At 69.0% G+C, this 113,244-nt stretch carries 111 protein-coding genes and 1 pseudogene (1 of these 112 only partly in view); 64 read left to right on the top strand and 48 right to left on the bottom strand.

The window, feature by feature from the left end; genetic code table 11:
- The 4 genes from E1181_RS09440 to E1181_RS09425 all read left to right on the top strand — a co-directional run.
- A protein-coding gene (locus E1181_RS09440) for an amino acid permease (protein ID WP_165944572.1) crosses the window boundary here: on the top strand, positions 1-1,150 show its 3' portion. Its footprint begins 254 nt before the window's first position; only the last 1,150 of its 1,404 coding nucleotides appear in the window; the start codon falls outside the window, past its left edge; it ends in the stop codon at positions 1,148-1,150.
- Between the two features lie 130 nt (positions 1,151-1,280).
- The gene (gene hutH, locus E1181_RS09435; RefSeq protein WP_132673589.1) at positions 1,281-2,861 is read left to right on the top strand and encodes a histidine ammonia-lyase; all 1,581 of its coding nucleotides are present in this window, start codon (positions 1,281-1,283) and stop codon (positions 2,859-2,861) included.
- Positions 2,862-3,024: 163 nt separating this feature from the next.
- Positions 3,025-3,555: a hypothetical protein gene (locus tag E1181_RS09430; RefSeq protein ID WP_132673588.1), complete on the top strand. Its 531-nt coding sequence runs from the start codon at positions 3,025-3,027 to the stop codon at positions 3,553-3,555.
- Positions 3,556-3,760: 205 nt separating this feature from the next.
- Positions 3,761-4,603, top strand: a complete 843-nt coding sequence (locus tag E1181_RS09425; RefSeq protein WP_132673587.1) for an MBL fold metallo-hydrolase — start codon at positions 3,761-3,763, stop codon at positions 4,601-4,603.
- Between the two features lie 67 nt (positions 4,604-4,670).
- Here E1181_RS09425 and E1181_RS09420 read toward each other — a convergent pair whose 3' ends face one another.
- Entirely contained in the window at positions 4,671-5,693 is a 1,023-nt protein-coding gene (locus tag E1181_RS09420) for an SDR family oxidoreductase (RefSeq protein WP_132673586.1), read from the bottom strand.
- Between the two features lie 239 nt (positions 5,694-5,932).
- Here E1181_RS09420 and E1181_RS09415 point away from each other — a divergent pair, with 239 nt between their 5' ends.
- On the top strand, positions 5,933-6,154 hold the full coding sequence (locus E1181_RS09415; protein WP_132673585.1) for a hypothetical protein: 222 nt from the start codon (positions 5,933-5,935) through the stop codon (positions 6,152-6,154).
- A gap of 46 nt (positions 6,155-6,200) precedes the next feature.
- Here the strand turns inward: E1181_RS09415 and E1181_RS09410 are convergent, their stop codons facing one another.
- Entirely contained in the window at positions 6,201-6,764 is a 564-nt protein-coding gene (locus E1181_RS09410; protein WP_132673584.1) for a hemerythrin domain-containing protein, read from the bottom strand.
- 275 nt (positions 6,765-7,039) lie between these two features.
- Between E1181_RS09410 and E1181_RS09405 the strand changes: the two genes are divergently transcribed.
- The gene (locus E1181_RS09405; protein ID WP_132673583.1) at positions 7,040-8,032 is read left to right on the top strand and encodes a patatin-like phospholipase family protein; all 993 of its coding nucleotides are present in this window, start codon (positions 7,040-7,042) and stop codon (positions 8,030-8,032) included.
- 45 nt (positions 8,033-8,077) lie between these two features.
- Here E1181_RS09405 and E1181_RS09400 read toward each other — a convergent pair whose 3' ends face one another.
- A complete protein-coding gene (locus tag E1181_RS09400) occupies positions 8,078-9,286 on the bottom strand; it encodes a PP2C family protein-serine/threonine phosphatase (RefSeq protein ID WP_132673582.1) in 1,209 nt (402 codons plus the stop codon).
- 141 nt (positions 9,287-9,427) lie between these two features.
- On the opposite strand from E1181_RS09400, the gene E1181_RS09395 reads away from it, so the two are divergent.
- Positions 9,428-9,751: an STAS domain-containing protein gene (locus E1181_RS09395; protein WP_165944569.1), complete on the top strand. Its 324-nt coding sequence runs from the start codon at positions 9,428-9,430 to the stop codon at positions 9,749-9,751.
- Positions 9,752-9,879: 128 nt separating this feature from the next.
- Positions 9,880-10,272 carry an ATP-binding protein gene (locus E1181_RS09390; protein WP_165944568.1) on the top strand — a complete coding sequence of 131 codons (393 nt, stop codon included), beginning with the start codon at positions 9,880-9,882 and terminating at the stop codon, positions 10,270-10,272.
- A 55-nt stretch (positions 10,273-10,327) separates the two neighbouring features.
- Here E1181_RS09390 and E1181_RS09385 read toward each other — a convergent pair whose 3' ends face one another.
- From E1181_RS09385 to E1181_RS09360, 6 genes are read right to left on the bottom strand one after another with little or no spacing between them, the layout of a single operon-like run.
- The gene (locus E1181_RS09385; protein WP_132673579.1) at positions 10,328-11,617 is read right to left on the bottom strand and encodes a UDP-glucose dehydrogenase family protein; all 1,290 of its coding nucleotides are present in this window, start codon (positions 11,615-11,617) and stop codon (positions 10,328-10,330) included.
- A gap of 27 nt (positions 11,618-11,644) precedes the next feature.
- A complete protein-coding gene (locus E1181_RS09380) occupies positions 11,645-12,373 on the bottom strand; it encodes a hypothetical protein (RefSeq protein WP_132673578.1) in 729 nt (242 codons plus the stop codon).
- Positions 12,364-13,050 (bottom strand): SDR family oxidoreductase, encoded by a 687-nt coding sequence (locus E1181_RS09375; protein ID WP_132673577.1) that lies wholly within the window; start codon positions 13,048-13,050, stop codon positions 12,364-12,366. Before E1181_RS09375 ends, E1181_RS09380 begins: the two co-directional genes overlap by 10 nt.
- A complete protein-coding gene (locus E1181_RS09370; protein ID WP_132673576.1) occupies positions 13,034-14,395 on the bottom strand; it encodes a PfkB family carbohydrate kinase in 1,362 nt (453 codons plus the stop codon). Before E1181_RS09370 ends, E1181_RS09375 begins: the two co-directional genes overlap by 17 nt.
- Positions 14,396-14,410: 15 nt before the next feature.
- Complete coding sequence (locus E1181_RS09365) at positions 14,411-15,418, bottom strand: glycosyltransferase (protein ID WP_235876646.1); 1,008 nt, start codon at positions 15,416-15,418, stop codon at positions 14,411-14,413.
- Positions 15,415-16,422 (bottom strand): glycosyltransferase family 9 protein, encoded by a 1,008-nt coding sequence (locus tag E1181_RS09360; RefSeq protein WP_132673575.1) that lies wholly within the window; start codon positions 16,420-16,422, stop codon positions 15,415-15,417. The genes E1181_RS09365 and E1181_RS09360 overlap by 4 nt, the downstream gene beginning before the upstream one ends.
- A 304-nt stretch (positions 16,423-16,726) precedes the next feature.
- Between E1181_RS09360 and E1181_RS09355 the strand changes: the two genes are divergently transcribed.
- From E1181_RS09355 to E1181_RS09345, 3 genes are read left to right on the top strand one after another with little or no spacing between them, the layout of a single operon-like run.
- Positions 16,727-17,584: a glycosyltransferase family 2 protein gene (locus tag E1181_RS09355; protein ID WP_207922074.1), complete on the top strand. Its 858-nt coding sequence runs from the start codon at positions 16,727-16,729 to the stop codon at positions 17,582-17,584.
- Positions 17,581-17,997 (top strand): GAF domain-containing protein, encoded by a 417-nt coding sequence (locus tag E1181_RS09350; RefSeq protein ID WP_132673574.1) that lies wholly within the window; start codon positions 17,581-17,583, stop codon positions 17,995-17,997. The genes E1181_RS09355 and E1181_RS09350 overlap by 4 nt, the downstream gene beginning before the upstream one ends.
- Positions 17,998-17,999: 2 nt before the next feature.
- Positions 18,000-18,890 carry a glycosyltransferase family 2 protein gene (locus tag E1181_RS09345; protein ID WP_132673573.1) on the top strand — a complete coding sequence of 297 codons (891 nt, stop codon included), beginning with the start codon at positions 18,000-18,002 and terminating at the stop codon, positions 18,888-18,890.
- Here the strand turns inward: E1181_RS09345 and E1181_RS09340 are convergent.
- Positions 18,878-20,278: an MFS transporter gene (locus E1181_RS09340; protein ID WP_235876645.1), complete on the bottom strand. Its 1,401-nt coding sequence runs from the start codon at positions 20,276-20,278 to the stop codon at positions 18,878-18,880. The two genes, E1181_RS09345 and E1181_RS09340, sit on opposite strands and share 13 nt — an antisense overlap.
- Before the next feature lie 295 nt (positions 20,279-20,573).
- Between E1181_RS09340 and E1181_RS09335 the strand changes: the two genes are divergently transcribed.
- Positions 20,574-20,804, top strand: coding sequence for a hypothetical protein (locus tag E1181_RS09335; protein WP_132673572.1), 231 nt, complete (start codon positions 20,574-20,576; stop codon positions 20,802-20,804).
- Positions 20,805-21,058: 254 nt separating this feature from the next.
- Entirely contained in the window at positions 21,059-21,952 is an 894-nt protein-coding gene (locus tag E1181_RS09330; protein WP_132673571.1) for a polysaccharide pyruvyl transferase family protein, read from the top strand.
- Between the two features lie 15 nt (positions 21,953-21,967).
- On the opposite strand, the gene E1181_RS09325 is transcribed toward E1181_RS09330, so the two are convergent.
- The 8 genes from E1181_RS09325 to E1181_RS09290 all read right to left on the bottom strand — a co-directional run bounded on the left by E1181_RS09325 (position 21,968) and on the right by E1181_RS09290 (position 30,748).
- Positions 21,968-22,357: a DUF2267 domain-containing protein gene (locus E1181_RS09325; protein WP_132673570.1), complete on the bottom strand. Its 390-nt coding sequence runs from the start codon at positions 22,355-22,357 to the stop codon at positions 21,968-21,970.
- A gap of 179 nt (positions 22,358-22,536) precedes the next feature.
- The gene (locus tag E1181_RS09320; protein ID WP_132673569.1) at positions 22,537-23,661 is read right to left on the bottom strand and encodes a DUF2267 domain-containing protein; all 1,125 of its coding nucleotides are present in this window, start codon (positions 23,659-23,661) and stop codon (positions 22,537-22,539) included.
- Positions 23,662-23,750: 89 nt separating this feature from the next.
- Positions 23,751-24,677: a glycosyltransferase family 9 protein gene (locus tag E1181_RS09315; protein ID WP_132673568.1), complete on the bottom strand. Its 927-nt coding sequence runs from the start codon at positions 24,675-24,677 to the stop codon at positions 23,751-23,753.
- Positions 24,674-25,249, bottom strand: coding sequence for a D-sedoheptulose-7-phosphate isomerase (locus E1181_RS09310; RefSeq protein WP_132673567.1), 576 nt, complete (start codon positions 25,247-25,249; stop codon positions 24,674-24,676). The genes E1181_RS09315 and E1181_RS09310 overlap by 4 nt, the downstream gene beginning before the upstream one ends.
- Positions 25,246-26,478, bottom strand: a complete 1,233-nt coding sequence (locus tag E1181_RS09305) for a glycosyltransferase (RefSeq protein ID WP_132673566.1) — start codon at positions 26,476-26,478, stop codon at positions 25,246-25,248. Before E1181_RS09305 ends, E1181_RS09310 begins: the two co-directional genes overlap by 4 nt.
- Positions 26,475-28,016 carry an HAD-IIIA family hydrolase gene (locus E1181_RS09300; protein WP_132673565.1) on the bottom strand — a complete coding sequence of 514 codons (1,542 nt, stop codon included), beginning with the start codon at positions 28,014-28,016 and terminating at the stop codon, positions 26,475-26,477. The genes E1181_RS09305 and E1181_RS09300 overlap by 4 nt, the downstream gene beginning before the upstream one ends.
- The gene (locus E1181_RS09295; protein WP_132673564.1) at positions 28,013-29,650 is read right to left on the bottom strand and encodes a carbamoyltransferase family protein; all 1,638 of its coding nucleotides are present in this window, start codon (positions 29,648-29,650) and stop codon (positions 28,013-28,015) included. Before E1181_RS09295 ends, E1181_RS09300 begins: the two co-directional genes overlap by 4 nt.
- 144 nt (positions 29,651-29,794) lie before the next feature.
- The gene (locus tag E1181_RS09290) at positions 29,795-30,748 is read right to left on the bottom strand and encodes an NAD-dependent epimerase/dehydratase family protein (RefSeq protein ID WP_165944567.1); all 954 of its coding nucleotides are present in this window, start codon (positions 30,746-30,748) and stop codon (positions 29,795-29,797) included.
- Between the two features lie 297 nt (positions 30,749-31,045).
- On the opposite strand from E1181_RS09290, the gene E1181_RS09285 reads away from it, so the two are divergent.
- From E1181_RS09285 to E1181_RS09260, 7 genes are all read left to right on the top strand, one after another.
- On the top strand, positions 31,046-32,056 hold the full coding sequence (locus E1181_RS09285; RefSeq protein WP_132673562.1) for an NAD(P)-dependent oxidoreductase: 1,011 nt from the start codon (positions 31,046-31,048) through the stop codon (positions 32,054-32,056).
- Entirely contained in the window at positions 32,053-33,141 is a 1,089-nt protein-coding gene (locus tag E1181_RS09280) for a DUF1015 family protein (RefSeq protein ID WP_132673561.1), read from the top strand. The genes E1181_RS09285 and E1181_RS09280 overlap by 4 nt, the downstream gene beginning before the upstream one ends.
- 111 nt (positions 33,142-33,252) lie before the next feature.
- Positions 33,253-33,408, top strand: coding sequence for a DUF6131 family protein (locus E1181_RS31380; RefSeq protein WP_165943805.1), 156 nt, complete (start codon positions 33,253-33,255; stop codon positions 33,406-33,408).
- An 83-nt stretch (positions 33,409-33,491) separates the two neighbouring features.
- Entirely contained in the window at positions 33,492-35,165 is a 1,674-nt protein-coding gene (locus E1181_RS09275; protein WP_132673560.1) for a phospholipase D family protein, read from the top strand.
- A 122-nt stretch (positions 35,166-35,287) separates the two neighbouring features.
- Entirely contained in the window at positions 35,288-35,527 is a 240-nt protein-coding gene (locus tag E1181_RS09270) for a DUF6480 family protein (RefSeq protein WP_132673559.1), read from the top strand.
- 52 nt (positions 35,528-35,579) lie between these two features.
- Positions 35,580-36,056, top strand: a complete 477-nt coding sequence (locus tag E1181_RS09265) for a hypothetical protein (RefSeq protein WP_132673558.1) — start codon at positions 35,580-35,582, stop codon at positions 36,054-36,056.
- 171 nt (positions 36,057-36,227) lie between these two features.
- The gene (locus tag E1181_RS09260) at positions 36,228-37,676 is read left to right on the top strand and encodes an MFS transporter (protein ID WP_132673557.1); all 1,449 of its coding nucleotides are present in this window, start codon (positions 36,228-36,230) and stop codon (positions 37,674-37,676) included.
- 22 nt (positions 37,677-37,698) lie between these two features.
- On the opposite strand, the gene E1181_RS09255 is transcribed toward E1181_RS09260, so the two are convergent.
- Positions 37,699-38,043: a hypothetical protein gene (locus tag E1181_RS09255; protein ID WP_132673556.1), complete on the bottom strand. Its 345-nt coding sequence runs from the start codon at positions 38,041-38,043 to the stop codon at positions 37,699-37,701.
- A 223-nt stretch (positions 38,044-38,266) separates the two neighbouring features.
- Here E1181_RS09255 and E1181_RS09250 point away from each other — a divergent pair, with 223 nt between their 5' ends.
- Positions 38,267-38,917, top strand: coding sequence for a UdgX family uracil-DNA binding protein (locus E1181_RS09250; RefSeq protein WP_132673555.1), 651 nt, complete (start codon positions 38,267-38,269; stop codon positions 38,915-38,917).
- An 8-nt stretch (positions 38,918-38,925) separates the two neighbouring features.
- Here the strand turns inward: E1181_RS09250 and E1181_RS09245 are convergent, their stop codons facing one another.
- On the bottom strand, positions 38,926-39,315 hold the full coding sequence (locus E1181_RS09245) for an ectoine synthase (RefSeq protein ID WP_132673611.1): 390 nt from the start codon (positions 39,313-39,315) through the stop codon (positions 38,926-38,928).
- Positions 39,316-39,521: 206 nt separating this feature from the next.
- Between E1181_RS09245 and E1181_RS09240 the strand changes: the two genes are divergently transcribed.
- Both E1181_RS09240 and E1181_RS09235 read left to right on the top strand, forming a co-directional pair.
- Positions 39,522-39,698 carry a DUF2188 domain-containing protein gene (locus E1181_RS09240; RefSeq protein ID WP_207918532.1) on the top strand — a complete coding sequence of 59 codons (177 nt, stop codon included), beginning with the start codon at positions 39,522-39,524 and terminating at the stop codon, positions 39,696-39,698.
- A gap of 178 nt (positions 39,699-39,876) precedes the next feature.
- On the top strand, positions 39,877-40,089 hold the full coding sequence (locus tag E1181_RS09235) for a hypothetical protein (RefSeq protein ID WP_132673553.1): 213 nt from the start codon (positions 39,877-39,879) through the stop codon (positions 40,087-40,089).
- A gap of 62 nt (positions 40,090-40,151) precedes the next feature.
- Here the strand turns inward: E1181_RS09235 and E1181_RS09230 are convergent, their stop codons facing one another.
- The 3 genes and pseudogenes from E1181_RS09230 to E1181_RS32060 form a co-directional block, all read right to left on the bottom strand.
- Positions 40,152-40,388 (bottom strand): DUF2188 domain-containing protein, encoded by a 237-nt coding sequence (locus E1181_RS09230; protein WP_132673610.1) that lies wholly within the window; start codon positions 40,386-40,388, stop codon positions 40,152-40,154.
- 33 nt (positions 40,389-40,421) lie between these two features.
- Positions 40,422-41,336, bottom strand: a pseudogene (locus E1181_RS32065) (glycoside hydrolase family 172 protein).
- A 38-nt stretch (positions 41,337-41,374) separates the two neighbouring features.
- A complete protein-coding gene (locus E1181_RS32060) occupies positions 41,375-41,782 on the bottom strand; it encodes a hypothetical protein (protein WP_235876644.1) in 408 nt (135 codons plus the stop codon).
- A 70-nt stretch (positions 41,783-41,852) separates the two neighbouring features.
- Here E1181_RS32060 and E1181_RS32055 point away from each other — a divergent pair, with 70 nt between their 5' ends.
- From E1181_RS32055 to E1181_RS09200, 5 genes are all read left to right on the top strand, one after another.
- Positions 41,853-42,086 carry a hypothetical protein gene (locus E1181_RS32055; RefSeq protein ID WP_132673552.1) on the top strand — a complete coding sequence of 78 codons (234 nt, stop codon included), beginning with the start codon at positions 41,853-41,855 and terminating at the stop codon, positions 42,084-42,086.
- Between the two features lie 10 nt (positions 42,087-42,096).
- On the top strand, positions 42,097-42,897 hold the full coding sequence (locus tag E1181_RS09215) for an MBL fold metallo-hydrolase (RefSeq protein WP_132673551.1): 801 nt from the start codon (positions 42,097-42,099) through the stop codon (positions 42,895-42,897).
- Positions 42,898-43,008: 111 nt separating this feature from the next.
- A complete protein-coding gene (locus tag E1181_RS09210; RefSeq protein ID WP_132673550.1) occupies positions 43,009-43,293 on the top strand; it encodes a hypothetical protein in 285 nt (94 codons plus the stop codon).
- Between the two features lie 153 nt (positions 43,294-43,446).
- Positions 43,447-45,840, top strand: coding sequence for a molybdopterin oxidoreductase family protein (locus E1181_RS09205; protein ID WP_132673549.1), 2,394 nt, complete (start codon positions 43,447-43,449; stop codon positions 45,838-45,840).
- The gene (locus tag E1181_RS09200; protein ID WP_132673548.1) at positions 45,837-46,319 is read left to right on the top strand and encodes a hypothetical protein; all 483 of its coding nucleotides are present in this window, start codon (positions 45,837-45,839) and stop codon (positions 46,317-46,319) included. The genes E1181_RS09205 and E1181_RS09200 overlap by 4 nt, the downstream gene beginning before the upstream one ends.
- A gap of 30 nt (positions 46,320-46,349) precedes the next feature.
- Here E1181_RS09200 and E1181_RS09195 read toward each other — a convergent pair whose 3' ends face one another.
- Complete coding sequence (locus tag E1181_RS09195; RefSeq protein WP_165944566.1) at positions 46,350-47,225, bottom strand: Rieske 2Fe-2S domain-containing protein; 876 nt, start codon at positions 47,223-47,225, stop codon at positions 46,350-46,352.
- A gap of 371 nt (positions 47,226-47,596) precedes the next feature.
- On the opposite strand from E1181_RS09195, the gene E1181_RS09190 reads away from it, so the two are divergent.
- Complete coding sequence (locus E1181_RS09190; RefSeq protein ID WP_132673546.1) at positions 47,597-48,025, top strand: OsmC family protein; 429 nt, start codon at positions 47,597-47,599, stop codon at positions 48,023-48,025.
- A gap of 289 nt (positions 48,026-48,314) precedes the next feature.
- Here the strand turns inward: E1181_RS09190 and E1181_RS09185 are convergent, their stop codons facing one another.
- Positions 48,315-48,782 (bottom strand): Lrp/AsnC family transcriptional regulator, encoded by a 468-nt coding sequence (locus E1181_RS09185; RefSeq protein ID WP_132673609.1) that lies wholly within the window; start codon positions 48,780-48,782, stop codon positions 48,315-48,317.
- A gap of 177 nt (positions 48,783-48,959) precedes the next feature.
- On the opposite strand from E1181_RS09185, the gene E1181_RS32050 reads away from it, so the two are divergent.
- Together E1181_RS32050 and E1181_RS09170 are read left to right on the top strand one after the other, a co-directional pair.
- Complete coding sequence (locus E1181_RS32050) at positions 48,960-50,099, top strand: DMT family transporter (protein WP_235876643.1); 1,140 nt, start codon at positions 48,960-48,962, stop codon at positions 50,097-50,099.
- Entirely contained in the window at positions 50,096-50,560 is a 465-nt protein-coding gene (locus tag E1181_RS09170) for a VOC family protein (RefSeq protein WP_132673545.1), read from the top strand. The genes E1181_RS32050 and E1181_RS09170 overlap by 4 nt, the downstream gene beginning before the upstream one ends.
- Positions 50,561-50,777: 217 nt before the next feature.
- Here the strand turns inward: E1181_RS09170 and E1181_RS09165 are convergent, their stop codons facing one another.
- Positions 50,778-51,527: a GAF and ANTAR domain-containing protein gene (locus tag E1181_RS09165; protein ID WP_132673544.1), complete on the bottom strand. Its 750-nt coding sequence runs from the start codon at positions 51,525-51,527 to the stop codon at positions 50,778-50,780.
- A gap of 43 nt (positions 51,528-51,570) precedes the next feature.
- Positions 51,571-52,281 (bottom strand): GAF and ANTAR domain-containing protein, encoded by a 711-nt coding sequence (locus tag E1181_RS09160; RefSeq protein ID WP_132673543.1) that lies wholly within the window; start codon positions 52,279-52,281, stop codon positions 51,571-51,573.
- Positions 52,282-52,589: 308 nt separating this feature from the next.
- Between E1181_RS09160 and E1181_RS09155 the strand changes: the two genes are divergently transcribed.
- The 3 genes from E1181_RS09155 to ilvD all read left to right on the top strand — a co-directional run bounded on the left by E1181_RS09155 (position 52,590) and on the right by ilvD (position 56,175).
- Positions 52,590-53,234, top strand: a complete 645-nt coding sequence (locus E1181_RS09155; RefSeq protein ID WP_132673542.1) for an alpha-ketoglutarate-dependent dioxygenase AlkB family protein — start codon at positions 52,590-52,592, stop codon at positions 53,232-53,234.
- 278 nt (positions 53,235-53,512) lie between these two features.
- On the top strand, positions 53,513-54,304 hold the full coding sequence (locus E1181_RS09150; RefSeq protein ID WP_132673541.1) for an acetoin reductase: 792 nt from the start codon (positions 53,513-53,515) through the stop codon (positions 54,302-54,304).
- A 197-nt stretch (positions 54,305-54,501) separates the two neighbouring features.
- On the top strand, positions 54,502-56,175 hold the full coding sequence (gene ilvD / locus E1181_RS09145) for a dihydroxy-acid dehydratase (RefSeq protein WP_132673540.1): 1,674 nt from the start codon (positions 54,502-54,504) through the stop codon (positions 56,173-56,175).
- A 30-nt stretch (positions 56,176-56,205) separates the two neighbouring features.
- Here ilvD and E1181_RS09140 read toward each other — a convergent pair whose 3' ends face one another.
- On the bottom strand, positions 56,206-57,144 hold the full coding sequence (locus E1181_RS09140) for an alpha/beta fold hydrolase (protein ID WP_132673539.1): 939 nt from the start codon (positions 57,142-57,144) through the stop codon (positions 56,206-56,208).
- Positions 57,145-57,233: 89 nt separating this feature from the next.
- On the opposite strand from E1181_RS09140, the gene E1181_RS09135 reads away from it, so the two are divergent.
- The 3 genes from E1181_RS09135 to E1181_RS09125 all read left to right on the top strand — a co-directional run bounded on the left by E1181_RS09135 (position 57,234) and on the right by E1181_RS09125 (position 61,255).
- Positions 57,234-57,824, top strand: a complete 591-nt coding sequence (locus E1181_RS09135) for a TetR/AcrR family transcriptional regulator (RefSeq protein WP_165944565.1) — start codon at positions 57,234-57,236, stop codon at positions 57,822-57,824.
- Positions 57,825-58,182: 358 nt separating this feature from the next.
- Entirely contained in the window at positions 58,183-60,105 is a 1,923-nt protein-coding gene (locus E1181_RS09130; protein WP_132673537.1) for an acyl-CoA dehydrogenase family protein, read from the top strand.
- Between the two features lie 766 nt (positions 60,106-60,871).
- Positions 60,872-61,255 carry a hypothetical protein gene (locus E1181_RS09125; protein ID WP_207922070.1) on the top strand — a complete coding sequence of 128 codons (384 nt, stop codon included), beginning with the start codon at positions 60,872-60,874 and terminating at the stop codon, positions 61,253-61,255.
- Positions 61,256-61,540: 285 nt separating this feature from the next.
- On the opposite strand, the gene E1181_RS09120 is transcribed toward E1181_RS09125, so the two are convergent.
- On the bottom strand, positions 61,541-63,154 hold the full coding sequence (locus E1181_RS09120; RefSeq protein ID WP_132673536.1) for a BCCT family transporter: 1,614 nt from the start codon (positions 63,152-63,154) through the stop codon (positions 61,541-61,543).
- A gap of 474 nt (positions 63,155-63,628) precedes the next feature.
- Here E1181_RS09120 and E1181_RS09115 point away from each other — a divergent pair, with 474 nt between their 5' ends.
- The 3 genes from E1181_RS09115 to E1181_RS09105 all read left to right on the top strand — a co-directional run bounded on the left by E1181_RS09115 (position 63,629) and on the right by E1181_RS09105 (position 67,691).
- Complete coding sequence (locus E1181_RS09115; protein ID WP_235876642.1) at positions 63,629-64,936, top strand: hypothetical protein; 1,308 nt, start codon at positions 63,629-63,631, stop codon at positions 64,934-64,936.
- Positions 64,937-65,212: 276 nt separating this feature from the next.
- Entirely contained in the window at positions 65,213-66,367 is a 1,155-nt protein-coding gene (locus E1181_RS09110) for an alkaline phosphatase PhoX (protein WP_132673535.1), read from the top strand.
- 421 nt (positions 66,368-66,788) lie between these two features.
- Positions 66,789-67,691: an AurF N-oxygenase family protein gene (locus tag E1181_RS09105; RefSeq protein WP_132673534.1), complete on the top strand. Its 903-nt coding sequence runs from the start codon at positions 66,789-66,791 to the stop codon at positions 67,689-67,691.
- A gap of 288 nt (positions 67,692-67,979) precedes the next feature.
- On the opposite strand, the gene E1181_RS09100 is transcribed toward E1181_RS09105, so the two are convergent.
- Entirely contained in the window at positions 67,980-68,564 is a 585-nt protein-coding gene (locus tag E1181_RS09100) for a PadR family transcriptional regulator (RefSeq protein WP_132673533.1), read from the bottom strand.
- A gap of 110 nt (positions 68,565-68,674) precedes the next feature.
- On the opposite strand from E1181_RS09100, the gene E1181_RS09095 reads away from it, so the two are divergent.
- Genes E1181_RS09095 through E1181_RS09085 form a run of 3 tightly spaced genes read left to right on the top strand, consistent with a single transcriptional unit; the run spans position 68,675 to position 72,181 of the window.
- Positions 68,675-69,808, top strand: coding sequence for an aromatic ring-hydroxylating dioxygenase subunit alpha (locus tag E1181_RS09095; RefSeq protein WP_132673532.1), 1,134 nt, complete (start codon positions 68,675-68,677; stop codon positions 69,806-69,808).
- A complete protein-coding gene (locus E1181_RS09090; protein ID WP_132673531.1) occupies positions 69,808-70,809 on the top strand; it encodes a PDR/VanB family oxidoreductase in 1,002 nt (333 codons plus the stop codon). The genes E1181_RS09095 and E1181_RS09090 overlap by 1 nt, the downstream gene beginning before the upstream one ends.
- 37 nt (positions 70,810-70,846) lie before the next feature.
- Entirely contained in the window at positions 70,847-72,181 is a 1,335-nt protein-coding gene (locus tag E1181_RS09085) for an MFS transporter (protein ID WP_132673530.1), read from the top strand.
- Between the two features lie 182 nt (positions 72,182-72,363).
- Here E1181_RS09085 and E1181_RS09080 read toward each other — a convergent pair whose 3' ends face one another.
- The 3 genes from E1181_RS09080 to E1181_RS09070 all read right to left on the bottom strand — a co-directional run bounded on the left by E1181_RS09080 (position 72,364) and on the right by E1181_RS09070 (position 74,492).
- A complete protein-coding gene (locus E1181_RS09080; RefSeq protein ID WP_235876641.1) occupies positions 72,364-72,900 on the bottom strand; it encodes an arsenate reductase ArsC in 537 nt (178 codons plus the stop codon).
- Positions 72,901-73,020: 120 nt separating this feature from the next.
- Positions 73,021-74,118: an ACR3 family arsenite efflux transporter gene (gene arsB / locus E1181_RS09075; protein ID WP_132673528.1), complete on the bottom strand. Its 1,098-nt coding sequence runs from the start codon at positions 74,116-74,118 to the stop codon at positions 73,021-73,023.
- Entirely contained in the window at positions 74,115-74,492 is a 378-nt protein-coding gene (locus E1181_RS09070) for an ArsR/SmtB family transcription factor (protein ID WP_132673527.1), read from the bottom strand. Before E1181_RS09070 ends, arsB begins: the two co-directional genes overlap by 4 nt.
- 99 nt (positions 74,493-74,591) lie before the next feature.
- Here E1181_RS09070 and E1181_RS09065 point away from each other — a divergent pair, with 99 nt between their 5' ends.
- The gene (locus E1181_RS09065; RefSeq protein WP_235876640.1) at positions 74,592-75,683 is read left to right on the top strand and encodes an ArsO family NAD(P)H-dependent flavin-containing monooxygenase; all 1,092 of its coding nucleotides are present in this window, start codon (positions 74,592-74,594) and stop codon (positions 75,681-75,683) included.
- A 61-nt stretch (positions 75,684-75,744) separates the two neighbouring features.
- Here the strand turns inward: E1181_RS09065 and E1181_RS09060 are convergent, their stop codons facing one another.
- Complete coding sequence (locus tag E1181_RS09060; protein ID WP_132673526.1) at positions 75,745-77,079, bottom strand: NAD(P)-binding domain-containing protein; 1,335 nt, start codon at positions 77,077-77,079, stop codon at positions 75,745-75,747.
- Positions 77,080-77,255: 176 nt separating this feature from the next.
- Between E1181_RS09060 and arsM the strand changes: the two genes are divergently transcribed.
- Entirely contained in the window at positions 77,256-78,140 is an 885-nt protein-coding gene (gene arsM, locus E1181_RS09055) for an arsenite methyltransferase (protein WP_132673525.1), read from the top strand.
- Positions 78,141-78,350: 210 nt separating this feature from the next.
- The gene (locus tag E1181_RS09050) at positions 78,351-79,190 is read left to right on the top strand and encodes a helix-turn-helix domain-containing GNAT family N-acetyltransferase (RefSeq protein WP_132673606.1); all 840 of its coding nucleotides are present in this window, start codon (positions 78,351-78,353) and stop codon (positions 79,188-79,190) included.
- Between the two features lie 125 nt (positions 79,191-79,315).
- Here E1181_RS09050 and E1181_RS09045 read toward each other — a convergent pair whose 3' ends face one another.
- Together E1181_RS09045 and E1181_RS09040 are read right to left on the bottom strand one after the other, a co-directional pair.
- On the bottom strand, positions 79,316-80,755 hold the full coding sequence (locus E1181_RS09045) for a carboxylesterase/lipase family protein (RefSeq protein ID WP_132673524.1): 1,440 nt from the start codon (positions 80,753-80,755) through the stop codon (positions 79,316-79,318).
- Positions 80,756-80,767: 12 nt separating this feature from the next.
- Positions 80,768-81,670, bottom strand: a complete 903-nt coding sequence (locus E1181_RS09040) for an MBL fold metallo-hydrolase (RefSeq protein ID WP_132673523.1) — start codon at positions 81,668-81,670, stop codon at positions 80,768-80,770.
- 132 nt (positions 81,671-81,802) lie between these two features.
- On the opposite strand from E1181_RS09040, the gene E1181_RS09035 reads away from it, so the two are divergent.
- From E1181_RS09035 to E1181_RS09025, 3 genes are all read left to right on the top strand, one after another.
- Positions 81,803-82,711 carry a helix-turn-helix transcriptional regulator gene (locus E1181_RS09035; protein WP_132673522.1) on the top strand — a complete coding sequence of 303 codons (909 nt, stop codon included), beginning with the start codon at positions 81,803-81,805 and terminating at the stop codon, positions 82,709-82,711.
- Between the two features lie 372 nt (positions 82,712-83,083).
- A complete protein-coding gene (locus E1181_RS09030; protein WP_165944564.1) occupies positions 83,084-83,443 on the top strand; it encodes a nuclear transport factor 2 family protein in 360 nt (119 codons plus the stop codon).
- A 157-nt stretch (positions 83,444-83,600) separates the two neighbouring features.
- The gene (locus tag E1181_RS09025) at positions 83,601-84,806 is read left to right on the top strand and encodes a sialidase family protein (protein WP_165944563.1); all 1,206 of its coding nucleotides are present in this window, start codon (positions 83,601-83,603) and stop codon (positions 84,804-84,806) included.
- Positions 84,807-85,041: 235 nt separating this feature from the next.
- On the opposite strand, the gene E1181_RS09020 is transcribed toward E1181_RS09025, so the two are convergent.
- A complete protein-coding gene (locus E1181_RS09020) occupies positions 85,042-87,042 on the bottom strand; it encodes a DUF6541 family protein (RefSeq protein WP_132673519.1) in 2,001 nt (666 codons plus the stop codon).
- Positions 87,043-87,981: 939 nt separating this feature from the next.
- Here E1181_RS09020 and E1181_RS09015 point away from each other — a divergent pair.
- From E1181_RS09015 to E1181_RS08990, 6 genes are all read left to right on the top strand, one after another.
- Positions 87,982-88,668, top strand: a complete 687-nt coding sequence (locus tag E1181_RS09015) for a glycosyltransferase family 2 protein (protein ID WP_132673518.1) — start codon at positions 87,982-87,984, stop codon at positions 88,666-88,668.
- A 2-nt stretch (positions 88,669-88,670) separates the two neighbouring features.
- On the top strand, positions 88,671-89,048 hold the full coding sequence (locus E1181_RS09010; protein ID WP_132673517.1) for a DUF2304 domain-containing protein: 378 nt from the start codon (positions 88,671-88,673) through the stop codon (positions 89,046-89,048).
- Positions 89,049-89,192: 144 nt separating this feature from the next.
- Positions 89,193-90,479, top strand: a complete 1,287-nt coding sequence (locus E1181_RS09005; protein WP_132673516.1) for a GumC domain-containing protein — start codon at positions 89,193-89,195, stop codon at positions 90,477-90,479.
- A gap of 75 nt (positions 90,480-90,554) precedes the next feature.
- Positions 90,555-91,457, top strand: a complete 903-nt coding sequence (locus tag E1181_RS09000; RefSeq protein WP_132673515.1) for a glycosyltransferase family 2 protein — start codon at positions 90,555-90,557, stop codon at positions 91,455-91,457.
- Positions 91,454-93,493 (top strand): arabinofuranosyltransferase, encoded by a 2,040-nt coding sequence (locus E1181_RS08995; protein ID WP_165944562.1) that lies wholly within the window; start codon positions 91,454-91,456, stop codon positions 93,491-93,493. The genes E1181_RS09000 and E1181_RS08995 overlap by 4 nt, the downstream gene beginning before the upstream one ends.
- Positions 93,494-93,642: 149 nt before the next feature.
- Positions 93,643-94,716: an NAD-dependent epimerase/dehydratase family protein gene (locus E1181_RS08990; RefSeq protein WP_132673513.1), complete on the top strand. Its 1,074-nt coding sequence runs from the start codon at positions 93,643-93,645 to the stop codon at positions 94,714-94,716.
- Between the two features lie 291 nt (positions 94,717-95,007).
- On the opposite strand, the gene E1181_RS31370 is transcribed toward E1181_RS08990, so the two are convergent.
- Positions 95,008-95,247, bottom strand: coding sequence for a hypothetical protein (locus tag E1181_RS31370; RefSeq protein WP_165944561.1), 240 nt, complete (start codon positions 95,245-95,247; stop codon positions 95,008-95,010).
- Between the two features lie 132 nt (positions 95,248-95,379).
- Between E1181_RS31370 and E1181_RS08985 the strand changes: the two genes are divergently transcribed.
- A complete protein-coding gene (locus tag E1181_RS08985; RefSeq protein ID WP_165944560.1) occupies positions 95,380-96,534 on the top strand; it encodes a CoA transferase in 1,155 nt (384 codons plus the stop codon).
- Here E1181_RS08985 and E1181_RS32855 read toward each other — a convergent pair.
- Complete coding sequence (locus E1181_RS32855) at positions 96,473-96,706, bottom strand: aldolase/citrate lyase family protein (protein ID WP_408009525.1); 234 nt, start codon at positions 96,704-96,706, stop codon at positions 96,473-96,475. The two genes, E1181_RS08985 and E1181_RS32855, sit on opposite strands and share 62 nt — an antisense overlap.
- A gap of 149 nt (positions 96,707-96,855) precedes the next feature.
- Here E1181_RS32855 and fabG point away from each other — a divergent pair, with 149 nt between their 5' ends.
- The 5 genes from fabG to E1181_RS08965 all read left to right on the top strand — a co-directional run bounded on the left by fabG (position 96,856) and on the right by E1181_RS08965 (position 100,699).
- Positions 96,856-97,593, top strand: coding sequence for a 3-oxoacyl-ACP reductase FabG (gene fabG, locus E1181_RS08975; protein WP_132673511.1), 738 nt, complete (start codon positions 96,856-96,858; stop codon positions 97,591-97,593).
- On the top strand, positions 97,590-97,763 hold the full coding sequence (locus E1181_RS31365; RefSeq protein ID WP_165944559.1) for a hypothetical protein: 174 nt from the start codon (positions 97,590-97,592) through the stop codon (positions 97,761-97,763). The genes fabG and E1181_RS31365 overlap by 4 nt, the downstream gene beginning before the upstream one ends.
- Positions 97,760-98,983, top strand: coding sequence for an acetyl-CoA C-acetyltransferase (locus E1181_RS08970; protein WP_132673510.1), 1,224 nt, complete (start codon positions 97,760-97,762; stop codon positions 98,981-98,983). The genes E1181_RS31365 and E1181_RS08970 overlap by 4 nt, the downstream gene beginning before the upstream one ends.
- A gap of 12 nt (positions 98,984-98,995) precedes the next feature.
- Entirely contained in the window at positions 98,996-99,130 is a 135-nt protein-coding gene (locus E1181_RS32540) for a hotdog family protein (protein ID WP_268952445.1), read from the top strand.
- 231 nt (positions 99,131-99,361) lie between these two features.
- Positions 99,362-100,699 carry an MFS transporter gene (locus E1181_RS08965; protein WP_132673509.1) on the top strand — a complete coding sequence of 446 codons (1,338 nt, stop codon included), beginning with the start codon at positions 99,362-99,364 and terminating at the stop codon, positions 100,697-100,699.
- A 102-nt stretch (positions 100,700-100,801) separates the two neighbouring features.
- Here the strand turns inward: E1181_RS08965 and E1181_RS08960 are convergent, their stop codons facing one another.
- From E1181_RS08960 to E1181_RS08935, 6 genes are all read right to left on the bottom strand, one after another.
- Entirely contained in the window at positions 100,802-101,992 is a 1,191-nt protein-coding gene (locus tag E1181_RS08960; protein ID WP_132673508.1) for an acyl-CoA dehydrogenase family protein, read from the bottom strand.
- A 342-nt stretch (positions 101,993-102,334) separates the two neighbouring features.
- A complete protein-coding gene (locus E1181_RS08955; RefSeq protein WP_165944558.1) occupies positions 102,335-103,882 on the bottom strand; it encodes a DUF2235 domain-containing protein in 1,548 nt (515 codons plus the stop codon).
- Between the two features lie 115 nt (positions 103,883-103,997).
- On the bottom strand, positions 103,998-104,765 hold the full coding sequence (locus tag E1181_RS08950; RefSeq protein ID WP_132673506.1) for a hypothetical protein: 768 nt from the start codon (positions 104,763-104,765) through the stop codon (positions 103,998-104,000).
- A gap of 144 nt (positions 104,766-104,909) precedes the next feature.
- The gene (locus E1181_RS08945) at positions 104,910-105,938 is read right to left on the bottom strand and encodes a DNA/RNA non-specific endonuclease (protein WP_235876639.1); all 1,029 of its coding nucleotides are present in this window, start codon (positions 105,936-105,938) and stop codon (positions 104,910-104,912) included.
- Between the two features lie 20 nt (positions 105,939-105,958).
- Entirely contained in the window at positions 105,959-107,029 is a 1,071-nt protein-coding gene (locus E1181_RS08940; RefSeq protein WP_165944557.1) for a trypsin-like serine peptidase, read from the bottom strand.
- 233 nt (positions 107,030-107,262) lie between these two features.
- Complete coding sequence (locus E1181_RS08935; RefSeq protein WP_132673504.1) at positions 107,263-107,964, bottom strand: LuxR C-terminal-related transcriptional regulator; 702 nt, start codon at positions 107,962-107,964, stop codon at positions 107,263-107,265.
- Between the two features lie 684 nt (positions 107,965-108,648).
- Here E1181_RS08935 and E1181_RS08930 point away from each other — a divergent pair.
- On the top strand, positions 108,649-109,923 hold the full coding sequence (locus E1181_RS08930) for a hypothetical protein (RefSeq protein ID WP_132673503.1): 1,275 nt from the start codon (positions 108,649-108,651) through the stop codon (positions 109,921-109,923).
- A 166-nt stretch (positions 109,924-110,089) separates the two neighbouring features.
- On the top strand, positions 110,090-110,377 hold the full coding sequence (locus tag E1181_RS08925) for a response regulator (protein ID WP_235876638.1): 288 nt from the start codon (positions 110,090-110,092) through the stop codon (positions 110,375-110,377).
- A 783-nt stretch (positions 110,378-111,160) separates the two neighbouring features.
- On the opposite strand, the gene E1181_RS08920 is transcribed toward E1181_RS08925, so the two are convergent.
- A complete protein-coding gene (locus E1181_RS08920) occupies positions 111,161-111,367 on the bottom strand; it encodes a hypothetical protein (RefSeq protein ID WP_132673501.1) in 207 nt (68 codons plus the stop codon).
- A 90-nt stretch (positions 111,368-111,457) separates the two neighbouring features.
- Positions 111,458-111,883 carry a LysM peptidoglycan-binding domain-containing protein gene (locus E1181_RS08915; RefSeq protein WP_132673500.1) on the bottom strand — a complete coding sequence of 142 codons (426 nt, stop codon included), beginning with the start codon at positions 111,881-111,883 and terminating at the stop codon, positions 111,458-111,460.
- A 227-nt stretch (positions 111,884-112,110) separates the two neighbouring features.
- Between E1181_RS08915 and E1181_RS31360 the strand changes: the two genes are divergently transcribed.
- Positions 112,111-112,353, top strand: a complete 243-nt coding sequence (locus E1181_RS31360; RefSeq protein WP_165944574.1) for a hypothetical protein — start codon at positions 112,111-112,113, stop codon at positions 112,351-112,353.
- Here the strand turns inward: E1181_RS31360 and pptA are convergent.
- Entirely contained in the window at positions 112,319-112,558 is a 240-nt protein-coding gene (pptA, locus tag E1181_RS08905; protein WP_132673498.1) for a tautomerase PptA, read from the bottom strand. The two genes, E1181_RS31360 and pptA, sit on opposite strands and share 35 nt — an antisense overlap.
- Positions 112,559-113,244 lie beyond the last annotated feature (686 nt).

Below are 113,244 nucleotides of genomic sequence, written 5' to 3'. Positions count from 1 at the left end.
CGGTCGCCTGCCCGGGTTCTTGACGGGATGGACCTACGCCTTCGAGATGATCATCGTCTGCATCGCGGACGTCACCGCGCTGGGCGTCTACATGGGGTTCTGGTTCCCCGACGTGCCCAGGTGGATCTGGGTGCTGGCGACCCTGTTCATCATCGGCGCGGCCAACCTGCTCACCGTCAAGGTGTTCGGGGAGCTCGAGTTCTGGTTCAGCCTCGCCAAGGTCGGCGCGATCATCGCGATGATCCTCGGCGGCACCGCCGTGCTGGTCTTCGGCTTCAGCGGCGACCACAGCGCGGGCGTGAGCAACCTGTGGTCGAACGGCGGGTTCTTCCCGATGGGCTTCGAGGGCTTCGTGCTCTCGTTCGCGGTCGTGATGTTCGCCTTCGGCGGCACCGAGATCATCGGCGTCAGCGCCGGTGAGGCCGCGGACCCGCACAAGACGATCCCCCGCGCGATCAACACCGTTCCGGTCCGGGTCCTGCTGTTCTACGTGCTGACCCTCGCGGTGATCATGTCGATCGCCCCCTGGCAGACGATCGGTTCGTCCGGCAGCCCCTTCGTGCAGATCTTCGAGAACCTGGGGCTGAGCTCGGCGGCAGGCGTTCTCAACGTCGTCGTGATCACGGCCGCGCTGTCGGCGATCAACAGCGACATCTTCGGAGCGGGCCGGATGCTCTACGGCATGGCCCAGCGCGGGCAGGCACCGGCGATCATGCGGCAGGTCTCGCGCAACGGCGTGCCCTGGATGACCGTGGTCATCATGACCGGCGCCCTGCTGGTCGGCGTGGTGCTCAACTACGTCATCCCGGAGAACGTCTTCGAGATCATCGCCTCGATCGCCACGTTCGCGACCGTGTGGGTCTGGCTGATGATCGCGCTCTCCCAGTACCGGGCGCGCCGGGCGATGAGCCCCGAACGGGCGGCCGCGCTGCGCTTCCCCGCTCCGCTCTGGCCGCACGGCCAGCTGATCACGATCGCCTTCCTGGTGTTCGTGTTCATCGTGCTGGCCTTCTCGTCGGACACCCGCATCGCGCTCTACGTCGGCGCGACGTGGATCGCGCTGCTCTCGCTCCTGCACTGGCTCCGCGTCCGCAACGACGAGGACGCCGCGCTGGACGCCGAACAGCTGAGCTCCCCCAGCACCCGCTGAACGACGCCCGTCCCCGCGGACGGGAAATCCCCTCCCGCCACCGCCGCGCGCACCCCGCGCGCGGCGGGACTCCACCCTGCCTCGGCACCCGTGGCGCCGAGGAACCAATCCTGAGGAAGAAGGTGCGCGCATGACTGCGCGGAAGACGACCGAAACCGCTCCCGAGAACACCACTTCGCCCGTCCAGGTGGGCGTGGGCGCGGTCGGCGCGGCCGACGTGGTGCGCGTCGCGCGCGACGGCGCAGCGGTGGAGCTCACCGACGACGCGCTGACAGCGATCGCGGCCAGCCGCGTTCGGATCGAGAGCCTGGCCGAGGAACCCAAACCCGTCTACGGCGTCTCCACCGGTTTCGGCGCGCTGGCGACCCGGCACATCCCGAACGAACTCCGGCAGCAGCTGCAGAAGAGCCTCGTGCGCTCGCACGCCGCCGGGACCGGGGCGGAGGTGGAGCGCGAGGTCATCCGCGCACTGATGCTGCTGCGACTGTCCACATTGGCCACCGGCCGCACCGGCGTCCGCCCGGAGGTCGCCACCGCCTACGCCGCGCTGCTGTCCGCCGGGATCACCCCGGTCGTCCACGAGTACGGCAGCCTCGGCTGCTCCGGGGACCTCGCCCCGCTCGCGCACGTCGCGCTGGCCCTGATGGGCGAGGGGACGGTCCGCGACGCCGAGGGCCGGTCGATGCCGGCGGCCGAGGCCCTCGCAGCGGCGAACCTCGCCCCGGTCGAACTCGCCGAGAAGGAGGGGCTCGCGCTGATCAACGGCACCGACGGCATGCTCGGCCAGCTCGTGCTGGCCTGCCGCGACCTGCGCGACCTGCTCCGGCTCGCCGACATCACCGCCGCGATGAGCGTGGAAGCGCAGCTGGGCACCGACCGGGTCTTCGCCGCCGACCTGCAAGCGCTGCGCCCGCACCGAGGCCAGGCCAGCGCGGCGGCCAACATGCGGCTGCTGCTGGCGGGTTCCGGCATCGTGGCCAGCCACGCCGGCCCAGACTGCACCCGCGTGCAGGACGCCTACTCGCTGCGCTGCGCGCCCCAGGTGGCAGGAGGCGCCCGCGACACCCTCGCCCACGCCGAGGCGGTCGCGGACACCGAACTCGCCAGCGCGATCGACAACCCCGTGGTCACCACCGACGGCCGCGTCGAGTCCAACGGCAACTTCCACGGCGCGCCGGTGGCCTACGTGCTGGACTTCCTCGCCATCGTCACGGCCGACCTGGCCAGCATCAGCGAACGGCGCACCGACCGGTTCCTGGACCCCGCCCGCAACCACGGCCTGACCGCCTTCCTGGCCGACGACCCGGGCGTGGACAGCGGCCACATGATCGCCCAGTACACCCAGGCGGCCATCGTCTCGGAGCTCAAGCGGCTGGCGGTACCGGCGAGCTCCGACTCGATCCCCTCGTCGGCGATGCAGGAGGATCACGTCTCCATGGGCTGGTCCGCGGCACGCAAGCTCCGCCGCGCGGTGGACGGACTCACGCGCGTCCTGGCGATCGAGGCGCTGACCGCGGCACGAGCGCTGGACATGCGGGAACCCCTGAGCCCCTCCCCGGCGACGGCGGCCGTGCGCGACCGCATCCGCCGCGAGGTTCCCGGTCCCGGCACCGACCGCCACCTCGCGCCGGAGATCGAGGCCGCGGTCGAGCTGTGCCGCACCGGCGAACTGGTCGCCGCCGCCGAGAACGTCGTCGGGCCGCTGGCCTGAGCCCGACGCGGGGACCGTGCCGCGCACGGTCCCCGCGATCACGGCCGGCGGCGGTGACCTCCTCGCTCAGGACGTGGGTGCTTAGAAACCTGATATTGCCCGCGCGGCAGCTCGCTGGACCTCCGAGGTGTTTGAGGCCCACCGACCACGGCAACCCGAAATCATGGACGCACCTACGGCGAACGTCTCGCAGCAGAAGCTGCTGGCGATCTACCTCAACGACCACCTCGCCGGAGCCACCGGTGGCGTGGAGCTGGCCGCTCGCGCCGCGCGTGCCAATCGGGGACGAACGCCCGGCATCTCGGCGCGCATCAGGGCGCTGACCGAGGAAGTCCGCGCAGATCGCCGAAGCCTGCGGGAGATCATGGCCGCGCTCGGGGTGAAAACCGCGCATCACAAGGTGTTCGCGGCGTGGCTGGGTGAGAAGGCGGGCCGTTTCAAGCTGAACGCCGGAGTGTTCCGGCGCTCCCCGCTGAGCGCGTTGATCGAGGTCGAAGCCCTCCACTTGGCGGTGCAGGGCAAGGCTCGCGGTTGGCGCACCCTCCTCGCGGCCGCCGAACGGCAACCAGGCCTCAACGCGGAACACCTGCGCACGCTGCTCGATCGCGCCCAGCAGCAGCTCACCGAGCTCGAGGACCTCCACCACGAGGTGGCCACGCAGGTGTTCGGCGCGCGCGGACACCGGCCGGCCTGACACCGCGGACGCGCCCGTCCTGGTCATCGTCCCCCCTGCTGCGACGTCCGGGCGTCAGCGTTCCGGGCCCGGCACCGGTTTCCCGACCACCGGTCTGGTCCACTGGGGACTTCTTCCGGGGGATGAGCGAAGTGCACCGCCCGCACCGCGGGTTCACCTCGGCGGAGCTCGGGTACCCGCGGCGCACAGACGCTGTGGAGGACGCATGACCATCGAACTGCCGAGCACCGACCAGGCGGCCACCGGCGAAGGCGAGGTCTACTTCGTCGGCAACGCCACGACGGTGATCCGCTACAACGGATTCTCGATCCTCACCGACCCCGCCTTCCTGCACGCGGGCGACCACGTGCACCTCGGCCACGGCGCCTACGCTCGCCGGGAGGTCGAACCCGCCTGCCAGATCGCCGATCTGCCCCCGATCGACCTCGTCGTGCTCTCCCACCACCACGGCGACCACTTCGACGACGTCGCGGCCCAGGAACTCGACAAGGACCTCCCCATCATCACCAACCACCACGCGGTCCCCTTGCTCCGGGAACAGGGCTTCTCCCGCGGGCATCCGCTCGACACCTGGGAGTCGCAGGACGTCGTGCGCGGTGACGCCCGGCTCAGGGTGACGTCGATGCCGGGCAAGCACGCCCCCGATCACGTCGCGCACCTGCTTCCGCCGGTGATGGGCAGCATCTTCGACTTCAGCACCGGCGGGCAGCACCAGTTCCGCCTGTACATCAGCGGTGACACCTTGCTCCACGACCGGCTGCACGACATCCCGCGCTGGTTCCCCGACATCGACCTCGCGCTCATCCACGCCGGCGGCACCACGCTGCTGGGAACCGTCGTCACCATGACCGGGGAACAGGCGGTGCGCGCGGTCGAGATCATCGGCCCCTCCACGGCGATTCCCATTCACTACAACGACTTCTCGGTCTTCCGGTCCGGCCTCGACGACTTCCGCGGGGCGGCGTCCCGAGCGCAGGTCGGAACCGAGTTCCACTACCTCGCCCACGGAGAGAGATTCCTCTTCCACAGCAACCGGACGAGCCCGTGAGCCGCTGAGGGCCCCCCTCCGCACGCCCGTGGAGCGGCCTCGGTACCGCGCACTTCGCCACGGAGCGTCAGAGCCGGCGTCGCCGCGACACCGCGGCAGCCGCCAACGCGGCCCCACCGACCACCGCGACAGCCAGGGAACCGTGACGTTGCGACGCCCACAGCTGCCAACTGCGATTCCTCGACCTCTCGTCGAACACGCCTCGAGCCCCGTAGTCCCGGCCCGAAGCGCCGTCGGCGGGCGCCCACAAGTTCGCGGGCCGGCCGGGATCGGAGAACACGTCAGCCTGCTGGGCCGCATATCCGTAGCGCGCGAGGTAGCGGTCCACAACGCCCGGCGCGACGGCGTTGGCGATCAAGGTGCCCACCGTGCTGCCCCCGCACCAGTGCTCACGACGACGAGGGTGATCGGCCGCGTGCACCACGGCCCGGGCCGCCACCTCCGGCTGGAAGATCGGCGGCAGCGGCTGGGGATGCTTCGGCAACCGGGACAGCACCCACGAGAACTGCGGCGTGTTCACGGCGGGAAGCTGCACCATCGTCACCCGAACACCACTGCGGTCGTGCAGCAGCTCGCACCGCAGCGATTCGTGGAAACCTTGAACGGCGTGCTTGGAAGCGCAGTAGGCCGACTGCAACGGGACTCCCCGGTACGCCAACGCCGAACCCACCTGCACGATCGTTCCTCGATCGCGCGGACGCATCCGCTCCAGCGCTGCGTTCGTCCCGTGGACGAATCCGAGGAGGTCCACCTCCACGACACGACGGAACTCCTCCGGAGCGATCTGCGAGAACGGCGCGAACACCGAGGTGAACGCCGCGTTCACCCAGACGTCGATCGGGCCCAGGCGTTCCTCGACCTCGTCGGCGGCGTCGCTGACCTGCTCCTCATCGGCGACGTCGACCTCCAGCGGCAACGCTTCGCACCCGGCGGTCCGGGCCTCCTTCGCGGTGGCCTCCAAACCTGCCCGGCCCCGGGCCAGCAAGGCCACGCCTCGAGCGCGCCGAGCGTATTCGCGGACCACCGCACGCCCCACACCACCGGTCGCGCCCGTGATCACGACGACCTGCGACCGCGCTGCGTTTCGCACTCCCGGACCCACCTTCCTCCCGTCGAGGGTGGAGCCACGATCGACCCCCTCGCGCTCAGCGCGCTGATCGACCCCTTCCACCGGGGGCTACCCGCGAGAACCGTCACCGCAACCCGGTGCCGGCAGGAGCGGTCGGCGCGAGAGGGTGCCGGTCGGGCCGATCTCGGACGGGGGTTTGCAGCCCTCTCCGCACCGGGTAGCTCGACGGCGTTCGGGAAAGGACGTCTTGGGAGGCGATCATGGACCGCGGTGCACGTGAACATGAGCAGACCCCGGCAGAAGGTGAGCCGACGACGCAGAACCCCACCGCCGGATCGGACGACGACACGTCCTACGACGAGGGAACCGGTGACCAGGTCAGGCCGGAGGCGGAGGAAACGGAAGCAACCGAGGAATCCCGGGGCAAGGCGACCCACCACCTGCCGGCGGACATCCCACCGGGCGAGCTCCCGGAGCGGTGAGCTCCAGGACGCGGTCAGCTGGGCGAGCGCGAGCGTCCGGACGTCCTCATCGCTGCCGTCCGGACAGCGCGTCCCGCAGCCGATCGATCATGCCGGCCCCCGGGTCGAGAAGCATGTTCACCGGCGGCGTGTCCGGCGCCGAGGGGTGAGGGCGCGTGGGGGCACGCTCCTTCGCCTCGAGAATCTTGCCCCCCAGGTCTTGGAGCTCCTGCACCGTGCACGCCGCTTGAAGACGGGGGAACAAGCCGCGCTCCTCCTCTTCGACGTGGTGGCGGATGTCTCGGGCGAGCTTGAAGACCTTCTGGTCGAAGTTCGCGTCCGAGACCTCCAGCCGCTCGAGCTCCTTCATGAGTTTCTCGGCCTCGGCGTGCTCCTCGATCTCGTGGTCGGCCAACTCATCGCCGCCCGGCAGGTGCGTGCGCGCGGCCGGGTAGAGGTACTGCTCCTCGGCGACCGAATGCCGAACCAGCTCGGTGATGATGTGATCGACGAGGTCACGGCGCTGCTTCTCGGAAAGACCACCGTTCTCGTACTTCTCGAACGCCGAGTCCACTGCCCGGTGGTCATCGGTCAGGACGGCGACGAGATCGCCCTCGTGCGTTCGTGCCATGGCGCGCACCGATCCCTTCGGTCATGTGCAGGTCGTCGCGCAGACGCGCACTTCGAGGTTGCCCACCAGCGGCAGATCCCCAAACGCCCCGGGCGCTGGGCACACCTGGGGAATCGTCGCCGAAAGGCCGTCCACGACCCTCGGACTGGAACGGTGCACGGGTTGATCGGGTCGATCTCGGGTAACCGGTGCGGGAGGACGGGACGCTCCACGCGAAATCCGCTGTGGGGTCCCAGGAGGACGAGGCGACCCGTACCGACCTTACGGAGGCTCCCATGCTCACGCGAGGCGATGCGAAGTCCACTCCCACGAATTCCGCACCCGGTATCGGGCTCGTGCTAGGAGCCGGAGGGGTGTTGGGAGCGTGTTGGAGCATAGGCGCGTTGCGCGCTCTGGAAACCGCGGGTCACTGCGATCCTCGCGACTGTGACGCGATCGTGGGCACTTCATCCGGTGCGGTGCTCTCCGCGATGTTGGCCTGCGGCATCGGCGCCCAGGACCTCGACACCAGCCAGCGCTGCCCTGACGAAGGAATCCTGGCCGAACACGGGTTCAACTGCGCCAACCCCTTGCTGCTGCGCAGTCCGCTGAGCTTTCCCGGGCTGGGCTCACCGAGGTTGCTGGCGCGATGCCTGGCCAACCCCCTCGGAGCGCCCCTCCTGCACTGGTGCACCGCACTGGCGCCGTGCGGCCGCGGCTCGCTGGGCGCACTTCATGAGCTCGTGGAGCACATCGCCGGCTCGCGAGGCGCTGGTTCTCCTCTGAACGTGGTCACCACCGACTACGACAGCGGCCGGCGAGAGGTCTTCCACCCGGGAACCGATGACGCTCCGTCCCTCGCCGAGGCCGTCGTCGCCTCCTGCTCGGTACCGGGGTTGTTCCCGCCGGTGACCATCGCGGACCGGCGCTACGTCGACGGCGCGGTCGGCTCGAGCACGAACGCCGACCTGCTCCTCGACCAGGGCGTGGACACCGCCGTCGTGGTGGCGCCGATGGCCGCGAACTCGCTCGACCGTCCGCTGTCACCGGTCACCCACGCCGAACGGCTCCTCCGCAGAAGGGTGACGAGTCGACTCACCGCCGAGGTCGCCCAGCTGGAGGAAGCCGGAATCAGCACCACGGTGCTCGCCCCGACCGCCGAGGACCTCGCCGCCATCGGCGTCAACATGCTCAACTGCTCCCGCAGGTTATCGGTCATGGACACCGCGCTGCGCACGACCGGCCAGCAGTTGGAAGAGCGGCCACCTCGCATCCGAACCGCGATCTGAGCCACGTGCGGCCGGTCATCCCGTGCGCACGCGAGTCCGTGGTGGTCACCTGCTCAGGACCAGCAGCGTGACGTCGTCACCGGATGACGCCGAGGTCATCAGCTGGTTCATCACCGCAGCGCAGACGTCGCTCGCGGATGCGCAGAGGACCGATTCGCACAGGGCCTTCAGCCCGATGTCGATCGGCTGCTGGCGGCGTTCGATGAGCCCGTCGGTGTAGAAGCACACCACCGACTCCGGCGGCACGTCGATCTCGGTCGAGCGACGCCGCCGCTTCGACACCGCGACGCCGACCGGTGGGTCGACCGCGGCGTCGACGACCTCGCCGCGCTCGCCGGGACGAGCCATCACCGGTGCCAGGTGCCCGGCGAGCGAGAACTCGAGTCGCGCCGCGTCCGGGTCGTAGACCGCGTAGCACACGGTGGCCATGGCGTCGGGCTCGAAGTGGGTGACCTTGCGGTCGAGCTTGTGCAGCACGCGTGCGGGGTCCTCGTCGTCGAGCGCGTAGGCCCGCAGCGCGCTGCGCAACCGCCCCATGACCACGGCCGCCGACAGACCGTGCCCGACGACGTCACCCACGACGATCCCGACCCGCCCCGACGGAAGCCGGAAGACGTCGTACCAGTCACCGCCCACCCCGTTGTCCGCGCCGCCGACGTAGCGCCCGTCCATCGAAACGCCGGGGATCGCGGGCAACCTGCCGGGGAGCAGGCTGTGTTGCAACACGGTCGCCGCGATGCGCTCGGCCCGCGAAGCGCCCGCCTGGGAGACCGTGGCGATGCGGTCGGCGGCGACCTGGACCAGCCGTGCGTCCCCGTCGGCGAACTCGCGTTCGTTGAAGGAACCGACGCACAGCACTCCGATCGTCTCGCCGTCGGCGACCATGGGCGCGCCCACGAGCGAGCTGATGCCCTTGTCCCGCAGTGCTCGGCTGACCAGCAGCTCGTCGACCACTCGGTCGAAAACGCATGCCTCGCGGCCGGCCAGCACGGTGCCGGCGAAACCGTGTCCCACCGGCATCCGAACGCCTTGCTTGACGTCGTCCTCGATACCGACCGCTGCGGTGGCGATCAGCTCGTCGCCGTCGGCGTCGAGCAGCAGGACGGTCGCCATGTCCACTTCCAGGACATCACGCACTCGCGCCAGGATTTCGCGCAGCAGGTCGTTGACATCCAGGTGTGCGAGCGAGGTGTCCGTGACCAGTTCGATGCGTCGCAAACGCTCCTCGGCGGAAGAGTCCGCGGAAGCATGCATGTCGGCCAGCATAACCGTGGCGCGTTAGCGGTGTCCGCCCACGACGGGCGGTCTCTTTGCCAGCGCGGACCGCGACCCCACCATGGAGCACATGCCTCCCGACATCACCGAACACGAAGCACCTTTCAGCGCGGTGACCGAGTGGTCGGGCCGCACGTCGTTCGTCACCGCGACCGGCGAGGTCGAACTGATCAACGCGCCTCGACCGGGGCGATCCTGGACCAGGCGGTCGACGAACGACCTGCCGTCCTGGTGCTCGACATCACGGCTGTCACGTTCCTGTCCTCCGCAGGCCTGGCAGTGCTCGTGCGCACCCACCGCAACTCCTCCGCGGTCGGCGCGCTCTTCCGGGTCGTCGCGAACAACCCGGCCACCCTGCGACCGATCCAGCTCATGGGGTTGGACCGGGAGTTCGAGGTCTTCGCCGACGGGGAAGGGGCACTCGTCGGCGCGGCGGGTTTGTGACCGGACGAGCCCGCCTACCCTGGAAGCGGGAACTCAGCCCGGACGATGAGGACACATCTATGGCACGCGCTCAACCAGGCGAGCCGGAGCCGGCTTCCGAGGAACGCGGCCACCTCCGCCGCCGTGGCGTGCGCGCAACCGCCGGCAACCTGCCGGTGCTGCGCGACGAAGTGGACGAGTGGGCCCGCGCCGGGGGGCTCGAAGACGGGATCGTCGAATCGTTGGCCTTGGCCACCTACGAAGCGATGGCCAACGCCGTCGAGCACGCTTACGGCGGCGCTTGCGGAGTTCTCGACGTGGACGCGGTCCTCAGTGGAACCGGGGTCGAGGTCGCCGTGACCGATCACGGCACTTGGCGCGCACCCGATGAGAGCGACGGTCAGCGCAGGCGCGGCCTGCCGCTGGTCGAGCGGCTCGCCGACGAGGCGGTGGTGACCACCGGGGAGCACGGCACCCGGGTGCAGATGCGCTGGAGCACCGCGGAGCCGCGAAGCGACGCCGCGGCACCGGCGGATGCTTGAGTCCGCCGTGGACGTTGCGAGCAGTCCGCGTCGGACTCGTGGCCCGCTGATCACATCACCGCAGCGTGCGTCCGGTTCCTCGCCAGGTCATCCCCTCGCGCGTGAGCGCGCGGGGGTCGAGCTGGTTGCGAGCGTCGACGAGGACCGGTGCCCGCATCACCTCGGCGACCTTCGCCCAGTCCAGCACCGCGAACTCCGCCCAGTCGGTCAGCAGCACCACCACGTCAGCGTCCTCCGCAGCCAGGTACGGATCGGCGACGCACCGAGTCCGCTCCACCTCGGACCGCTCCGCGCACGTCGGGTCGTAGCCGCGCAGTCGCGCGCCCAAGTCGGACAGCATCCGCGCCACCGCGAGGGCCGGTGAGTCGCGCAGGTCGCCGGTGCCCGCCTTGAACGTCAGACCGAGCAGACCGATCCGCGAGCCCGACACGTCACCGCCGCAGCAGTCCACCACCTTGCGCACCACCCGTGCCTGGTGGTGCGTGTTCGCGCGGACCGCGGCGCACAGCAGCGGAAACCCCACGCCTGCGGAGTCGGCGGTGTGGAGCAGCGCTGCGGTGTCCTTCGGCAGGCAGGAACCTCCCCAGCCCGGCCCGGCGCTCAGGAACGACGGCGCGACCCGGTGATCGCGCTTCATCCCCTCGGTGACCACGTCGATGTCGCCGCCGGTGCGCTCGCAGAGCTCGGCGAGGTCGTTGACGTAGGAGAGCTTGGTGGCCAGGAAGCCGTTGGCGGCGTACTTGACGAGTTCGGCGCTGACCGGGTCGATCAGCACCGCGCGCGCGTCCAGCGGGTCGTAGAGCGAGGCCACGCGTTCGGCCGCCTGCTGCTCCTCGGCCCCGACCACGACGCGGGCCGGGTGCAGGAAGTCCTGGACCGCGAAGCCCTCGCGCAGGAACTCCGGGTTGCTGACCACGGCTACGTCCTCGCGCCCCAACAACCGGGTGAGGCGCATCGCCGTTCCCACCGGCACGGTCGACTTGGTGACCACCACCGCTCCGCGCGGCAGCAGCTCGCGGACCTCGTCGGCGACGGTTTCCACGGCGCTGAGGTCGGCTGCGCCGTCGGCGCCCATCGGTGTCGGCAGGCACAGGAACACGATCTCGGCCGCGGCGACGGCCCGCGCGCTGTCCCGGGTGAAGCGCAGGGAGCCTGCGGCCACCCCTTCCGAGACGAGCTCGTCGAGGTCGGGCTCGCGGATCTCCACCTCACCCCGGGCCAACTTCGCGATCTTGTCCCCGTCGACGTCGCAGCAGGTCACGTCGTGGCCGAGCCTGGCCAGGCACGCGCCCGTGGTGAGGCCGACGTAGCCGCAACCGATCACGACGACCCGTTCCGCATCCATCCGCTCCTCCTGCGAAAGCCCTCGTCATCACAAGGTTTCGAGCTCCGCGAGCACCGGTGGTGGTCGGTCCTCCCGCAGCCGCGTCGCAGGTGCGCACCGTGGCGAATCCCCACGCTGCCCGGGGTCGGCACCGATGCGCGGGTCCGCCCGGACGCACTCGATCACCCTGTCCACGTCCGCGCCGACCGCACGGCACAGTTCGGCCAGCTCGTGGAAGTACTCGCGCTCCACTTCGAGGAGCCCGTTGGTCGCGTGCAGCACCAGGTCCGCGCTGTCGAGGTCGCAGTGCAGCGGCGGCACGGGCACACCCGCCAGGACCACGTCGGCACGCACCAAGGCCTCGGCGTCGTCGGCGCCGAGCACGGCGTAGTCGGCGCTCAGGAAGTCCTCCAGCGCAGAGCCTTCTCGCAGCAGCTGCGGGTGGCTCACCACCGGCCTGCCCAGCGCTGCCTGGAGATCCCGGGTGCACTCCCAGGGCGGGAGCGCGCAGTTGAGCACGGAGCTGCCCGGTGGGGCGGTGACCTCATCGGCGCCGCAGACGAACACGGCGTCGGGAGCGGCCAACTCGCCGAAGCTCAGCGCACCGCTGCGGCGCAGGCTCCGCACCAGCTCCTGCAGCCGCGGTTCGCTCGCCGGCACCGCCGGGTCCGGGCGGGCGCAGCTCACCCGGAGACCGCTCCGGGCCAGTCCGGTGGCGACCGCTATGGCGGTCAGCCCGTCACCCAGCACGCGGGCGCGCAGTTCTCTCACGGCCATGACGACTCCTCCGAGTGGCACACGACGAGCTCGCGGACCTCGCAGCCGGCCGGCTGCCGCAGTGCGAACAGCACCGCTTCGGCCACGTGCTCGGGACGGTTGAGCTTGGCTTCCTGCGGTGGCTTGTACTGCTCGGGCCTGCCGTCGAAGAACGCGGTGCGCATGCCGCCCGGCACCAGCATCGTCACCCCGACCCGGCCGCTGAGCTCGGCGGCCAGCGCCCGGGACAGGCCGACGACGCCGAACTTCGAGGCGCAGTAGGCGGATGCGTCGGGCAAGCCCTTGAGCCCGAGAGTGGACGAGCAGGTGACCACCGTGCCCCGGCTCTCGTCCAGGTACGGCAAGGCGGCCCGCACGACGGCGGCCGTCCCCAGCAGGTTGACCTCCACCACGCGTTCCCAGTCCTCGGCGGGAACCGACTGCAGCGAACCGCAGGCATCGGTGCCCGCGGCGGTGAACACACCGTCGAGACCACCGGCTGTGTCGGCCATCTCGCGCACCGCGCGCTCGGCCGCGCGTCGGTCGGCCAGGTCGACCTGGGCGTGCTTCACCGGAGCCGAGGGCACCTCGCGGTCGAGGACCAGCGGGGTACCACCGGCTGCGATCACCGCATCGACGACCGCCGCACCAAGGCCCGAAGCGCCTCCGGTGATCACGACATTACCCGGCCCGTTCATGGAGTTCCTCCCGTTTGACGTCCAGTTCCAGCAGGTTCCGCAACATCCGCGTGGTCGAGTACCCGCCGACGAGCGGGACCCGCACGATTTCGCCGCCGTACTGCTCGACCACCTTCGCCTCGGGCAGCCGAGACGGTTCGTAGTCGCCGCCCTTGACCCACACGTCCGGTCTGATGGTGGCCAGCAGCTCGCACGGGGTCGTCTCCTCGAAGACCGCGACTGCGTCGACGGATTCGAGCGCCTCCAGCAGGCACTTGCGGTCCTCCACCCCCACCAGCGGACGAGGAGCGCCCTTGAGCCTGCGCACCGAGGCGTCGGAGTTCAGGCAGACGACGAGGGCGTCACCGAGCCGCCTGGCCTGGTTGAGCAGGTCGACGTGGCCCGGGTGGAGCAGGTCGAAGCAGCCACCTGCCGCGACGAGCCTGCCGCCGCGCTCCCGGACCCGCTCGACCACGTCCAGACCGTTCTCGGACACCGGTCGGTCGCCCGCGGTCCAGGCACCGGCGCCGCCAGAAGCCACGAACCGGCTGGCGGCCAGCACCGCGTCGGCGACGGCGTCCGATGTGGTCTCGCCGCGGGCCAGCGCGAGGGCGACGGCGACGGCGAAAGCGTCCCCGGCGCCGCAGGTGTCGGTCGTGGTGTCCAGCTGCGGCGCTGCGACGAGCTCGCAGCTCGGTGCCAGGGCAGCGCCGCGCTCGCCCATGGTCACCGCTACCGCTCCGCACTCCCACTCGCGCCACAGCGCCATCGCGCCCGCCGGTTGCGCGGTCATGCCGCTGAACCGCATCGCTTCGGCTTCGTTGGGCACCACGAGGTCCGCCCGGGCCACCGGCGCGGCTCCTCGCGGGTGCGGGTCCCAGATCATCGGTGTGCCGGGCGGAAGGCGGGAGAGCTCGTGGCGCAGCCGGGAGTTGCTCGCGGCTCCGCGACCGTAGTCGGCGATGAGCACGGCATCGGCGCTGCGCAGTTCCCGCACGACCGCCGGCCCCGGGACCACGTCCGGCACGACTCCCGCGCCGGAGTCCAGCCGCACGACCGATTGGCCGCCGGCGCGCACCCGGGTCTTGCTGGGCGTCCCACCGGTGAACGGCAGGTCCACCAAGCGGACGCCGGCCGGCAGCAGGCGGTCGATCTCGTACCCGGCGGGATCGGCACCGCGGCCGCTGATCAAGGTCACCTCGATGCCCTGGTCCGCGGCCAGCGCCGCGGCGAGCGCGGCTCCGCCGGGCCTCCCGCGTCGCGACTCGACGTCGACCACCGGCACGGGCGCGTCGGGGCACAGGCGGGAGGCGCTCCCGGTCAGGTCCAGGTCCAGCAGGGCGTCGCCCACGATGACGAGCTTCACGTCGACCTCCTCGGGTCACCGGCGCACTTCGTGCAGGAGCGCCGTCCAGTCGGTCAAGAACCTCTCCAGCGAGTACCGGCTCAGCACCGCTCGCCGGGCCGCCTCACCGGCTTCCCGGGCGCGGTCCGGATCAGCGGTGAAGGCGGCGACCGCGTCGATCAGCGCGTCCATCCGCGTGGAGACGACACCCGCTTCGGGTGGCACGGCTTCGGAGACCTCGGTGGCCGCGACGGCCACGACCGGCATGCCCAGGTGCATGGCCTCCAGCAGCGCCAGCCCGAGCGAGGTCCACCGGTAGGGGTGGAGGTACACGCGGCGGGCCGCCAGTTCGGCGTGCATCTTCGGCTGCGGCAGGTCTTCGTGGGGCGTGATGCGATCGCAGCCCAGCACCTGCGGGAGGTCCCGCACCTGCATGCCGAACACGTCCAGCGGCGCCCCTCTGCTCAATCGGGGCAGCAGGTCGGTTCCGGCGATGTGACTGCGCCGCACCGGTTCGTTGACCACCACCCCGGCGTGCGGCACGGTTCCGGTCCAGCGGTGGCCGGGATCGACGATCCCGTGCTCGATGACGGTGTTCGGCGCTCGCCCGTTGTCCCACCACATCTGGTTGAAGTGGGTGACGTGCGCGATCGGGATGTCGTCGCGGTCGGCCACGGGATGCCGGTCGGGGCCCGCGGGACCGCGCGGCGTGTCGTGCTCCACGTAGACGGCCGGGAGGTCGACGCCCGGTCGGCGGCCGGTCCACAGCCGGGTGAGCTCGAGCTCGTCGGGGCGTTGGAGCACCACGACGTCGATGCGCTCGTCGTGCAGCCGGCCGGGTTCGACCTCCACGGCGTTGTCCGGCCAAGTGACGGTCTGCGAGCGCCCTCTCCCGTCGGGTCCGCGATCGGCGGTGGCGGGCACCAGGTAGGTGTGCGGCCCGTGCACGAACGACGTCGTCCACGACCCGTGCCTGTGCCACACCAGGATTCGCAGTCCTCCCTGCGAAATCGGCGCGGTGCCGGGTGTTCGGGAACTCGTCATGACGTCACCTCCACGACCGCGGCGGCGACCTCTTCCGGGGTCACCAGCGTCAGGCACGGGTGGCCGGGCACCGGGCAGTACCGCGCGCGGGTGTTGCGGCACGGGGCGAACTGCTCGCCGAGCACGACCCGCGGAACGCCGTAGGGAGCCCAGCGGGCCGGGCTGACCACGGGTGCGAACAACGAGACCACGGGTGTTCCCACCGCCGCGGCAAGGTGCGCAGGCCCTGTGTTGGGCGCGACGACGGCGTCCGCGCCGTCGAGAACCGCCGCCAGCTCCGGGAGGTCCGTGCGCCCGCCGAGGTCGATGCCGGAGTGCCCGGCCACGTGCGCGGTGAGCTCCCCGTCGGCCGGTGCGCCCGTGACGACCACCGCCCATCCGGCCGCGGCCAGTTCGCGCACCGCCCCTCGGCAGCGGAACATCGGCCACTCCCGCGCGGGGACCGAAGCGGCGGGGTGCACCACGACGTAACGCCGCCGGCCGACGAGGTGACCGACGTCGGGGAGCGGGCGGCGCACCGCCAACCTCCCGTCATCGCCGTCCGGCAGTTCGAATCCGGCGGCGCGCGCCAGCGACAGCGCGCGTTCGGGCTCGGGCGGATCACCCTCGACCCGGTGCCGCACGTCCAGCAGCGATCCCGGGTAGTCCTCGCTGATCGCCGCGATCCGCTCCACACCGGCCATCCGCAGCAGCAGCGCCAGCGGCAGCGCGCTCTGGTGGAACGAGGTGAACACCACCGCCGAATCGGCGTCGATCTTGCGCAGCACCTCGGAGAACTCGTGGATCGCCGATTCGGTGACCGGCGGTGGTTCCGGGTCGATCCACGGCGCGCACCAGGTCACGACCTCGTCCACGCCGGGCAGCATCTCCGCCGCCGCCGCACCGCGCGGTCCGGCGAGCATGACCACGGATTCGGCGTGCGCCGCCACGGCCCGCACCGCCGGACCCGCGAGCAGCACGTCGCCGAGGTTGTCCTGGCGCGCGACCAGCACCCGGCCCTTCACCGTCCCACCTCGGCGTGGTGCCGCAGGCGGGGAAGAACGGGTGCTGCGTGCGGAACCGGAACGAGCACAGCTGCGCCTCCCGCGTGTCGTCCTGCTCGGTGCGATCGGCGTCCGCATCGGCGACGCCCGTCCATACCGCTACCCAGCGAAGCGACTCCCCTACACATGTGCGCACGAGTTTCGCCTCCGCAGGAGGCCATCCGGGGCGTTCGAGCACGCTGTGCGAGCGACTGCGGGTTTTTCGCGCCCGGTGCGGGTAACCGCGAGAAGGTGGCTCTCCGCCGCCGTTCTCCGGGAGTGCAGAATGGATCGACGAATCAACACCGACGTGGTGATCGCGACGCGCAACCGGCGCGACGAACTGCTCCGCACCGTGCGCAACCTCCTCGACCTGCGTCCGCGCCCGCGGATCGTCGTGGTCGACAACGCCTCGACCGACGGCACCGCCGAAGCGGTCGCGGAGCTGCACCCGCGCGTGGAGTTGATCCGCGCGCCGCACAACCTCGGGGCAGCCGCGCGCAACCTCGGTGTGCTGAGCTGCCGGGCCGAGCACGTCGCCTTCAGCGATGACGACTCGTGGTGGGAGCACGACGCGCTGCCGCGCGCCGAACAACTCTTCGCCGCCCACCCGGACGTGGGGTTGATCGCGGGCAAGACCCTGGTCGGCGAGCTCGAGCGCACCGATCCGGTCAACGACCTCATGGCGCGCTCACCGCTGCGGAGCTCGGCGGAGCTACCAGGCCCGCGAGTGCTGGGTTTCACGGCGTGCGCAGCCGTCGTCCGGAGGCGAGCTTTCCACGAGGTCGGCGGCTTCGACCCGATGCTCTTCTTCGGCGCCGAGGAGAAGCTGCTCGCGTGCGATCTCGCGGCTGCGGGATGGGAACTGGTCTACGCCGAGGACGTCGTCGCTCACCACCACCCGTCCGACGCCCGGTTGAGCCGTTCCGAGCGGGAAGCCCTGGAACTGCGCAACAACCTGCTGATCTCCTGGATGCGCAGATCCCCGTCGGCGGCGGCGTCCGAGACGCTGCGCGCCCTGCGCCACTCCCGGCCTGCCGTCGCCGGTGCGCTGCGGCGGTTCCCGATGGCGATGCGCCGCAGACGGCGGCTCCCCCGGCGAGTGGAGCGCGAGCTGACCGCCGTGGAGTCCCAGACGTCATGACGACCTACGAGATCCCGTCCCACGCCCCCCAGCTCTCCGAGCTGCTGCGGTACGTCCCGCACGCCGACATGGCCGTGCTCGGCACGACCGCCCCGGAACCGGCGGTCCTCGCCCACACCGACGAGCGTGCTCGGTCCCTGGAAGTCGACCAGCTGCGCACCGGCAAGGGGCCGAGCGTGGAGGTCGCCACCTCGCAGCGCGCGGTTCTCGCCGATCTCAACCAGATCAGGACCTACTGGCCGGACTTCGCCCGCCGCGCCCGCGAGCTGCGGTTGCACAGCCTGCTCATCGTGCCGCTGGAACCCGTCTTCCCCGCCGGTGCGCTGAGCCTCTACGCGCACCGCTCGCACGCGTTCGACGACCACGACGAGGACGTGGTGCGCCGATCCCTGCCCGACCTGGTGCGGAGGTGAGCATGTTCGGGACCACGGTGGTCATCGCGACGCACGAACGCCGCGAGGAGCTCCTGCGCACCCTCGACCACATGACCGCGCTGCCCGACGCGGCACCGATCATCGTGGTCGACAACGCCTCCCGCGACGGGACGGCTCCCGCGGTGCGACGCCACTTCCCCGAGGTCGAGCTCCTGGCGCAGGACCGCAACCTCGGCGCGTGCGCCCGCAACGTCGCCGTCGACCGCGTCCGCACCCAGCACGTGACCTTCTGCGACGACGACACCCGCTGGCAACCGGGCTCGCTGCGGCGGGCCACCGAGTTGCTGGACCGCCACCCCGAGATCGGCGCGGTCATGGGCCGCTGCCTGGTCGAACCCGATCTCGTCGAGGACCCGCTGACCCCGGAGCTGTGCTCCTCGCCGGTGCCCGCGCCGCACTGGCTGCCCGGGCCTGCGTTGCTGAGCGTCATGGCCGGGCTCACCACTTTCCGCACCAGTGCCTTCCGCGAGGCCGGCGGATTCTCCGAGCGGCTGTGGCTCGGCGGCGAGGAGGAGCTGCTGGCCCTGGACCTGGCAGCGCGGGGCTGGTGGTTGTGCTGGTCGCCGGACGTGGTGATCCACCACGCTCCTTCCCGCGCGCGAGACCCTCGACGGCGCAGGGGCCTCGGCATCCGCAACACGCTGCTGACCGCGTGGCTGCGCCGACCGGCTGGTAGCGCCCTGCGGCGCACCGCCCAGGTCCTCCGTTCGGCGCCGAAGGACCGGTGCACGGCCTCCGCGGTGCTGGAAGCGCTGCGGTCGTGCCGGTGGGTGCTGCGGGAACGCCACGTGGTGCCCGCCGAGGTCGAACGCGGTCTGCGCCTGCTGGAGGAGCCGCAGCACCATTCCGCAGCGCGCCGCTACGTGGGCTGATGCGCACGCGCGCGGGCGGCGCGACGACGTCCGCCGGTGATCCGCTGCCCCGGTCGCGTCCACCGCGGCCCGCGACCGGGTCGCGCTGTCGCTCTGCCGGGCAGCGGTGGGTGCACGGGCTGCGGTGGCGTGGGGTGCACCCCGGCCAGCCGCGCCCAGCGCTGCTCGGCGGGCATGGCGCGGCGCTGCGGGGAACGGGCGAACAGCAACCAGGCCACGGCGGTGGCCACGACGGTGGCGGCGCCGGCGATCTCCAACGCCGGACCGGGCCCGGCGAACTCCGACAGCCAGCCCAGCAGCGGGCCGCCGATGGCACCCGACGCCGCGGTCACGATCCCCTTGGCCGCCAGGACTCGACCGCGCATGTCCTCGTCGGTGTCGAGCTGGATGCGGGTGCTGGTCGCGGTGTCGAGGACCACCGCACCGATCGCGATCGGCACCAGCAGCGTCGCGAAGCTCCACAGGGTGGGCGTGACGCCGCTGAAGAACTGCAGGACGCTCGTGCCCAGCGCGCTCCACAGCACCAATCGCAGCGTCAAGTTCTTGCAGGCCGCCGCCACGAAGCCGCCGAGAACCGTCCCGGCGGAGAAGATCACCGACAGCATCCCGTAGCCCTCGGGCCCGGCCGCGAGCGGGCCTTCGCTCATCGCCGCCATCGTGACCTGGTAGTTGCGCCCCAGGCAGGACAGCACGAAACCGAGCAGGAACATCAGCACCAGCGGCCGGTGGCCGAGCACGTACCGGATGCCCGCCTTGATGCCGGTCCGCTCCGCCGTGCTCGTGGCGAGGTGGAACATCCCCTCCGGACGGACCTTGCCGATCGCCAGCAGCACAGCGCCGAAGCTCACCGCGTTGATCACGAACAGCAGCGGGACGCCGGTGACGGCCACCAGTGCGCCGGCCAACCCCATGCCGAGGATCCGGCCACCCGAGCTCAGGATCGACCCCAGTCCCAACGCGTTGCTCAAGTCCTCGCGCGGCACCAGCTGCGAGCCGAAGCGGCCGAGCGCGGGACCGTCGAAGACCGTCACCACCCCGCCGGCCAGCGCCAGCGCGTAGACGGCCGACAGCGGGCCGTCGACCCACGCCACCCCCGCCAGCACCAGCGCGAGCACGCCGTGGAGTGATTGGGTGACCAGCAGCACGCGCTTGGTCGGCCACCGGTCGGCGACGGATCCGGCCACCGAGCCCAGCAGCACGCCGGGCAGCAGTTGGAACAGCAGGGAGAGTCCGAGCAGTCCGGGCGAACCGGTCTTGACGAGCACGAACCAGTTCAGCGCGAGGTTCTGCATCCACGCACCGGTGACGGAGACGAGATCGGCGACCGCCCAACGGCGGTAGTTGGGATGTCGGAGCGCGCGGAACATCGGGGCCACGGCTGCGCGCACGTGGAATTCCTTTCCGGAAGGCGAATGGTCGATTTCCGGCGCAGTTCTGCTCGGAAACCGACACGAAGGTGCCACCCGATTCGCCGAGATCGACACGTTTTGTGCCCGGGCTCTCAGCAATTGCGGGGGAATCCGAGAACATTCCCACGCACAGCCGAATGACTGCGCACGAAGAGTCAATGACTGGCCGATGGAGCCCTCACCGAGGGTGAAACGCCCCCGCGCCGGGTTTGACCACTTCCACCGCTGCCAACCCCAGAAGTGCGAGCGGAAATCCCGGACGAGGAGGAATCCCATGGCCGGCGAACCCGAAAGCCCGGTGAAGGACAAGAACTACAACCTCATCACCGTGTTGCAGTTGTCCTTGCACCACGCGTGGATGCTGGACCAGTACGTCAAGGATGCCGAGTCGCAAGGCGATGACGAACTCGCCAAGTGGCTGCACCGGATTCAGGACAACAACGTGAAGGCCGGTGAACAGGGCAAGCAGATGCTGCTGAAGCGATTGCAGTACGAGAACGGTTGAGAGGGATCAGCACCATGCCCGGTGACCGGATCCGGCAGTTGACCGAGCGAGTGCGCCACGGGCTCGCGCAGCGCACGCCCAGGAAGCCGAAGAACGGAAAGGCTTCCTCCGACCAGGAGAAGCATCGATCCGGCAGGGCGAACTCGTTGCTCGAAACCGGCCCGCGCGTCCCGCCGGAGTCGGGACCCCACAAGAAGCGCTGATGGTGGTGCCCCGGAGGACCGGGGCACCACCTCTTTCACGATGGGAGCTCGATGCGAGCGCTGGTGACGGGGTGGGCGAGCTTCCTGCACGGGGAAGCCACCGCTGGTGACGTCGCGAGTCTGCACCGGGTGGCCGCACGGCTGGCCACCGACGGCATCGACCACGACATCGTGCTCAGCCCCGAATTCGCCCCAGGCGCAACGCACTTCGACGACACCGACCCGAACGACTACACCCACGTCCTCTTCTGCTGCGGACCCGTGCACGGTTGGCAGGTCGAAGAGCTGCACAACCGGTACTCGGGGTGCACGCGGATCGCCGTGGGTGTCTCCGTGATCGACCCGGAATCGCCCGCCACCAAGGGCTTTCACACGCTCCTGCCGCGAGACGGCCCAGGCCTGCGCACGTCACCGGACCTCGCCGCCGGTCTGGACCCTTGCGATACCCCGGTGGTGGGAGCCGTGCTCGCACCGGCGCAGCCGGAGTACGGCGACCGCACCAAGCACGGCGAGACGCATGAGGTCCTGCGGCGCTGGTTGGCCGGACTCGACGCAGCGCGAATCCCGCTGGACACCCGACTGGCTCGCGGCGACTGGCGGCTCTGCTCGACGCCCGAAGCGTTCGTCGCCCTCGTCGCGCGCACCGACGTCTTGGTCACCACACGTCTGCACGGACTCGTCCTCGCGCTGTCCGCGGGCGTTCCCGCGCTCGCCGTCGATCCCATCTCCGGCGGGGGCAAGGTCACCGCGCAGGCGCGCGCGCAGGACTGGCCCGCGGTCATCGGCGCCGACGAGCTCTCGGAAACCGAGCTGGATCGCTGGTGGCGGTGGTGCAGGTCCGACGAGGGAGCCTGCCGAGCCGCTGCGGCCCGCCGCTCGGCAGGCACCGATTCGAGTCCGCTGGACGCGCTGGCACGCCACCTGCACGCAGCCGCGCTGGAGTGACGACGGGCGCGCGCGTCAGGCCAGTTCTGGATGGCCGAAGAACGTCGCGAACCCGCTGGGCAGCTGACTGAGCACGTGGTTGAGCTCGCCGCCGTCGATGCTCTCGGTCACCGTGGTGAGCACGGCGCTGACGTCCCAGCGGGCCGTCTCCGTGCTCGCGCCCTCCAAGCGGGCGGCGACAGCTCCTGCGAACCCGTCCGGGGACAGGTCCGGCATCGGCCGCTCCTCCGCGCGCAGAGCCCCGGCCAGGTCGCCGGGCAGCTGCGCGGCGAGGTCCTCGGCCTCCTGAGCGGTGATGCGGGCGCCGAGCACACCCAGCACGCAGCGCGTGACGTGTTCGGCTCGCTCCCTCGACTCGTACTCACCGAGCCGACGGACGGTCGCGATGAACTCGTCGTACTTCATGACGCTCCTCCCAGACGCGGTCGTGCGTGGCCACCTCGGGGGTTTCCACCGGCGGCCGAGGTGAAAACAGCCGGATGACGCGCGGTGATCCGGGTGCGCGACGTGCTGCGATGGAGAAAGCGAAGGACGTGCTTTCGACGCCGGCTGAGATCCACCACAGGCCGACGACGTTCGATGGCTCAGGCCTGCCCGGACTCGCGCTGCTCGCGGCGGCGCCTGGCACGGCGTTCCCGCTCGCGCTTGCTGTAGGTGGCCCGCCGCACCGCTGACTCGGTCTCCAGGCTCGACCCCAGGGCCCCCGCGACGGTGCCCATCGAGCTCGCCAACCACGACAGACCCAGGTAATCCAGAGGGGTCGCCGGGTGCCCGAGCCGGCCGCTGAGGTATTCAGGGCTGATGACCGTCGCCGACCCCAGTGCGGTCAGCCCGAACAGCAGCGCGTACATGCACAGCACACCGATGGATACCGTCAGCAACGTCGCGGCGTTGTACATCCGGGTCTTGTGCACCGCCGCACCGCCACCGGCACGCTCCCACAGGCTGTTGTGCACGATCAGCCAGCCGACCATCACCGCCACGGCGAAGAGGTTGATCAGGACCAGGCGCACCGGTGCGAGGCTGTCGGCCAGGCTCCAGATGCTGGGGAAGAACACGCCGAAGGCGGCCGTCCCCGCAGCCGCCGCCACCGCGCGGGACAGCCCCGGCACCAGCCACCAGGGCCGGTTGTCTCGGACCATGCCGAACAGCAGGCGCATCCTGCCGACCCGGCCCGGCAGCACCAGGTTCGAGTCGATGTTCTCGTCGCTGGACCGGACCTGCCGGATACGAACGCCGAACACGCCCCAGGCGCCGGAGTGGTACCCGTCGCTCTCGCGATGCGAGGCGATCCCCAGCGTTTCGCCAGCGAGCAGGCCGACCAGGTGCACCACGACCCGGCGGGCGTACGGCAGCAGCCGGATCCAACCGATCGCCGGCACCGACGCCAGTGCCGCTCCGCTGCTGGTGTCCGCGTCGGCGACCACCGCCCCCGCGGGTTCGATCCTCGGGAGATCGGTCAAGCAGACCAGCAGGTCCCAGTGCTCGCTGCTTCCCTTCTCCTCGACCTTCTCCGCGATGTCGATCGCGCCGTCGTCGCCCAGCGGCAATTCCTCCGAGCTCGCCACCACTCGCCAGTCCACTTCCTCGGCGACCCGGGACCGGAGTTCGTCCGGGATCTCCTCCGCGAGCCGCTCGGCGATCTCGGTCGGAACACCGGGATCGGCGATGATGCCGACCGTGACCCGTCGGTCCACTTGCGAACCCATCGCACCTCGCTCCCGTCACATCGGACACGACGGGGAATTTCCACCTCAGAAAACGGCGAAACCCGCTACGGCCGACGCGTGGGCACGGCTCATCCGCGCCGCACCGCCCTGCGCGCGGCGTCGATCACCTGCCCGATCGTGATGGCCAGCAGTCCCGGGTCCGGGTCGGAGGCGAAGGTGTCGCCGCTGCGCCCATGCCACAGCGCGACGTGCCGGGTGTCGGCAGGCGGGCCCCAGTAGCGGGGCGCGACCGGTCCGAACAGCACCACCGACGGCGTCCGGAAAGCGCTGGCCAGGTGCGCGATGCCGGTGTCGCCGCAGATCAGCAGGCGGGCGTGGGCGACCAGAGCGGCCAGCTCGCGCAACCCGGTGCGTCCGGCCAGCACGGAGTTCCCCGGCAGTCCCGCGAGCTCGGCCACCCGCGCAGCGCGCTCGTGCTCGGATTCGGAACCGGTGAGCACCACGTCGAAATCCGCGTCCGCGGCCCAGCGCGCCACCTCGGCGTAGCGCTCCACCGGCCACAGCCGAGCGGCGTGGCTGGCACCCGGGTGCACGATCGCCGCGCCGGGCCGGGGACCGTCCAGCGGCGTCGGCAGCAGCAGGTCGTCCGGGTCGGCGTCGATGTCGTAGTGCCGCAGCAGCCGGCACCAGCGCTGCCGCTCGTGCTGCTCGGCCTCCCAGTCCGGGCCGGCGACGGGGGGAGCCGCCGGTTGCCGGTGGGAGAGGACCCGGCGAGCTCCCGTCGAACACACCGCGCGCACCGACTCCGGCCCGCTGCCGTGCAGGTTCACCGCGACGTCCGGGCCGGATCGCTGCCAGCGGAAGTCCGCCAGCCCGGCGGTGGGCACCCACTCGTCCACCTCGGGCAGCAGGGGCAGCAGCTCCGCCAGCGGTTCGGGTGCGGCCAGCAGCACCACGTGGTCGGGGAAAGCGCGCCGCAGGCCGCGCAACGCGGGCACCGCGGTGAGCAGGTCTCCCAGCCCGAGGGCCCGGAGCACGAGAACGGTGTCGATCACCGACGTTCCGGTACCCGATCGATCGTCAGCGCGTCGAACTCACCGCACAGCGCGTGGATCAGCGCCAGGTGGATCTCCTGCACCGTGGCCACGCCGGGGGCTTCCACGGCGATCACGTCATCGCAGACCGCGGCGAGATCGTTGGGAGCAGGCCCGGTCAACGCCCAGGTCAGCACACCCAGCTCCCGCGCGGTCTTGGCAGCGGCGAGCACGTTCTGGCTGCGGCCGCTGGTGGACAACGCGACCAGCACATCACCGGAACGGCCGTGCGCGCGCACGGCCCGAGCGAAGACCTCCTGCTCGCCGTAGTCGTTGAGCGTGGCGGTGAACGCCGAGGTGTCGGCGTGCAGCGCGATGGCCGAGTACGGCCTGCGATCGCGGAGGAACCGCCCGGTCAGCTCACCCGACAGGTGCTGCGCTTCCGCAGCACTGCCGCCGTTCCCGCAGGTCAGCAAGCGCGCTCCGGCCGTGAGGCGGTCCGCGAGCGTTCCCGCCCAGCTCCGCAGCTTCGGCGCTGTGGAGCTGATCTGCCACGCTGCTGCGCCCAGGTCTTGGAAGTGCTGCTCGATCACGGTGATCCCCCTCCCGGCGCGGCCGCGACCGCGGGCCGCCTGGACCGCGCCGAACGCACCTGCTGGTAGATGTCCTCGGCTTCGCCGACGAGCCGATCCCACCCGTAGCGAGCCCGAACGCGGTGCGCGCCTGCGTTTCCCAGCTCCGCGCGCAGGCCCGGCCGATCCAGCAGCTCCCGCACGGCACGGGCGGTCGCCGTCGGATCGTGCGGTGGCACGTGCAGTCCCGTCCTGCGGTCGACGACGGTGTCGAGATGACCCCCGACCGCGCTGACGACGACCGGAACGCCGCAGGCCATCGCCTCCGGAGGCACGGTGCCGAACGGCTCGTACCACGGCACGCTGGCGACGACGTCGACCGACCGGTAGAGGTCGGGCGCGTCGTCGTGGGGCACTGGGCCGAGGAACTCGGTGCGGTCGGCCACACCGGATTGACGCGCCACCGCCTGCAACCGGTTGACCTCCGGATCGTCAGGCCACTCCCGCTCCGGCGGCCCGCCTGCGATGAGCAGCAGAGCGTCGGGGAGATCGCGCATCGCCCGGATCATCACGTCCACGCCCTTGCGCTCGACCAGCCTGCCGATGCTCAGGATTCGCGGGGCGCCCCGCTTCGGCTCGCGCGGCGCGGCCGGGGAGAACCGGTCGACGTCGATGCCGCACGGCAGCACGGCGGTGCGTTCCGGTGCCACGCCCATCTCGGCGAGCTCACCGACCTCGTCGGTGCAGGTGGCGATGACGAGGTCGGCCGCGCAGGCGATCTGCGCTTCCAGCTCGACGCGGCGCGGCGGGCTGGTGTCCTTCGCCCCCTGCTCGCGGCGCTTGACGCGGCCCAACGCGTGGAAGGTCTGCAGCACCGGCACGCCGAGCCCCGCGGCGCCGCGCTGCGCGGCGAGCCCGCTCATCCAGAAGTGCGCGTGCACCAGGTCCGGCGGTCGACGCCGCCAGTCCTCGGCGAGCCGCGCGGCGAAGGCGTCCATGTGGGGCAGCAGTTCGTCCTTGAGCACCGGCGCGGACGGGCCGGCCGCCACGTGCCGGACCGTGAAGCCCTCGTCCGTGCGCACCCGCTCCGGGAGCGTCGGCGAGTCGCGGCGGGTGTGCACGACGACGTCGTGGCCGCGCCGGGCGAGCCCGGTCGCCAGTTCGGCCACCTGCACGTTCTGCCCGCCGGCGTCGGCTCCCCCGAGAGCCGCCAGCGGGCTGGCGTGCTCGGAAACCATGTCGATCCTCATCGCGGCACCTCCTGCCGGACGGGACGCCGCGTCGCCGCGTGCACCCGGCCGTCCCGCAACACGCGGGCCACGGCCGCCTCGAGGGTCGGTGCCACCTCGGCTTCGACCAGCGCCCTGGTCGTCTCCTCCGTCCTGGTCCGCTCGGTGGGCACCAGGATCGCCCTGGCGCCCGCGGCCAGCGCTGCCGCGACGTCCGCTCCGGTGTCGCCGATGACCACGCAACTCCGCGGCAGCACGCGCAACCGAGCGGCGGCTCGTTCGATGAGCCCGGGTTTCGGCTTGCGGCAACCGCATCCGTCGTCCTCGTCGTGCGGGCACCACTGCCAGATGTCGAACGGACCCAGAAGCCGCTGCACCGCTCCGTTGACGGCGGCGACGTCCTCGTCGCGGAGGAGTCCGCGCGCCACTCCGGACTGGTTGCTCACCACACCGATCGGGATTCCGGCCACCCGGAGCCGGTCCAGCGCTTCCCGCGCTCCGCTGACCGGACGCACGCGGGCCGGGTCACCGTTGTAGGGAACGTCGTGGACGAGCGTGTCGTCCCGGTCGAACAACACCGCAGCAGGCATTTCCCTCGTGCCCGCGCGCACTTCCACCTCGCCGCGCAGTCGGTGCAGGCACGCTGCGGGCGGGATCAAGACGCTGGTGACCAGCATTCGAGCCACCTCGTCCGGCGTACCCGGTCCGGGAGCGATCCGGCGGGCTGCGAACTCAGCGGTCAAACCGAGCCACACGGCACCACCGCAGGCGGCGGCTCGGCGCGCACCGAGCGCCGAAGCCACGAGAGCGGTCCCGCCGGCCACCGTGATCGCCAAGTGACGGCGGATCCTGCCCCGGCCTTCACCGATCCGCATGCGCCACCGCTTCCCGTACTTGTGGCGCATGATGGCGTTGTCGGCGTTGCCCCGTTGCGCGCGCACGCTGGCGAAGAAGCCCGCGGGGCGCGCGGGGTGGCTGGTCACACGCGCGCCGTTGACCAACCGCCACCCCGCGGCCTGGACCCGCAGAGCCAGGTCGGCGTCCTCCCGGAAGGCGCGGCGGAACTCCTCGTCGAAACCCCCGCAGGCCGACAGCACCTCGCGCCGGTAGGCCATGTCGGCGGTGATCCACAGCGCGTCGGCGAGCGCGGCGGTGTCGCGTTCGCCATCGGTGGGCCGCCGCTCGGTCGACAGCGGGACGACGATGTCGGCCTGGCAGGCACCCACGTCCGGACCGACGTCGAGGTCGTCCTCGATCCGCTCGCCCCAGTCCGCGGCGGGCACGACGTCGTCGTCCAGGAACACGACCCACTCGGCGTCCGCTTCGCGCCAACCGATGTTGCGCGCTGCGGCAGGACCGCGTCCACCGGAACGCACGACGCGAATCGGCAGCTCGCTGCGCGGCAGCGGAAGCGGCTCGCACTGGTCGGGCCGGTCGTCGACCAGCACGACCTCGCGGGGTCCGGGGCCGCGCCCGGTGTCGAAGGCGGCCAGCGTTCCGGCGAGGCTGTCCCGGCCCATCGTCGGGATGACCACCGCGTAGTCGCCGCGGGCGGTCATGACCTCTCACTCCCGCGGTGGACCACGAACGGCCCGATCACGAGCAGGTCGATCGGCGACGCTCCGAAGCACTCCAAGGCGTCGACCGGGCTGTCGACCATGGGGCGTCCCGCGGTGTTGAAGCTGGTGTTGATCAGCGCCGGCACGCCGGTGCGAGCCGCGAAGGAGTCGAGCAACCTGGCCACCAGGGGTTCGGCGGCCCGGTCGACGGTCTGCGGCCGCGCGGTGCCGTCGATGTGCACAGCGGCGGGTATGCGGTCCTGCCACTCCGGCGTCACGTCGTGCACGAACAGCATGTGCGGGCTGCTCTCCGGCCCCCGGGTGAACAGCTCGCCGGCGCGTTCTGCCAGCACCATCGGTGCGACCGGGCGGAACTGCTCGCGGCCCTTGATGTCGTTGAGGCGCTCGACGTTGTCGGCGTTGCCGGGATGGGCGAGCAGGGATCGGTGTCCGAGCGCGCGCGGGCCGAACTCGCTGCGCCCCTGGAACCAGCCCACCGACTCGTCGCGCGCCAGCGCTTCGGCGGCGACCTCGGCGACGTCGCCGGGGCGTTCGTAGGCGAGTTTCGCAGTGCGGAGGGAGTTCTCGATCTCCTCGTCGCTCCACCCGCGCCCGAGGTCGGCGCCGGGCATCGGCTCGATGGGCTCGTCGTGCTGCGCAGCGACCTGCAACGCGGCGCCGAGAGCGGTGCCCGAGTCACCCGCCGCGGGTTGCACCCACACCTCGTCGAACGGTCCTTCGCGAGCGATCCGGGTGTTGGCCACGCAGTTCAACGCCACTCCCCCGGCCATCGCCAACCGACGTTCCCCGGTCGCCTCGTGCAACCACCGCGCGAGGTCGAGCAGCACTTCCTCCACCCTGGACTGGACGCTCGCAGCGAGCTGAGCGTGCTTGTCCCCCAACCGTTCCTGAGCGCTGCGACGGGGAGCCCAGCGCTGCCAGTCGATCGGCCCGATCTCGTAGTGCCCGCCCCCGGTGCTGCGGACCAAGTCCCTGAGATCCGGCAGGAACACGGGTTCGGCGTAGGAGGCCAGCGCCATCACCTTGTACTCGTCGCTGGAGCGGCGGAAGCCCAGGTGCTCGGTCAGCTCCTCGTACATCAGGCCGAGCGAGTGCGGCAACCGCTGCTCGGCCAACGTGGTCAGCCGGCCGCCGGTGCACCGTCCGGCAAGTCCTGAGGTGCTCTCACCACGGCCGTCCGCGGTGAGCACGGCGCAGTCGCCGAAGGGCGCGGCGAGCGCGGCGGAGGCGGCGTGCGCGACGTGGTGCGGCACGCACACCACCGCGTCGCGGTCCAGCCCGGGCAGCGCGGTGGCCAGGAAGTGCGGTGCCCGTTCAGCGAAGATCGTGCGCAACCACTCCCACGCGGGGTCCAGACCATCCACCGCGTCGTCCACCAGCGCCGGGTCGTAGGAGAAGGCCACCGCGTCCAACTCGGACGCCTGGATCCCGCCCTGGCGCAAGCACCACGCCGCGGCCTGCTCGGGCTGTTCCCACGCCGAGAACGGAACGGGCGTCTTGCCGTGCTTGCGGCGGGAGAAGCGCTCCTCCTCGGCGGCGGCCACGGTGCGGCCGTCAATCACGAGCGCGGCCGCCGGATCGTGGAAAACTGCGTTGATCCCGAGGATTCGCACGGTCGTCCTCCCGTCGTGCGCGGTGCTCACCGAGCGCAGGCCTTGGTCCGTCCTGCCTATACCGCTACCCTGTGCAGCGACTCGTAAACACAGGTGGAGGAATTCCTCCTTGGTGTGCAAGGAGAACTCGCCGCGACCAGGTGATCACGCGGCGGCGGGACGGGCGGCGAACCAGTCGATCGTGCGGCGCAGTCCCTCGACGACGTCGATCTGGGGCCGCCAGCCGAGCCGCTGCGTCGCGATGCTGATGTCCGGGCATCGGCGGCTCGGTTCGTCGGCGACGGCAGCGGAATGGCTGATCGGCGAGGAAGTCCCGGTCAGCGACCGCACGAGCTCCGCGATCTCCAGCACCGTCATCTCTTCGGGGCGGCCGATGTTGACCGGTTCGGTGTGATCACCTGCCGCCGCAGCCAGCAGTCCGCGCACCGTGTCGTCCACATAGCACAGTGAACGCGTCTGGTTCCCACCACCGTTGACGGTGATCGGGTCGCCGGCCAGCGCTTGTGAGACGAAGGTGGAGACCAAACGCCCGTCGGTCGTCCGCATTCCAGGGCCGTAGCTGTTGAACAGCCGCACGATGCGGGTGTCGACCTCCCGATGCGCGCGGTAGCAGGACGTCAGCGCCTCCGCGTACCGCTTGGCCTCGTCGTAGACCGCGCGCGGGCCCACCGGATTGACGTTGCCCCAGTAGTCCTCGCGCTGCGGATGTTGCAGCGGGTCGCCGTAGACCTCGCTGGTGGAGGCCAGCAGGAACCGCGCGCCGGTGCGCTCGGCCAAGTCCAGCGCGTGCGCGGTGCCGTGGCTGCCCGCCTGCATGGTCTCCACCGGCATCCGCAGGTAGTCCACCGGTGATGCGGGAGAGGCCAGGTGCAGGACGAGATCGACGTCCTCCGCGTGCCAGGGTTCACGGGCGATGTCGTGTTCGACCAGTTCGAACCGGGGATCCGAACGCAGTTCCCGGACGTTCTCGACTCCGCTGCTGCTGAAGTTGTCCAGGCAGTGCACCACCGCGCCGCGGCGGAGGAGCTCCGCGCACACCGGCGCTCCCAGGAATCCCGCACCGCCGGTCACCACAGCACGTTCGAACGCCCACGTCACCGCGACCACTCCCCTCGTCCCGCCGGATCGCTCACCGGAGTTCCCCCGCCTTGCCGGTCGACAAACGTCTCGACAAACGTGTCCGGTGGCCGCCGACGGGACGGAGGCAGCGGAACCGCTCAACTTCAGTCCCCACTGACGCCACAGGCTTACTCGAACAGCGCCCCGAACGAGGTGTTGACGTGTCCGGAAAGCCGGCCGCACCATTGCGTCATCAGCACCGAGGTGCGCTATGAGCAACACGGATGTCCGCGTCTCCACCGCGCCGCGCGGTGCGCTGATCGTCTGGAGGGCCCGATGAGGATCCTGATCGCCGACGCCTTCCCCGAGGAACACCGGAACCGGCTCGCCGCAGCGCACGACTGCGACTACGCACCCGACACGACCGCGGAGCAGCTGCCCGCGGAGCTCTCCGGGTACGACTCGCTGGTCGTGCGCAGCACCCGCGTCACGGCTCAGGCGCTGGACTCCGCCGACGCGCTGCGGCTGGTGATCCGAGCGGGCTCGGGAACCAACACGATCGACACCGACGCCGCTTCCCGCCTGGGGATACGCGTGTGCAACGTGCCCGGGCGCAACGCGATCGCGGTCGCGGAGCTGGCCTTCGCGCTGCTGCTGGCCGTCGACCGCAACATCGCCGACAACGTCGCCGACCTGCGCGCCGGCAGGTGGGACAAGAAGCGCCACTCGCAGGCCCGCGGGATCTACGGCCGCGACGTCGGCGTCGTCGGGCTCGGTCAGGTCGGCCTCGCGTTCGCCGAACGAGCAGCAGCGTTCGGCACGCGCGTGCACGCCGTGGCCAAGCCCGGACGCGACCGGCGGACTCTGGAGCGCGCCCAGGACATCGGGGTCACCTTCGTCGACGACCTGCCCGAACTCGCGCGCACCTGCGACGTGCTGTCGCTGCACGTGCCCGCCACCGACACCACCCGGCGGCTCGTCGACCGGGACCTGCTGGCGCAGGTGCGGCCCGGCACGATCATCCTCAACACCGCGCGCGGCGACCTGATCGACGAGGACGCGCTGATCGAGGCGATGGAGACCAAGGGAGTGCGGGCCGGGATCGACGTCTTCGCCGACGAACCCGCCACCAGCACGGGCAGCTTCACCTCCCGGCTCGCCGCGCACCCGAACGTCTGCGGCACCCACCACATCGGAGCGTCGACCGAGCAAGCCCAGGAGGCGGTGGCCGCCGAGACCGTGCGCGTGATCGAGGAGTACGCGAAGGCCGGCACCGCATTGCACTGCGTGAACCCGCAACCTCCCCGGGAGTTCGCCCCGTCCCTGCCCGCGAACGAGCGGTCATGAGCACCCCGCGTGCCGAGGCGACCGGCGCAGGAGTCATCGCGCGGCTGCCGCGCGGCCTGCGCGTGGACCGCCGTTGCGGCGAGGACCCGGCCGGTGCGACGCGGGTCCGGGATGCGCCAGCCTCCGGTCGGTACCAGCGCATGCGCGGTCCGGCCGTGGTCGTCTACCGCATCGCCAACGGGAACCACCAGCAGACCGGTGTCGTCGTGGAGGTCTCGGTCGAGCACTACCGGGCCGGCCGCATCCGGCCGCACGAGGCCACGCAGCCCGACCGCGAACGCCTGCTGGAGGAGTTCACCGAGGAATCCGGAATCGAGCGGACGCCGGTGACGCTCGCCCACTCCCCCGACCGAGCCCTGCGGTCGATGACCGAGAGGATCACCGCGACCGAGCCAGACGTGGACCTCACCACCGGGGACGGGACGCGGCACACGGCGTGGTTCCGGCAGGACCCGGATGTCGCCCGGGCCACCGAGCTGGGCCTGCGCGCGATCGATGCGCTCTACATCGCCGACGGGCACCACCGGCTGGCCGCGGCCCAGCGCTCCGCCGCGCGCCACCACCGCAGCCCGGACCACCCCGCCGCGTTCACGCTCGCCGCGCTGTTCCCCGCCGACGAGATGCGCGTCTTCGGCTACCACCGATGCCTGCCGGTGTCCCGCGAATCCGCTGCCGCGGTGCTCGAGAAGCTGGGTTCCCTGGCGGTGATGGAGAGGTGGGAGGACCCCTCGGCGGCGATCGCGGAGCCAGGCGTCGCGGTGGTGCGCTACGCCGACGAGCACCACCGGCTGAAGCTGCGGCCGCACGACCCGGACGTGCACGTGCGGACCTCGCTGGACATCGTCGCGCTCGACGAGGAACTGCTGCCCGCGCTCGGGATCACGCCGACGTCCTGCGGCAACGGCCCGCCCGAGCACTGCCGGTACTCCGCCGACGGGGCGGTGCTGCTCGCAGCCCACCCGCCCAGCGTCGAGCAGATCATGGCGGTCTCCGACGCCGGCCTCGTGATGCCACCCAAATCGACGTGGTTCGCGCCCAAACCAGCCTCCGGCCTGTTCCTGCGCGACCTGACCGACCTGGCCTGATCTGGGTGCGCGAGCAGGCGCGGGGGACTCGTCCGCGCACCGCCATGCGTGGAACTTGATCGCGGCGGGTAGGACTGGGCGACGGGAAACCGACCGAAAGGACGGCCAGCCATGATCACGCTCGGAATCGTGCTCCTCATCGTCGGCTACCTCACCGGAGTCCAGATCATCTGGATCCTCGGCGTGGTCGCCGTCGTCCTGGGCGCCGTGTTCGCCATCGCCGGCAGCACCGGCCACGCGATCGGTGGCCGATCGCACTGGTTCTGAACGACCAACAGCGCCTCACAGCCCACCCGCGGGTGTCTGCGGAAGCAGTCACCCGCGGCACACCGACCACTTCTGGCAGGGACATGACCGAAACGACCAGGACCGCCCCGGCCGAGTGGTTCTTGACGCACGCCGAGCGCGACAACCCGTGGTCGAGGCTCGACGGGCGCGATCCGGGAAGCACCGCGTGGTCCGAGGGCAACCTCGCGCAACCCTTGATCGACGGCGCGGAGTACTTCCCCCGGCTCGTCGCCGAGCTGGCCGACGTCCAGGCCGGTGACCAGGTCTACCTCTCGGCGTGGATAGTCGATCAGAACAAGCAGCTCGACGGGACCGGAACGTCGATGAGGGAGCAGTTCGCCCGGGTGCTGCGCGACGGGGCCTCGGTCCACGCTTTGCTGTGGTGGCCGTACCTGGACCTCGACCACGACCTCGTCGCCGCGAACCGGGAATTGGCCTCCTCGTTGCGGGATATGGGCGGCAGCGTGGTGCTGGACCAGCGAGTTCGTCCAGCGGGCTGTCACCACCAGAAGTTCCTGGTGATCCGCCGCCCGGGGCGTCCCGAGCGCGACGTGGCCTTCCTGGGCGGGATCGACCCGTGCCCGAGCCGACTGGACCGGCACGAACATCACGGAGACGGCGACGTTCAGCTCTCCATCGACCGGAGGCGCTACGGCCGGCGGCCGGCCTGGCACGACGCGCACCTGGAGGTGCGCGGTCCCGCCGTGGCCGACGTGGAGCACTGCTTCCGCGAACGCTGGCAGGACGCCGCGATCCGCCTGCGCGGTCCGCTCTCCCGGCTCCGACGCCGCTTCGGTCGCGGCGAACCCGAGGCCGCGGAACTCCCCGCACAGCTGCCCCCGCCACCTCGCAGCGGCTCGCACTCGGTGCAGCTGCTGCGCACCTACCCGACGAAGCACCCTCCGTACCTGTTCGCCAGGCGCGGGGAGCGCAGCGTCGCGAGGGGCTACGCCAAAGCCCTCCAGCGCGCCCGGCAACTCGTCTACGTCGAGGACCAGTTCCTCTGGTCGCCCATGGTGGCCGAAGTCTTCGCCGCGGCGCTGCGCCGCGAACCCGAGCTCCGCTTGGTCGCCGTGGTGCCCGCTCACCCCGAGAAGGGCGGAGCCGTGGAGGTCGCCACCTGCGACGCCGCGCAGGACAAGGCGCTGAGGCTGCTGTACGCCGCCGGCGGCGATCGCGTCGACGTCTTCGAGCTGGAGAACGACAGGGGGCTCCCGACCTACCTGCACTCGAAGGTGTGCGTCATGGACGACAGCTGGGCAGCGGTGGGATCGGCGAACCTCAACCGCCGCTCCTGGACCTACGATTCCGAACTGACCGCAGCGGTGCTCGACGAACGGCAACCGACGACCGGCTTCGCGCGCGACTTGCGCCTGCGGCTGTGGCGAGAGCACCTGGGACGTGATCGCGGGGACGACTCGGGACTGGCCGATCCGCGGGACGGCGTCGAGCTGTTGCGCAACGCCGCCGCCGAGCTCGACGCGTGGCACGAATCCGGGCGGACGGCGCCTCGGCCTCGCGGGCAGTTGCGCAGGCACCCCCGTCGCGCGAAGTCCGCGGCGACGCGGTTGTGGGCGGTCCCCCTGGGCCGGCTGATGATCGACCCCGATGGCCGTCCGCTGCGAGCCCGCCTGCCAGACCGGTCTCGCGACCGGGGATCGATCCGGACTTCGACGTCCGCGCACGCACCGCCAAGCTCAGAACCTACCTGCGAGCCGGAACGAAGCCGGAGCTGACCCGCCCGCACCGCAGCGGGTGCTGCCCGGGAAGGTCCCGCGCAGGCCCTCGAAAGCGCGTTCCGGTGAGGTGACCGACGTGCTCCCGTTTCACCTGCGGACACCCCGGTTACCCGTCAGGCATGTCGTCACAGCCGTCCGAGCCCGACCCGGAGCCGCGCCGCACTCCCGGGCTGCTGCCCGGCGGGTCCGTCCCGCCCGGTGAGACACCGCCGGAGTCGGCCCAGGCGACCAGCGCCCTGTCCCACGAGCAACGGGCCGGTGCGCACGCGACGAAATGGGCGTGGCTGACTCTGCTGGCCGTCGTGGTGCTCCTCGTCGCGGGCTTGTTCACCTACCTCGCCATCGCCCTGCTCGTGTGAACCCCCGGTCGCCGTCGAAGATCGGGACCGCCTGAGACGTTGTGGAGGAGCCATGACACACCTGCTGCGCGGGCTGGCCGCCGGAGCGGCGGGCACGACCGCGCTCAACACCGCCACCTTCCTCGACATGGTGCTGCGGGGACGACCTGCCAGCAGCACTCCGGAGGAAACGGTGCGCAGCGCTGAGCGGATCGCGAACACCAGCCTCGGCTCCGAAGCCGCGCAGAGCGCAGGCGAGAACCGCCGCACCGGGGTCGGCGCGCTGCTGGGGATCGGCAGCGGCCTCGGTGCCGGGCTGCTGCACGCGCTCCTGCGCCACCGGCTGCCTCACGCCCCCGGACCGCTGCTGGCGCTGGCCACCGCCGCAGCCGCCAACGCGATCAGCGTGGTGCCGATGACCGCGTTGGACGTCACCCAGCCGCGGTCGTGGCCCGCCTCCTCGTGGGCAAGCGATCTGATCCCGCACTTGGTCTTCGGCGCCGTCACCGCCGCGACCTACGACCTGCTCGGTCCGCGCTCGGGGCACTGACCCCGGCGCCGAAACTCCTGCCGCCGGATCCGGCGCTCACCGGTTCACCCACGCAGCCATCGATTGAGAGGAGACCGCTGCGGGAAACCCGAGGGACGACGAAACGAAGGCATTTCCCAACCGTTCTCACGGTCGCCTGCGGATCGACCGCCGACAGCTGAGAGGTGCGGCATGGCTGGCACAGCATCGGGCCGCGGGCGGCGTTCTCGCGGACGAAAACCGACCCGGCCGACGCCCGAAGACGTCACGATGGTCGAGGAGTCGAAGGTCCGCAAGGCGGTCGCGGCCGCGGCCATCGGCAACACGATGGAATGGTTCGACTTCGGGGTCTTCAGCTACCTCACCGTCGTGATCAGCCAGGTCTTCTTCCCCTCGAACAGCCCGACCGCACAACTGCTGTCCACTTTCGCCACCTTCGCCGTCGCCTTCCTCGTGCGACCGCTGGGTGGGTTCTTCTTCGGGCCGCTCGGAGACCGCATCGGCCGCCGCAAGGTGCTCGCCATCACCATGGTCACCATGGCGATCGGTACCTTCGCCATCGGTCTGATCCCCAGCTACGCCAGCATCGGGATCGGCGCACCCGTCCTGCTGCTCATCGCCCGCCTCGTCCAGGGGTTCTCCACCGGCGGCGAGTACGGCGGCGCGACCACCTTCGTGTCCGAGTACGCCCCGGACAGGCGGCGCGGCTTCATGGCGAGCTGGCTGGAGTTCGGAACTCTGACCGGGTACTCGCTGGGCGCGGCGGTCGTGACCGTCCTGACGATCAGCCTCTCCCAAGCCGACATGGTGAGCTGGGGCTGGCGCATCCCCTTCCTGCTCGGTGGGCCGCTCGGGCTCATCGGCCTCTACCTGCGGTTCCGACTGGAGGAAACGCCAGCCTTCGAGCAGGAGGACTCCCGCGCTGAAGATGACCGCAGGGCCGGCCGGCGCAACAGCTACCGCGAGATCTTCGTGACGTGCTGGCGGCCGCTGCTGGTCTGCGTCGGGCTGGTGCTGGTCTTCAACGTCACCAACTACACGCTCACCGCCTACATGCCCACCTACCTGACGGTCGTGCTCGGTTTCAGCCACCCGCAGTCGCTGGTGCTGATCATGGCCGTGATGATCCTGGTGATCGGCTTGGTCGTGGCGCTCGGCAGGCATTCCGACCGGGTGGGTCGGCTCCCCGTCATCGGGTTCGGCAGCGTCGCGCTCATCGTGCTCGCCGTACCGGCGTTCCTGCTGATGAGCGTAGGCACCTGGTGGGCCGTGCTCCTGGGCGTCCTGGTGCTGGGCCTGGTCCTGGTCTGCTTCAGCAGCACGCTGCCGTCGACCATCCCGGCTCTGTTCCGCACATCGGTTCGCTACGGCGGTGTCTCGATCGGCTACAACCTGTCGGTGGCCCTGTTCGGCGGCACGGCGCCGCTGATCTCCGAGGCCCTGATCGGAGCGACCGGAAGCAGGATCGCCCCGGCGTTCGTGCTCGTGGTCGCCGGTGCGGTCGGTATCGTCGCGGTGCTGTTCGCACGTGAGTCAGCTCGCCGGGCACTTCCAGGTTCGAGCCCCAGCGCCACCACCGACGCCGAGGCGCGCAAGACCGCCCGCGATCAGCGCAGGGACCAAGACGGGCCGGACGCCTGAACGGCGCTTCGCGGCGGCCGGTTCAGCCCTGGGCCGATTCGGAGTCCCCGCTGACTCGGGCTCGGACCGCGTTCCAGCGAGCTGCCACGTCCGCCTGTGCCTCGGTGACCTCCGAGAAGTCCTGTCCCGAGCGCTCGTTGAGGGCCTCGGCGATACCGGCCAGCGCCTGGGAGCCCTTCATGCCCGCGTTGGTCAGGGCCAGCACCAGCCCGTCGGGAAACCGCGGAAGCGAACCCGTGCCACCCCCGCTGTCCTCCGAGGAAGCCGCAACATTCCCCCAAGCCGCGTCGAGTTGCCCCAGGGCGTCCAGCACGTTGCGCCAGATCGTCAGCTGCTCGATATCAGGCTCGGGCGTCTGCTCGCTCATCTCGTTCCTCTCGGTGGAAGGACTCGGGTGAACCGACTGCGCGCGAGCACGTCGGCATCGCCATTCGTACCACGCTCCGCGGGGCCGGCCCCACGCCTCGACGGCCGGTCCCCGTTCACAGCTCCGCTCACGCCTCCGTGACGTGCTGTTCGTGCGCACGCGCTGTCGGGTACCCGAATGGGACCGACAGCGCGTGGGAGAACCGGGACGAACGGGAGGGGCGATGCCACGAGAAGAAGCCGGCGCCGAGGCGTTCGTGCCCGCGACAGGGGGACTGTCCGCGATGGCCAGCGCGGTGCAGACCTGCCGTGGATGCGCCCTCCACGAGAACGCCACCCAAGCCGTGTTCGGAGAAGGCTCGGCCCGGGCTCGCGTCCTGCTCGTCGGTGAGCAGCCAGGCGATTCCGAGGACGTGGAGGGCCACCCCTTCGTCGGCCCGGCAGGCCGCACGCTCGACCGGGCCTTCCGGGAAGCCGGCCTGCGCCGCGACGAGGTGTACCTCACCAACGTGGTGAAGCACTTCAAGTTCGTGCCCGCCGAGAGGGGAAAGCGGCGCATCCACAAGAAGCCGAGCGCGGCCGAGGTGCGCGCGTGCACGCCCTGGTTGACCGCCGAACTGCGTCTGGTGCGACCCGAACTCGTCGTCTGCCTGGGCGCGACCGCGGCCAAAGCGCTGTTGGGTGAGTCCTTCCGCGTCACCCGGCACCGCGGAGTCCTGCTCGACTTCCCCGAGAGCTTCGACCTCGGCGAGCGCGGTCCGGACTCCGTCCTCGCGACGGTGCACCCCTCCTCCGTCCTGCGCGCCTCGGACCGCGAGGCCGCGTACCTCGACTTCCGGAACGATCTCCGCACCGCGGCGGAAGCCGTCGGCTGACGGCCGCGTCAGCGGTCGGTGATCAGCGGGTACACGCCGTCCTCGTCGTGGACCTCCCTGCCCGTGAGCGGCGGGTTGAAGACGCACACCGCCCGCATCTCCGTCGTCGGTCGCAGTTGGTGGTGCTCGTGGCCGTCGAGCAGGTAGACGGTTCCGGGCCGGAGCAGGTACGTCTTCCCGGTCTCCTGGTCGGTGAGCTCGCCCTCCCCGTGGGTGATGAACACGGCCTCCACGTGGTGGGCGTACCAGAAGTCGTTGACGGTGTTGGCCTGGAGGGTCGTCTCGTGCACCGAGAAACCCGCGCCGTGCTCGGCGAGCAGGAGGCGCTTGCTGCGCCAGTTCGGTGTTTCGACATCGTCCTCGGTGCCGGTGACGTCGTCCAGGTCGCGTACGAACACGTTTCCTCCCAGGCCGTCGGTCTTGCGCAGCACGTTTGTTACCCCGAACGCGCCGTCTCGAAACAGCAGCAGCTCACCGGCACCGCCGGTTCCGCGGCGGTGGGTTTGTCACGCGCCACGACCGGGAAACACGGCGGTGGAAGCTGACGCGATGTCGGGGAGCGAAAGTCGTGCCTGCAGGTCAACGCGAAACGGGTGAACGTCACGTGATTCCGGATCAGCGCGGAGGTGGCTGGAAGGTCACCGGTGACGGTGCTGAGTTCAACGTGCCGCGGCAATGCGACGCGATCGATGAGGCGTGCTCGCAGCTCCGCCACAACGGAGGGGGAGCGGTGATCATCCACGGCCTGTCCGGTCAGGTCCAGGACCGGCGAACCGTGTGAGAAGCGGACTGCTGCGCTGCCGGTGCTGCGGGTGGTCCGTCCCGCAGCACCGTGCGGTGTTCTCGCCGCACGTCCCCGAAGCGGTCACCTCCCGGGGCACCGGTCCCGGTCTCAAGCTCGTGCGGCGATGTGCCGATATCACTGCACACCTTCAGCGCCGGGGCAGGACGGTGACACCATGGCTGAGGACTTCTGGGACGCTCTCGTGACCGGCGTCTGGTTTGCCGACCGCAATCGCCCCGGCGCGAACCCAGTGCTGGCCTCGCTCTGGTTCGACGTCCTGGTGGCCGAGAACGGCCACCTCGCGGTCGGCGCCGTCCTGAGCAACACGGTTCCGTGCACCCGTTCCACTGGTGCGATCGCCACCCACACCGGCACACCCGCGACGTGATCGCGCCGCGTCAACACGCGACACGCCCGAGCGCGTCGGCCACGCGACCGCAGTCGAGCGCATCAAGTGGAGACCAAGCCCGGAGCACTCCCGTCGCCGGTGGGCGAGCCGCGGTCACCCTCGTCGACGCCGGCACTCCCCTCGACCCGCAGGCGGTGCGCGCCTTCGTACGCCATGAGCGCTCGAGCGTTGCTGATCGCCGCGGTCTGGCTGGTGCTCCGCGCGCACGCCTGAGTACCGCCCGGCGTCAGGACCTGCCAGGTTCCCTCGGCATGTCGGCGAACCCGCCACGTGCACATGCCCTCCGAGTTCCCGGTGTCGTGGAACACTATTCACGCCATGACGATCCGATTCGGACACGCGCTCCGGGACCACCGCGCGTTCGCCCCGGTCGACGGAGAGCGGTCCTCGCTCCCCCGCCGCGGCGGGATGCCTACGCGCGGCGACCCAGGAGCTCTCGGATCCGAGCGGTCAGCCGCCGAGGGCTGGGCCCCTCGTTCTGCCGGGCGGGCAGCGGCGGGAACGGGGTGTGCGGTCTGGTACCAGAACGCCGTCGTGGCGATGTCGGCGTCCACCAGCGGCAGGTACCGCCGGCCCGCCTTCCACCCGAGCGCCTGGACGGTGACCCGCAGATCGCGCTCGAAGCAGATCGGGTCGTGCAGGTGCCAGCGGTACATGCCGAACCGCTGGTGCGGCCGGTAGACCTCCTTCGGCGGCAGCACTTGGTGCAACCCCAGCTGCGCGGTCGAGAAGGTTCCGTAGCGACCGCCCACGTCGAAGATCCAGGCTCCGCCGAACTAATCCTCCGTGCCGGTCCCGCAGATCGTCGGGTGCTCCCGATCACCGTCGAGGAAGAACTTGACCTCGCTCTCGCCCCACCAGCCCGGGACACCCGGTCGGATGCCCAAGTAGGTCCCCACGTACCGGCCGTGCCGCCGACGCCATCGAGGATCGTCTGCACCGCGGGATCGCCGAGCGGGTTGCTGCGGCGCCAGCTCGCGTGGAAGAAGCCGACCAGCTCCGGCAGGTCCGTCACCTGGTAGTAGACGGGAACGCTGCGGCTCGTCGTGTTCTCCGGTGATCGTGGCGCGCCCGCGGAACGGCATTGGCCAGTAGCTGTTGAACCCTCCCGCAGGGGCGACGACCACGACCTCGGAGTCGACCGGCGCGAGTTCCGCCCACCCGTTGCAGAAGAAGTCGCCGAGCGGCACCTCGACGGACGGGTCTCCTTCGCCGTCCCAGTACATCCGCAGCACCAGCTGCCGCACGCCGGCCACGTCGGTGGTCAGCAGATGTGCTGGATCACGCCGGGACCGGCGACGTCGGCCAGCGTCTCGGTTCGTCCCGCGGCCAGCTCGATAGAGGGCGAGACCTTCCACCCGACGCCCAGCTCGCGGGCCGCCGAGGCACCGGTGCCCTCGACGCCTGCGCTCCCCCGCCCTTCGCGCCGGTCGGGTTCTCCGGGGAGACCGACCGCGTGCGCATGTTCTGCAGCTTCCAGAGCTCGTCCACCACGCCTCCCGTCACGGCTCGTACAAGGCTGGCCGGGCGATCCGACCTTCGCACATCCAGATCGGGACCGAGCCGCTGAAGCTCGGTGGGCGTGCCCGCCGCGCCAGGTCATGACCTTGCGCGTGCTGCCGAGGTTCGCGCGCGGCGGAACGGGCTCGTCCTCGGCCGGGGAACTCACCACGCGCGAGCGGGATTGACCGGCCCGTGCGCGCGGGTAACCGGTGAGGACCAGAGACCAGGGTGGAGGAACGATGTCCAGCACTCCGCTGCTCGGCCGTTGGCGGGGAGACCCGGGAGAACCTGAGCAACCGGAAAAGCCCGCCAGCCCGGACAAGCCGACGGCACCGAGCAAACCCGAGTTCCCGAACAAGCCGGAGAGCCCGGACGAACCGCAGGCACCCGACCCGGAGCAACCGGACGCCCCGGAGCTCCCGGACGCGCCCGAAGGCCCCGACGAGGACCGCATGCCCTCGCAGGTGGGGTGAGGGGGCCCGGATGCCTGGCGAATGCGCGGTCACGTTCGTGGGCACGGCGACCACGCTGCTCCGGCTCGGGCCGTTCACGCTCCTCACCGACCCGAACTTCGTGCGGCGAGGTCAGTGGATCCACATCGGGCACGGGATCGTCACCCGGCGCCGCACCGATCCGGCGATGACGATCGGGGAACTTCCCGAGTTGGACGCCGTGGTGCTCTCGCACCTGCACGGAGACCACTTCGACCGCGTCGCGGCGCGGGAGCTCGACCGCGCGTTGCCCCTGTTCACCACGCCCCACGCAGCGGGACGGCTGCGCAAGCGCGGTTTTGCCGAGTCGGTGCCGATGCCGCGGTGGAGCGAGCGGTCGACGACCAAGGACGGTGCCCGCCTCACGGTCACCTCGCTGCCGGCCCGGCACGCGCGCGGGCTGGTGGGAGCCGTCGCGCCACCGGTCATGGGGACGTTGCTGGACTACGAGCGAGCCGGGCACCGCCTCCGGTTGTACCTGAGCGGGGACACGGTCCTGCACGACGACCTCGCCGAGATCCGGCGTCGGTGCCCGGACATCGACCTCGCCGTCGTGCACCTCGGAGGAACGCGGATCCTCGGCCACTTGATCAGCATGGACGGCCGGGAAGGCGCCGATCTCGTGGAGCTGCTGCGCCCGCTGCAGGCGCTCCCGGTCCACCACGATGATTACGGGCTGTTCACCTCGCCGCTCTCGGAGTTCCAGGTCGAAGTCGCCCGCCGCGGAATTCCGGGCGTGGAGTGCGTGGTCCCGGGCATGACGCTCGACGTTCCCACGCGCAAGACCGCTTGATGCCGGTCCCAGCTCGGAGGCTCGGGCTTTCCGGCCTGGAGCGTTTCCACGGCGCGGCGGACGGGTACCTCTCGTCCAGAGCCGATCGACGCTTTTCTGGAGGGATTTCCCATGGGCGCCGAAACCCGTACGACCTCGGACCACGACGAGATCCGCCGGTGGGTCGAAGAGCACGACGGCGTGCCGGCCACAGTGAGGGGAACCCACGACGGCAAGGACGCCGCGGGCGTGCTCCGGTTCGACTTTCCCGGTGGTGCGGGCGAGGACTCGTTGGAGCACATCAGTTGGGACGCGTGGTTCCGGAAGTTCGACGCCGAGGGGCTGCAACTGCTCTACCAGCTCGAGAAGTCCGACGGCGGGGACAGCACCTTCTTCAAGGTCGTCTCCCCGGACTGAACGCTCAACCCGGTTCGACAATCCCGATGACCGGTGTCGGGCGGTGGGGCGGACCGCGATCGGTCGACGACCGCGTCGGCCGATCGCATCGCGAAGCGGCCGCCCGCGGCGGCACCGAGGGCGCAGCTGGTCACGCACACGAGGAGCACCCGCATGGCCGCACGAGATGGTGTATCGCAACCGTGGGGCGCTCGAACCCCCTACGCCGCGGGCGGCGCTTGGCCGTCCAGAGTGGACACCCACCTCGCGGCGGGCGTGGCCGAGGACGACGTCGACGACTGGGTACCTACAGCATCGGTCCTGCACTCCAACGGTGACGGCCTCGACATCGCCGTGCGCCGAGGCCGCATGGTGGGCGTGCGTGGGCGCGCGCACGATCGCGTCAACCGCGGAAGGCTGGACCCGAAGGACCTCTTCGGATGGCAGGCCAACCACCACCCCGACCGGCTCAGCCGGCCGCTGGTCCGCGAAGGCGGAGAGCTCGTCGAAACGACCTGGGACGAGGCCATGAGCCGGATCGTCGAGCACGCCAGGCAGCTGCTCGATCGTCACGGTCCCAGCGCGCTCGGCTTCTACACCAGCGGCCAGTTGTTCCTGGAGGAGTACTACACGCTGGCCACGATCGCGCGCGGTGCGATCGGCACGCACCACCTCGACGGCAACACCCGGCTGTGCACGTCCACCGCCGCCACGGCGTTGAAGGAATCATTCGGCAGCGATGGCCAGCCCGGATCCTACACCGACATCGATCACGCGGACGTGATCGCCTTGTACGGCCACAACGTCGCCGAGACGCAGCCGGTGCTCTGGACGCGGATCCTCGACCGACTCGCCGGAACCGACCCGCCCGCCCTCGTCTGCGTCGATCCCCGGCGAACGCCCGTTGCCGAAGCGGCGACGGTGCACCTCGCACCGCTACCCGGGACCAACGTCGCCCTGGTCAACTCCCTGCTGCACGAGATCATCCAGAACGGGTGGGTCGACGAGCAGTGGATCAGCGAGCGAACGGTGGGCTATTCCGAGCTCGTGGAGCAGGTGCGCGATTGCACCCCGGCCTGGGCCGGACGGATTTGCGACGTGCCCCGGGAGGAGATCGAGGAGGCGGCCCGACTGATCGGCGGCTCCCGCCGGCTGGTCTCGACGGTGCTGCAGGGCTTCTACCAATCGCACCAAGCCACGGCCGCGTCGGTGCAGGTGAACAACATCCACCTCGTGCGGGGCATGATCGGCGAGCCCGGGGCCGGGGTCCTGCAGATGAACGGTCAGCCCACGGCGGAGAACACCAGGGAATGCGGCGCCGACGGCGATCTCACCGGTTTCCGCAACTGGGCCAACGAGAAGCACATCGAAGAACTGGCGTCGCAGTGGAACGTGTCGCCGACTCACATCCCCCACTACGCACCCCCGACCCATCTCATGCAGATCATGCGCTACGCCGAGCAAGGCAGTCTGCGCATGTTGTGGGTCAGCGCCACGAACCCCGCGGCGTCCCTCCCCGACCTCGCACGAATTCGGTCGATCCTGTCCAAGCAAGACCTCTTCCTCGTCGTGCAGGACATCTTCCCCACCGAGACGACCGAGCACGCCGACGTCGTGCTCCCCGCCGCCGCGTGGGGTGAGAAGCTCGGGACCTTCACCAACGCCGACCGCACCGTCCACCTGTCGGAGAAAGCAGTCGACCCACCCGGTGCCGCGAGGCCCGATCTCGACATCTTCCTGGACTTCGCCAGGCGCATGGACTTCCGCGATCTCAGCGATCAAGCACTGCCCGCGTGGAACGACGCCGAATCCGCCTTCGAAGCGTGGAAGCGCGCCAGCGCTGGCCGCCCGTGCGACTACAGCGGCATGAGCTACGCGCTGCTGCGGGAGTCCGAGGGAATCCAGTGGCCGTGCACCGCCGAAAGCCCCAGCGGCACCGAACGGCTCTACACCGACGGGAAGTTCTGGGCTCACCCGGACACCTGCGAGAGCTACGGCAAGGACCTGCTCACCGGCGCCCCGAACGAACCGGAGCAGTACAAGGCCATGAACCCCCACGGGAAGGCGCTCATCAAAGCAGCGGCCTACCTCCCGCCCCACGAGATCCCGAGTCGTGAGCACCCGTGGTGGTTGATCACCGGCAGGACCCTCGTCCACTTCCACACGCGGACCAAGACAGCTCGCGCACCGCAGCTCCAGAACGCCGCGCCCGAGGTGTGGGTGCAGGTTTCCGAGGCCGATGCGGCCGATCTCGGGATCTCCGAGGACGACGGTGTCGAGATCACCTCGCCCCGGGGCAGAGTGCTCGCCACGGCGAGGATCGGCGGGATACGGGACGGCGTGGTGTTCCTGCCCTTCCACTACGGCAACTGGGACAGCCAGGATCCCCGGTCCGCGAACGAACTGACCCCGACAGACTGGGACCCCGTCTCGAAGCAACCGCTGTTCAAGACCGGGATCGCGCTGGTCCGCCGGACCGATGCCGAGGTCACCAGGGGCACCAGGGCCGCCCGCACCGCGGTCGCGAGCACGATGGTCGATGAGGAGATCGGTCGGGAATCCCCATGACGTTCACACGCACGATGCGACGACTGCACCGAACCGAGGCCGCGTTCGCGCTCTCCCTCGAACAGCTCGCCGAGCGGCATCGAGCGGAGGCCGAGGTCCACCACGTGGCGAAGGACCTCGCACCGTGGTCGCGCCGACACCTCCACGATCTGAGCTCCGATGCCCGGCAGCACGGGCTGCGCCTGGCCCGCCGCCCCGGGCTGACGGCCAAGGCACGGGTCCACCTCGCACGACTCGCTGCCGACGCGTCGGACCGTCGGCTCCCGGAGAGCTTGAAGCTCGTCGCCGACCTGCGTCGCGCGTACCTGCACGCCACCGAGGTCAACCTGTGCTGGGAGATGGTGGGTCAACGCGCGCAGGCGATCGAGGACGCCGCTCTCGTCGACACCGCCGCGGTCACGCGAACCGAGGTGGTGCGCCAGCGCCAGTGGCTGGATTCGATGATCAAAACGCTCACTCCGCAGGCGCTCGCGAGCTGACTGCTCATCGGACACGGCCACGCGCGGAGCTCAGGGCTCGACGCGTCGGATCGCGATCCGACCGCCTTGCACGCGGGTCTCGTACCGCGGCTGCGGGAAGACGGCGGGTCCGTCGACGACATCGCCGGTCTCCATCTCGAAGCAGGAGCCGTGCCACGGGCACACCACCCGATCACCGTCCCGGTCGCCCTCGTCCAGCGGACCGCCGGCGTGACTGCAGACCGCCGCGATCGCCATCGGTGCGCCCGTGCGCGAGCGCGCGAGCAGCACGGGCGCACCGGCGACCTCCAGTCGTTTCAGCTCGTCGGACGCGAGGTCCGCGTCCGCGAGGACGTCGGTGAACTCCGCAGGTCCGGCGTGCGCCGCGTCCTGGTTGACCCGGACACCCATGCCGTAGCTCAACTCGCCTCCGATGTGAGCCGCGATCGAGGACAGCGCGAACGCCGCTCCGGCGCTCGCCTTGGCGCATCGGCGATGGCCCCGCGCGCGTCCCACGACGGACGCGATGTTCAGCACCAGGCCGCCGACGTTGAGCAAGGCGTGCGCGCTCGCGACCCGCCTGGACTCACCCTTCAGGTCACGCCAGTCGGAGGTACCGGTCAGCGCCGCGGGAAGGGTCGCCAACACCCCCACCGACAACGCGCCGTCCGCGGCCACGCCGCATCGTCGCGACCCCGACAGCGACTCCGCGACATCGAGGACCAGCGCCGTCGTCATCGCGCCCACCGGGATGTCGGTCAACGCGGGGTGCAGCGGCGCGCCCAGCCAAGTCCCGTCGAGGAAGTTCCGCAGCGGCATGGTCTTCCGGAGCGCGCTGCGCACCAGCGGTTGGAGCTTGTCCTCGACCGGGTCCAACCAGGTCAGTCGTCGGGCCAAGCGTCGGCCGAGCATCTCCTGCTGTGGCATCGGTGTCTCCTTGTTCGACATTCGCTCCGGACTCCCCCGTCGAGATCGAGCGCACTGCTGGCGCGGGCGGGCGCCCACCCATGGTGGGCGCCGGGCCGCTTTCGAGCGAACCGATCGCGTGCTGGTCAGGCAAACGAGGATCCGGTCACCGAGCCGCCACGACAGCCCCGGGCGATCGAATCACCAGGACCAGAACGGAATTCACGATCCGCGTTCGAGGTCACAACTCCCCTCGCCGAGCGCGACCGAGCCGACGCGGTTCGGCGTTCAGCACGCCCCGCGTTCTCGGCGTGCGAGCGTCAGATGTGATCGGATGCCGGGTGGCGCTCACCGACCGGAGCGCCTCACCGTTCGACGAGGAAGGAACCGGCATGGCCACAACACGCACCGCGCACACCGTCTGGCAGGGCACGCTGCTGGAGGGCACCGGCGAGGTAACCCTGGATTCGTCCGGCGTCGGGCAGTACCCGGTGTCCTGGCCGTCCCGCGCGGAGGACCCCAACGGCAAGACCAGCCCCGAGGAGCTGATCGCCGCCGCGCACTCCAGCTGCTTCTCCATGGCGCTCTCGAACGGGCTCAGCCAGGGCGGCACTCCGCCCACTAAGCTCGAAACGCACGCGGAGGTCACCTTCAAGCCCGGCGACGGCATCACCGGCATCCACCTGACGGTGCGGGGCGAGGTGCCCGGAGTCGACGAGGCCGCCTTCGTCAAGGCCGCCGAGGACGCCAAGGCCAACTGCCCGGTGAGCCAGGCGCTCACGGGCACGACGATCTCCCTCTCGGCTTCGCTGGCTTCCTGAAGCCGCGCTGCTGCCGCCGTCCGCGATCCGGGCGGCGGCAGCGCCGTCCGCAGACCCCTGTCGAGGGGCCGGATCAACCCCCGCCCCGGATCGGTCACGCCGACAGCGGTCCATCGGGCTTGACCGTCCTCTTCGGACGGACCTTCTCCCCAGATCCCGCAGGCCGACGGCTACCCGCATGCTGGCGATCCGCGTCGGATTTCGACGAAAGTGCTCGCTCGCAGCAGGTTTCACTCGCTAACCGCTCCGCACCATCGCACGCCCTCAGAACCGATGGGTCGGGCGAGCGTCAACTCCCGCCGTGGTCGACGGGGAGGACCGTGGTGCTGCGGATGTGCTCGTAGACGATCGAGGTCCGCACGTCGGCGACCTCGGGCTTCCCCGTCAACCGGTCGATGACGAACGCGTAGAGGTGGTTGTTGTCCGGAACGGCGACGTGGATCAAGAAGTCCTCACCGCCGCTGGTGACGAACACCCCCAGCACTTCGGGCAGGTCGGCGGCCCACTCCCGGAACCCCTCGATGTTGGCACGCGTCGGCGGACGCACCCGCACCGCGACTAGCGCTTGAACGGGGCGGCCGATCTTGGCCAGGTCGACGTCCAGGCGAGCGCCGATGATGATCCCGCGCTCCTTCAGCGACCTCGTTCGGTCGAGGGAGGTGGTCGGCGCGACGCCGACCACGGCGGCGACATCTCGGTTGGTGCGCCGTGCGTCGTGCTGGAGTTCCCGCAGGATCGCCGTATCAAGTTCATCCAGATCAGCCACGCGGGCATCGTAACCGAATTAAGTACGAAATCGTATTCACGACACGTATCTGTCGATAGTCTTGCACTCGTATCCCGTATTCAATTCGCCCTGAGAGGCGATTTCGGTATGAGTGACCACACCGCGCGAGCAGGTGAACTGGATCGTCGGCGGGCCGGGGTTGCTGCCGTGACCGCCACCGCCGAAGAAGCACCGAAGACCCGCGCGGGCAACACGACCATCGGGGCCGCCGCGGTGCTGACCGCCGCAGCGCGCACCGTCGGTCCTGCTCAGGTCCTGGCCGCTTCCGCCGCCGACCCCGGCGCGCTGGGCGTCGCGCGGTTGCTCCTGGGCGGGCTCGGCCTCGCGCTGTTCTGCCGGCGACCCGCCGCCTGGCGTGCTGTGATGCGCCGGGACGTGATCGGCTGGGTGTTCCTCGCCGCGCTGGCCACCGGGGTGTACCAGATCGCGTTCATGCACGCCGTCGATGAGCTCGGCGCGGCTCTCGGCACGACCATCGCGCTCGGCGTCGCACCGATCACCACCGGCCTGTGCGCGCACTGGTGGACCCGCGAGCGCCTCACCCTCGGCTGGACCCTCGGCACGGTCGCTGCGGTAACCGGGTGCGTCGTCCTGCTCAACCCGTGGGGAGCCGAGCAGATCAGCGCCACCGGCGTCGGCATCGCGCTGATCTCCGGGAGCTGCTACGGCGTCTACACCGTCGCAGCCAAGCGATTCCTCCAAGCGGGCGCGCCCGATCTCCCCGCCACCACCATCACCCTGCTCATCGCCGGGATCGCGCTGTCGCCGCTGCTGTGGCTGCACGGCGGCCACCTCACCGACCCCAACTCGTTGCTGCTCATCGCCTGGATCGCGCTCGCAGGCACCACGACCGCCTACGCGGCCTTCGTCCACGGCCTGCACCGCACCACCGCGCCCACCGCCGGAACCCTGAGCCTCGCCGAGCCGCTCCTGTCCGCGGTCCTCGGCGTGCTCGTCCTGCACGAACGGCTCTCGCCGTCCGCCACCCTCGGATGCCTCATCCTCCTGGCCGGCCTCGCCACGGTCACCCTCGTCGATGCCCGACCAGCGACGAGGTCCACCGCGACCACGGGGCCTGAACCGCACGCGCCCCAGGGAGAATCCGGGTCAACACAGCGGTTCCGGGCCAGCTGCACGCCCCGATGGGCGATGCCCGGTGGGCCGGGCAGCGCACCGGCGGCGACGTCGGCCGGGGAGCAGGGCGTGCACGAGCGGCGTAGCCTCGCACTCGGCGCCCCCGAAGCGCGCAGCGCGGGGCTACGCCGCTCAGACGAGGGGGAACCATGACCGATGTTCAACCGATCCCGCAGAATTTTCCGCGGGTCACGCCTTACCTGTTCGTCGACGACGCCAATGCCGCGATCGATTTCTACTGCCGGGTGCTCGGCGCGACCGAGCGCATGCGGATGCCGATGCAGAGCGGCAAGATCGCGCACGCGGAGATCGCCATCGGTGACGCGGTGATCATGCTCGCCGACGAAGCACCCGACATGGGCGCCCGCAGTCCGAAAACCATCGGCGGGACGCCAAGCATGCTCTACGTGTACGTCGAAGACGTCGACCGGGTGTTCAACGACGCCGTCCAATCCGGGGCGACGGTGCTGAACTCGGTGGAGGACAAGTTCTACGGCGATCGCAGCGGCGAGTTCGAAGACCCCTTCGGACACTGCTGGAGCATCGCCACCCACGTCGAGGACGTGTCGGACGAGGAGATGTCTCGGCGCATGACTCAAGCCATGAGCGGTTGAGCCGCTCCTGAGCACATCATCGCCGGCGAAGCTGCACCTCGACCCCGACATCTCCTCAGCCGCGAAACGCTCGTGTTCGCTGGGTTTCCGCTTCCTGCTGCGGTTGCCGCAGGGCCGCCAGGGCGCCCCGGGACAGCAGGGAGCGGAACTCGGCGGCGGGCAAATCGGGACGCTGGACGTCGGCCGCATCAGCGACCGTCAGCGCACCGTCGTCCGTTCAACCGGACCGGCGTTGCAGGACATCGGCCGCCACGGTCCGGTCGACCCCCACGCTGCGGGCGAGATCGCTGAGCCTCATCCGGTGAGCCCGCGCGTAGTCACGCAGCAGGACGAACGCCGCATCGACGTCGATGCCACCGCGCTCCGCCAGCACGCCCTTGGCCTGCTCGATCGTCACCCGGCTGTTGAGGGCGCCTTGGAGCTGCTCTATCACGGTTTCGCTGCGTGCCAGCGCGCGCTGCTGCAGGATGCCGATGGTGGCCACATCGGCCAGCGCCTGGCCCAGCCTCTGGTCGTCCTCGGACAGCGAGGTGACTTCGTTGCTGAACAGGCTCAGCGCCCCGACGGTCTCGGCCCTCAGCCGCAACGGCAGCACGTGGGCCGCCTGGATTCCCTGGCGCCGCGCTTCGAAGGCGAACGCGGGCCAACGCCGACCGTTGCTCTCCAGATCATCGACCAGGACGGGGTGGCCGGTGTGGAACGCCTCCAGGGACGGCCCATGTTGATCGGTTTCGAGCTGGAACAGCTCCAGCAGCCGGGCCTGTTCATTGGACGAGGCCAGCATGCGCAGATCGCCGTGCTCGTCGATGAGGAGCAGGCCTGCCGCAGCCACGGGCAGCAGATCCACGCAATGCGCAGCCAGCCTGTGGCTGAGATCGACGACGTCGTAATCGGCCACTAACGTGTCTGCCATCTCCACGAGCGCCTCGGTCAGCGCCCGCTCGCGCCGCGGGGGGCGGGTATTCATGACCACTCTCCTTGATGCGATGCGAACGTGGTGAGCACGGCTCTTACTGCGGCACGTCGGTGAAACGCAGCCTGCGCGCGACGACATCTGCGCCGACTTCGTCCAGCGACCGATCGTGCCGATAGGCGTACGCACGCAACCGCACGAACGCCTCCTCGATGCTGATGTCCAGTTGCACCGAGACCATGCCAGTGGCCTGGTGCACGGCCGCATGGTGCCCGATAGCCATGTCGGCCAATCCACGCCCGCCCCCGTTCGCCTGCGCGTGCAGCAGCGCCAACGTCACCGCCTCGGCGACGACGAGCGCCTCGGTCACCTCGTGCAACGGGCCGGGCCGAGTCCGGTAGCAGTCCATCGCGCCCATGCTGATCGCGCCGATCTGCAGCGGGAAGGCGAACAGGGCCCGCGCCCGAGTCGTCTCCGCCTCGTGGATGAACATCGGCCACCGCCCCTTGGCGTCGCCATCACCGAGGTCGGGGACCAGCACCGGTCGTCCATCGGCGAAGGCGGACGCGCACGGACCCTCGCCGAGGTTGAACTGCAGCTCTTCGAGGCGGACGCCGGTCGAGTCGCTCGCACCCAGCAGAGCACGCTCCCCGACGTGATTCCCGCCCATCAGCGACAACCCAACTCCATCAACTGGCAGCGCGGCCAGACACGCACGGCACAACCGCTCCGGCAGCACATCGAGGTCGGAGCTGTCCTCGACGATGGCGAGAAGACCGTCCGCGAGACGGCCCCGGTCCACGCCCATTGGTCTCCGCCCCCCTCTGAGCTGCGTGAACACAGCCCGACGCCGGGCACGGAAACGGATGTCCAGGTCAACGCATCCGACGCCAATACGCGCACGAGTTTACTCGCCCCGGCCGCGCACCTGGGAAGACCCGCCGGAGATCCGAACCGGAATCGTAGCGCTGCACGCAGGTGCGGGAGGCCTGAGCAGACCTTCCCCGTCTCGAAACCCACCTCCCCGGGAACGCACAGCAGGCTAGCCACCATCCTTGCCAGAAGAGGCGACCCGCTCCGCTCCGAGGCGCGAGACCGAACGTAAAATCGCAGGTGATGGAGCTCTTCCCGCGTCCGCGCACCGAGATCGCTCCCGGGGCGGTGCACGTCCCCGGGTGGCTGTCGCCGCAGTGGCAGCAGCGATTGGTGAGCGCCTGCCGGGAATGGGCAAGACCACCCGCCGGGCTGCGGGCAGCTCGGTTGCCGAACGGCGCCCGGATGTCGGTGCAGACGGTGTGCCTGGGTTGGCACTGGTACCCCTACCGCTACTCGAAGACCGTCGACGACGGCGATGGTGCGCCGGTGAAGCCGCTGCCCGGCTGGCTCGCCGAACTCGGCAGGCAGGCCCTCGCCGAAGCCTGCCCGGTCGCGGGTCCCTACGACCCGGACATCGCACTGGTCAACTTCTACGACGCCGGGGCTCGCATGGGCATGCACCAGGACCGCGACGAGCTCAGCCGCGCCCCGGTGATCTCGCTGAGCTTGGGTGACGAATGCGTCTTCCGCTTCGGCAACACCGAGAACCGCAAGCAGCCCTACACCGACGTCGAACTGCGCTCCGGCGACCTGTTCGTCTTCGGCGGCCCGTCCCGGATGGCCTACCACGGCGTGCCGAGAACCCTTCCTTGGACGGCTGATCCAGCCATCGGCATGAGCTCTGGGCGGCTCAACATCACGCTGCGCGAGTCCGGAATGGACTGAACGCGGCCAGCTGCTCTCCTCTGGTTCGACCCACCGTCGTGGAACCGCCGCGGCGTTCAGGCCTGAAGCGGAGCGGCGAAATCCGCTTCGACTCGGCTGTCTCAAACTGAGACAACCGAAGCCTGCCCCATGTGAACGGCCATACCTAGCCTCGCTGGTGATGTGAACGGGACCACACGCCGGGCTCGCGAGCCACGGCATCGGTTCCGGCAAGTCTCACGCCCGCTCGACACCGGTGCTCGGGCATGAGAACCCGCCACGAGAAAGTGGAGAACTCCATGGCTGCTCACAACAAGTCCCGCGTCGTGCTCGTCACCGGCGCCGCCCGGGGCATCGGCAAGGGGATCGCGCTGCGGCTGGCCGCCGACGGCCACGACGTCGCCGTCAACGACATCGACGCCAACAGCGACCAGCTCAAGGCCGTCGCCGACGAGATCGCCGGACTGGGCAGGCGCTCGGCCGTCGCGGTCGCCGACGTGTCCGACCCGGACGCCGTGCAGCACATGGTCGACACCGTGGCAACCGAACTCGGGCGGCTCGACGTGATGGTCGCCAACGCCGGCATCGCCCAGGTCAAGCCGCTGCTGGAGGTGACGCCGGAGGAGTTCGACGAGCTGATGTCGATCAACCTGCGCGGCGTGTACCTCTGCTACAACGCCGCGGCCAAGCAGATGATCAAGCAGGGCGACGGCGGCAAGATCATCGGCGCCGCCTCGATCGTCGGTTACCGCCCGTTCCCGCTGCTGGCGCACTACTCGGCCTCGAAGTGGGCGGTCCGCGGACTCACCCAGGCCGCCGCGATGGAGTGGGCTCAGTACGGCATCACCGTCAACGCCTACTGCCCCGGCATCGTCGGCACCGCCATGTGGGACCACATCGACGAGAAGCTCGCCGAGCACGAGGGACTCCGCAAGGGCGCGGCCATCGACAAGTACTCCGAGCTGATCCACCTCGGCCGCGTGTCCGTGCCCGAAGACGTCGCCTCGTTCGTGTCCTACCTCGCCTCCAGCGATTCGGACTACATGACCGGGCAATCGGTGATGATCGACGGTGGGATCCAGTTCTCCTGATCGAGACGTGCGGTCGGGACCGCGGGATTCGAACCCACGACCTCGGCCCCAGTGCCCCGCGCCGGCGTTTTCGCTGGTGCGGGGCACGTGCTCAACTGGGCCCCCGGGGTTCGGTGCGAGCTCGGCGTGGGAGGCGTGCTCGCGCGCCTGGGGACTGCCATCGTGGACCTCGTCGTCACGATTGCCGAGGAGGCACCATGTCCGGTCCCGAGCTCCGCTCCCGCCAGGTCACCGAGGGCATCGAGCGCACGGCCGCGCGCGGCATGCTCCGCGCCGTCGGGATGCGCGACGCCGACCTGGTCAAGCCGCAGATCGGCATCGCGTCGAGCTGGAACGAGATCACCCCCTGCAACCTGTCCCTGCAGCGCTTGGCGCAGGCGGCGAAGGAGGGCGTGCACCACGCGGGCGGCTACCCCATGGAGTTCGGCACGATCTCGGTCTCCGACGGCATCTCCATGGGCCACGTCGGCATGCACTACTCACTGGTCAGCCGCGAGGTCATCGCCGACTCGGTGGAGACGGTCGTCGAGGCGGAGCGGCTCGACGGCACCGTGCTGCTCGCCGGCTGCGACAAGTCCCTGCCCGGCATGCTGATGGCCGCCGCCCGGCTGGACCTGGCCGCGGCGTTCGTCTACGCCGGGACGATCCTGCCCGGGCACGTCGACGGCCGCGAGGTCAACATCGCCGATGCGTTCGAGGCCGTCGGGGCCTGCGCCCGCGGCCTGATCACCCGCGAGGAACTGACCGAGATCGAGCGCGCCATCTGCCCGGGCGAGGGCGCGTGCGCCGGCATGTACACGGCGAACACGATGGCCAGCGCGGCCGAGGCGCTGGGCGTGGCCCTGCCGGGCTCTGCCAGCCCGCCCGCCGTCGACCGCCGGCGCGACGGCATCGCTCGCGCCTCGGGCGAGGCGGTGATCGGGATGCTGGAGAAGGGGATCACCGCCCGGCAGATCCTGACCCGGGAGGCGTTCGAGAACGCGATCGCGGTGGTCCTGGCGTTCGGCGGGTCGACCAACGCCGTGCTGCACCTGCTCGCGATCGCCGCCGAGGCGGAGGTGCCGCTGGCGCTCGACGACTTCAACCGCATCGGCGAGCGCGTCCCGCACTTGGCCGACGTCAAGCCCTTCGGCGCGCACGTGATGAGCACCGTCGACCAGGTCGGCGGGGTGCCCGTGGTGATGAAGGCGCTGCTCGACGCCGACCTCCTGCACGGCGACGCCCTCACCTGCACGGGCCGCACCGTCGCGGAGAACCTCGCCGAGATCGACCCGCCGGACCTCGACGGGACCGTGATCCACGCGATGAGCGACCCCATCCACCCGACGGGCGGGATCACCATCCTGCGCGGCTCGCTGGCCCCGGACGGTGCCGTGGTGAAGTCCGCGGGCTTCGACGCCGCCGAATTCCGCGGGCGCGCCAGGGTGTTCGACGGCGAGCAGGGCGCCCTCGACGCCGTCGCCGACGGCACCGTCGTCGCAGGCGACGTCGTCGTGATCCGGTACGAAGGTCCGCGCGGTGGACCCGGAATGCGGGAGATGCTCGCCGTGACCGGCATGATCAAAGGTGCCGGGCTGGGCAAGGAGGTCCTGCTGGTCACCGACGGCCGCTTCTCCGGAGCGACGACCGGCTTGTGCATCGGACACGTCGCGCCGGAGGCCACCGACGGCGGCACCATCGCGCTGGTGCGCGACGGCGACCCGATCGTGCTCAACATGGCCACCAAGACCCTCAACCTCGACGTCCCGCAGGAAGAGCTGGAGAAGCGGCGCAACGCCTGGTCCCCGCCCACCCCGGGACACCGCACGGGCGTGCTGGCGAAGTACGCGAAGCTGGTCGGCTCCGCGGCGACCGGAGCGGTCTGCTCCTGAGCGAGCGACGCGTTCGCGCCGGTGTCCGCACTACCCCTCGCGATCGATGAACGCGGTCAACGCCTCCGCGACCGCGTCAGGCTGCTCGTCAGGGATGAAGTGTCCGGAACACGGGATGACGACACCCGTCACGTTGTCCGCCCAGGGGCTGATGGAAGCGGCCATGTCGGGGATCGAGCCGTGGGAGCTGGAGATTCCCAGGACCGGGACGCTCAAGTGCCCTCGACCGAGAGCATCATGGTTCTTGCGCGCCGAGTCCGCGGCGTCGCGGTAGTAGGCGAGTGACGCTCGGAGACCGCCCTCGGCAGCGATGGCGGCGGCGTAGTGGTCGATCTCGGCACTGCCGAACGCGTTCGGGGACAGTGCTTTGACCCTCAAGAACCAGTCCACGTAGTCGCGCTCGCGACCGGCGAGCAATGCCTCGGGAAGATCGGGCACCAGGTGGAACGTGAAGTGCCAGGTCTTCCAGGCCCGGTCGGGATCCGTTGGAATGGCGTCCGGGAGGCTGATTCCGGGGATGCCGGCGTCGAGCAGTGCGACACCGTGCAGGCGCTCTTCGTGCTCGAGGGCTAGCGAGAAGGCGACCCAGGCCCCGATGTCGTGGGCGACGAGCCAGTACTTCGGCACGTTGAGCGCAGTCACCGCAGCCTGGACGCGCGAAGCGACGGTGTGCGTGTCGTAACTGTCGTGCGGGCGGTCGGAGTGGCCTTGTCCCGGCAGGTCCATCGCGATCACGTGGAATCGCTCGGCGAGGCGCGGCATCGCTTTGCGCCAAGCCCACCAGGTCTGCGGGAACCCGGCGAGCAGGACGACGGTGGGGCCGGTCGGCTGACCGCCTTCCACGGCATGAAGCCGGACGCCGTCCGCGTCGACCCAGCGGTGGGTGAATCCCGCGAGGTCGTGCAGCGGCAACCCGGAGATCGAGTTCTGGTCGCGAGAGCGGTTCGCGTCGGTCGCGGCGTCGGTCATGTCTCAAGCCTAACGCATCTTGGACCGACCAGTTCAAGATATGATGGGCAGGGCACAACGGCTTGATTCGAGAACGAGGTACGCGCGTGATGGCCGGGAAGAAGCAGTTCGATGTGGACATCGTGCTCGAAGCGGCGATGATCCAGTTCTGGCGAGCCGGGTACGCCGACACCTCGCTCGACGACCTCTCCAGAGCGACCGGGCTGAACCGCAGTTCCATCTACTCCTCGCTCGGCGACAAGGACTCGCTCTACCTGCGCTGCCTGGACCGCTACGCCACGCGCTACGGGGGCAGGTACGACCAGGCGCTCGCGAGTGCGGCCGAGGAGCCGCTGCGGGCGATACAGGAATTCTTCGAAGTGACGCTGCAGCGCATCGCTGACCCCGATCTGCCGGACGGATGCCTGGTCGCCCAGACCGCGATGGCGATACCGGTGCTGAGCCCTGACATCGCCGCGCGCGCTATCGAAGCTCTGGGCCTTCAGCGTGCGCGCCTGCGGACCGCCTTGAACTCCGCGAAGTTGGCCGAGGGCGACGCCGACGACTTCGCCGTTCACATCGCGGCGGTCAACCAGTCGCTGGCCGTGATGAGCAGGGCTGGGGCGAAGCAGGAACAGCTCCGCACGACGATCGACATCAGCATGAGCGCGCTCTCGCAGGCGTTGCACGCCCGGAGCTAGAGCCATGAGTTGAGAGCTCGTTGGCGGTCGAGGTTGGTCTACCTGGACGTGGCGAGATCGACGAGGTCGAGCACGTGGTGGGCAGAACGATCTCGGTCGGCAGCGCCCGCACCTGGAGATTCATCCCAGCCCGCTGAGGAATACCCACACCGATACCACGTGCTTGCTCGGCAGGGTGGGTGATATCACGCTCGGTAGCAATCGCGGGCCGAGTTGACACCGGAGCAGTAGCCCTCGCGGCGTCGATGATCTGATGGCCGCACTTTGCGACCTTGTGTCGCATTCGCGAACTATCGCGTGCCTCCTACCGGCAGTACCGTCGTGTCCGACGCCAGCCCCAGCGCGTTGGGAGTCGAAGATGACCAAGGTGGATGACGTTCACCAGGACGAGGCGCGGGTCAACGCCGAGCAGGCTCGGCAAGTGGCTGAAGAAGCCCGCGAATCACGTTGGGACCGACCGAGTTTCGGAAAAGAATTGTTCCTCGGAAGGCTGCGGATCGACCTGATCGACCCGCTTCCCGCGAGCGAGACCTCGGTCGAGGGAGAGGCATTCCTCGACCGGCTGCGCGTGTTCTGCGAGACGAAGGTCGACGGGCAGCAGATCGAGCGCGACGCGCGGATCCCGGACGAGGTGATCAACGGCCTGAAAGACCTCGGCGCCTTCGGCATCAAGATCCCCCGCGCCTACGGCGGTCTCGGCCTACCCGCGGTGTACTACCACCGCGCGCTGATGCTGGCCGGCACGGCCAATCCTTCGATCGGCGCCCTGCTGTCGGCACATCAGTCCATCGGCGTGCCGCAGCCGGTCAAGATGTTCGGGACCGAGCAGCAGAAGCAAGAATTCCTGCCGCGCTGCGTTCGCGAGATCACCGCATTCCTGCTGACCGAACCCGACGTCGGCAGCGACCCGGCGCGGCTGGCCACCAGCGCAGTCCCGAACGCGGACGGCAGCAGTTACACGCTCAACGGCGTCAAGCTCTGGACGACCAACGGCGTGCTGGCCGACCTGCTCGTGGTGATGGCGCGGGTGCCCGAGTCGGAGGGACACCGCGGCGGCATCACGGCTTTCGTCGTCGAGGCGGATGCCGAGGGCATCACCGTCGAGAACCGGAATGCCTTCCTCGGGCTCCGCGGCATCGAGAACGGCGTGACCCGGCTGCACGACGTGGTCGTCCCCGCCGCCAACCGGATCGGCCGCGAGGGCGACGGGCTCAAGATCGCGCTCAAGACGCTCAACACCGGACGGCTCTCGCTGCCCGCGCTGTGCACGGCGGCATCGAAGTGGTCCCTGCGCATCGCCCGCGAGTGGTCCTCGCAGCGCGTCCAGTGGGGTCGGCCGATCGGTGAGCACGAGGCCATCGCGGGCAAGATCGCGTTCATCGCGGCCACGGCGTTCGCCCTGGAGGCCGTGCTGGAGGTGTCCGGTCGCCTGGCCGACGCCGACCGGCACGACATCCGCATCGAAGCCGCACTGGCCAAGCTCTTCAGCACGGAATTGTCCTGGCAGGTCGCTGATGAGCTCGTGCAGATCCGCGGTGGCCGCGGCTACGAAACAGCGGAGTCGCTGGCCGCACGCGGCGAGCGCGGGGTGCCCGCCGAGCAGATGCTCCGGGACCTGCGGATCAACCGGATCTTCGAGGGATCCAGCGAGATCATGCGGTTGCTGATCGCCAGAGAAGCGGTCGATGCGCACCTGTCGGTCGCCGGAGACATCATCGATCCCAAGGCCGACCTGCAGCACAAGGCGCGTGCCGCCGCCCGCGCGGGTGCTTTCTACGCACGGTGGCTGCCGAGCCTGGTGACCGGCAGGGGCCACGTGCCCGCCGGCTTCGGTGAACACGGGCCGCTCGCCGAGCACCTGCGCTTCGTCGAACGCGCGAGCCGGCGCCTCGCCCGGCAGATCTTCTACGGCATGTCGCGCTGGCAGGCCCGGCTGGAGCACCGCCAGTTGTTCCTCGGCCGCATCGTCGACATCGGTGCCGAGCTGTACGCGATGAGCGCCTGCTGCGTCTACGCCCGTTCGGACGGGCGGGACGAATCAGCGATCGAGCTGGCCGACGCCTTCTGCAACCAGTCCCGGCGTCGCGTCGAGCAGCTGTTCGGGCGGCTGTGGCGCAACACCGACGCCGACGACCGGGTGATCGCCCGCCAGGTGCTCGAAAACCGTTATCAGTGGCTGGAGCACGGCGTTCTCGACGCGTCGATCGACGGCCCGTGGATCGCCGAGACGCAACCTGGACCAACACAGCGCCAGAACCACCGGCGCATCGTCAGCGGCTAGACCAGGCCGGACACCCATCGGGATCTCCGCGTTCCTCGCGCCACGAGCGAACTTGTACGGGGCGAGGGCGGAGCTTCTCGGTGGTGAAGTCCAGCGTCCCAGGTGCGAGGTGATGTCGCGCTTCACCGAGCGTTAATGGGCGAAGTCCTGCTCCTCCAACGCCTTTCATGTCGCGTCCCACCGCACCACCCCACCGCGAATCTATCTGCCCGCCGCCGGGAACCCGGCGTGCTGCACGCGGAACCCGTGGTCGACCGGCCCTGCAGCACCTCCCACTGTTCGCCCCAGTTGCTGGGTGAATCCCACTGCACGTGCCCTGAGTAGCGCCAGCCCACACGTGCCGGTGAATGAGCGAGCGGGCGCGGCCGAGAACTGCTGGACTTGATGCGTTCCGTCGGGTGTGGACCCGAAAACCTGTGAAGGAGTGACGATGTTGCGTGCACTGATGATCGTTGGTGTGACCGCTGCTGCCGCGATGGCCGGTCTGTTCTATCTCCGATCCAAGAAGCAGCCCTGATCACAGGGCAAACGTGCGGTACCTCTGCTCCGGTTGTCGGCACGGACATCCGTCTCGCAGCCAACGCCGTGTGCGAAGTTCTGAGCGTTCGCTCTCCTGCCGAGTCCGCGCAGGACCCGATCGCCCGCCGAGCACGTGAGGCGTTGATACCGCCCTGCGCCGCGCTCACCACGAACAGCGCCGCGGCGCAGGGCGCGCACGACTGAACCGACAGCCAACCCAACCCTGCGGGTGGGCAGAAACCCGCGTATGCCTTCCACGTTCGAGCGCGCGCAATGGATGGATAGCGCCGGCCAAGCCTATGATGACCTCGCCGACCGCGGGCAGAACATCATGGGCGGAGCCACGCAGGAAGTCCAGCACCGGGCCGGCCAGGCAGGCGAACAAGTCCGTCGAATCCCCGGCGTCGCACAGGCCGAAGGCGCCGTGACCGGAAGGATCGTCGACGCAGACCAACTCCCGATCGCCGATTACGACGACCTCCCGGCGGGAGAAGTCGTCCACCGACTGCAGGGTTTGTCCCGGCGGCAGCTGCACATGGTCGCAGGCTACGAAAAGCGGAACCGGGAGCGCACCACCGTGCTCAGGCGCATCGACGAACTATTCACCAAGGCCCCGGCCACGACGACCTGACCGACGTTCCCACTTCGGAGGTCGAGACCGAGGTGTGCCAACTCCGGCGCGATACCGGGCCCAGACCCTCGCCGCCCAGACTCCAACAGCTTGCCGGACCGAGTTCAGTTCTCAGGCGGCCCACTTTCGGTGAACCTCCGCGTTCCGCGGTTCAACCGACGCACGCCGTTGCGGCTGCCTTCACCGGAGAACCGCAGAGGAATCCCGTGGCGAGGACAGCTGCGGCGGTGCCGGCCGGCACCGCCGCAGCTTCGAACCGCTCCTAGCGCAGGGGAACCGCGCCGATCATCGGCTCTCGCTCCGGGTGGGTTCCGCGCTCACCACGGCGACCTCGCCGTCCTGCGGGACCTCCTCGGGTGGCGCTGCGTGCGCACCGGAGCGAGCACTGGTCGGGCCGTGCTCGTCCCGGAGGGTCTTGTAGAACGCCGCGCAGATGCCGACCAGGATGATCGCGAAGGGCGTCCCGGTGAGCACCGAGGCCTTCTGCAGCCCGTCGAGGCCGCCGGACACCAGCAGCACGGCGGCGACCCCAGCGAGCAGCACGCCCCACAGCAGCCGCACCCAGGTCTTGGGGTTCGGCTCGCCGCCCGTGGACAACTCGCCCAGCACCACCGTGCCCGCGTCGGCGCCCGCCACGAAGAACACCCACAGCACGATCAGCGTGATCACCGACATGATCCCGGCCATCGGGTACTGCTGGATGAACACGAACATCCCGGCCGCGGGGCTCTGCTGCACGGTCTGCGCGATGTCACCGGCCAGACCGCTGCGCGCCAGCTGCAGCGCGGCGCCGCCGAACACCGCGATCCAGATCATGCTGACCAGGCTGGGCACCAGCACGGTGGCCGCGACGAACTCGCGGATCGTGCGACCGCGCGAGATGCGCGCCATGAACAGACCCACGTACGGGGCCCAGGCGATCCACCAGGACCAGTAGAAGACGGTCCAGCTGCCCATCCACCCGTCATCCGGGCTGAAGGCGTCCAGCCGGAAGCTCATCGGGACGATGTCGCCCAGGTAGGCACCGAGGCCCTCGGTGAAGGCGTTGATCTGGGTGATGCTCGGGCCCACGACGAAGTAGAAGATCAGCAGGACCGGGGCGATGAGCATGCTGATGTTCGACAGCCACTTGATGCCGTGCTCGATCCGCGTCGTCGCCGAGCCCATGAACGCGGCCGTGGTCAGGGCCAGCACGATCAGCTGCACGACGATTCCGGTGGGCAGCCCGAAGGTCTCGCCCAGTCCCGCGGTCATCTGCAGGCCCGCCTGCCCCAGCGCCACGGCGATGCCGAACACCACCGCCAGCACGGCCAGCACGTCGATGACCTTGCCCAGCGGTCCGTCGACGCGATCGCCGAGCAGCGGCCGGAAGATCGCGCTGAGCAGTCCCCGCTCCTTCTTGCGGTGGGTGAAGTAGGCGACGGCCAGGCCCGCGACCGCGTAGATCGCCCACGGGTGCAGCGCCCAGTGGAAGAACGAGTACTTGATCGCCACCCCGGCGGCTTCGTCGCTGCCGGGCGGAGCGAGGCCGAAGGGGACGTCGACGTAGTGCGACAGGGGTTCTGCCAGGCCCCAGAAGATGATCGCCGGACCCATCCCGGCCTGGAACATCATGGCGAACCAGGACATTCGGCCGAACTCCGGTTCGTCTCGATCCGCTCCGAGCTTGATGCGCCCGTAGCCGCTCAGCCCCAGGTAGATGACGAACACGAGGAAAAGGTTCGCGGTGAGCAGGAAGAACCAGCTCAAATCCGATACGACGTGGTTGAACAGCTGCGTCGTCACGGTCCCGAACCCGGTCGGGTCCACCGCTCCCCACAGGACGACCAGCGCCGAAACGGCCATCGATACCGCGAAAACGGTATGATTCGTCGCCCGCTTGTTCTGCGATTTTTTCATTGTGAAACCCTGATTCACCAGCTTGGAGAACTTCGGCACGAGCGGAATGCTCGCCACTCCCGTTGGGAACGACGAGTTTCGACAGGCGTGATGAACCTCCTCACAGGACACCCGCACCGGGCGTCGCCGGCTGTCGATGCGCCGGCATCACGACTTCATCCTGCGCCGCGGACTCAAGCTCGGCGCTGCCCGCGCCCAAAGCGATGTGCCACGTCCCGCACCGTGGCAGCAGGACCTCTTTCGTTGTGTGCTTCCGCAGAGGTTCTCAGCTGCGCACCGCTCGATCAAACGGATCGGGAAATCTGGCTAGACGAATTTTGAAAGGCTCCGATAAAGAGCCTCTATCAGGGCTGCCAGTCGGCCATGGCCATCCCCTCCGGCCCGACGGACGCGAACGATGACCTTCGACTCTGGTCCCGTGCCCGCGCTGGGGCTGGACTGAAGCTGGACGCGATGAGACGGGGGTGATCAGTCGTGGTGAGGTTCGACCCGATGGGGCCTGCCGGGACCGAGGCGATGGCGGACCTGGCGGCCTTTCCACTGGTGGACGCGCTCTTCGGTCGACGCTCCCGGCGCTTCGCCGTGGGCGACGAGATCCCCGACGGCCCCCTCGCCTACCGCTCCCGGCACGAACCCCTCTCGCTCACGGAGCTCGAACGGATGCTCGTGCTCAGCGCGATGGGCGGCACGACGGGCTGGCACTACTCGATCACCCGGCACGCCCGCTACGCACCGCACGTCTCCAACTACGCCGGAGCCGCCGCCGGGCGCACCTTCCCCTCCGCAGCCGGGTTCCACACCGCCGAACTGTTCTTCACCGACGATTCAGGGCTCTACTACTTCCCCACCCGCGATGCCGGTGCCCTCGTCGACCCGGCGGTCGAGGAGGTCACACCGGAGCTGATGGTCGAACGCCATCGCGAGCGGTCACACCGGCTCTCGACCGGCAGGCTGTACCTTCCCGCCGAGGAGCCCTACCTCGAGGGGCACAACACCTGGTGCGTCAACGTTCCCGGTTCGCTGCTGGTCATCCCGGTGGCCGACCTGGCGCAGCACCTGATCGCCGTGCTGTGCTTCTTCGCCCAGAACGGCTACGCGGTCTACGACGACATCAACAACCGCAGGATTCCCGGACTCGGCGAGTTCAGCGGACTGATCGACGTCGACGAGCCGTTCCCGCTGACCTTCACCGAGCAATACGCGCTCACCGAAGCCACGGCCGAGTTGGCGACCGCCTGCTACGCGGGTGTGCTGATGCTGCAGGCGATGGGACTCGGCGGGTGGATGTTCGACGGGATCGACCGATTCTCGATGCTCGGCGCCTCGGGCAACCCCGACGTACCGGGGCTCGGATTCCGCTACGACGAGGACGAGCGCTGGTCGACGCCCAACCCCACCGGCCGCGAAGGGGTCTTCGAGGCCTACTGCCCACCGCACCACCACGACATGAGGGCAGCGGTGGACGCCTTCGCCGAACGCAAGTTCGGTCCCGGCGGCCCGTTCCACCGAGACACGCCAGGCGCCTGGACCGACAGCCCCGGATTCCGCGCGAGCGCCCAGGTGCACGACGACGCGTTCAAGGCCTGCGTCGGACTCCAGGCCCAGTACATCTTCGACACCTTCGGCAAGTTCCCCGCAACGGTGCCGACGGTGTTCATCCTCAACTACGTCCAAGCCCACCACCTCGACCTGGACTTCTACGACCACTTCTTCAAACCCGGCGCCTACCTGCGCACGCACGCCACCCACATGCGCACGTGGCACGACCACGAATCCCGCTGAGCCTCGGAGAGCGCACCGGCGCGTGAGCACGTCGCCGAGCCCGAGCGCGAAGATCCGCGCCATGGCGCCGATGAACGATCTCCGATCGGCGACTCCTTCGCCATCGGAATGACTGAATCCGCTTAGCAGAGCGCTTCTCACCATCATCGACCGGTCGAGGAATGTTCATGGCCCGGGCGCTCACCGGACACCGCTCACCCCATAGGTTTCCCGACTTCCGCAGCGCTTTCCGCCTGCGGCTCACCCTGTTCCGGCTTCTGACTGAAGGAGAACGCCGTGGAACGTCGGGATTTCCTCCGCGCCGCCGTCGTCGGTGGCACTGTGGCGACCCTGGGATTCAGCGTCACCCGCGAATCCATCGCCTATCCAGCCAAGACCGGCCCGAGCCCCTACGGAGCCCTGCAGGCCGCCGATGCCAACGGGATCGAGCTGCCCGCAGGCTTCACCAGCCGCGTGATCGCCCGTTCCACTCACGCCGTCGCCAACGCCGGCTACACCTGGCACAGCGCCCCCGACGGCGGTGCGTGCTTCGCAGACGGCGCCGGATGGATCTACGTCTCCAACTCCGAGATGAGCAGCGGTGGAGGAGGAGTCAGCGCCATCCGCTTCGACGCCAGCGGCAACACCACCGACGCCTACCGCATCCTGGGCGGCACCACCCGCAACTGCGCCGGAGGACCGATCCCCTGGAACACCTGGTTGTCCTGCGAGGAGACCGACTTCGGCTACACCTGGGAAACCGACCCCTGGGGAGTCAAAGCCGCGGTGCGGCGCGACGCCATGGGCCAGTTCACGCACGAGGCCGCCGCCTGCGACCCCGACCGCAAGGTGATCTACCAGACCGAGGACACCAGCGACGGCTGCTTCTACCGGTTCATCCCCACCACCTGGGGAGGCCTGTCCGCCGGCGGAACCCTCCAGGTCCTCGTCGAGAACGGGACCGCCCTGTCCTGGGTGAACGTTCCCGACCCGGACGGCAGCCCCACCCCCACCCGCGACCAGGTCACCGGCGCCAAGATCTTCAACGGCGGTGAAGGCGCCTTCTACCGCAACGGCACCTGCTACTTCACCACCAAGGGCGACAACCGCGTCTGGGCCTACGACGCGGCCAACAACCAACTCCACGTCGCCTACGACGACAACCTCACCAGCAACCCGCCGCTGACCGGCGTGGACAACATCACCGGTGCCACCGTCGGCGACCTCTACGTCGCCGAGGACGGCGGCAACATGGAAATCTGCATCATCACCCCCGACGACATCATCGCGCCGTTCCTGCGCGTCACCGGCCAATCCGCCTCCGAGCTGTGCGGCGTGGCGTTAAACCCCGCGGGCAACCGCATGTACTTCTCCTCGCAACGCGGCACCAGCGGTTCCAGCAGCGGCGGCATCACCTACGAGGTCACCGGCCCCTTCCGCACCTCACTCTGACACGCGCGCAGGTCGCTGGTGCCACAGCTGTCGCCACCAGCGACCTCTTGCTTCCCACTCGCGTCGGTCAGCAGGTCCGTCCGGCAGCAGCCCTTCGCCGAAGCACCGCAGCCGAGCCGCGTCCGACGCTCTGACCCAATGCGCACGACCGGCCTTCTCACCAACGCCTTCCAGTCCATCGACCACCTCCGCCCGGTACCCGGATTACGGCCGTAATCGGAGACCCGATTACGGCCGTAATCCGGGTCCGCCCTCTCGCACAGCGCCTGGCCCACCTGGCGCTCCGGTCGTCCGCACGCCCTGTCGTTGATGCGCTCACCAGCGAAGTTCGACCGTCGGGAGAAAGTGTCTCCGCAATCGCGGATTTATGGGGTACAGTCTGTTCCTGTTACTTCGAGTACCACGAACTGCGGAGGTGCGCATGACCGCCGTCGGTGTTGCCGGCCAGGGCGCTGAGCAGGACTTCTCCAGCCGACTGCTGGAGTCGTCGCAGACGCTCTCCTACGACCCCAGCACGGAAATCGACTGGGACGCACCGCTTCCCGCCGACCAGTACGGGCTGAACCCCGAGTGGAGCACGCTCTACGGCACGCCGCTGTGGGACGAGCTCACCGAGCAGCAGCGGATCACGCTGACCAGGCACGAGGTCTGCTCGATCATGAGCACCGGGATCTGGTTCGAGATGATCCTGCAGCAGATGATCCTGCGCGACCAGTACGTGCAGGACCCCGCGAACTCGGAGTTCCAGTTCGCGCTGACCGAGGTCGCCGACGAGTGCCGGCACTCGATCATGTTCGCCCGCATCTGCCAGAAGCTCGAGGTCCCCGCCTACTTCCCCAGCAGGGTCGTCATCGAGCTCGCACGCGGGCTGAAGAGCCTCGCAGGCGGCGAGGTCGCCTACGGCGCGGGCCTGGTCGCCGAGGAAGTGCTCGACGTCATGCAGCGCGACTGGATGCGCGGCGAGAACGTGCTCGACATCGTGCGCACCAGCTCCAAGATCCACGTGGTCGAAGAATCCCGGCACATGAAGTTCGCCCGGGAGGAGATCAAGGAGCACATGCAGGGGGTCGGTCGGATCAAACGCCACCTCAGCGCCACCGTGATCTCCATCGCCGCCTACGTCATCGTCAACGCGCTGGTCAGCCCGAAGGTCTACGCCGCGGTCGGGATCGACACCGAGCGCGCGCTGGCCGAGGTCAAGGCCAACGAGCACCGCAAATCGCTGATGCGCAACGCCAGCTCGGGCCTCATGGAGTTCCTCGACGAGGCCGGCCTGCTCACCCCTCCGGCAATCGCCTTCTACAAGCGCGTGCACATGTACTGAGCACACGGTCCTGCGCGCGCCGGCGTCCCCGCTCCACGGGCCCGCCGGCGCGCTGACCGACTCGGCTCTGCCGTCCGCGTGTTCTTCCCACGGCCCATGCCTGGCGACTCCGCGACACCATCCACTTTCAGCGCCTCAACCACCCACAGTGGACCAACGTCGCAGCAACCAAGAGCGGATCCAGAGGAACACCGCCAGATTGGGCCACCAATCCCAAAACCCTCTCATCCGGCTGCCTTTTCCATCCGGACACCTCCAGCTGCGTGGAGAGCTCATGACCGCGGATCTTCAGGTGCCGTGCAGTTCGTCGAGGAGGGTGAAGCCGTCCTGGATCCACGCCAGTTCGGTGCGAGCGCGCGCGATCAGGCCGTCGTAGGCGTAGATCTTGTAGCGGACGGACAGCTCGGCCTCGCGCTCGTCCAGATCGGCGATCCGCGCCGCCAGGGTGGGGTGGGTGCGGTCGGCGAGGGTCGCCCGGGTGCTCTCGAGCGTCGCCAGGTGCTCTTCCCAGTACGCCTGCTGCTGCCGCAGCTGCTCACGCACCGCCGCGGGGTCGGCGAAGTCGAAGTACGCGGCCTTCAGGTAAGCGGGATCCCGCTGCCACTGCGGCACCAGGGGTGATTCCATCCACTCCCGGAACTCGGCGAGGCCCGCGTCGGTGACGTGGTACTCCTTCTTGGTCCCCTTCTTGCCCCAGGGGACCTCCACCGAGGTGAGCAGCCCGTCGCGCTCCATCCGGTTGAGCGCCGGGTAGATCTGCGAGTCCGGGGCGTGCCACACGTGCGCGACCGAGCGGCTGAAGCTCTTCGAGATGTCGTAACCGGTCATCGGACGACCCGTCAGCAGCGCGATCAGCGCATATCGCAGCGACAAGATGGCCTCCCCTCCTGGTCGGCCACGCTATCCACCCTTGCCAACTCACTATATCCATAGATAGCTTGTGGCTCACGCAACAGATACCTCTCTTCATAGGGAGTTGGCCAATGACGCTCACACCCCCCGCACCGGTGGACACCGCAGCACCGACCACGGCCGCGGCGAAGATCTTCAACCACCCGCGCAACGCCTGGTACGTGGCCGCCTGGGATCACGAGGTCACCGGCAGGCAGCCCCTGGCCCGCACGGTCGCCGGTGTGCCGCTCGCGCTGTGGCGCAACGCCGAGGGACGCGCCGTCGCGCTCGCCGACGCCTGCTGGCACCGGCTCGCACCGCTGTCGCAGGGCAAGATCCTCGGCAACGAGCTGCAGTGCCCCTACCACGGCCTGCGCTACAACTCGACCGGTCGCTGCACCGGCATGCCCGCGCAGGAGACGATCAACCCGAGCGCGACCGTCCCCTCCTACCCCGTCGTCGAGCGCTACCGCTACGTCTGGGTGTGGGTGGGCGACCCCGACCTCGCCGATCCGGCCACCGTGCCCGACATGCACCAGATGGACGACCCGTCCTGGGCAGGTGACGGCGAGACGATCCACGCCGACTGCAACTACCAGCTGGTCCTCGACAACCTGATGGACCTCACCCACGAGGAGTTCGTGCACTCCTCGAGCATCGGCCAGGAGGAGCTCTCCGAGTCCGAGTTCGACGTGACCCACGAAGGCGACACGGTCACCGTCACCCGCTGGATGCGCGACATCGACGCCCCGCCGTTCTGGCTGAAGAACATGCGCGACAAGTTCCCCGGTTTCGAGGGCAAGGTCGACCGCTGGCAGATCATCAGGTTCCAGGCTCCGGGCACGATCTGCATCGACGTCGGTGTTGCCAAGGCCGGCACCGGTGCGCCCGAGGGCGATCGCAGCCAAGGCGTCAACGGGTACGTCATGAACACGATCACCCCCGAGACCGACCGCACCTGTCACTACTTCTGGGCGTTCATGCGCAACTACTGCCTCGACAGCCAGACCATCACCACCCAGCTGCGCCAAGGCGTGCACGGCGTCTTCGGCGAGGACGAGGACATGCTGCGCGCTCAGCAACGCGCCATCGACGCCAACCCGGATCACGAGTTCTACAGCCTCAACATCGACGCGGGCGGGATGTGGGTCCGCCAGATCCTGGAGCGGATGCTGGCGGCCGAGGGGCGGCCGTCGGCGGCTCCCGCTGCGGGTAGGGGTGTCTGATGGCGGCCCACTCCCAGTCCCGCTGGCAGCGGGCGCAGGTCGTCGAAGCCGACCTCGTGGCCGACGGCGTCCGCCGGATCGTGCTGGAGGTCGAACACCCCGAGCACGCGGCGCCCGGTACCCACGTCGACGTCGCTCTGCCCGTCCACGGCCGACGGCAGATCCGCTCCTACTCCGTCGTGCGATCCGTGGACGGGGGCCGCAGGCTCACGCTCAGCGTGCAGCTCGCCCCCGCTTCCCGAGGTGGTTCGGAGGCCATGCACGCCCTGGCCGTCGGTGACGAGCTCACCGTCACCGGGCCGGTGCAGAGCTTCCCGCTCGCGGTCGGCGCCGGTCGTTACGTCCTGGTCGCCGGCGGCATCGGCGTCACCGCACTGGTCGCGATGGCCTCGGCACTGCGCCGCCGCGGCGCCGACTACGAGCTCGTGCTCGTCGGCCGCAGTCGTCGGGTCATGGCTTATCTCGACGAGCTCAGCGCCGAGCACGGCGATCGGCTCCGGGTGCACGTCGACGACGAAGCAACACCGTTGTCGGTACCCGGCCTGGTCGGCGAGATCGCCGCGGCACCGAACGCGGCCACGACCGAGCTCTACATGTGCGGCCCGCTCGGTCTGATGGACGCGATCAGGTCGAGCTGGACCGAGCACGGGCTCGCGCAGACCAACCTGCGGTTCGAAACGTTCGGCTCCAGCGGCCGGTTCGAGGCCGAGGAGTTCCTGGTCCGCCTCCCCCAGCTCGACCGGGAGGTCGCCGTCGCACCCGACACCTCGATCCTGGACGCCCTGAACGCGGCCGGGATCGACACGCTCTCGGACTGCCGCAAGGGCGAGTGCGGACTCTGCCTGGCCAAGATCGTCGAGGTCGAGGGCACCATCGACCACCGCGACGTCTTCCTCAGCGAAGCGCAGAAGCAGCGCTGCACGAACCTGTGCCTCTGCGTCTCCCGCGCCGCGGCCGGCCACACCGGCGACCGCGCATCCGTCACCCTCCACCTCACCTGATCCGGGCGCAACGGATCCCTCACCACTGGATACCTCAATGACCCTCACGGCTCGCATCGGCGCGGCGCCCATGTCCGGCTACCAATGGCTGATCGTCGCGCTCTGCACCTTCATGAACTGCCTCGACGGCTTCGACGTCATGGCGGTCGCGTTCACCGGCCCCTCGGTCACCGAGGAGTTCGGTCTCAACGGTTCCCAGTTCGGGCTGCTGGTCTCCGTCGGTCTGATCGGGATGGCGCTGGGTTCGATGCTGCTCGCACCCTTCGCCGACCTGATCGGGCGTCGCCCGCTGATCCTGATCAGCCTCGTGCTGGGCACGATCGGCATGTTCGGCGCCGCGATGGCCCCCTCGGTGCTGGTGATGGGCCTGTTCCGGCTCGTGACCGGCATCGGCGTGGGCGGCATCCTGGCCAGCACCAACGTGATCGCCAGCGAGTTCTCGAACACGAAGAACCGCGGGCTCGCCATCGGCATCTACACCGCCGGGTACGGCATCGGCGCGACGCTCGCGAGCCTCGTCGCGAAGACCACGGTGGGCGGTGACTGGCGGATCGTCTTCTACGCAGGCGGTTTCGGAACTCTGCTCGCCCTGATCGTCATCGCCGTGCTGCTGCCCGAGTCGATCGCCTTCCTCGAGCAGCGTCGTCCCCGCGGCGCCCTGGAGCGCATCAACAAGACCCTGGCGCGCATGCGGATGGACGCCATCAGCTCGTCCGACCTCGACCAGGCGAGCGCCGCCCGGAAGGACGCCGGACAGGCCGGTTCGGGTTGGCTGAAGCAGCTGCTCGCGCCCACGATCCTGCTCTGGATCATCTTCATCACCATCATGTTCGGCTTCTACTTCGTCAACAGCTGGACCCCAACCCTGCTCGCCGAGGAGGGGCTCTCGAAGAGCGCTGCGGTCACCGCCGGAATGGCGATCTCGATCGGCGGCACCGTCGGTTCCGTGCTCTACGGCCTGGCCGCCCGGCTCCGCCCACCGCGGGTCGTGCTGATCGGGTTCTCGCTGCTGTCGGCCGCCATGATGGTCGTGTTCATCCTGAGCACCTCGGTCCTGTGGCTCGGGTTCGGGATCGGCGTCATCGTCGGCGCGCTGATCAACGGCTGCATCGCCGGTGCCTACACCGTCGGGCCACCGCTGTACCCGTCCCACGTCCGCAGCGTCGGCATGGGCTGGGCGCTCGGCATGGGCAGGATCGGCGCCATCCTCTCCCCGACCATCGCAGGGCTGCTCAAGGACGCAGGCGCCTCGGCGACCCAGCTCTACGTCGGAGCCGCAGCAGTCGTCGCGCTCTGCGCACTCGCCCTGGTCGCGGTGCGCAAGCACGACCCGGACTCCACCCCAGCCGCCGCGGAACCGGCCACCGCCTGACACATCGTCCGGGACATGCGACCCGCACCGAGGTTCGGGGGGCGACTCCGACTTGAGGAGCCGCCCCCCGACGTACGGACAGATTCAGCAGGTGTGGTCCACCGGGTCGCCGCAGGCGAACGCACCGGTGTGCGTGCTGGGCTGCTGCACCTGCACGGAGTCGTCGAGACCGACCTGGCCACTCACTGCGCGGCCTCCGGCACGAGCTCGGCCAGCAGGGCGCGGACGCGCTGGTCGATGTCGTCGCGGATCGGCCGGACGGCGTCGACGCCCTGTCCGGCGGGGTCGGCGAGCTCCCAGTCTAGGTAGCGCTTGCCGGGGAAGATCGGGCAGGCGTCGCCGCAGCCCATGGTGATGACGACGTCGGCGGCTTCGACGGCGTCGGTGGTGAGCTTCTTCGGGAACTCCTGCGACAGGTCCAGGCCGAGTTCGTTCATCACCTCGACCACGGCCGGGTTGACCGTCTCAGCCGGGGCGGAGCCGGCCGAGCGGACGGCGACCTTGCCCTGGGCGTGGTGGTGCAGCAGGGCGGCGGCCATCTGCGAGCGTCCGGCGTTGTGCACGCAGACGAACAGGACCTCGGGGGTGGAGGACACGGGGACTCCTCGGTTCTCGGCGATGTCGGCCAGCCGCTCGCGGGCGTAGCGGGTGGCCACGGTGGTCAGGTGGGTGTGCACACGAGCGGTGGAGGCCAGCTCCCGGTAGGCCTCGGAGACCACGTGGTGGATGGCTCCTCGGCGAACACACCCCGGAACTGCGACCGCAACTCGGCGGAGGCGTGGTCGAGGAGCACGGCGACCTGGTCGTCGGTCGGCCGGTGTTCCTCGGCGTCGTGGTGGCTAGGTGGTGGTGCGGGCATGGTCGGCCTCCGCGGTACTGGAGGGACGGTTGAACCGGTGTCGAGCGGCCAGCGAGACGTAGACCAGGCCGACCAGGACCGGCACCTCGATCAGCGGACCCACCACACCGGCCAGAGCTTGACCGCTGGTGACGCCGAAGGTCGCGATCGCCACGGCGATGGCCAGCTCGAAGTTGTTGCCCGCGGCGGTGAACGACAGCGTCGCGGAGCGCTCGTAGTTCAGGCCGATGGCCTTGCCCAGCCCGAACGAACCCGCCCACATCACCGCGAAGTACACCAGCAGCGGCAGTGCGATCCGCACGACGTCCAGCGGGTTCGAGGTGATGGCCTCCCCCTGCAACGCGAAGAGGATCACGATGGTGAACAGCAGCCCGTAGAGCGCGACCGGACCGATCTTGGGCAGGAACCGGGACTCGTACCACTCACGACCCTTGGCCCGCTCCCCGAACTTCCGCGTGAGGTAACCGGCCACGAGCGGGATGCCGAGGAAGATCAGCACGTTCTTGGCGATCTCCCACGCCGAGACCTCCAGCCCCACCTGGTCCAGGCCCAGCCACCCGGGCAGCACCGACAGGTAGAACCAGCCCAGCCCGGCGAACGCGATCACCTGGAACACCGAGTTCAACGCGACCAGCACGGCGGCGGCCTCGCGATCCCCGCAGGCCAGGTCGTTCCAGATGATGACCATCGCGATGCAACGCGCCAAGCCCACGATGATCAGACCCGTCCGGTACTCCGGCAGGTCGGGCAGGAACACCCAGGCCAGCGCGAACATCAGCGCCGGGCCCAGCACCCAGTTCAGCACCAACGACGAGGCCATCAGCCGCTTGTCGCCGGTGACGGTGTCCAGCCGGTCGTAGCGGACCTTGGCCAGCACCGGGTACATCATCACCAGCAGCCCCAGCGCGATCGGCAGCGAGACGCCATCGATCTGCACCGCGTCCAGCGCCGATCCCAGCCCGGGGATCCAGCGGCCGGCCAGCAGGCCGAGGACCATCGCCGCGCCGATCCACACCGGGAGCAATCGGTCCAGTGTGGACAGCTTCGCCACGACGGCGTTGTCCTGCGTCTGCGTCATGCCGTCACCGCCACGTCCTGAGCCGGGGCGAGCGATTCCGACAGCAAGCGCAACGTGTCGGGCTTGACGCGGTAGTAGATCCACGTCCCGCGCCGGTCGCCCTCGATCACCCCGGCCTCGCGCAGCACCTTGAGGTGGTGCGAGATCGTCGGTCCGGACAGCTCGAAGGCGTCGGTGAGGTCGCACACGCAGGCCTCGCCGCCGGCGTGCGAGGCGATCAGCGACAGCAGGCGCAACCGCACCGGCTCGCCGATCGCCTTGAACACCTTGGCGAGGTCAGCGGCCTGGTCGACGGTCAGCGGCTCCCGCATCACGGCGGAGGCGCACGGCTCGGCCTCGTCCCGTGAGACGATCAGGACGTCTTGTTTCGGCATGCGTCTAACTTGACATCCATCAAGATAGGAACGCAAGCTCGACGACAGGTTTCCCGTCGCGCTGTGAGCGGTGCCTCACGGCACGGGTGTTCGCCTCAAGTGCAGGCAGGTCAGGAGGTCGTGGTGCCCGAGGCCCGGGACGTGGTGGTGATCGGCGGCGGGCAGGCGGGCCTGGCGGCCGGGTACTTCCTCCGCCGCGCGAAGCTGGATTTCGTCATCCTCGACGACCAGCCCGAGCCCGGTGGGGCCTGGCGTCACTGCTGGGACTCGCTGCGGCTGTTCTCGCCCGCCGAGCACAGCCCGCTTCCCGGCTGGTGGATGCCTCGCCAGCCCGGGGAGGAGTTCCCCACCGCCGACCACGTCGTCGGGTATCTCGCCGAGTACGAGCGGCGCTACCAGCTGCCGGTGCAGCGGCCCGTGCGCGTCGACGGTGTCCACGACGCCGGTGCGCGGCTGGCCGTCGACACCGACCGCGGGACGTGGCGGGCGCGCGTCGTCGTCAGCGCCACAGGAACCTGGAGCCGACCGCACCTCCCCTCGTACCCGGGAAGCGAGGTCTTCGCCGGGCGGCAGTTGCACGCCGAGTCCTACCGGTGCCCGAAGGAGTTCGCCGACCAGCACGTCGTGATCGTCGGAGGCGGCAACTCCGCAGCCCAGATCCTCGCTGATGTGTCCACCGCGGCCGAGACGACCTGGGTCACCGCGCGGCCGCCGCGATTCATGCCCGACGACGTCGACGGCCGGGTCCTGTTCGACGTGGCCACTCAACGCGAGGCCGCACGCCGGGCGGGACTGCCCGACGACGGCGGAAGCCGGCAGCTGGGCGACATCGTGATGGTCCCGAGCGTGCTGGACGCTCGTCAGCGCGGCGTGCTGCACGCCGAGCCGATGTTCGACCGGCTCACCGAGCGCGGCATCGCCTGGGACGACGGCCGAGAACTCGACTGCGACGCGATCATCTGGTGCACCGGCTTCCGCCCCGCGCTGCACCACCTCGCGCCGCTGGGCCTGCGCACCGAGAACGGGACGGTCCCGACCGACGCCACGCGCAGCGTCGCCGAACCACGGCTGCACCTGCTGGGTTACGGGGACTGGACCGGGTGGGCCTCGGCCACGCTGGTGGGCGCCGCGCGGACCGCGAAACCAGCGGTCGCCGACATCGCACAGCACCTCTCGCAGGCCGTCGGCTGATGGGTCACGTGGCGGGTCGGTGGCCAACGCGAGCGCAGCGCTCAGTTCGGAGTGCATGCGGTCAGCGCTCAGCGGCTCCGGGCGCCGCCAGCTCGGCGGTCTGCTGGGGTGCGGCGCAGCAGCCGCCGCTCTGCTCAGTCTCGGGCTCGTCGAACAGCCCGGCCCCGCCGCACACCCCCGTCTCCGGCAGGACGAGCTCGACCCGCTCGGCGGACTCGGTGTCGCCGGCGATCGCGGCGGCCACGCTGCGGACCTGCTCGTAGCCGGTCATCGCCAAGAACGTCGGCGCCCGGCCGTAGCTCTTCATGCCGACCACGGAGACCCCCGGCTCGGGATGAGCCAGTTCCTTGGCCCCGTGGGGGTAGACGGTGCCGCAGGAGTGCAGGTTCGGATCGATCAACGGCGCCAGCGCGGTCGGCGCCTGCAGCACCGGGTCCAGGCCCAACCGGATCTCCGAGAGCCAGGACAGATCCGGCCGGAAACCGGTCAGCACCACGACCTCGTCGACGGGCTCGCTCTCGTCCCCCTCGAACGACGTCAGCACCAACCGGCCATCCCCGTCGGCCTCGACCGCAGCCGTGCGAAAACCCATCACCGTGCGGACGCGTCCGGCATCGACCGCTTGCTTGGCGCGCAGCCCCAACGCCCCGCGCTCGGGCAGCTGATCGGCCTCACCGCCACCGAACACATCCCCCGAGCGACCCCGGCGCAGCACCCACACGACCTCCGTACCCGGTGCCTCCTCGGCCAGTCCGGCGAAGGCCACCAACGCGGTCAGGGCCGAATGCCCGCTGCCGGCCACGGCGATGCGCTTGCCCGCGAACCGGGCCCGGACCTGCGCATCGGAAACGTCGGGCACCTGGTAGCTGATCCGCTCCCGTGCGGCGCGCTCCCCCACCGCCGGCAACCCGTCGCCGCCCAGCGGGTTCGGGCTGCCCCACGTCCCGGAGGCGTCGATGACCGCCGAGGCGGTGATCCGCTCCTCGCCGAGGGCGGTCTCGACGTGCACCGTCAGCGGCTCGGACTCTCGTCCGGCGTCCACGACCCGATCCCGGCCGCGGCGAGCCACGCCCACCACCCGGGAACCGAAGCGCACCCGCTCCCCCAACGCCGCCGCCAGCGGCCGCAGGTACCGCTCGACCCAGTCCGCACCCGACGGGTACGTCGCCGCATCCGGCGCCTGCCACCCCTGCCGTTCCAGCAACCGGGCGGCGGCCGGGTCGATCAACTCCGACCACTGCGAGAACAACCGCACGTGCGACCACTCCCGCACAGCGGACCCGGCTTCCGCCCCCGACTCCAGCACCAACGGCTGCAGACCGCGCTCCAGAACCTCCGCAGCCGCCGCGAGACCCACCGGGCCCGCGCCCACCACCACGACCGGATTCTCGTCCACGACGAACCCCTCTGCATCGATCAGCTTCGATGAAATTGCCTCGACTGTATCGACGCCCATCGATTGACGCAAGCATCGATCCGGGTCGATACTTGGGAAGCGGGGACACATCGAGCCGACATCGATCAGGCCGTTCGGGCGCTTCCAGCGTCGCCGCGGCGAAGAGGGGATCGACGATGAGCGAACAACCTGCAGAGCTGCGCGACACCGTCCGACAGCGCTACGCCGCCGCAGCCACGGCAGCCGGCCACAGCGACACCACCGATGGCTGCTGCGGCCCGGCGCAGGTCGAGGTCGGCGACGGCTTCGGCTCCAGCCTCTACGCGGCATCAGAACGCCAACAGCTGCCCACCGCGGCCATCGCGGCGTCTCTCGGCTGCGGCAATCCGACCGCGGTCGCCGAGCTGGGCGAAGGGGAACGCGTTCTCGACCTCGGCTCAGGCGGCGGCATCGACGTGCTGCTGTCCGCCCGCCGCGTCGGCCCCACCGGCAAGGCCTACGGCCTGGACATGACCGAGGAGATGCTCGCCCTCGCCCTGAGCAACGCCGAGAAAGCGGGCGCCACCAACGTCGAATTCCTCAAGGGCACCATCGAGAACATCCCGCTACCGGCGAACACGATCGACGTCGTGATCTCCAACTGCGTCATCAACCTCTCCGTCGACAAGCCCGCCGTGTTCGCCGAAACCTTCCGCGTCCTCACCCCGGGTGGACGCATCGGCATCACCGACGTGGTCGCCGAAGACCATCTCGACCCTCGGGCACGGGCCGACCGCGGCTCCTACGTCGGCTGCATCGCCGGAGCCCTCACCTTCGCCGAATACCACGAACAGCTACGGGCAGCGGGTTTCACCGAAGTCGAGATCACCTCGACCCACCAGGTCGCCGACCACATGCACTCGGCGATCATTCGCGCCACCAAACCCGCCATGCCGGAAACAGAGGACGCCTGCTGCGGCGTGACCGCGTGCTGCACACCCGCAGAACAGGCCGCCGATCCGCGAACCACGATCACCGAAGCCAAGGACGCCGCAGGCTGCGCCTGCCGGGACGCCCGCTGAAGCACAGCCGCAAGCGATCGAGCTCAGCCGATCCGGGCGTGAGCTGTCGCAAGCGGGAGCCACAGTGCTGTGCCGCGAAGTGGCTTGCTCGGCCGACGCACACCCGTCCACGCTCGCCTGCGAACACGACAGGACGGGCAGCAGCGACACGAGTGGTTCATCGATGTGAATCGATTGACTAAATCATCGATGGGCGTCGATACTCAGGGCATGACGACGACGGCTTCTGAGACCGGACTGCTGCCCGCCGAAGATGCGGCCACCTACGCCGAGTGGTTCGCGTGCCTGGCCGAACCCACCCGCGTCCGCCTGCTGCACGCCGTGGCGGCGGCCGGCACGATCAGCGTGGGCACCTTGACCGACCAGCTGGGCATCAGCCAGTCCACCTGCTCGCACCACGTGCGCAAGCTCGCCGACGTCGGGTTCGTGCTGCTGAACAAGGAACGCACCACCACCTTCGTCTCGGTCAACACCGCCTGCTGCACCGGCCTGCCGCACGCCGCCGACGCGGTCATGGGCGTCGTCGCCCGCCCGTGCTGCCCGGACGACCTCCCCGAGGACGTCACGATCCGGCAGCTGGAACCCGGCGACTGGGCGGACGTGCGTCGCATCTACGCCGAAGGCATCGCCACCGGCCACGCGACCTTCGAAACCGACGTCCCAGCCCGCAAGTCGCTGGAGGCCAAGTGGCTGCCGGACCACCGGTGGGTCGCCGAGGTCGACGGGCAGGTCGCCGGGTGGGCTGCCGCGACTCCCGTGTCCAACCGGGACTGCTACTCGGGCGTGGCGGAAACCTCGGTCTACGTCGGCGAGGACTTCCGCGGCCGCGGGGTCGGAAAATCGCTGTTGCACAAGCAGGTCACCGCCGCCGACGCCGACGGCCTGTGGACGCTGCAAACTTCCATCTTCCCGGAGAACCGGGCCAGCATCGCGCTGCACAACTCCGCCGGCTTCCGCACCGTCGGACTGCGCGAACGCATCGCCCAGCACCACGGCGTCTGGCGCGACACCGTCTTCCTCGAACGCCGCCGAACCTGCGACGCCGACTGACCCCGTCGTCTGGTCAGCGGGCCGAACGTCTCGGGTCGATCGAGGAGGGCAGAGCGTCGAGCCCGCGCTCTTCGCAAGCACGGCGCCCTTCCGCCCCGCTCGTCTGCGGGACGGAAGGGACCGGGTCACCACATCGACAGGTCGCCGGAGGTGGTGGTTTCCGAGACCGCGTCGAAGCGCCGGATCCTGCGCTGCGCGCCGAACCGCGGCCAGCCGGGATCGCCGGTGGTCGCGAAGGACACCCACGCCCCGTGCATCTCCGTCGCCAACACCGCCGGCGGTTCACCCGCACCCAGCAGCGCCTGCGGTCCCCGCAGCACCGGGAGGTCGAGCAGGTCGAAGACGAACGGGAGCTCGACCGAATGCGCCGCGCCGAGTCGACCGCCCACAGCGGTGGAACGCCAGGCGAACTCGTAGACGTGCGCGTTGCCGTGGGCTTCGGCCAGCTTGCGGCCACCGGCGGTGAACATGGCGTCACCGAGGATCGCGGCCCGCAGCTGCCCGTGACCGGCACCCGGGCGCTGCGCCCGGTAGGCCGCGACGAGCGCGTCCGGGTCCCGGTGCACGCGTGCGGCCAGATCCCGCACGTCCTCGGCGGTCGACGTGCCCAGCTCGCCCTGCGGAGCGAGGTAGAGGTTGCCCTCCTCGGCGTTAGAACCCACCAGCAGATCCACCTCGGCCACGTCGCTCTCGGCCGGCTGGCGCTCCAGCACGACGTCGAACGGGGTGAGACCGACCAGCGGGTCGAACTCACCCGCTGTTTGCAGGTTCAGGCCGGTGAGCCCGGGCATGACCTCGACGAGCCGCTCATCGGGGACGGCGCTGAAACCCCCTGCCGTCGGTTCGACGCCGAGCGCGGAGGCCGCGGCGCGGGTCACCACCGCGGCCTGGTCGGGCGAGAACGCGCCGGTCCCGCTGCCGCTCTGCACGATCGCGCGGCGGAAGAGCCCGGTGGCCTCGTCGGTGGCCAGCAGCGCCGCGACGAGCGTGGCACCGGCGGACTGGCCGACCAGCGTGACGTTGCCGGGATTACCCCCGAAGGCTTCGGCGTTGTCCTGCACCCACCGCAAAGCGGCGATGACATCGAGCAATCCCCGATTGCGCGGCGCCCCGGGCACATCCAGGAATCCCGGGATTCCCAGCCGGTAGTTGAGCGTCACCAGGACCACGCCGTCGCGGGCGAAGGCGGTGCCGTCGTACAGCGGTGAGCGGTTCGATCCGGAGACGAACCCGCCGCCGTGCACGAACACCATCACCGGGCGGCGCTCGGCGTACTGGGGTGACCAGACGTTGACCGTGAGGTAGTCCTCGCCGCGGACCCAGCCGGGCCCGAAGAACGGCGACATGTCCAGGGTGGCGAACCCGTCCCGGCGCGGTTGCGGCGCGGTGGGCCCGGACCGGGTCGCGTCGCGAACCCCCGGCCAGCCGCGATGCGGTTCCGGCGCTGCGAACCGGCCGGTGCCGCGCGGCGGCGCGGCGTACGGGATGTCCAGGAAGCGCCGCACACCGCCGCTGGTGCTGCCGCGGACCGCTCCCCCGGTGGTGGTCACGGTGAAATCGGACATCGGTTGCTCCTGTCAGATCCGGTCGAACGGTGCCCACGCCTTGATGGCGAACTTCTCGCCATCGCGCACGACTTCGGCGCCGCCGTGCCCGCCGAGGTGCGCGGGCAGCACCAGGGTGTTGGTGTCGGCGGCCTGGCTCAGCAGCCGGCGGCGGGTGGATCGGGCCGCGACCGGGTCTTCGCAGAAGCAGCTGTTGGCGTCGGGCTCGACGAATTGCGCAGCGGTGTGCAGCAGATCTCCGACCAGCAGCGCCCGGTCGGTGCCGGACTCCACGCTCAGCACGGAGGATCCAGGGGTGTGCCCCGGTGCGAGGAACAGGCGCAGGTCGTCGTCGATGACGTGCTCGTCCTCCCACAGCAGGGTCTGCCCGGCTTGGAACACCGGGGCGACGCTGTCGGCGAAGACGTTCTCGCTGCCGCTGCCCAGTGCGGGGTCGTGACCGTCGGCGGGGTTCCAGAAGTCGAAGTCCGCGCGCGGCACCAGGTAGGTGGCGTTGGGGAAGGTGGGCACCCAGTTGCCGTCCTGCAGCCGGGTGTTCCAACCGACGTGGTCGACGTGCAGGTGGGTGTTGACCACCAGGTCGACGTCCTCGGGCTGGACCCCGGCGCGCGCGAGGTTGCCGAGGAAGTCGGTCTCGAGGCCGTGCCACACCGGCGCGTTCGGCCGCTGCTTGTGGTTGCCGACACCGGTGTCGACCAGGATCGTCTTTCCACCGCTGCGCAGCAGCCAGGTCTGGATGGCGCACACGCACACGTTCGCGGCGGGGTCGATGAAGTCCGGGACGAGCCACGGCTCGTGGTCCCGCCAACTCTGCTCCGGCACGTCGGGGAAGAAGTCGCCAGGCGATATCTCGACCGATCCGTAGTACTCGACGACTCGGGTGATCGTGACATCACCCAGCGCGATCTCTCGCATGGTTGCTCCGGGAAGTTCTCGATGACGGGTCTCGCCCAATCTGCGCGTCGGAGCGACCGGTGAACCAACCTCGGCCGTGCCTACCACTGACAGTGTCAGGCTCTTCGTGGTCGCCGAGGGCATAGTGGGGACATGAGCAGGTCCGGACACCTCGGCGAGTTCCTACGATCCCGGCGGGCTCGCCTGCAACCCGCAGATGTCGGGCTGATCACCCCGCCCGGGCACCGCCGAGTCGCCGGACTGCGGCGCGAGGAGCTCGCCCAGCTCGCCGGCGTCAGCGTCTCGTACTACACGAGGCTCGAGCAGAACCACTCGGTCAACGCCTCCGACGGAGTGCTCGATGCGCTGGCCACGGCACTGCGTCTGGACGACCACGAGCGCGCGCACCTGCGCGAACTCGCCGCCCCGCGCCCGCGCCAGCGCAAGCGCCCACCGGTCGAGCGCGTCAACGGACTCACCCGCGAGCTGCTGCGGTCGCTGGAAGGCGTGCCCGCGCTGGTCGTCGGGCGGCGCACCGACGTGCTGGCGTGGAACCCCCTGGGCCACGCGCTGCTGGCCGGGCACATCGACCCGACGGCACCAGAGCGACCAGGCGATCGCCCGAACCTGGTCCGGATGCTGTTCCTGGACCCGCACACCCGCGAGCTCTACGTGGACTGGGACCGCAAAGCACGCGGACTGGTGGCCAGCCTCCGGCTGAGGGCAGGCCGACACCCCGACGACGCGTTGCTGGCCTCGTTGGTCGGCGAGCTGTCCGTGAAGTGCCCGGAGTTCGTCGCGATGTGGGGCGACCACCGCGTCAGACCCTGCGAAGGAGACTCCTTCCAGCTGCACCACCCGCTGGTCGGCGAGCTCACCATCACCCAGCAGAGCCTCCAGCTCAACCACTCACCGGAACAATCCATCGTCGTGGTCACCACCGAAGAGGCAACCGGTTCCGCGGACACCCTGGAACTGCTGCGCCAGCTCGTTCCTGCGGACCGCCCCGGGAAATCCGCTGACGCACAGCCGATTCCCCCACGCGACGCAGCGGACGCCTGACGAGAAACCTGCGAAACCGACTCTCTCGGAATGTTTTCCGGGCAGAACACGGCAAGAGGGTTCCCGTAGGCTCTGACCTGCGGAAACCCTCTTGCCAATCAGGACGGCGGGATACGAATCCACGCCCGTCGGCCACCAGCCCAGCCGCATTGCCTGGTCAGCTGAGGTTACGAATGCCGTGGCTCCGCAAGCCCATCGCGAGGAGCATCGAGGATTGCTCCGGCATGAACCCATCGTGGAACCTTCGCATTGATGAGAACGCCGAACTGATGTGTCGCGCGTCTCGCGATCCAGCCGAATTGGCACGCTACTATGCTGGATTACGCTGCCCCGCAGCATTTTCCGCGCGCTTCAGCGCCTATGAACGACGTCATGGAACGGTACATCGCCAACATCAACGATCCCGACCCGGAATTCGCCGCGACCGCGTTCGCCGACTCCTACACGGGCGAGGACCCGGTCGGAACCGGCCTGCTCGAACTCACCCGGCAGGGATCCATGTTCGATCTCGACCTCTTCGACGTTCCCTTCACCCCGAAGAAGGCGGAGCTGATCGCGCCGGTCAGGACGACGTTCGCCAACTCCGCGGCCATGGCGTTCACGTTCTGGGCGGAAGTCGACGGCCGCGAGATCACCATCGACATCATCGACGTCATGACCTTCGACGCAGACGGCAAGATCGTCCACATCGATGCCCACTGGGGCGTGAACACCATCCGCCTCGTCGACTGATGAGGGCCGTCGGGGCACGCAGAGCGGACTTTTCAGGAACTGGCGGACTTTGGCGCAACCGGGGCCGGTCTGGGACGTCCTCCCTTGCGGAAGTAAGTCCGCGACACGATCAGTCGCCCGAGTGCACTGGTCGTGCGATGATCCGTGGAGGAACCCGATGCGACGAACTCTGCTCCGGGCCGCCGGAGCGATAGTGGTGGTGGCTGCTCTTCTCGGTGTGCACGTTGCGACTTCCGGCACGTCGTTGATCATCGATGATGTATCCGCGAACGCATCCGCCATCAGCGGTGCGAGCGCGTCACAGGAGCCCGGTACGGCGCTGGGAGAGCAGACCGCGCAGTACCCCTGGGCGATCCGCCTGCAGCATTCCGGCGAGGCCAACGGCAGAATTCTCGCCACCTACACCAGCTTCGTGGACGGTCGCGCCGAAGACCCCATCTTCGAGAGCACCGACGACGGCACGACCTTCACCCGCGTCGGGACGATCGCCCCGGGTGTGGCGTCGGGCAACCTGTGCTGCACCAGCCTCTTCGAACTGCCCCGCCAAGTCGGCGCGCTACCCGCGGGCACCCTGCTCTGGTCGGGTTCGGTGAATGCCAACGACCGCCCCATGTCGCTGCCGGTCTGGCGCAGCGACGACCACGGCCGCACCTGGTCCCCTCTGTCGACTTGCGCCACGTCGCCGAACGAGCGCGGCGTCTGGGAACCGACCTTCTCCGTCGATGAGTCCGGGAATCTCAACTGCTACTTCTCCGACGAATCCGACCCCGCGCACAGCCAGAAGCTGGTGCGGACCGTCTCCTCGGATGGCGTCCACTGGGGACCGACGGAAGAAGTAGTAGCCCTGTCCGGCGAAGAATCCCGCCCCGGCATGCCCGTGGTCGATCAACTTCCCGACGGCCGGTACTTCATGACCTACGAGATCTGCAGCACCACCAGCCTGGGCTGCCCGGTGCGATACCGGGCCTCCTCCGACGGCCGCAACTGGGGCGACGCTACCGACCCCGGCACCGAGATCACCGGTCCGGATGGCCGGAAGCCCGGACACACGCCGAAATTCACCGTCACCTCGGACGGACGAATCGTGCTGGCCGCCATGACCCTGCACAACGCCGACGGCTCATTCGCCGACGGCAACGGCAAGGTCCTGCACGTCAACAGCTCTGGCGGCACCGGCGTTTGGGAGGAGATCCCGGACCCTGTCACGGCCATCGAGACCAACCACGACGTCGGCGCGTGCAACAACTACAGCCCCGCGCTGCTCCCCGTCGGCGACGGCGAGAAGTCCGTCCTGGAGATCACCACGCGCGAGGAGTCCGGAACCTGCCGAGCCTTCTACGGCACGGGCGAATCGACGCCGTGACCCCCGCATAGCCCCGACCACACCCCGCAACGGTGTCCCCGGTGCAACAACACCGGGGACACCGCTTTTTCCGGAGTTGGCTGACGTAGCACGCCCTTGCGCGTGTCTGTCTCGCATGGCGAGTGGCCGGGGACTCGGCTGCGCGCTGGGTGTTCTGCCTGCTGGCGATGTGCTGGGCGCCGGACCGCTCCAGGGCCGGCGCCATGCGGGCTCGGAAAACGCGACCTGAACCGCCTCACCGACCGGCATGGGGCATGTTAGGCGCCCCGTCCGGGTCGCAGGCGGAGATCTTGTACAGCTTCATCAAGCCGTTGGACTCGACGAGTTCGAAGCCGGGCCGTCGCACCGGATCCTCCAGGCCCCGGTAGATCCGCCGGGTGGTCGGGACCGGATCGATGAGCAGGAAGCGCACGTTGAGCTCTCCCGCGACCTGGCACACGCGCGGGTTCGTCATGGCCTCGTGCAAGTGGTCCGCCAGGAACTGCTGGTTCGGGTTGCCAGAGCCGTTGATGTGCGGGAACAACACTTGCCGGTGGAACATCGACCACAGGAAGGGACTGGCGTCTTCTGGGTTGTTCGCCACCACCGCGTCTTCCGGGATCCGGTTCTTGACCCGCTGGTAGAAGTCGAATTTGAAGGCGAGGTCCGCGCTCGGCCGATGCAGGTGTTGCAGGGTCAGCGCGTTGCGGCCCTGGTACAGCCCCTTGGTCAGGCCGAGCAGCACGAGCACGACCAGCACGACCGAGCCGACGGTGGCCAGCCGGTGCAGGCGGGGCTCGCGGAACCAGGCTCGGCGCTCCGCCCATTCCTGGAGCGACGTCGCCAGCGCGACGATTCCGAAGGTGGCGAGCAACGCCCCCGTCGTGGGCAGCATCGCCGCGAATCGATGGGAGTCGTTGAACCAGAACGCGGTCAGCAATTTGGTCGTCGAGGACTGGACGCCCGCCGTCATGACGTACAGCAGCCCGATGCCGAGATGCGCGGCGACGATCCACCTGGCGCTGCGGGCGCGCCAGACCGATACGGCACCGATCACGATGACCGCCGAGAGCGCCCACAGGGCTCGAGCGCCGTTCGTCCCGTTGAGCAAGAATTCGCCCACCGCGGCCGACGCGGTGCCGGACGGCGGCCAGTTGGTCTCCGCCATGTCTTGGACGGTGGCTGTCGAGCTGACGGCGACGAACGCCGCCGAAGCCGCTACCAACACGCCGAGCAGCGTGAGCACGGCGCGAACGGTGCGGCCCGTGCGGTGCGCGCCGCGAGCCCATTCCGCCAGCACCCACCCCACGGGAAAGACGGCCAGCACAGCGAGCCCGAACAGAGCGCCGGTATGCGCCAACCCCAGCGCCAGGAGGAGGACGGGCAGCAGAACTGCCGCTCTGCCACGACCGACCGAGTCCGATACCGCGAGACCGGTCAGCGAGAGCACGAGGCCAAGTCCGACCGGGACCAGCGCTTGTCCCAGCGAGTAGGGCCACAACGCCCCCCAGTAGAACAACCCCCAGGGAAAGGACCCGAAGGCCAGGGCCAGACCGCTGGTGAGCAGCAGTGGAACCGGAGCGCGACCGAATACTTGCCGTGCCAGGAAGAGGCAGCTCAACGGCCAGACGAGCACGGCGATCGTGCCCGCCGTGGCGTTCGCCGCCACGTGGAGCGGAGCACCCGTGCTCATGATCACGACCGAGGCGATGTCGAACCAAGCCGCCGGGTAGAACCCCGACTCGGCGCGGGGGTCTCCCAGAGCACCCAAGCTCAGCGAGGACGCGTCGCCCGAATCCAGGATCTGCGCCAGGGCGCTGTAGTGGAACGTCGTGTCCCAGGTCCACGACACCACGTCCGGTGCGCCGAAACCGCGAACCAGGACGACCGAACCGATCACCACCGCGACCAGCACACCGATGCCCGCAGCGAGCCGGGTCCGCGCTGGATCGGACACCGGGCGATCCGACCCACGACCCGTCCAGGCCCACAGCCAGGAGCCGAGCAGCACCAAGATCGTGAACGCGGCGAGAGCAGCAGCCGCGGCCGAGGGAGACCAGCGGACGTTCAGCGGGGCGGTCACCACAGCCGCAGTGGCGATGACGGCGGGCGGTACGAGCGGCGCTGTTCCCCATGCAGCAATCCCGCGCAATCCCAGCGCGTAGCAGGCGGGCACCCCGGCGAGAACGAGCGTGACGGCGGCCGCCAGAACTGCGGGAGTCGCGGCCAACCAGCTCACGCTCGCCAGTCCGGTCACCGCGAAACCTCGGCCTTCAGAACGACTGGGGGCAGCCACCACTGACTGAGGTAGACGACTTTCACCATGAGCGCCTTTCGCGTACTCGAACCTGGGGCCGGCCTTCGCGCGCCACCGCGCAGATCGCTTCTGCCAACCGAGATAGTGTGGCGTTCACCGTTCTCACATACCAGCCGGACGCTCGTGTCCCATCAAGGTGATGAGCTAGTGGTCGACGCAGGTCAAGCATCGCCGGTAGTTTACGGAAGTTCCAGGCTTTCCGAATCCTTCCGATCTGCACCCCTGCCATCGCCGAGAGCGTCGAACCACCGCGCTATTCACCCATCGGGAAAACCCTCATCAACTACCGCGAGTTTCCAGCCCGGGTCGTCTTGTCGCCGCACGCTACGCACTGCGGACTGCAGCCAAGGCAACTGGCGATATGATGGCAGTAGAATATCTGTCGTCATATTGTGTTCGCCCCCCTTGTGCGCACTTGCCTTTCCGAGCCTATTGCCAGGAGGACTAAGGGGCTCCGGTGATGATGGAAAATCACCAGAACGGGTGCGGCATGCGATGATCCGCTCGTCCGCGACGGCAATTCCCTGAGCGGTTGAACGTCTCAAGTCCGGGGCCCGCGCGGAAGCCGACTCGGCATCCTCGTGCGCCCTCGTGCACGCGATCGAGCTGGCCCGGGAATGATCCTGCTGAAAAGATCGATCACCAGTAAATACAAGACAGTTTCGCTTTTGCCGTGCCTTGTCGACTGTGCCAGCCTCGGTCACGTAGTCGGCGCCGTTGATCACATGCGCGAGGGGAAACGGCAGGAAGGCGGCGCCTGATCGTCTGTTCCATCGCTGGCAAAGGCAACTGGATTCGCATCACCAGGAACCCACTTCCGGGTGCCGAATTGTTCCGATCGAACCCCGGTTTCGGCGCGCGCTACGATGAGGAGAAGACGTGGCTTACGACGACACGTGGCTTGTCGTGCCCGTTTACAACGAGGGACAAGTCGTCGAGGACATCGTCCGAGACGCCTTGCAGACCTTCCCGAACATCGTCTGCGTCGACGACGGGAGCAAGGACGATTCGGCGGAGTGCGTCAGGCGCGCCGGAGCCCACCTCGTTCAGCACTCAGTCAACCTCGGTCAGGGCGCCGCGCTGCAGACCGGGATCGAATACGCCCGAAGTCAGCCCGGTGCGCAGTACTTCGTCACGTTCGACGCCGACGGCCAGCACCAGGTGGTCGACGTGCAGCGGATGCTGGCCAGACTGATGAGGGGCGAAGTGGACATCGTCCTGGGGAGCCGCTTCTACGGCAATGTCCGCCGCATCCCGCTGACGAAGCGGATCATCTTGCGCACCGTCGTGCTGCTGAGCCCACGACTGCGAATGCTCGATCTCACCGATGCGCACAACGGGTTGCGCGCCTTCAACCGAACAGTCGCCGAGCAGATGAACATCACGCACAACGGAATGGGGCACGCCTCCGAAATCATCAGCATGGTCCGCAGGTATTCGTGGCGGATCGCCGAAGAGCCCGTGACCATTCTTTACACCGAGTACTCGAGGGAGAAGGGGCAGTCGGTCGTCAACGGCGTCAACATCCTCTTCGAGAGCATGCTTCGAGTCGGACCGAGGCGGTAGCGATGCTGATCCAGTACTTGCTGATCATCGCGGTGGGTTGCTCCCTGATCTTCTTCCTGCGCCACCACGGCTCGACGCGGGCGGCGGCCGGGGCGAAGCTCTGCTTCCTGGCCTTCGTAGCCTTCAGCGTCTACGCAGTGCTCCGACCGGACGACATATCAGCCCTCGCACGTTGGCTCGGGGTCGGGCGAGGTACGGATCTGCTCGTCTATGGACTCGCCACGGGCTTCGCCTTCGCCTCGATCAACACCTTCCTGCGCTTCAAGGAACTCGAGGTGCGGTACGCCCGGCTGGTGCGCGTGATCGCGTTGCGCGATGGGGCGAGCGAACCACCGGAGAAGAGCCGCAACCTCGGTCAACGCGCTTCAGACGAGGCCTGATGCGGCTCCTTCGGCAGCGCCCCGCGGCCGGAGCACCACGGAGACGGAAACACGCTGCGAACCGGGAAAGGGGACGGTGTGATCGGCGAACCTCCGGGATCGCGATCGGTTCGGTCCGGATCCCGGCTGCGGTCGGCCGGACTGATGAGCGCCGGGACGGTGCTCGTCGGTGCCGCCGGATACGCCTTCGTCGCGCTGGGCGGGCACACGTTGCCGCCAGCCGACGCCGCCGCGCTGTCATCGTTCTACCTACTGGTCAGCACCATCGGGCCCGGATTGTTCGTCGCGCTGGAGCAAGAGACGAATCGAGCCACCAGCAGTGCGCTCGCCCTGCGGTCCCCGCCGGGCCCTGTGCTCCGGCGGGCCGCGACGCACGGGGCGGTGCTGTGGGCGGTCGCCTTCCTCGTGCTCGGAGCGATGTACCCGTTCCTCGTCGAAGGTTCTCTGCTCGGTCACCGCGAACTGTTCTGGGCGATCGTGCTGAGCACGGTGACGGCCGGAGCCGTCTACTTCGTGCGGGGCGTCCTCGGTGGGATGCAGCGGTTCGAGGGCTACGCCGCGACGCTCGCGGGGGAAGGACTGATGCGGCTGGTTCCCGCGCTCGTCATCGCGACGGCGGGGCTGGCCACGGCGGGGCTCTACGGGTTCGTCTTTGCGCTGGGCAGCGGTGTCGGCGCGGTCGCCGCACTCGGCTGGTTGCGCCGGGGTGTCGACGCCCAGCGCCGGGCAGGCGCGGCGGCTTCGGCCGATCTCGTGACGGGTGCGGCCCCCTCCCGTTCCGAGGCCCCTCGGGTGCGCGGGTTCGCTCCCCTGGTGAGCGCGACGCTCTTGGCCCAAGCCGTCGCCAACCTCGCTCCGGTCGTCGTGACCGCGCGACTGACCGCAGACCCAGCAACAGCGGCCGCGTTCGCCGCCGGATTCATCCTCGCCAGGGTTCCCCTGTTCGTCTTCTCGCCGCTGCAGGCGGTGGTCCTCCCCGCCGTCTCCGCCGCGGTCACTCACGGCGAGACCGTCAGGGTGTACCGGATCGTTCGACCGGTGCTGCTCGCCGCGACAGGCGTCTGCGTGCTCGGGGTCGTTCTCCTGAGCACCGTCGGCCCGTGGGCGGTGCGCACCTTGCTCGGTGCCGAAGCACCGCTCTCGGGAGCGGTGCTCGGATTCCTCGGCGCGGGAACGCTGCTGCTGATCGCCGCTCAGGTCCTGCAGGCCGCGCTGGTCGCGCTGCAGGCGCACCTGGCGGTCACGGTGTCGTGGCAGCTGAGCATCGTCACCCTGGTCCTCCTGCTGATGCTGCCGATCCACCCGGTCCAGGCAGCCGTCGTGGCGCAGCTGACCTGCGCTGCGGTCGTGGTGATCGCCATGAGCGCAACGCTGACCGTCCGCCTTCGCAGCGCCGCCGCAGCTCCCACTGCCGCGGCGGCACCCGGCTGAGATGACCCCGCAACGACCCGTCCACGGCAATCACACGCTCGTGCCGACCAAGCCGCAACGGAGGGACACCCGATCATGACCATCGACATCATGCTGCCCTACTACGGCGACCCGTCCTTGCTGCGGATAGCCGTGCGCAGCGTGCAAGCCCAGGAGGATCCCGACTGGCGGCTCACCGTCGTGGACGACGGCTACCCCGACGACAGCGTCCCCCGCTGGTTCGAAGGACTGGACGACGAGCGCATCTGCTACCGGCGCAACGCGGAGAACCTGGGTGCCAACGGCAACTACCGCAAGTGCGTCGACCTGATCGAACACGATGTCGCAGTGCTCATGGGCGCCGACGACGTCATGCTTCCCAACTACGTGAGCACCATCAAGAAGGTGCACTGGACTCATCCCGAGGCCGGGATCATCCAGGTGGGAGTCGAACTCATCGACGAGTGCGGCAATCCGTACCGGACCGTGGTCGATCAGGCCAAGCAGATGCTCTACCGACCCCGGGTCGAGAAATCCCGGCTCATGGGCGGCGAGGAGCTCGCCACGAGCCTGATCCGCGGCAACTGGCTCTACTTCCCCGCGTTGGCCTGGCGATCGGACGCGCTGCGGAACAACCGGTTCCGCGAGGGGCTCAACGTGGTGCAGGACCTCGCCCTGGTGATCGACCTCCTGCTGTCCGGCGAGACGATGGTGGTGGAACGCGATGTGTGCTTCCAGTACCGGCGGCACCGCGCCAGCGACTCATCCATGCGTGCGTTGAGCGGCAACCGGTTCATCGAGGAACGGGACTACTTCCTGCAGATCAGCCGGGAGCTCGACGCGCACGGCTGGCAACGTGCGGCACGGGCCGCCCGAAACCACGTGTCGTCGCGACTGCATGCGTTGACGGTGCTGCCGCAGGCGATCAGACACCGTCACCGGCCCGGCATCAAGCACCTCGCTCGGCACGCATTCCTGCCGGTCAGGTGGCCTCGTTGAACGGGGCGCGCCCACGCCTCCCCGGACAGTTCGACGGCAGCGTGGCCGTGCTGATCGACACCGGTGTCGCCGAGGAGAAGCCGGCTGCCCGCGGGGCCGACGAAGCGCCCGGGCCGGTTTCAGGTCTCGGCCGGCTCGTCTGGCAGTTGCCGGCGAGCGCCGTGGTGGCCGGGTTCGTCAGCCTGGCGTTGCAGTGGTGCGTGGCCCGGTTGCCCATCCCCACCGGATCGAACGTGGCGGATGCCCTGTTGAACCTGACGAGCGTCGTGCTGCTGGCTGCTCTGCTCGGTCTCGTGGCCGTGCGCCGATGGGCAAGATGGGCCACGCCGCTGTCCTGGGCCGGCCTGTCGGCGCTCGGAACGCTTCCGCTCGCCTTCCTCCTGCACGGCAGCAAGTTCTACCTCTTCGGCCTCTCCGGGGACCAGTTCTTCCGCACCCAGTACCTCACCCGCCTCGCCGATTCCCCGGCGTTGTCCGACGGGAACTACGCGGAGATCCCGCCGTACTACCCGGCCGGCTGGTTCTGGGTGGGAGCCCGGTTCGCGAACCTGATCGGGTTTCCCGCGTGGGCGGCCTACAAGCCGTGGGCGATCATCACCATGGCCGTGGCGCCCGTGCTGGCCTTCGTGCTGTGGAGCGTGGTGGTCCGCCGCCCCGTTGCCCTGCTGCTCGCGGTGCTGTGCGGGCTGGTGGGCCTGCGGGTGGCGGCGTACGAGCCGTACTCGTGGGTGGTGGCCGCCGTCCTCGTGCCGATTTCGGTCATCGTGTGGCAGCAACGAGCGGCTTCCGGGGAAAATCGGTCCAGGGCTGGGTGGGGAGCCTCGATCCTCGCGGGACTGTGCTTGGGTGTCTGCGCTGCGGTGTACACGCTGCTGGCCTTCTTCTTCGGCGCGGTCCTGCTCACCCTGGCCGCCGCAGCTGCGATCGCCGACTACCGCACGACCCGGCAACAACCGGCGGAACCGTCCCCGAAAGACCCCGTTCCGGGTTGGAAGCCCATCTGGACCGCCACGTCGCGCTTCCTCGTTTCCTGCTCCGTCGCACTGCCTTTGGCGCTGCTGGTGTGGACGCCATACCTGATGCGGGCGTTGGTGACCCCGCACGAAGGCAACCCGGCCGGACACTTCCTGCCGAAAGCCGGGGCGTTCCTGCCCACCCCGATGATGGAGCTGTCCGTCGCGGGGCTCATCTGCCTGATGGGAGCGGTCTGGATCCTGTGGTCCTGGCATCGCAGCGAGATCGCCCAGGTGCTCAGCTTGTTGGTCCTGGGCTGCTACCTCTGGTACCTGAGCTCGACGCTCGCGCTGTCGGTCGGCACCACGCTCCTGTCGTTTCGAGCCGAACCCGTGCTGCTGACCTGCTTGGTCTGCGCGGGCGCTCTCGGTGCGTGGGAGTTCGCCCGTTGGGTCGCATCCGCCTGGCAGCAGCATCACGCGGCGATCGTGCGCACCGGGTTCGCCCTGACCCTCGTGGCCTTGCTCGCGTTGAGCCAGACGATCCCGAAAGCCCTGGAGGATGCGGTCACGCCCGGCCTGTTCGCACAGGCATACGCGACCTACGACGACACCGGCCACCGGGCCGCACCCGAGCCGAATCGCGAGGACGGTGAGGCCTGGAACGGTGAGGTGCTCGCGACCCTCGACCAACTCACCCGGACACCGCCGAGGGACACCGTGATGCTCACCAGCGAGACTCAGTTGCTGGCCCTCCGCCCGTACCGGGGTTTCCAGACAGTGGTCAAGGCCTACGCGAATCCCTTGGCCGATTACGACGAACGGCGGGTCCTCATCGATTCGTGGGCACGCTCAGCGGGGCCGCACGAGTTGCTGACCGCATTGGACCGCAGCCGGTTCGCACCCCCGACGGCGTTCGTCTTCACCCGGCAGGCGGACGGCTTGCACATCACGCTGTCACGTGACGTGTTTCCGCAGAACAACTCCGCGTCCGACGACGTCGTCTTCCCCGCGGAAATCTTCGCCTCGCCACAGTTCTCCCGCCGTGACGTGGGTCCCTACACGGTAATAACCCGGCGTTGATCGGTCTTCACGTTGTTTCGATCGAGATCTGCTCCCGCCTCAGCACTCTCACGATCAGGAATGATCTCGCGCGGCCGAATCCTTCAGATCTCTCACCACTTCGTGGATTCGGCCCGGCGGAAGCCATCACACTGGCGGATGCTCGACTCATGGACACGATCGTCACAGGGGGCGCCGGTTTCATCGGCTCGACGTTGGTCGACCGGCTGACGCGCGATGGACATCGGGTGCACGTGATCGACAACTTCAGCCGCGGGCGGCGGGACAACCTCGCCGCAGCGGAGGAAACGGGCAGGTGCACGGTGCACGAACTCGACGTCACCGGCGCCGACCTGGCCACGGTGGTCGCCGACGTTCGCCCGGACGTCATCTTCCACCTAGCGGCGCAGATCGACGTGCGGGTGAGCGTGCACGCCCCGCTGGCCGATGCGACGGTCAACGTGCTCGGGACCGTCAACGTGGCCGAAGCGGCCCGCAAAGCCGGAGTCCGCAAGGTCGTCTTCGCTTCGTCCGGCGGCGCCATCTACGGCGCCGCCGATGCGCTGCCGGCGGCCGAGGGCACCCCGTTGCGGCCCCTGTCCCAGTACGGGGCCGCGAAACTGGCGGGTGAGATCTACTTGAACACCTACCACGAGCTGCACGGTCTGGACTGCACGCACCTGGCTCTGGCCAACGCGTACGGGCCGCGGCAGGACCACCGCGGTGAGGCCGGGGTGGTCGCGGTCTTCGCCAACGCCCTCCTGATGGGTGCGCCCACCTACGTCTTCGGCGATGGCGGGAACACCCGCGACTACGTCTACGTCGACGACATCGTCGAGGCTTTCGTCCTCGCGGCCTTCCGCGGTCGTCCGGCCTGTCGGTACAACATCGGCACCGGCATTCAAACCACGGACCGCGCCCTGCACTCGGCCATCGCGGTAGCCGTCGGCGCCGCCGATCAGCCCGAGCACTGCCCCGCCCGGCTCGGTGACGTCCGCGCTTCGGCGCTCGACGCCTCGGCCGCCCGCTCAGACCTGGGCTGGACGCCGCGCGTCGATCTCGCCGAAGGAATCCGTCGCACCGTCGAACGACTGCCCAAGACGGTCGCGCCGCCGCAGCAGCGCACCTCCGGGATCTCATCCCTGTCGGCAGCGGACGACCAACCAACCACGACTGGTTCAGCTCGGCGCCTGCAAACCGACCTCCTCAAACATGGTGACGGCGCCGCAGAAGCCCTGCCGTGATCCGCGCGAAGGTCGCCAACACCCCCTGCATGATCCCCGACCTCCTGCTCCATGCAGCAAGCCTCCAGCCACGACCACTCGAGCACCCACCTGGTGGGATCTCACGGTCTCGGACCGCCACGGCTACCGGCAGCGGTACGAGCGCCTGCCCAGGCCGGGTGTCGTCGTGCACCGCATCGCGGAAGGGTCGCGACAGACCGGAATCGTCGTGGAGGTATTGGTGACCGCCTGCCGGGCCGGGCTGCGCGCCGCCTGCACCTCAGCGCGACGCGGCGCTTCGGCCTTCGGGGTCTACCGCAGCCGAGGTGGTCTTACTTTGAAGCGGACCATGGTCTCGTCGCGCCTTTTCGCCTGATCCGCGCGCTCGTGCGCTTGGTTCACGGCGTGTTCGAGTTGGTCGCCCAGTTCGCGGACAAGTCGTCGCAAGGAACTGTTCCACTCTGGGCCGACGTCGAGGCGATCTACACGCCGCTGGAGGGTGTCGAGGAGGGCTCGTGTTTCCGCGTGCACGTGCTGCAACTGGTCGATCACGATGAGCAGTATGGAACGAGATCTTCGGCTGAACGGGCTCGTTTCGATAACCATTCGGGCAAGTCGCCACAAAGATCAACGAAGTGCGAGACCCTGCCGCGCTCCCGGCGCGCGGCACCCGGGCGCTCTTCCGTGCAGTGGGGGCGGGCGACCCCGACTGCCGCCCGCCCCTACTCGGCTGACCGGACCCGCTGGCCGCTCACGGATCAAGGCGTCAGCCTTTACTGGAACGGCCTCAACCCGGGCAAGAAGGCGATCGCCGTCGACCTCACCCGGCCCGAGGGCCGCGAACTCGTGTCCGATCTGGTGGTCTCGGGCGGCTCGTCGGGCGGCATCCTGGTCACCAACAGCGAGCGCTGGCCGGAGTTCGGGTACCAGGCGCTGCGGACGCGTCGCTCCGACGTCATCCACGCGCTGCTCACCGGAAGGCACGACGGCGGCACCGCCGTCGATTACACCGTCCAGGCGGCCAACGGTTTCCCCCTCGTCACCGGGCCCGAAGACCACGACGGACCGGTCAACAGCCTGGTCCCCGCCTGGGATCTCACCGCTGGCTTCCACCTCGCCACCGGCCTGCTCGCCGCCGAACGACGGCGGATGCTCACCGGCGAGGGATCAGAGGTCCGAGTCGCCCTCGAGGACGTCGCCCTCGCAGGCGCGGGCAACCTGGGCTACCTCGCCGAGGCGCAGCTCCAGCCGTCCTTACGGCGCGAGCCGACCGGCAACTACGTCTACGGCACGTTCGGCCGCGACTTCACCACCGCCGACGGCGACCGGTTCATGATCGTGGCCCTGACCCCGCGCCAGTGGCACGACCTGCTCCGGGTCACCGGCCTCGAAGACGCCGTGTCCGCGCTGGCCAGGGCATTGGGGGCGGACTTCTCCGACGCAGGGGAGCGCTACCGGCACCGCACCGTTCTCGCAGGCCTGGTCGCCGCGTGGTTCGAGCAGCGCCCGACGATGCACGTGACCGAGGCCCTCGCGGACACCCGCGTCCTGTGGTCGCCGTACCGCACCTTCAACGACCTGGCCGCCGATGACGCCCGGTTGCTGCGCGAGCACCCGCTCTTCTCCACTGTGGACCAACCGGGGGTCGGCCGTCTCGTCGCACCCGGATCACCCCTGGTCGTCGACGGCCGGCGGACCATCCCGGAACCGGCACCCGTCGTCGGGCAGCACACCGGCTCAGTGCTCGCCGACGCCCTCGGCCTCGACGCGGAGGCGCTCACCGACCTCGCCGACCGCGGCGTGATCGCCACCTGCGAAGCACGGACGGTGCAACGATGAGCGCGCTCGCGACCGCCGAAACCGCCCGAACAGCGCAGGGTGCGTCGTGGCCGGACAACCAGTCGACGACGTTGCGACGGCCTTCCGCCTTGCGGATGGGTGCGACGGCGTCCTCGAGGTCGAGCACGACCAGGTCGGCTCGGGCGGCCGCGGCATTCGAGAAGCGCTCCAGGCGATCCCCGGGAGCGAAGAGCCAGGTTCCTTCCGCGACGCCCCGATGGTGATCGTCGGCGAGGGCACCAACGAAATCCAGAGGAACGCGTTCGCAGGCCAGACGGTGGCCCGCGACCGGACCGCGACGAGCAACGATCGGAGCAGCTGATGGCACTTCTCGACGACAAGACGGCACTGATCACCGGCGGAGCCCAGGGCATCGGCCTGGCCATTGCGGAGCGCTTCGCGGCCGAGGGCGCCCGCGTCGTGATCGCCGACCTGGACGGGAGCGCCGCCGACGCGGCTGCCAAGGGGCTCGACCCGGACAACGCCCTCGGCGTGGCGTGCGATGTGGTGTCGGCCGCCGACGTGGAACGGGCGCTGGAAGCGGCCCGCAGCACCTTCGGCTCCCTGGACGTCGTCGTCAACAACGCGGGCATCACGCGCGACGCGACCATGCGCACGATGAGCGAGGAGCAGTTCGACCAGGTGATCGCCGTGCACCTGAAGGGCTGCTGGAACGGCACCCGGCTGGCCGCAGCCCGGATGCGGGAGCAGAAGTCCGGCGCGATCGTCAACATCTCGTCCCTGTCCGGCAAGGTCGGCATGGTCGGACAGACCAACTACTCGGCCGCCAAGGCGGGGATCGTCGGCATGACCAAGGCAGCCGCCAAGGAGATGGCCCACCACGGCGTCCGCGTCAACGCCATCCAGCCCGGCCTGATCCGCTCGGCGATGACCGAGGCCATGCCCGAGAAGGCTTGGGACCAGAAGATGGCCGAGATCCCGATGGCCCGCCCTGGTGAGCCGGCCGAAGTGGCGAACGTGGCTCTCTTCTACGCCTCGTCGCTGTCGTCCTACATGACCGGCACGGTGGCCGAGGTGACCGGCGGGCGGTTCATGTGAGCGCGGAGCACGAGTCCACAGCCCCGTTGTTCTGCGGCGAGAACGCCCACGCGAACGTGGCGCTCGCCGCCGATGACCGCGCCGAGGTCCACCTCCGCACGGGCGACACCACGCTCGCCGTCTTGTCGGCCGATCTCGCACTTGACACCCCGAAAGGCACCCGCCGATGAACCACACCGCGCGCGACGTCGTGATCTGCGAGCCCGTCCGAACCCCGATCGGACGATACGGCGGCATGTTCAAGGACATCAGTCCCGTCGACCTGGGCGTGGCCGCGCTGAAGGGGCTGCTGTCGCGCACCGGCATCGAGCCCGACCGCATCGACGACGTCATCCTGGGGCACTGCTACCCCAACGCCGAGGCACCCGCCATCGGACGCGTCGTCGGTCTCGACGCCGGGCTCCCGGTGACCGTCGGCGGTCAGCAGGTCGACCGCCGCTGCGGCTCCGGGCTCCAGGCCGTCATCAACGCCGTCATGCAGGTCACCGGCGGCGCGAGCGAGGTCGTCGTCGCCGGCGGCGCCGAGTCGATGAGCAACGTGCCCTTCTACTCCCTCGACATGCGATGGGGCGGTGCGCGGACCGGCGTGCGGATCCACGACGGCCTCACCCGCGGCCGGCAGACCCCAGGCGGCCGCTTCCACCCGGTTCCCGGCGGCATGCTGGAGACTGCGGAGAACCTGCGTCGCGAGAACGCGATCAGCCGCGAGGAGCAGGACCGGCTCGCGCTCAGCTCCCACCAGCGCGCGGTGGCCGCCCAGGAATCGGGCGTTCTCGGGGAGGAGATCGTCCCGGTGACCGTGTCCTCCAGGAAGGGCCAGGTGGTCGTCGACACCGACGAGCACCCCCGCGCCGACACCTCGCTGGAGTCGCTGGCGCGGTTGCGCCCGATCCTGTCCGCCGACGACCCCGAGGCCACGGTCACCGCGGGAAACGCCAGCGGCCAGAACGACGCTGCGGCGATGTGCCTGGTCACGACCGCGGACACGGCCGAGGATCTGGGACTGCGACCGCTGGTGCGGCTGGTGAGCTGGTCGGCCGCCGGTGTGCGCCCGGACGTCATGGGGATCGGCCCGGTCCCGGCGACCGAGGCGGCTCTGGCCCGCGCCGGGCTCTCCCTGGCCGACATGGGGGTGATCGAGCTCAACGAGGCGTTCGCCGCCCAAGCCCTGGCCGTGATGCGGGAGTGGAAGTTCACCGACGCCGACCACGAGCGCACCAACGTGCACGGCTCCGGCATCTCACTCGGCCACCCGGTGGGAGCCACGGGCGTGCGGATGCTCGGAACCCTCGCGCGTGAGCTCCACCGCCGTGAAGCGCGCTACGGCCTCGAGACCATGTGCATCGGAGGCGGCCAGGGCCTGGCCGCTGTCTTCGAGCGGATCGCCTGATGCCGCCCGCGCGTGTTCACCGACCTCTCCGCGATCGAGGCGGCCACCGGAGAAGACCTGGGAACCACGGAATGGACGGAGATCACTCAGTCCACTGTGGACCACTTCGTCTGCGTGGCGGAAAGCATCGCGCTCGTCGTTCCCTGACCAGGACTCCCAGCACAACAGGCCGACCTCGGCGCCGCCGACGCGAAACACGCGGTCGACGGCGCCGTTCGGCCTGCTCACCGGGAGCGCCGACTATTGCGAATCCGGATATCAATCACGTCCAGATTCGGTCTTGGACAGGCAACAAGGGCGCCTTTAGCGTGAGTGCGGTCACAGGCCGCCCACAGCGCGCAGAGGCATTCCCCTGATCCATCCTGAGGAGCAGTCCCCATGTCCACAGCCCCCCAGCTCGACGAGCGGATGGCGCGGAAAGCCGGTATCGCCGCCTTCGTCGGCACCACCATCGAGTGGTACGACTTCTACATCTACGGCACGGCCTCCGCGCTGGTGTTCGGCCCGCTGTTCTTCAGCAATGCCGACCCCGCCGTCGCGGTGCTGCTCTCGTTCGGTACCTTCGCCGTCGGCTTCCTGACCCGGCCGCTGGGCGGGGCCGTCTTCGGCCACCTGGGCGACCGCATCGGCCGCAAGCGCGCGCTGATCTCGACCCTCCTCCTCATGGGCGTCACCACCGTCGGCGTGGGCCTGCTCCCGACCTACGCCACCATCGGTTCCGCCGCGCCCGTCCTGCTGATCGTGCTGCGCATGCTGCAAGGATTGGCCGTCGGCGGCGAGTGGGGTGGCGCGGTGCTCATCGCCACCGAGCACACCCGGTCCGACCGGGGATTCCTCTTCGGCGCCTTCGCGCAGCAGGGTTCGCCGGCCGGACGGATCCTCGCCACCCTGGGCTTCCTGGCGGTGACCGGCATGCTGCCGGAGGAGGCGCTGCTCGAGTGGGCGTGGCGCCTGCCCTTCCTCGCCTCCGCGCTGCTGGTCGTCGTCGGCCTGGTCATCCGCCTCAAGCTCGAGGAATCGCCGGCCGTCAAACAGCTGCACGAGCGCAACGAGGTCGTCAAGGTCCCGGTCGTCGAGGTCTTCCGCAGCAACTCCCGCGAGCTCATGCTCGGCATCTTCGGCATCCTGTGCGTCTTCGTCGTCGTCTACGCCCGCGACACCTTCGCCCTCGCGTGGGCCACGAAGTCCCTCGACTTCTCCAAGGACTCCTTCCTCAGCATCATCCTGATCGCCAGCGTGGTGCAGTTCTTCGTGCAGCCCTTCGGCGCCATCCTCGCCACCCGCTGGAGCCCCCGCGCGCTGGTCACGCTGCTGCTCGGGCTCGAAATCCCAGCGCTCGCCCTGATGTTCGTGCTCATCGGCACCGGCAACTGGACGCTCGCGATGATCGGCGCCGTCCTGGCGACGATCCCCGACGTGATGTTCTACGCGGTGATGGCGGGCATGCTGGCCCAGAGCTTCCCCACCCGGGTCCGCTACACGGGCATCTCGCTGACCTACGGACTCTCGGGCGCCCTGTGCGGCACGACCCCGATGATCCTGCAGTGGCTCCACAGCAGCTCCGGCAGCATGGCGCTCCCGGTGGCATTTGGCATCGTGACCACCGCCATCTCACTCGTGTGCTCGCGCGCCCTGCTCGGTCGCCCTGCGGCCGACGAGACGCCGCACTCCGACCAGGCGACCCTGCCCGGCGACGCGGCCACACCTACCCGCTGACCCGTCTCGCCCGGCATCGCACCTGCCTGCGGTGCTGGGCGAGGTTCCTCCAACCATCAGGCGGGGTCACCCGGCAGGCGGCCGCCGCCTCCCGGGTGACCTTCACTGCTTGTACTCGTCCAGCAGGCGCCGGCCGGTGATCATCTTCTGGATGTCGGAGGTTCCCTCGCCGATCAGCATGAACGCGGACTCGCGGTAGAGGCGCTCGATCTCGTACTCCTTGGCGTAGCCGTAGCCGCCGTGGATCCGGAACGACGCCTCGACGACCTCGTTGCAGTACTCCGAGGCGAGCATCTTGGCCATGCCGGCCTCGACGTCCATGCGCCGACCGGAGTCCTTCATCCGGGCCGCGCGCACCATCATGGTGTGGGCGGCCTCGACCTTGGTCGCCATCTCGGCCAGGCGGAAGAGCACGGCCTGGTGCTGAGCGATCGGCTTGCCGAACGTCTCGCGCTGCTGCGAGTAGCCGAACCCGAGCTCGAAGGCGCGATTGGCGATGCCGCACGCGCGCGCCGCGACATTGACGCGGCCGACCTCAACGCCGTCCATCATCTGGTAGAAGCCCTTGCCGGGCTCGCCGCCGAGGACCTGGCCGGCCGAGATCCGATGGCGCTCGAACACCATCTCGGTGGTGTCGATGCCCTTGTAGCCCATCTTGTCGATCTTGCCGGGCACCGTGACGCCCTGCGCCACCTCGCCGAAGCCCGGCTCCTTCTCGACCAGGAAGGTCGTCATGTTCTTGTAGACCGACTCAGCGCCGTCGTCGGTCTTGCACAACACCGCGACCAGGTTGGAGGAGCCGCCGTTGGTCAACCACATCTTCTGACCGGTGATCTCGTACCCGGCACCGTTGGGGGTCGCCTTGGTCTTGACCGCGGAGACGTCCGAGCCCAGCCCCGGCTCGGACATCGAGAACGCGCCGCGCACCTCGCCCGTCGCCATCCGAGGCAGGTACCTGCGCTTCTGCTCCTCGGTACCGTGCTTCATCAGCATGTGGGCCACGATGAAGTGGGTGTTGATGACGCCGGAGACGCTCATCCAACCGCGCGCGATCTCCTCCACGCACAACGCGTAGGTCAGCAGCGACTCACCCAGCCCGTCGTACTCCTCGGGGATCGTCAGACCGAAGACACCCAGCTCCTTGAGCCCCTCGACGATCTCGGTCGGGTACTCATCGGCGTGCTCGAGCTCGGTGGCCACCGGGAGAACCTTCTCCTCCACGAAGGTGCGCACCGCCTTGACGATCTCGTCCTGCTCCTCGCTCAAACCGTCGGTTTGACACAGGCGACTCATAGCCATCCTTTCGCTGGTTCGGCCTTCGCATTCCCCGGGCGTCACTCATCTCGCTTGAGGCCGACCCGCTATTCCTCTAGCATCACCCGGCCCATCTTCGGCGTCCAATACCTCATCGCGACCCCATTGATGACCCGGGCGCAATGGTCGGTACCGGACCCTCGTGGAATTCGGCCGGTTCGGGATGGCAGGCCCACATCTCCCGAACATCATCACGTTCTCAGCTTCTCCGAAGAATGCGCGGCTGCACGCGCGGAACGATCAGCGACCACTGTGGACGCCGCGAATGTCCGTCACACAGTTATCCGCACTGGCGCGGAACTCGATCGAGGCGCGCAACGCTCACCGGAGACGTTGGACGGTGAGCGTGATCGAGCCCGTGTTGTTGGTGTAGCGCAACCAGGAGTCGTTGGCGAAGGCGTAGAGGTAGCCGTTGCGGAAGACCTCCCATTCGGCGCTCTTTCCGATTTTGAGCGTGGTGTGGTCCTGCTGGAGCTCGGTGAGGGGGTCGAACTCGCCGTCGGCGACGACGCCCACCAGACACATCCTGGGAACGTCTTGCCCGGCGTCGTCAGTGAGAACCCGTCTGGCCGCAGGGGCGAGGGCGTTGTCCGTTCTGGTGAACTTCCGGAGGGCGCGCTGAAGCCATTCCGCGAGGTTGGCGGTCCGTCGCAGGATGCCGACGTGGGAGTGCACCGGGGTGCCAAGAGGATCGGTTTCGAGAGCGCGGTCGTACCAGGTGCCGTGAGCCGACAGTTCGTAGGTACCTGGGGTGAGCCAGATTCCGGTCTCGTTCCACGCCTCGTCGGCAGCTACCTGGGCTATGGCTCTGCCGCTGGCGTTGAACGCGATCTGCTGGCGGTACTGACCGGCCGCGTTGCGCTTGCGCGCGGACTCGTCGACAGCACCAGCGCTCGCGAGAAGATGGGGCACAGCGCGGGGGCGCGGGTACAGCCTCCTGTAGAAGCGTGTGAGGTGGGGCGAGACGGGACCGAGTGCATTGGGCGCGTTCGCAGTGCGAGTGAAGGCGATCCCGTCGGCGCTGGTCCCGCGCTGATGAGGGTCGCTGGCCTGCTGCATCATCCACTGCAATGCCCCATCGGATAGCCCCTTGTCCGCGCCAGCGCCACCGACACTCCCGTGGTCTCCGGGGAACCAGACCTGCTGGAACGTCGTCCCGGGTGCACCTGCGGGGTTGCGGACGTTCCAGGCATCAGCGTCCCAGAGGGTCGGCGCGAACGGGCCGCGGCGCTCGTCGAGCGCGACCGCGTGCCGTGCGTGGACAATTCCATTCGAGAGTTTCGTGTTGTAGAACCGGTACTTGCTCGGGTCGAAGCGGCTGATCAGCCCGAGCGCATCCGGGATGCCCAGTGATCCCACGGTGTCCCAGACACCCAGGAAATGAACCGTGACATCCCGCGCGAACGGGTTGTCTGGAAACTGCCGCCAGACCGATTCTCTGCGTCGGTTCTGGTGGTAATGCTCGTAGACCTCCTCGGCCAGCGTGCGATCTCCGCGACGGGTTCCCTGCGGGATGCTCACCAGCCCGTAGGAGGTGAGGAGGCCGGCCAGGTTGCGAGCCGTGTAGGCGCCGCGGCTGAAGCCGAACAGCCAGATCTTGTCGGGTTCGCCGTTCCCGTCCTGGTGCTGATACCGCCGTGCCAGCCAGTCGTAGGCGTCGATCATTCTCTTGCCCAGTCCGAGCCCCACCGCCCCGCCCCCGAACTTGCCGACGAGGCCGCCACCGGTACCGATACCGCGAACGTAGTAGGCCAACTGGGGTTCGCCCGCCGAATCCATCTTCGCCAACGCCTCGTACAAGCTGTGCACGTTCGTCTTCGTTGCCGGTACGTTCCAGGTTCCGTCGCAGCAAACGATGAGGTGCTTCATGGTTACCCCCAGCAGGTTCTTCCATGAGGACGCCCGAAGCACCAACATCCGCTTGATGGCCTTCGGGCCTGGGAACTCCCCGCTGCGCTCGAGATCGTCATGGGCGCCCTGACTACTAGTGATCTGTCGGTATGGCGATCTCGCCGTCCTCACGCATCAGTCGTTCCAGGACCTCGTCCGGCATCCACACGCGGTGTGGGTAGCCGGTGCCCCACGAATTCAGAATGGGCACAGCGCCAAGCTCGTCCGCACGAGAGTTCCCAAGTGCGGTATGCACCTGATCAACCGACCGCGCCCATCGGAACACCTCGATACCGTCGCCCACCTCGGCGACGTAGTTGGCGCGCTCGGTGTGGTCGTCGTCGGCGTAGGAGTCTTCCCAGTCCACGTGCCCTACCGAGGCCAAGACCTCAGCCGCGGCGCGGCATGACGTTCCGTTGGAATCACCCGGGTTGGTATCGGGCCACTCATCGCGGTCCTTGGCCCGATCCCACAGCCACCTGCCTGAGTACAGCTCGTCGTTGAGGATCGTCATGCACCGCGACCAGGCGAATCCAACGCACGCTCCCTCACTCCCCTGGTCGTAGAACTTCCACCAGCGTTCGCGGTCCGGCTCTCCGCCGGGTTCCAGGCACACGGCATGCCCGCCCCGAATCCGCGTGAGCGAGCTCACCCCTTCCCGGGCCACGAATTCATCACCATCCCCATCAGCTGTGGGATGGTCGAATTCGGCGTACCAGTTGACGCCGATCACCACGGGTACGGGCGCCGCGGGCTGGCTCTCGGCGGTCAACGGGTAGTTCTCGAGGTGGTGCCAATCATCCGGGACTAGACGACCCAGGCGATCGTCATCTGGATCTCGATCCATCGGGCGGTACCGCATGATTCCTCCATTCACGCCATCGTGACGACCTGCCCTCCGCATGGACGCAGACAGGTATTACCAGTAAGCCAATGCGCTGCGGAAACGGCAATGAGCACATCGATCCAAACAGGATCCACAAGTGCTCACTCACCCAAGTTCAGGCTAGAGCACCAAGTTCGAGTAGTCGTTCCGCAGAGGCACTCTGTCCACACGCACTTCGAGCCCATCAGACGTCAAGGGGGTTTCGTGCGGCTCGAGGTACCCGAAGTCAAGCCCGATGCGTTCTCGCAATTGCGCCAGCGAGACGCGGTACGTTCCCGCATCGAAGACGGCCTCCAAGCCGAGCATGTCTTCGAGGAGTTGCGTTTGCTCGAGCATGTACGCCGAAACGGCAAGCGCATCACCAGGCTTGCAGTAGCCGATGACCTTCCAGAACGCCAACGGAAGCCGGGCGCCCTTGTACAGCGGGTCATCGTCATCCATGACCGGCCCCGTGAACACGGTCATCTTCTTGTCCGTGATGTCCGCGTTCTCAAGGATGAAGTTCTCAAGCCCCTGCCAGAGCTCTTTTCCTTGGTTGAACTTCTCGTGCTGCGGCGAGCAGTTCGTGAAGTGGAACGTGTCGTCGTTCGCTCGCGCCTTGTCGTCTCCCCACACCGGATCCAGTCGCCGCACGAGATGCCCCCGGTCCAGCGCGTTGCGCCGATAGAGCGACTCACCGATCTGCTCTGATTCCGCGATGCGGGGGTCGAAGTACCACTTGTCCGCCTGCCGCTCGAATGTGGCGCTCTTGCCCCCGTCGATGTTCACAACCGTGTAGTACGCGAGTTGACGACGCCGATTTACCACGATGCTGAAGTGCGTGTACGGAAGGACTGTAGGATCTTTTCCGGCTGGCGCATCATTGTTCTTGGCCGCATTGCGGCGCTGCTCGCCGGAAAGTTCCGGTAGCGGCAATTCAGGACCGAGAAATCCCGGGTCGTACCCCGTGTATCCGTCGTAGTAGGAACGGGGGCGAGCGATTTCGAGTGCTGGGCCTTCGACGTACGCGACCTCAGCAGGTTCGGCACGCGCTGGTTCTCCGATCCCGATCGTGATGTTGAGCGGGACCGTGAGACTGTGCCGGGTGGGTTGCATGATCGTGCCTTTCGTGTCGTGGTCGACTCGCAATGCGGCTTTCCCCAGCACCACCGCCCTGCCATTTCCAACGCTCAGGAAAACTCCACGCCGGCCTGCAGGAGGAGTTGATCGTCGGCGAGCTGCCACAGCGGTACAGCCTGGTTGCCTTGGAGGTATCGGCCTCCGAAATGCAGGCCGATGACCGTCGACGTCTCGAGGTCGAGCAGACATGATCCGGAGTTACCGCCGAGTGTCGAACAGTCGTGAGTGATAGTGCCTGTGACGGAACGAACCTCGCCCGGCTGCAGGCGCTTGACGTTGTAGATGCCGGCGAAGATCCGCTGCATCTCCTCCGGATCGTTGCGTCTTGAGTCAGCGGCCGGATAACCGACCGCGTACACCTTGGTACCGCCGCGAACACCGGGGTCCCGGGCGATGGGCAGGGGGCGCATGCGGGGTGCTCCTCCGGCGCCGTTCGACGTGCACCGCAGCAGTGCCAGGTCAACTTTCTCGTGCACGCCGATGATCTCGGTCACCTGCAGCTCTCGGGGCTGTGAGGCTGAGAGTTCCTCGTTGTAATCCACTCGTCCCGCCATGCCGGGGACGAACCCCCAAACACCTCCATCGTTGCGGGCGAACTCGGCTGCGACGTGCCGATTCGTCATCACGACGTCCTCGGCCGCCAGCCAACCCGTCCCCACCCAATCGATAGCGGGATGCCCGTCGACCTCGATCCGCCCGACGCGGGGCAAGACGTCCTCGATGGTGGCTCGGCGTTCTTCGAGTTCCTGGGTCCAGGGCTGTGGCGCCGGGAAGAAATGACCATCCTGCACCAGGATCGCGGGTCTCGCCATGAGCAGGACGATCGCCTCAAGAGCCGCGCACTCGTCGGCGTCGACGTCAGCGTCGGCGCCATCGCGCAGCAGCTTCTGCACAGCGCCGCGTCCTGCCGGGACGATCTCTTCGAGATGGCTCCGCGACTCGGCCTCGAGCTGTGGAAGGCTGCCCGGCTCGGCGCCGACAACCGCCTCTGTCCGGTACTGCGCGCGTCCGGGTGCGATCTTGCGGACGACGACTGCGTTGTCGTCGTTCAGCTCTTCCTCGATTCGTGGCAGATCGCGTTCGTGGCGTAGGGCTTCAGCGACGACATCATGACCGGACATCATTCCCCCTGGTATCGGCCACCATCCGGCGCCCGTGCGGCGACCGTTGGCACGAAGGGCGCTCAACTCCATGGTCCGGTGGCTTCGATGACGTCGGAATAGGCCCAATGGTTCAAAGCAGGTTCAACCTGATGAACACCGGGTTCACGTGCGTGCCGTGCTGCGCAGCCGCGAATCCGCGCGGTGACCAGCGCTTCGCGCTGTTCGCTCGCGAGATCCGACCCGGCCGGCGGTCAAGGGTGCGATCGGTTACCTGACGGAAGGGCTTGGTGCAGCGTTGAACGGATCAGGGCGGAGTGATCGAGGTGTTGCTGCCGCACCCACGCCGCCGCGGCGGCACGCCCGCGCAACCCCAGCTTGTCCAGGATGTTGTGCACGTGGTTCTTCACGGTCGCCAGAGCGATGCACAACTGCCGGGAGATCTCCTGGTTGGACAAGCCCTGCTCCAACAGCACGGCGACCTCCGCTTCCCGGCGGCTCAGAAGCCTCGCGTGCGAACTGGGCTGCAGCTCGGCCGACAGCTCGGCCACCCGGCGGCTCAAGGCAGCGGCAGCACGAGGCGAGCAGCGCAACTCCCCGTTGGCAACGCTCTCGATCGTCCGAACCAGTTCGGAGATCGAATGATCCCGTGTCAGGTACCCGGCCGTTCCTGTCTCGGCATACGCCACGATGTCATATTCCAACTGGGACAAGCCCAATGCGATGACCTGGAGTCCGGGATTCCTCGTCCGCAACGAGATCACAGCACTGGGACCGTCCGGCAAGTCGGCGACATCGAGCAGGACCACGCCGTGGTTGTGCGCTGCGAGATCCGGTTCGACTTCTTCCGTCCGCGCGAGAGCCGCGATGACCTCGAAGCCGTCGACATCCTTGAGGGCAAGGGCCAATCCCTCGCGATAGAACCTCGTAGCGGCAACGATAATGAGATCGACCATGGTGAATCACCCTGCTACCATGAGATCGACGCGAAACCCAGTCACTCCCGCGCGGCCGGAAAACACTCGCGCTCCCGGGCGCAAGCAATTTAATTGTAGCGCGCCCCTGCGCGCTGCCGTTCTCCGTGAGCACGCTTCACCTCATCTGACGAGCGTTCTCCACTCGCCACGCGTCGCCTGGCCCGGCTCAACGCTCAAGATATCGAGCCGCGAACTGTTGAGCGATGCCAAATGTTCCCCACACCTTCAGGAATCGAATCGTCCGGATCGTCGACGCAGATCGATTACGCGCACGGAAATGTGCGAGCACACAGTTTCACATCGATCCGCGCGACGACAGACCGAGGCATCGCAATCAAACAAGCCAACAGAGTCAAAGGACCCTATAGCACGAACCGAAACACGTGGGATCGTGTACATGGTTCGGCGGCAACTACGGCACCACCGATCAAATCGATCATTCCTGCGGTGGGACGACCACAGGTTTGATCGGGCGCGATCCGCGGGGAGGCGCCGGCCAAGACTCTGGGGGCGGATCTGCGCCGGGAGCACTCCTTGGTTGGACGGCTTCTCGTTGGGGGATGTTCGTACGAGTTCCTCGTGCTGGATTGGCCGGAGCAGACCAGGCATTCTGATCGCGCGACTGCTCTGGCGGGCCGGGCGCGGACCGCTGAGGTGCTTGCAATGAATCGCACGAGCGATGAAGAACGTGGTCATCGGAGAACCCGGTGGCCTTGGGGGCAGCGGCTTCTCGCACGCATTGCCACGCTGCGAGCGCTGGTCGAGTCGGAGAAACAGCTCGTTGCCGAGGAGCGCAAGCGGGGTCGACCCGCCCGGGGCCGTGACCTGCAGCCTGCGCAGGGTGCCCGGGAGGAACTCCTGAACGAGGCCGTGGCGCACCTGGCTCGGGCAGAAGAGCTCGTCACATGTGCGAAGTGGTTTTCTCGCAGCGGAAACATGGACGGCGCGCTCGCGAACACCAACGAAGCGCACGCCCTCCTGCTGAGGGCCGTTTCGCTTCCTACCTTCCAAGGGATGCTTCCCGACCTCGTCACATTGATCCAGAAGTACTTGCCGAGCACGGATTACCTCCGAGGAGAGGTCGAGAGGATCATGGCTCGGCAGGAGGCGATCCGGATCAAACAGGGAGAGAGCCTCGCGACTACCAGGCGGAGGAGGCGGAACGAGCAGCGCGCGGAGCCGGTCTTGGTGGAACCCCAACGGCAGGCAGTGGTCGATGCCGTTGCCAAGGCGTACAACGTCCAAGCGTACGAAGTCGTCGAGGTCCGCAGCTTCGAGCGCCTGGTCTACAGGTGGGCGGCTGGTCTGGCTGCGGCCGCCTGCCTGGTCGCCGCCATCACGTTCGTCTTTCCGAACATGAACCCGCTGTGCTTCTACCCGGTCAACGAACTCGGGGGGCCGGCCGCCCCCACCCAGGCGACCACTGCGCAGGTGGTGTGCCCTACCCGCGAAGGTCCACTGGGACTCGCTCCCAGAGGGCTCTCCTGGCCGCTGCAGGTGCCTCCCCCATACCCCTGGGCGCCCTGGGATTACGTCGTCATCCAGCTGGTCGGTGCGATTGCCGCGGCTGTCACGGGCGCCGCGACGTTGCACCGCCTGAACAAGAGCGACACGGCCTACAACATCCCGTCCGCGCTCGCCGTGTTGAAGGTGCCCGCCGGTGCGCTCACAGCTGTTCTCGGTCTGCTGCTGATGCGGGCGGACTTCGTGCCGGGGCTGAGCGCCCTCGACTCACCAGCGCAGATCATCGGATGGGCCATCGTTTTCGGTGCGGGCCAACAACTGTTCACGCGGATCGTGGACCAGCAGGGAACAGCTCTGATCGAGACTGCACCGTCCGCAGACCAGCCGGAGAGAAGACCCTCCTCGGCTCGTCCCCTTCGGTCGACGCAGAACGACCGAAGTCCCGGAGATTCCGGCGATGCCCCCTCGCGTTGAGCTACGCGCCGACACCAGCCGCTCGGCAGCTACGTGCTGAGATGAACATACTTTGAACCTGGTGACCCATACCTCGGGACGATGGCGGGCCGCACGCTGAGAGCCGGGGGCAAGGAGGTCCATCAGGGTGAGCACCAGGGTTTTCCTGGTCGATGTGCCCCGGCTGATGCGCGAGATCATCGAGACGGCCGTCGCCCGTCGACCGGATGTCTTCATCGTCGGCGAAGCGCATGACACGAACCGGGTCATCGACGAGATCCGCAGAGCGCGGGCAGACATCGTCGTCCTCGACGTCGGGCCGCCCGGTCGCCCCGATGCGCTCGTGCCGTTGCTCGAACAGCTCCCGGCGATGCCACTGCTGTTGATCAGCCAGGACGGTCGCGCGGTGTTCCGGTGCCAGCCGCTCGGCGAACTGTCCTTGCCAACACTGCTGCGGTCCTTGGAACAACCGTGACCCGGCGAGAGCGAAGCGAGTTGGCCTCGGCGTCGTCCCGATGAGTCCCGGGAAGTCGAGAGCCGGCGGCTGTGCTGGTTTCGCGCTGAACCCTGGCAGCATCCCTGCAGAGGGAATCCAGGGTTCGGCAGTCGGGTCATCTGGTTCCGTGTCGCTGATGCACAAGACGGCGCGATGGGCTTCCTCGGCGAAGCGCGCCGTGCCCGGGGAGATGTCGGTCACCGGCTTCGACGACACCGCCCTCAGCCGTCACATCGACCGCACCCTCTGCTGACGGACACCGGTCCGGTTGTCGACCTGATCCTCATCGGCTCCACGCGGGCGAACGGGGTCTGCCCGGCGGGAAGCCTCGCGAGAACGACGTTTACGGCCCCTGAAGGCGGGGAACCACCTGGGCACCGGCCTCGCACCGCGCTCCACCAGGCACGGTGCCAGCGGAAAGGTTGATGTCATGACGCAGCAGGACCAGCCTGCACGGGTGCACTCGTCGGATCCAGCCGAAGGAGGCCAGCAGGCGGAAGTCGCTCCTCCCACCGCAGACGTGCCGCGAGGCGACGAGCCCGCTGCCGATGAGCTGCGGCGCCACTCCGATCTCTCAGTAGAAGGTGAATGAGGGCAACGGACGAGTCGAGACAACCTGAGTTCACCTGAGACGGCACCGCGCCTTCGTCAGACGCCGCTTCCTCTCAGTCCTCGTCCGAAACGACAGACAAAGGAACCAACAGGCCAAGGCGGTCATGGCCATTCCCCGAGCCCCCCGGACGCGTTGATCCTGCCACCTGGCTACGGCTCGACAGCGAGGTCGATCTCTGTCGTCTCGAAGGTGGTCCAGGCGTCGCCGGTTACCACGTCCACTCTGGTGTGGCCGGGGTGGCGCGCGTGGAACACCACGGCATTCGGAGCTCCCATCGGCGAGACTATTTGATCGTTATCCCCGAGAACGCTTGCAAGAAACGGTCCGAGAGCCTCGACGACCTGTTGACGCAACACCTAGTCCTGCTCGACAGGCCTGATGGTGACGGACATCGTGATGCAGTCGCCGATCTCGTTGCCGAATCGCGCACGGACCTCCCGGCGCTCTCAGCCGTGTCCGGCCTGCTGCGGAATGCAGATCTTCTGTCCCGGACGAATGACGTCAGGATCGTCGAGGTGGTTGTAGTGCGCGAGCCTCTGCCAGTCCACGCGGTACCGCTGACCGATCTCCGACAGCGTGTCGCCCTCTCGCACCGTGTAGACCCGGCACACCTGTCCATCATCGGTCAAACGGATCCGTTGACCCGGGTGAATCAGGTCCGGGTCTTGGATGTCGTTGAGGTGCTGGAGGGTCTTCCACGGAACGTGGAACCATTCACCGATCTCCGAGAGCGTATCGCCGCTCTGCACCGTGTAAATGTCGCAATCCACCATGATGGTGCCCTCCCTCGTGCAACAGCTCGGGTGCGGTCGTGCAGCCGATTTCAGTAAGGCGCACACCAGGCCGCTCGGGCAATGAACCACCAGATCCACCAACGATCCATTCACTCCCGCAGGAGTGCGACAGTGTTCAGGCCTCGCTCCCCCGTCTGTTCGAGTGCGTCCTGTCGGATACCGGGATCGAAGTCGTGCTCGGCGAATCGACCATCGCGTAGCCACTCATGCGACCAGCAGGCACCCGGCGTGCAACGCCGCTGGGCGGGTCGTCTCGACGATGCCGTGGCGGATCGTCGACTGCTGGCGGATGACCCGCCACTCCGATCTCGACGATCGACAAGTACCTGCAGTACTACAACCAGCGCGTGAGGGACGTCCTCGCCGCGGGCATGCGCAGCGGCGAATACCGCACCATGAAACCGAAACTCGCGGCGCTGGGCATCCTCGACATGCTCAACGGCGTCAGCAACTGGATCCGGGGCACCGCCGACGAGGTCGCCGACACCTACGTGCACCTGCTCCTCGACGGTCTCAGCCCTGGGCCCGCAGGTAGTCGGGACGCTTGATCAGGAGCTCGGGGTGGCCGTTGATCTCGGGTTCCACGACGATCTCGTTCCAGACCTCCTTCTCCACCGGCTCCAGCGTGACCGACACGGCTCCGTCCCGGGTGCCGAGGTGCTCGATCAGGGCGACCGTGATCGACTCCGCAAGCTTCCGCTTCTGCTCGTCGGTGACCTCTTTCGGGAAGTGCTTGATGTTCACGTGCGGCATTGATCGCTCCTCGACCTCGGGGACTCCGGTGTCCCTGACCGTAACGGGCACGGCACACCGGCTCCTCCCCCGACTCAGCCCGCGTTGTTGCTGCCGATCAAGAAACCCGGTCATCATCGGCCGACCAAGCTCTCCACTTTCCTAGTGATCCGGCGGAGTGCCGGCGATGTGCAAGTCGCTCAGGCGCTCTCTCATCGTCGCCCGCCGGCAACGACGCTCAACTCCGCAAGCTGTGCGACGTGCTCGAGTTTTTCCGACGTCGCCGACGACGCCCGGTTCGTCCGAAACGCCGACCGCACCGCCAATCGTGACGAACTGCGCCCGACCCTCGCGCGAAACTCAGCGAACCCGGCGCACTGGGGTGGTTCGAGCTGCTCACCGAAGCCGGCGTCCCAACACCATCGATGGACCTAGCGGTTCGAACTCGATCCCATCGTCGAAGTCGGCGACGGAGCGCGCCGTGCCGACCACGCGGCGCCCGATCCGACCGCGTTAGGCGCATCCTCACCGGAAGAAATCACGTTGACGTCAGTTCATGATCAGGTCCTCCGGGACCGGATCGTCGGTTTCCATCGCCGCGAAGAGCCGCAGCGCCTTCTCCCCGTCCCACCGGCTGGCCGTGGCGTCGGTGACTGGAACCGTCGTCGTCACCACGCCGCCTGAGGACATGCCGCGCATCGCCCAAC

It is taken from the genome of Saccharopolyspora terrae (assembly GCF_004348435.1).
Lineage (GTDB): Bacteria > Actinomycetota > Actinomycetes > Mycobacteriales > Pseudonocardiaceae > Saccharopolyspora > Saccharopolyspora endophytica.
Note: the sequence above shows the minus strand (reverse complement) of the source record. Positions and strands in the feature narration are given on the sequence as shown.

What these genes read in the sequence shown, in the direction of transcription:
- E1181_RS09345 (WP_132673573.1), top strand. Translation starts at nt 18,000, where the DNA reads ATGTTCGGGACCACGGTGGTCATCGCGACGCACGAACGCCGCGAGGAG.
- E1181_RS09040 (WP_132673523.1), bottom strand. Translation starts at nt 81,670, where the DNA reads ATGCGAGAGATCGCGCTGGGTGATGTCACGATCACCCGAGTCGTCGAG.
- E1181_RS09200 (WP_132673548.1), top strand. Translation starts at nt 45,837, where the DNA reads ATGACGTTCACACGCACGATGCGACGACTGCACCGAACCGAGGCCGCG.
- E1181_RS09215 (WP_132673551.1), top strand. Translation starts at nt 42,097, where the DNA reads ATGCCTGGCGAATGCGCGGTCACGTTCGTGGGCACGGCGACCACGCTG.
- E1181_RS09400 (WP_132673582.1), bottom strand. Translation starts at nt 9,286, where the DNA reads ATGCATGCTTCCGCGGACTCTTCCGCCGAGGAGCGTTTGCGACGCATC.
- E1181_RS09350 (WP_132673574.1), top strand. Translation starts at nt 17,581, where the DNA reads ATGACGACCTACGAGATCCCGTCCCACGCCCCCCAGCTCTCCGAGCTG.
- E1181_RS09270 (WP_132673559.1), top strand. Translation starts at nt 35,288, where the DNA reads ATGTCGTCACAGCCGTCCGAGCCCGACCCGGAGCCGCGCCGCACTCCC.
- E1181_RS09045 (WP_132673524.1), bottom strand. Translation starts at nt 80,755, where the DNA reads ATGTCCGATTTCACCGTGACCACCACCGGGGGAGCGGTCCGCGGCAGC.
- E1181_RS09300 (WP_132673565.1), bottom strand. Translation starts at nt 28,016, where the DNA reads ATGACCGCCCGCGGCGACTACGCGGTGGTCATCCCGACGATGGGCCGG.
- E1181_RS31380 (WP_165943805.1), top strand. Translation starts at nt 33,253, where the DNA reads ATGATCACGCTCGGAATCGTGCTCCTCATCGTCGGCTACCTCACCGGA.
- E1181_RS09380 (WP_132673578.1), bottom strand. Translation starts at nt 12,373, where the DNA reads ATGGCCGTGAGAGAACTGCGCGCCCGCGTGCTGGGTGACGGGCTGACC.
- E1181_RS08970 (WP_132673510.1), top strand. Translation starts at nt 97,760, where the DNA reads ATGAACCACACCGCGCGCGACGTCGTGATCTGCGAGCCCGTCCGAACC.
- arsB (WP_132673528.1), bottom strand. Translation starts at nt 74,118, where the DNA reads ATGACGCAGACGCAGGACAACGCCGTCGTGGCGAAGCTGTCCACACTG.
- E1181_RS08965 (WP_132673509.1), top strand. Translation starts at nt 99,362, where the DNA reads ATGTCCACAGCCCCCCAGCTCGACGAGCGGATGGCGCGGAAAGCCGGT.
- E1181_RS09305 (WP_132673566.1), bottom strand. Translation starts at nt 26,478, where the DNA reads ATGAGGATCGACATGGTTTCCGAGCACGCCAGCCCGCTGGCGGCTCTC.
- E1181_RS08960 (WP_132673508.1), bottom strand. Translation starts at nt 101,992, where the DNA reads ATGAGTCGCCTGTGTCAAACCGACGGTTTGAGCGAGGAGCAGGACGAG.
- E1181_RS09365 (WP_235876646.1), bottom strand. Translation starts at nt 15,418, where the DNA reads ATGACGAGTTCCCGAACACCCGGCACCGCGCCGATTTCGCAGGGAGGA.
- E1181_RS09335 (WP_132673572.1), top strand. Translation starts at nt 20,574, where the DNA reads ATGGCCGGCGAACCCGAAAGCCCGGTGAAGGACAAGAACTACAACCTC.
- E1181_RS09130 (WP_132673537.1), top strand. Translation starts at nt 58,183, where the DNA reads ATGACCAAGGTGGATGACGTTCACCAGGACGAGGCGCGGGTCAACGCC.
- E1181_RS09275 (WP_132673560.1), top strand. Translation starts at nt 33,492, where the DNA reads ATGACCGAAACGACCAGGACCGCCCCGGCCGAGTGGTTCTTGACGCAC.
- E1181_RS32055 (WP_132673552.1), top strand. Translation starts at nt 41,853, where the DNA reads ATGTCCAGCACTCCGCTGCTCGGCCGTTGGCGGGGAGACCCGGGAGAA.
- E1181_RS09135 (WP_165944565.1), top strand. Translation starts at nt 57,234, where the DNA reads ATGGCCGGGAAGAAGCAGTTCGATGTGGACATCGTGCTCGAAGCGGCG.
- E1181_RS09235 (WP_132673553.1), top strand. Translation starts at nt 39,877, where the DNA reads ATGGCTGAGGACTTCTGGGACGCTCTCGTGACCGGCGTCTGGTTTGCC.
- E1181_RS09325 (WP_132673570.1), bottom strand. Translation starts at nt 22,357, where the DNA reads ATGAAGTACGACGAGTTCATCGCGACCGTCCGTCGGCTCGGTGAGTAC.
- E1181_RS09410 (WP_132673584.1), bottom strand. Translation starts at nt 6,764, where the DNA reads ATGGCACGAACGCACGAGGGCGATCTCGTCGCCGTCCTGACCGATGAC.
- E1181_RS09280 (WP_132673561.1), top strand. Translation starts at nt 32,053, where the DNA reads ATGAGCACCCCGCGTGCCGAGGCGACCGGCGCAGGAGTCATCGCGCGG.
- E1181_RS09035 (WP_132673522.1), top strand. Translation starts at nt 81,803, where the DNA reads ATGAGCAGGTCCGGACACCTCGGCGAGTTCCTACGATCCCGGCGGGCT.
- E1181_RS09405 (WP_132673583.1), top strand. Translation starts at nt 7,040, where the DNA reads ATGCTCACGCGAGGCGATGCGAAGTCCACTCCCACGAATTCCGCACCC.
- E1181_RS09140 (WP_132673539.1), bottom strand. Translation starts at nt 57,144, where the DNA reads ATGACCGACGCCGCGACCGACGCGAACCGCTCTCGCGACCAGAACTCG.
- E1181_RS09425 (WP_132673587.1), top strand. Translation starts at nt 3,761, where the DNA reads ATGACCATCGAACTGCCGAGCACCGACCAGGCGGCCACCGGCGAAGGC.
- E1181_RS09085 (WP_132673530.1), top strand. Translation starts at nt 70,847, where the DNA reads ATGACCCTCACGGCTCGCATCGGCGCGGCGCCCATGTCCGGCTACCAA.
- E1181_RS09160 (WP_132673543.1), bottom strand. Translation starts at nt 52,281, where the DNA reads ATGGGCGTGGACCGGGGCCGTCTCGCGGACGGTCTTCTCGCCATCGTC.
- E1181_RS09150 (WP_132673541.1), top strand. Translation starts at nt 53,513, where the DNA reads ATGGCTGCTCACAACAAGTCCCGCGTCGTGCTCGTCACCGGCGCCGCC.
- E1181_RS09000 (WP_132673515.1), top strand. Translation starts at nt 90,555, where the DNA reads ATGACCATCGACATCATGCTGCCCTACTACGGCGACCCGTCCTTGCTG.
- E1181_RS09320 (WP_132673569.1), bottom strand. Translation starts at nt 23,661, where the DNA reads ATGGGTTCGCAAGTGGACCGACGGGTCACGGTCGGCATCATCGCCGAT.
- E1181_RS09415 (WP_132673585.1), top strand. Translation starts at nt 5,933, where the DNA reads ATGGACCGCGGTGCACGTGAACATGAGCAGACCCCGGCAGAAGGTGAG.
- E1181_RS08940 (WP_165944557.1), bottom strand. Translation starts at nt 107,029, where the DNA reads ATGTCCGGTCATGATGTCGTCGCTGAAGCCCTACGCCACGAACGCGAT.
- E1181_RS09030 (WP_165944564.1), top strand. Translation starts at nt 83,084, where the DNA reads ATGGAACGGTACATCGCCAACATCAACGATCCCGACCCGGAATTCGCC.
- E1181_RS09120 (WP_132673536.1), bottom strand. Translation starts at nt 63,154, where the DNA reads ATGAAAAAATCGCAGAACAAGCGGGCGACGAATCATACCGTTTTCGCG.
- E1181_RS08935 (WP_132673504.1), bottom strand. Translation starts at nt 107,964, where the DNA reads ATGGTCGATCTCATTATCGTTGCCGCTACGAGGTTCTATCGCGAGGGA.
- E1181_RS09005 (WP_132673516.1), top strand. Translation starts at nt 89,193, where the DNA reads ATGAGCGCCGGGACGGTGCTCGTCGGTGCCGCCGGATACGCCTTCGTC.
- E1181_RS09190 (WP_132673546.1), top strand. Translation starts at nt 47,597, where the DNA reads ATGGCCACAACACGCACCGCGCACACCGTCTGGCAGGGCACGCTGCTG.
- E1181_RS09265 (WP_132673558.1), top strand. Translation starts at nt 35,580, where the DNA reads ATGACACACCTGCTGCGCGGGCTGGCCGCCGGAGCGGCGGGCACGACC.
- hutH (WP_132673589.1), top strand. Translation starts at nt 1,281, where the DNA reads ATGACTGCGCGGAAGACGACCGAAACCGCTCCCGAGAACACCACTTCG.
- E1181_RS09125 (WP_207922070.1), top strand. Translation starts at nt 60,872, where the DNA reads ATGCCTTCCACGTTCGAGCGCGCGCAATGGATGGATAGCGCCGGCCAA.
- E1181_RS09375 (WP_132673577.1), bottom strand. Translation starts at nt 13,050, where the DNA reads ATGAACGGGCCGGGTAATGTCGTGATCACCGGAGGCGCTTCGGGCCTT.
- E1181_RS09250 (WP_132673555.1), top strand. Translation starts at nt 38,267, where the DNA reads ATGCCACGAGAAGAAGCCGGCGCCGAGGCGTTCGTGCCCGCGACAGGG.
- E1181_RS09155 (WP_132673542.1), top strand. Translation starts at nt 52,590, where the DNA reads ATGGAGCTCTTCCCGCGTCCGCGCACCGAGATCGCTCCCGGGGCGGTG.
- E1181_RS09105 (WP_132673534.1), top strand. Translation starts at nt 66,789, where the DNA reads ATGACCGCCGTCGGTGTTGCCGGCCAGGGCGCTGAGCAGGACTTCTCC.
- E1181_RS08930 (WP_132673503.1), top strand. Translation starts at nt 108,649, where the DNA reads ATGAATCGCACGAGCGATGAAGAACGTGGTCATCGGAGAACCCGGTGG.
- E1181_RS09195 (WP_165944566.1), bottom strand. Translation starts at nt 47,225, where the DNA reads ATGCCACAGCAGGAGATGCTCGGCCGACGCTTGGCCCGACGACTGACC.
- E1181_RS09355 (WP_207922074.1), top strand. Translation starts at nt 16,727, where the DNA reads ATGGATCGACGAATCAACACCGACGTGGTGATCGCGACGCGCAACCGG.
- fabG (WP_132673511.1), top strand. Translation starts at nt 96,856, where the DNA reads ATGGCACTTCTCGACGACAAGACGGCACTGATCACCGGCGGAGCCCAG.
- E1181_RS08990 (WP_132673513.1), top strand. Translation starts at nt 93,643, where the DNA reads ATGGACACGATCGTCACAGGGGGCGCCGGTTTCATCGGCTCGACGTTG.
- E1181_RS09285 (WP_132673562.1), top strand. Translation starts at nt 31,046, where the DNA reads ATGAGGATCCTGATCGCCGACGCCTTCCCCGAGGAACACCGGAACCGG.
- E1181_RS09165 (WP_132673544.1), bottom strand. Translation starts at nt 51,527, where the DNA reads ATGAATACCCGCCCCCCGCGGCGCGAGCGGGCGCTGACCGAGGCGCTC.
- E1181_RS09050 (WP_132673606.1), top strand. Translation starts at nt 78,351, where the DNA reads ATGACGACGACGGCTTCTGAGACCGGACTGCTGCCCGCCGAAGATGCG.
- E1181_RS08925 (WP_235876638.1), top strand. Translation starts at nt 110,090, where the DNA reads ATGCGCGAGATCATCGAGACGGCCGTCGCCCGTCGACCGGATGTCTTC.
- E1181_RS09430 (WP_132673588.1), top strand. Translation starts at nt 3,025, where the DNA reads ATGGACGCACCTACGGCGAACGTCTCGCAGCAGAAGCTGCTGGCGATC.
- E1181_RS09095 (WP_132673532.1), top strand. Translation starts at nt 68,675, where the DNA reads ATGACGCTCACACCCCCCGCACCGGTGGACACCGCAGCACCGACCACG.
- E1181_RS09260 (WP_132673557.1), top strand. Translation starts at nt 36,228, where the DNA reads ATGGCTGGCACAGCATCGGGCCGCGGGCGGCGTTCTCGCGGACGAAAA.
- arsM (WP_132673525.1), top strand. Translation starts at nt 77,256, where the DNA reads ATGAGCGAACAACCTGCAGAGCTGCGCGACACCGTCCGACAGCGCTAC.
- E1181_RS09010 (WP_132673517.1), top strand. Translation starts at nt 88,671, where the DNA reads ATGCTGATCCAGTACTTGCTGATCATCGCGGTGGGTTGCTCCCTGATC.
- E1181_RS09210 (WP_132673550.1), top strand. Translation starts at nt 43,009, where the DNA reads ATGGGCGCCGAAACCCGTACGACCTCGGACCACGACGAGATCCGCCGG.
- E1181_RS09255 (WP_132673556.1), bottom strand. Translation starts at nt 38,043, where the DNA reads ATGAGCGAGCAGACGCCCGAGCCTGATATCGAGCAGCTGACGATCTGG.
- E1181_RS08955 (WP_165944558.1), bottom strand. Translation starts at nt 103,882, where the DNA reads ATGAAGCACCTCATCGTTTGCTGCGACGGAACCTGGAACGTACCGGCA.
- ilvD (WP_132673540.1), top strand. Translation starts at nt 54,502, where the DNA reads ATGTCCGGTCCCGAGCTCCGCTCCCGCCAGGTCACCGAGGGCATCGAG.
- E1181_RS09025 (WP_165944563.1), top strand. Translation starts at nt 83,601, where the DNA reads ATGCGACGAACTCTGCTCCGGGCCGCCGGAGCGATAGTGGTGGTGGCT.
- E1181_RS09385 (WP_132673579.1), bottom strand. Translation starts at nt 11,617, where the DNA reads ATGGATGCGGAACGGGTCGTCGTGATCGGTTGCGGCTACGTCGGCCTC.
- E1181_RS09230 (WP_132673610.1), bottom strand. Translation starts at nt 40,388, where the DNA reads ATGTGCACGTGGCGGGTTCGCCGACATGCCGAGGGAACCTGGCAGGTC.
- E1181_RS09070 (WP_132673527.1), bottom strand. Translation starts at nt 74,492, where the DNA reads ATGCCGAAACAAGACGTCCTGATCGTCTCACGGGACGAGGCCGAGCCG.
- E1181_RS09330 (WP_132673571.1), top strand. Translation starts at nt 21,059, where the DNA reads ATGCGAGCGCTGGTGACGGGGTGGGCGAGCTTCCTGCACGGGGAAGCC.
- E1181_RS09170 (WP_132673545.1), top strand. Translation starts at nt 50,096, where the DNA reads ATGACCGATGTTCAACCGATCCCGCAGAATTTTCCGCGGGTCACGCCT.
- pptA (WP_132673498.1), bottom strand. Translation starts at nt 112,558, where the DNA reads ATGCCGCACGTGAACATCAAGCACTTCCCGAAAGAGGTCACCGACGAG.
- E1181_RS09090 (WP_132673531.1), top strand. Translation starts at nt 69,808, where the DNA reads ATGGCGGCCCACTCCCAGTCCCGCTGGCAGCGGGCGCAGGTCGTCGAA.
- E1181_RS09205 (WP_132673549.1), top strand. Translation starts at nt 43,447, where the DNA reads ATGGCCGCACGAGATGGTGTATCGCAACCGTGGGGCGCTCGAACCCCC.
- E1181_RS08950 (WP_132673506.1), bottom strand. Translation starts at nt 104,765, where the DNA reads ATGCGGTACCGCCCGATGGATCGAGATCCAGATGACGATCGCCTGGGT.